At 64.7% G+C, this 108,963-nt stretch carries 110 protein-coding genes and 3 tRNA genes; 68 read left to right on the top strand and 45 right to left on the bottom strand.

From position 1 onward, the window contains the following. The 5 genes from PHP91_RS01145 to PHP91_RS01125 all read left to right on the top strand — a co-directional run. Positions 1 to 789: hypothetical protein (locus PHP91_RS01145; protein WP_300135690.1), on the top strand; the 789-nt coding region annotated here is incomplete at its 5' end. Beyond that, positions 773 to 1,366: a hypothetical protein gene (locus tag PHP91_RS01140; RefSeq protein WP_300135688.1), complete on the top strand. Its 594-nt coding sequence runs from the start codon at positions 773 to 775 to the stop codon at positions 1,364 to 1,366. The genes PHP91_RS01145 and PHP91_RS01140, both read left to right, overlap by 17 nt. Before the next feature lie 820 nt (positions 1,367 to 2,186). Further along, complete coding sequence (nth, locus tag PHP91_RS01135; protein ID WP_300135695.1) at positions 2,187 to 2,822, top strand: endonuclease III; 636 nt, start codon at positions 2,187 to 2,189, stop codon at positions 2,820 to 2,822. A 4-nt stretch (positions 2,823 to 2,826) separates the two neighbouring features. Beyond that, positions 2,827 to 3,945 (top strand): tRNA guanosine(34) transglycosylase Tgt, encoded by a 1,119-nt coding sequence (tgt, locus tag PHP91_RS01130; protein ID WP_300135686.1) that lies wholly within the window; start codon positions 2,827 to 2,829, stop codon positions 3,943 to 3,945. Positions 3,946 to 3,949: 4 nt separating this feature from the next. Continuing rightward, positions 3,950 to 4,627: a YdcF family protein gene (locus tag PHP91_RS01125; protein ID WP_300135684.1), complete on the top strand. Its 678-nt coding sequence runs from the start codon at positions 3,950 to 3,952 to the stop codon at positions 4,625 to 4,627. Here PHP91_RS01125 and PHP91_RS01120 read toward each other — a convergent pair. The 12 genes from PHP91_RS01120 to lysS all read right to left on the bottom strand — a co-directional run bounded on the left by PHP91_RS01120 (position 4,603) and on the right by lysS (position 20,161). Beyond that, positions 4,603 to 5,934 carry a YihY/virulence factor BrkB family protein gene (locus PHP91_RS01120; protein ID WP_300135682.1) on the bottom strand — a complete coding sequence of 444 codons (1,332 nt, stop codon included), beginning with the start codon at positions 5,932 to 5,934 and terminating at the stop codon, positions 4,603 to 4,605. The two genes, PHP91_RS01125 and PHP91_RS01120, sit on opposite strands and share 25 nt — an antisense overlap. Before the next feature lie 139 nt (positions 5,935 to 6,073). Then, positions 6,074 to 9,238 (bottom strand): AsmA family protein, encoded by a 3,165-nt coding sequence (locus PHP91_RS01115; RefSeq protein WP_300135680.1) that lies wholly within the window; start codon positions 9,236 to 9,238, stop codon positions 6,074 to 6,076. Continuing rightward, positions 9,235 to 10,149: an ARMT1-like domain-containing protein gene (locus PHP91_RS01110; protein WP_300135678.1), complete on the bottom strand. Its 915-nt coding sequence runs from the start codon at positions 10,147 to 10,149 to the stop codon at positions 9,235 to 9,237. Before PHP91_RS01110 ends, PHP91_RS01115 begins: the two co-directional genes overlap by 4 nt. A 128-nt stretch (positions 10,150 to 10,277) precedes the next feature. Next, positions 10,278 to 11,114 (bottom strand): UDP-2,3-diacylglucosamine diphosphatase LpxI, encoded by an 837-nt coding sequence (gene lpxI, locus PHP91_RS01105; RefSeq protein ID WP_300135676.1) that lies wholly within the window; start codon positions 11,112 to 11,114, stop codon positions 10,278 to 10,280. Between the two features lie 12 nt (positions 11,115 to 11,126). Continuing rightward, positions 11,127 to 11,936, bottom strand: coding sequence for an acyl-ACP--UDP-N-acetylglucosamine O-acyltransferase (lpxA, locus tag PHP91_RS01100; RefSeq protein WP_300135674.1), 810 nt, complete (start codon positions 11,934 to 11,936; stop codon positions 11,127 to 11,129). Then, positions 11,936 to 12,394, bottom strand: a complete 459-nt coding sequence (gene fabZ / locus PHP91_RS01095) for a 3-hydroxyacyl-ACP dehydratase FabZ (protein WP_300135672.1) — start codon at positions 12,392 to 12,394, stop codon at positions 11,936 to 11,938. The genes lpxA and fabZ overlap by 1 nt, the downstream gene beginning before the upstream one ends. Beyond that, positions 12,394 to 13,434: a UDP-3-O-(3-hydroxymyristoyl)glucosamine N-acyltransferase gene (lpxD, locus tag PHP91_RS01090; RefSeq protein ID WP_300135670.1), complete on the bottom strand. Its 1,041-nt coding sequence runs from the start codon at positions 13,432 to 13,434 to the stop codon at positions 12,394 to 12,396. The genes fabZ and lpxD overlap by 1 nt, the downstream gene beginning before the upstream one ends. Positions 13,435 to 13,439: 5 nt before the next feature. Continuing rightward, a complete protein-coding gene (locus PHP91_RS01085; RefSeq protein ID WP_300135668.1) occupies positions 13,440 to 13,961 on the bottom strand; it encodes an OmpH family outer membrane protein in 522 nt (173 codons plus the stop codon). Between the two features lie 54 nt (positions 13,962 to 14,015). Beyond that, the gene (gene bamA, locus PHP91_RS01080) at positions 14,016 to 16,724 is read right to left on the bottom strand and encodes an outer membrane protein assembly factor BamA (RefSeq protein ID WP_300135666.1); all 2,709 of its coding nucleotides are present in this window, start codon (positions 16,722 to 16,724) and stop codon (positions 14,016 to 14,018) included. Beyond that, a complete protein-coding gene (locus PHP91_RS01075; protein ID WP_300135664.1) occupies positions 16,714 to 17,397 on the bottom strand; it encodes an ABC transporter ATP-binding protein in 684 nt (227 codons plus the stop codon). The genes bamA and PHP91_RS01075 overlap by 11 nt, the downstream gene beginning before the upstream one ends. After that, on the bottom strand, positions 17,390 to 18,619 hold the full coding sequence (locus PHP91_RS01070; RefSeq protein WP_300135662.1) for a lipoprotein-releasing ABC transporter permease subunit: 1,230 nt from the start codon (positions 18,617 to 18,619) through the stop codon (positions 17,390 to 17,392). Before PHP91_RS01070 ends, PHP91_RS01075 begins: the two co-directional genes overlap by 8 nt. A gap of 33 nt (positions 18,620 to 18,652) precedes the next feature. Beyond that, on the bottom strand, positions 18,653 to 20,161 hold the full coding sequence (gene lysS / locus PHP91_RS01065) for a lysine--tRNA ligase (RefSeq protein WP_300135693.1): 1,509 nt from the start codon (positions 20,159 to 20,161) through the stop codon (positions 18,653 to 18,655). A gap of 272 nt (positions 20,162 to 20,433) precedes the next feature. Between lysS and PHP91_RS01060 the strand changes: the two genes are divergently transcribed. From PHP91_RS01060 to nifJ, 9 genes are all read left to right on the top strand, one after another. Further along, a tRNA-Asn gene (locus tag PHP91_RS01060) sits at positions 20,434 to 20,509 on the top strand. Positions 20,510 to 20,647: 138 nt separating this feature from the next. Next, entirely contained in the window at positions 20,648 to 20,812 is a 165-nt protein-coding gene (locus PHP91_RS01055; RefSeq protein WP_300135660.1) for a hypothetical protein, read from the top strand. 117 nt (positions 20,813 to 20,929) lie between these two features. Further along, positions 20,930 to 21,913, top strand: a complete 984-nt coding sequence (locus PHP91_RS01050; RefSeq protein WP_300135658.1) for an HlyD family efflux transporter periplasmic adaptor subunit — start codon at positions 20,930 to 20,932, stop codon at positions 21,911 to 21,913. Then, positions 21,910 to 22,845, top strand: a complete 936-nt coding sequence (locus tag PHP91_RS01045) for an ABC transporter ATP-binding protein (RefSeq protein ID WP_300135656.1) — start codon at positions 21,910 to 21,912, stop codon at positions 22,843 to 22,845. The genes PHP91_RS01050 and PHP91_RS01045 overlap by 4 nt, the downstream gene beginning before the upstream one ends. Then, entirely contained in the window at positions 22,842 to 23,975 is a 1,134-nt protein-coding gene (locus PHP91_RS01040; RefSeq protein WP_300135654.1) for an ABC transporter permease, read from the top strand. Before PHP91_RS01045 ends, PHP91_RS01040 begins: the two co-directional genes overlap by 4 nt. Before the next feature lie 61 nt (positions 23,976 to 24,036). After that, positions 24,037 to 25,695 carry a Na/Pi symporter gene (locus PHP91_RS01035; RefSeq protein ID WP_300135652.1) on the top strand — a complete coding sequence of 553 codons (1,659 nt, stop codon included), beginning with the start codon at positions 24,037 to 24,039 and terminating at the stop codon, positions 25,693 to 25,695. 60 nt (positions 25,696 to 25,755) lie between these two features. After that, complete coding sequence (locus PHP91_RS01030; protein ID WP_300135650.1) at positions 25,756 to 26,805, top strand: hypothetical protein; 1,050 nt, start codon at positions 25,756 to 25,758, stop codon at positions 26,803 to 26,805. A gap of 82 nt (positions 26,806 to 26,887) precedes the next feature. Then, positions 26,888 to 28,270, top strand: coding sequence for a rhodanese-like domain-containing protein (locus tag PHP91_RS01025; protein WP_300135648.1), 1,383 nt, complete (start codon positions 26,888 to 26,890; stop codon positions 28,268 to 28,270). A 326-nt stretch (positions 28,271 to 28,596) separates the two neighbouring features. Then, positions 28,597 to 32,106, top strand: a complete 3,510-nt coding sequence (gene nifJ / locus PHP91_RS01020; protein ID WP_300135646.1) for a pyruvate:ferredoxin (flavodoxin) oxidoreductase — start codon at positions 28,597 to 28,599, stop codon at positions 32,104 to 32,106. A 238-nt stretch (positions 32,107 to 32,344) separates the two neighbouring features. Here nifJ and PHP91_RS01015 read toward each other — a convergent pair. Beyond that, a tRNA-Lys gene (locus PHP91_RS01015) sits at positions 32,345 to 32,420 on the bottom strand. 109 nt (positions 32,421 to 32,529) lie between these two features. Here PHP91_RS01015 and PHP91_RS01010 point away from each other — a divergent pair. From PHP91_RS01010 to PHP91_RS00990, 5 genes are all read left to right on the top strand, one after another. Continuing rightward, positions 32,530 to 34,341 (top strand): cytochrome c biogenesis protein CcdA, encoded by a 1,812-nt coding sequence (locus tag PHP91_RS01010; RefSeq protein WP_300135644.1) that lies wholly within the window; start codon positions 32,530 to 32,532, stop codon positions 34,339 to 34,341. A gap of 25 nt (positions 34,342 to 34,366) precedes the next feature. Continuing rightward, entirely contained in the window at positions 34,367 to 35,557 is a 1,191-nt protein-coding gene (locus tag PHP91_RS01005) for an iron-containing alcohol dehydrogenase (RefSeq protein WP_300135642.1), read from the top strand. 10 nt (positions 35,558 to 35,567) lie between these two features. Further along, the gene (locus tag PHP91_RS01000) at positions 35,568 to 36,059 is read left to right on the top strand and encodes a DUF2867 domain-containing protein (protein WP_300135640.1); all 492 of its coding nucleotides are present in this window, start codon (positions 35,568 to 35,570) and stop codon (positions 36,057 to 36,059) included. A 107-nt stretch (positions 36,060 to 36,166) separates the two neighbouring features. Further along, positions 36,167 to 36,751, top strand: coding sequence for an NfeD family protein (locus PHP91_RS00995; RefSeq protein ID WP_300135638.1), 585 nt, complete (start codon positions 36,167 to 36,169; stop codon positions 36,749 to 36,751). A gap of 15 nt (positions 36,752 to 36,766) precedes the next feature. Next, positions 36,767 to 38,326 carry a flotillin family protein gene (locus tag PHP91_RS00990; RefSeq protein ID WP_300135636.1) on the top strand — a complete coding sequence of 520 codons (1,560 nt, stop codon included), beginning with the start codon at positions 36,767 to 36,769 and terminating at the stop codon, positions 38,324 to 38,326. Between the two features lie 56 nt (positions 38,327 to 38,382). Here the strand turns inward: PHP91_RS00990 and PHP91_RS00985 are convergent, their stop codons facing one another. Then, entirely contained in the window at positions 38,383 to 39,606 is a 1,224-nt protein-coding gene (locus PHP91_RS00985; RefSeq protein WP_300135635.1) for a M24 family metallopeptidase, read from the bottom strand. Between the two features lie 84 nt (positions 39,607 to 39,690). On the opposite strand from PHP91_RS00985, the gene PHP91_RS00980 reads away from it, so the two are divergent. Genes PHP91_RS00980 through PHP91_RS00970 form a run of 3 tightly spaced genes read left to right on the top strand, consistent with a single transcriptional unit; the run spans position 39,691 to position 41,365 of the window. Beyond that, positions 39,691 to 40,110 (top strand): CoA-binding protein, encoded by a 420-nt coding sequence (locus PHP91_RS00980; RefSeq protein ID WP_300135633.1) that lies wholly within the window; start codon positions 39,691 to 39,693, stop codon positions 40,108 to 40,110. Next, complete coding sequence (locus PHP91_RS00975) at positions 40,107 to 40,544, top strand: YkgJ family cysteine cluster protein (RefSeq protein ID WP_300135632.1); 438 nt, start codon at positions 40,107 to 40,109, stop codon at positions 40,542 to 40,544. The genes PHP91_RS00980 and PHP91_RS00975 overlap by 4 nt, the downstream gene beginning before the upstream one ends. Positions 40,545 to 40,576: 32 nt before the next feature. Continuing rightward, positions 40,577 to 41,365, top strand: coding sequence for a DnaJ domain-containing protein (locus PHP91_RS00970; RefSeq protein ID WP_300135631.1), 789 nt, complete (start codon positions 40,577 to 40,579; stop codon positions 41,363 to 41,365). A 4-nt stretch (positions 41,366 to 41,369) separates the two neighbouring features. Here the strand turns inward: PHP91_RS00970 and PHP91_RS00965 are convergent, their stop codons facing one another. Continuing rightward, positions 41,370 to 41,531 carry a hypothetical protein gene (locus PHP91_RS00965; RefSeq protein ID WP_300135630.1) on the bottom strand — a complete coding sequence of 54 codons (162 nt, stop codon included), beginning with the start codon at positions 41,529 to 41,531 and terminating at the stop codon, positions 41,370 to 41,372. Positions 41,532 to 41,763: 232 nt separating this feature from the next. On the opposite strand from PHP91_RS00965, the gene hisH reads away from it, so the two are divergent. Both hisH and hisF read left to right on the top strand, forming a co-directional pair. Continuing rightward, a complete protein-coding gene (gene hisH / locus PHP91_RS00960; protein ID WP_300135629.1) occupies positions 41,764 to 42,405 on the top strand; it encodes an imidazole glycerol phosphate synthase subunit HisH in 642 nt (213 codons plus the stop codon). Next, positions 42,395 to 43,174, top strand: a complete 780-nt coding sequence (gene hisF, locus PHP91_RS00955) for an imidazole glycerol phosphate synthase subunit HisF (protein ID WP_300135627.1) — start codon at positions 42,395 to 42,397, stop codon at positions 43,172 to 43,174. Before hisH ends, hisF begins: the two co-directional genes overlap by 11 nt. Before the next feature lie 73 nt (positions 43,175 to 43,247). On the opposite strand, the gene moaC is transcribed toward hisF, so the two are convergent. From moaC to PHP91_RS00935, 4 genes are read right to left on the bottom strand one after another with little or no spacing between them, the layout of a single operon-like run. Next, entirely contained in the window at positions 43,248 to 43,724 is a 477-nt protein-coding gene (gene moaC / locus PHP91_RS00950; RefSeq protein WP_300135625.1) for a cyclic pyranopterin monophosphate synthase MoaC, read from the bottom strand. Position 43,725: 1 nt separating this feature from the next. Further along, on the bottom strand, positions 43,726 to 44,844 hold the full coding sequence (gene dnaJ / locus PHP91_RS00945; RefSeq protein ID WP_300135623.1) for a molecular chaperone DnaJ: 1,119 nt from the start codon (positions 44,842 to 44,844) through the stop codon (positions 43,726 to 43,728). 6 nt (positions 44,845 to 44,850) lie between these two features. Beyond that, positions 44,851 to 45,087 carry a DNA-directed RNA polymerase subunit omega gene (gene rpoZ, locus PHP91_RS00940; protein WP_300135621.1) on the bottom strand — a complete coding sequence of 79 codons (237 nt, stop codon included), beginning with the start codon at positions 45,085 to 45,087 and terminating at the stop codon, positions 44,851 to 44,853. 29 nt (positions 45,088 to 45,116) lie between these two features. Then, positions 45,117 to 46,472 (bottom strand): DUF4340 domain-containing protein, encoded by a 1,356-nt coding sequence (locus PHP91_RS00935; protein WP_300135620.1) that lies wholly within the window; start codon positions 46,470 to 46,472, stop codon positions 45,117 to 45,119. A gap of 171 nt (positions 46,473 to 46,643) precedes the next feature. Here PHP91_RS00935 and PHP91_RS00930 point away from each other — a divergent pair, with 171 nt between their 5' ends. From PHP91_RS00930 to PHP91_RS00870, 13 genes are all read left to right on the top strand, one after another. Then, positions 46,644 to 47,393: a tRNA 2-thiocytidine biosynthesis TtcA family protein gene (locus PHP91_RS00930; protein WP_300135619.1), complete on the top strand. Its 750-nt coding sequence runs from the start codon at positions 46,644 to 46,646 to the stop codon at positions 47,391 to 47,393. A gap of 63 nt (positions 47,394 to 47,456) precedes the next feature. Further along, positions 47,457 to 48,362, top strand: a complete 906-nt coding sequence (locus PHP91_RS00925; RefSeq protein ID WP_300135618.1) for a M23 family metallopeptidase — start codon at positions 47,457 to 47,459, stop codon at positions 48,360 to 48,362. A gap of 153 nt (positions 48,363 to 48,515) precedes the next feature. After that, the gene (gene fliR, locus PHP91_RS00920; protein WP_300135617.1) at positions 48,516 to 49,316 is read left to right on the top strand and encodes a flagellar biosynthetic protein FliR; all 801 of its coding nucleotides are present in this window, start codon (positions 48,516 to 48,518) and stop codon (positions 49,314 to 49,316) included. 9 nt (positions 49,317 to 49,325) lie between these two features. Further along, positions 49,326 to 50,393 (top strand): flagellar biosynthesis protein FlhB, encoded by a 1,068-nt coding sequence (flhB, locus tag PHP91_RS00915; RefSeq protein WP_300135616.1) that lies wholly within the window; start codon positions 49,326 to 49,328, stop codon positions 50,391 to 50,393. Positions 50,394 to 50,455: 62 nt separating this feature from the next. After that, positions 50,456 to 52,555: a flagellar biosynthesis protein FlhA gene (flhA, locus tag PHP91_RS00910; protein WP_300135615.1), complete on the top strand. Its 2,100-nt coding sequence runs from the start codon at positions 50,456 to 50,458 to the stop codon at positions 52,553 to 52,555. Positions 52,556 to 52,564: 9 nt separating this feature from the next. Further along, the gene (locus PHP91_RS00905) at positions 52,565 to 53,653 is read left to right on the top strand and encodes a flagellar biosynthesis protein FlhF (protein WP_300135614.1); all 1,089 of its coding nucleotides are present in this window, start codon (positions 52,565 to 52,567) and stop codon (positions 53,651 to 53,653) included. Between the two features lie 17 nt (positions 53,654 to 53,670). Beyond that, positions 53,671 to 54,498, top strand: coding sequence for a MinD/ParA family protein (locus PHP91_RS00900; RefSeq protein ID WP_300135613.1), 828 nt, complete (start codon positions 53,671 to 53,673; stop codon positions 54,496 to 54,498). Next, complete coding sequence (locus tag PHP91_RS00895) at positions 54,440 to 55,225, top strand: FliA/WhiG family RNA polymerase sigma factor (protein WP_300135612.1); 786 nt, start codon at positions 54,440 to 54,442, stop codon at positions 55,223 to 55,225. The genes PHP91_RS00900 and PHP91_RS00895 overlap by 59 nt, the downstream gene beginning before the upstream one ends. 21 nt (positions 55,226 to 55,246) lie before the next feature. Beyond that, positions 55,247 to 55,627: a chemotaxis response regulator CheY gene (locus PHP91_RS00890; RefSeq protein WP_300135611.1), complete on the top strand. Its 381-nt coding sequence runs from the start codon at positions 55,247 to 55,249 to the stop codon at positions 55,625 to 55,627. 23 nt (positions 55,628 to 55,650) lie between these two features. Next, entirely contained in the window at positions 55,651 to 56,367 is a 717-nt protein-coding gene (locus tag PHP91_RS00885; RefSeq protein WP_300135610.1) for a flagellar basal body-associated FliL family protein, read from the top strand. A gap of 3 nt (positions 56,368 to 56,370) precedes the next feature. Then, the gene (locus tag PHP91_RS00880; protein WP_300135609.1) at positions 56,371 to 56,697 is read left to right on the top strand and encodes a hypothetical protein; all 327 of its coding nucleotides are present in this window, start codon (positions 56,371 to 56,373) and stop codon (positions 56,695 to 56,697) included. Positions 56,698 to 56,708: 11 nt separating this feature from the next. Then, a complete protein-coding gene (locus PHP91_RS00875) occupies positions 56,709 to 57,116 on the top strand; it encodes a hypothetical protein (RefSeq protein WP_300135608.1) in 408 nt (135 codons plus the stop codon). Between the two features lie 2 nt (positions 57,117 to 57,118). After that, on the top strand, positions 57,119 to 57,943 hold the full coding sequence (locus tag PHP91_RS00870) for a hypothetical protein (protein ID WP_300135607.1): 825 nt from the start codon (positions 57,119 to 57,121) through the stop codon (positions 57,941 to 57,943). A 151-nt stretch (positions 57,944 to 58,094) separates the two neighbouring features. Here PHP91_RS00870 and lpxC read toward each other — a convergent pair whose 3' ends face one another. The 10 genes from lpxC to PHP91_RS00820 form a co-directional block, all read right to left on the bottom strand. Further along, on the bottom strand, positions 58,095 to 59,015 hold the full coding sequence (gene lpxC / locus PHP91_RS00865) for a UDP-3-O-acyl-N-acetylglucosamine deacetylase (RefSeq protein WP_300135606.1): 921 nt from the start codon (positions 59,013 to 59,015) through the stop codon (positions 58,095 to 58,097). 183 nt (positions 59,016 to 59,198) lie between these two features. Continuing rightward, positions 59,199 to 60,044: a peptide chain release factor N(5)-glutamine methyltransferase gene (prmC, locus tag PHP91_RS00860; RefSeq protein ID WP_300135604.1), complete on the bottom strand. Its 846-nt coding sequence runs from the start codon at positions 60,042 to 60,044 to the stop codon at positions 59,199 to 59,201. 17 nt (positions 60,045 to 60,061) lie between these two features. Then, positions 60,062 to 61,129 (bottom strand): peptide chain release factor 1, encoded by a 1,068-nt coding sequence (gene prfA / locus PHP91_RS00855; RefSeq protein ID WP_300135602.1) that lies wholly within the window; start codon positions 61,127 to 61,129, stop codon positions 60,062 to 60,064. A 3-nt stretch (positions 61,130 to 61,132) separates the two neighbouring features. Next, entirely contained in the window at positions 61,133 to 62,080 is a 948-nt protein-coding gene (locus PHP91_RS00850; RefSeq protein ID WP_300135600.1) for a DUF1385 domain-containing protein, read from the bottom strand. A gap of 182 nt (positions 62,081 to 62,262) precedes the next feature. After that, positions 62,263 to 62,487, bottom strand: a complete 225-nt coding sequence (rpmE, locus tag PHP91_RS00845) for a 50S ribosomal protein L31 (protein ID WP_300135598.1) — start codon at positions 62,485 to 62,487, stop codon at positions 62,263 to 62,265. Positions 62,488 to 62,658: 171 nt separating this feature from the next. Continuing rightward, positions 62,659 to 62,976, bottom strand: a complete 318-nt coding sequence (locus PHP91_RS00840; RefSeq protein WP_300135596.1) for a TusE/DsrC/DsvC family sulfur relay protein — start codon at positions 62,974 to 62,976, stop codon at positions 62,659 to 62,661. Positions 62,977 to 63,185: 209 nt separating this feature from the next. Beyond that, on the bottom strand, positions 63,186 to 64,910 hold the full coding sequence (locus PHP91_RS00835) for a YcaO-like family protein (protein WP_300135594.1): 1,725 nt from the start codon (positions 64,908 to 64,910) through the stop codon (positions 63,186 to 63,188). Continuing rightward, positions 64,910 to 65,629: a methyltransferase gene (locus PHP91_RS00830; protein WP_300135592.1), complete on the bottom strand. Its 720-nt coding sequence runs from the start codon at positions 65,627 to 65,629 to the stop codon at positions 64,910 to 64,912. Before PHP91_RS00830 ends, PHP91_RS00835 begins: the two co-directional genes overlap by 1 nt. 37 nt (positions 65,630 to 65,666) lie before the next feature. Continuing rightward, positions 65,667 to 66,470 (bottom strand): TIM44-like domain-containing protein, encoded by an 804-nt coding sequence (locus PHP91_RS00825; RefSeq protein WP_300135590.1) that lies wholly within the window; start codon positions 66,468 to 66,470, stop codon positions 65,667 to 65,669. A gap of 49 nt (positions 66,471 to 66,519) precedes the next feature. Beyond that, positions 66,520 to 66,918, bottom strand: a complete 399-nt coding sequence (locus PHP91_RS00820; protein WP_300135588.1) for a response regulator — start codon at positions 66,916 to 66,918, stop codon at positions 66,520 to 66,522. Positions 66,919 to 67,101: 183 nt separating this feature from the next. On the opposite strand from PHP91_RS00820, the gene PHP91_RS00815 reads away from it, so the two are divergent. The 3 genes from PHP91_RS00815 to PHP91_RS00805 all read left to right on the top strand — a co-directional run bounded on the left by PHP91_RS00815 (position 67,102) and on the right by PHP91_RS00805 (position 69,200). Next, on the top strand, positions 67,102 to 67,431 hold the full coding sequence (locus tag PHP91_RS00815) for an SHOCT domain-containing protein (protein ID WP_300135586.1): 330 nt from the start codon (positions 67,102 to 67,104) through the stop codon (positions 67,429 to 67,431). Further along, complete coding sequence (locus tag PHP91_RS00810; protein WP_300135585.1) at positions 67,428 to 68,189, top strand: HD domain-containing protein; 762 nt, start codon at positions 67,428 to 67,430, stop codon at positions 68,187 to 68,189. The genes PHP91_RS00815 and PHP91_RS00810 overlap by 4 nt, the downstream gene beginning before the upstream one ends. A 96-nt stretch (positions 68,190 to 68,285) precedes the next feature. Continuing rightward, the gene (locus PHP91_RS00805) at positions 68,286 to 69,200 is read left to right on the top strand and encodes an FAD-dependent oxidoreductase (RefSeq protein WP_300135584.1); all 915 of its coding nucleotides are present in this window, start codon (positions 68,286 to 68,288) and stop codon (positions 69,198 to 69,200) included. Between the two features lie 4 nt (positions 69,201 to 69,204). Here PHP91_RS00805 and PHP91_RS00800 read toward each other — a convergent pair whose 3' ends face one another. After that, entirely contained in the window at positions 69,205 to 69,831 is a 627-nt protein-coding gene (locus PHP91_RS00800; protein ID WP_300135583.1) for a PilZ domain-containing protein, read from the bottom strand. Positions 69,832 to 69,927: 96 nt separating this feature from the next. Here PHP91_RS00800 and PHP91_RS00795 point away from each other — a divergent pair, with 96 nt between their 5' ends. Then, complete coding sequence (locus PHP91_RS00795; protein WP_300135582.1) at positions 69,928 to 70,212, top strand: potassium:proton antiporter; 285 nt, start codon at positions 69,928 to 69,930, stop codon at positions 70,210 to 70,212. Here PHP91_RS00795 and PHP91_RS00790 read toward each other — a convergent pair. Beyond that, positions 70,196 to 71,341 carry a YibE/F family protein gene (locus tag PHP91_RS00790; RefSeq protein ID WP_300135581.1) on the bottom strand — a complete coding sequence of 382 codons (1,146 nt, stop codon included), beginning with the start codon at positions 71,339 to 71,341 and terminating at the stop codon, positions 70,196 to 70,198. The two genes, PHP91_RS00795 and PHP91_RS00790, sit on opposite strands and share 17 nt — an antisense overlap. 74 nt (positions 71,342 to 71,415) lie before the next feature. Continuing rightward, entirely contained in the window at positions 71,416 to 72,918 is a 1,503-nt protein-coding gene (locus PHP91_RS00785) for an alkaline phosphatase (protein WP_300135691.1), read from the bottom strand. 233 nt (positions 72,919 to 73,151) lie between these two features. On the opposite strand from PHP91_RS00785, the gene PHP91_RS00780 reads away from it, so the two are divergent. The 10 genes from PHP91_RS00780 (at position 73,152) to PHP91_RS00735 (ending at position 81,121) form a co-directional block, all read left to right on the top strand. Beyond that, entirely contained in the window at positions 73,152 to 73,889 is a 738-nt protein-coding gene (locus PHP91_RS00780) for a cytochrome c3 family protein (protein WP_300135580.1), read from the top strand. A 14-nt stretch (positions 73,890 to 73,903) separates the two neighbouring features. Then, the gene (locus PHP91_RS00775) at positions 73,904 to 75,088 is read left to right on the top strand and encodes an electron transporter RnfC (RefSeq protein WP_300135579.1); all 1,185 of its coding nucleotides are present in this window, start codon (positions 73,904 to 73,906) and stop codon (positions 75,086 to 75,088) included. Further along, positions 75,085 to 76,056, top strand: a complete 972-nt coding sequence (locus tag PHP91_RS00770) for an RnfABCDGE type electron transport complex subunit D (RefSeq protein WP_300135578.1) — start codon at positions 75,085 to 75,087, stop codon at positions 76,054 to 76,056. Before PHP91_RS00775 ends, PHP91_RS00770 begins: the two co-directional genes overlap by 4 nt. Positions 76,057 to 76,059: 3 nt before the next feature. Next, entirely contained in the window at positions 76,060 to 76,638 is a 579-nt protein-coding gene (gene rnfG / locus PHP91_RS00765) for an RnfABCDGE type electron transport complex subunit G (protein ID WP_300135577.1), read from the top strand. Positions 76,639 to 76,647: 9 nt separating this feature from the next. Then, on the top strand, positions 76,648 to 77,319 hold the full coding sequence (locus tag PHP91_RS00760) for an electron transport complex subunit E (RefSeq protein WP_300135576.1): 672 nt from the start codon (positions 76,648 to 76,650) through the stop codon (positions 77,317 to 77,319). 10 nt (positions 77,320 to 77,329) lie between these two features. Further along, entirely contained in the window at positions 77,330 to 77,827 is a 498-nt protein-coding gene (locus PHP91_RS00755; protein WP_300135575.1) for a hypothetical protein, read from the top strand. Beyond that, positions 77,827 to 78,402, top strand: coding sequence for an RnfABCDGE type electron transport complex subunit A (locus PHP91_RS00750; protein WP_300135574.1), 576 nt, complete (start codon positions 77,827 to 77,829; stop codon positions 78,400 to 78,402). Before PHP91_RS00755 ends, PHP91_RS00750 begins: the two co-directional genes overlap by 1 nt. Positions 78,403 to 78,412: 10 nt before the next feature. Beyond that, entirely contained in the window at positions 78,413 to 80,518 is a 2,106-nt protein-coding gene (locus PHP91_RS00745) for an FAD-dependent oxidoreductase (RefSeq protein ID WP_300135573.1), read from the top strand. A gap of 78 nt (positions 80,519 to 80,596) precedes the next feature. After that, positions 80,597 to 80,673: transfer RNA gene (locus PHP91_RS00740), tRNA-Val, on the top strand. 100 nt (positions 80,674 to 80,773) lie between these two features. Further along, positions 80,774 to 81,121: a hypothetical protein gene (locus PHP91_RS00735; RefSeq protein ID WP_300135572.1), complete on the top strand. Its 348-nt coding sequence runs from the start codon at positions 80,774 to 80,776 to the stop codon at positions 81,119 to 81,121. A 5-nt stretch (positions 81,122 to 81,126) separates the two neighbouring features. On the opposite strand, the gene PHP91_RS00730 is transcribed toward PHP91_RS00735, so the two are convergent. Beyond that, positions 81,127 to 81,702, bottom strand: a complete 576-nt coding sequence (locus tag PHP91_RS00730; protein ID WP_300135571.1) for a hypothetical protein — start codon at positions 81,700 to 81,702, stop codon at positions 81,127 to 81,129. A 182-nt stretch (positions 81,703 to 81,884) separates the two neighbouring features. Between PHP91_RS00730 and PHP91_RS00725 the strand changes: the two genes are divergently transcribed. The 11 genes from PHP91_RS00725 (at position 81,885) to rfbD (ending at position 90,715) form a co-directional block, all read left to right on the top strand. Then, a complete protein-coding gene (locus PHP91_RS00725) occupies positions 81,885 to 83,612 on the top strand; it encodes an aldehyde ferredoxin oxidoreductase C-terminal domain-containing protein (RefSeq protein WP_300135570.1) in 1,728 nt (575 codons plus the stop codon). Positions 83,613 to 83,709: 97 nt separating this feature from the next. After that, complete coding sequence (locus tag PHP91_RS00720) at positions 83,710 to 83,937, top strand: MoaD/ThiS family protein (RefSeq protein WP_300135569.1); 228 nt, start codon at positions 83,710 to 83,712, stop codon at positions 83,935 to 83,937. Position 83,938: 1 nt separating this feature from the next. Beyond that, positions 83,939 to 84,775 (top strand): ThiF family adenylyltransferase, encoded by an 837-nt coding sequence (locus PHP91_RS00715; RefSeq protein WP_300135568.1) that lies wholly within the window; start codon positions 83,939 to 83,941, stop codon positions 84,773 to 84,775. 119 nt (positions 84,776 to 84,894) lie between these two features. Beyond that, positions 84,895 to 85,281, top strand: a complete 387-nt coding sequence (locus tag PHP91_RS00710; RefSeq protein WP_300135567.1) for a LysR family transcriptional regulator — start codon at positions 84,895 to 84,897, stop codon at positions 85,279 to 85,281. A gap of 57 nt (positions 85,282 to 85,338) precedes the next feature. Then, on the top strand, positions 85,339 to 86,166 hold the full coding sequence (locus PHP91_RS00705; RefSeq protein WP_300135566.1) for a substrate-binding domain-containing protein: 828 nt from the start codon (positions 85,339 to 85,341) through the stop codon (positions 86,164 to 86,166). 58 nt (positions 86,167 to 86,224) lie between these two features. Continuing rightward, positions 86,225 to 86,920: an ABC transporter permease gene (locus tag PHP91_RS00700; protein ID WP_300135564.1), complete on the top strand. Its 696-nt coding sequence runs from the start codon at positions 86,225 to 86,227 to the stop codon at positions 86,918 to 86,920. Then, entirely contained in the window at positions 86,917 to 87,591 is a 675-nt protein-coding gene (locus PHP91_RS00695) for an ABC transporter ATP-binding protein (RefSeq protein ID WP_300135562.1), read from the top strand. The genes PHP91_RS00700 and PHP91_RS00695 overlap by 4 nt, the downstream gene beginning before the upstream one ends. After that, a complete protein-coding gene (locus PHP91_RS00690; protein ID WP_300135560.1) occupies positions 87,588 to 88,295 on the top strand; it encodes a molybdopterin-guanine dinucleotide biosynthesis protein MobB in 708 nt (235 codons plus the stop codon). Before PHP91_RS00695 ends, PHP91_RS00690 begins: the two co-directional genes overlap by 4 nt. Positions 88,296 to 88,297: 2 nt before the next feature. Beyond that, on the top strand, positions 88,298 to 88,747 hold the full coding sequence (locus PHP91_RS00685) for a tRNA (cytidine(34)-2'-O)-methyltransferase (protein ID WP_300135559.1): 450 nt from the start codon (positions 88,298 to 88,300) through the stop codon (positions 88,745 to 88,747). A gap of 79 nt (positions 88,748 to 88,826) precedes the next feature. Next, the gene (rfbB, locus tag PHP91_RS00680) at positions 88,827 to 89,846 is read left to right on the top strand and encodes a dTDP-glucose 4,6-dehydratase (RefSeq protein ID WP_300135557.1); all 1,020 of its coding nucleotides are present in this window, start codon (positions 88,827 to 88,829) and stop codon (positions 89,844 to 89,846) included. Further along, entirely contained in the window at positions 89,843 to 90,715 is an 873-nt protein-coding gene (gene rfbD / locus PHP91_RS00675) for a dTDP-4-dehydrorhamnose reductase (protein WP_300135555.1), read from the top strand. The genes rfbB and rfbD overlap by 4 nt, the downstream gene beginning before the upstream one ends. A 94-nt stretch (positions 90,716 to 90,809) precedes the next feature. Here rfbD and PHP91_RS00670 read toward each other — a convergent pair whose 3' ends face one another. Beyond that, positions 90,810 to 93,500: a SulP family inorganic anion transporter gene (locus PHP91_RS00670; RefSeq protein WP_300135553.1), complete on the bottom strand. Its 2,691-nt coding sequence runs from the start codon at positions 93,498 to 93,500 to the stop codon at positions 90,810 to 90,812. A gap of 261 nt (positions 93,501 to 93,761) precedes the next feature. On the opposite strand from PHP91_RS00670, the gene PHP91_RS00665 reads away from it, so the two are divergent. After that, positions 93,762 to 94,670: a glycosyltransferase gene (locus PHP91_RS00665; protein WP_300135551.1), complete on the top strand. Its 909-nt coding sequence runs from the start codon at positions 93,762 to 93,764 to the stop codon at positions 94,668 to 94,670. Between the two features lie 68 nt (positions 94,671 to 94,738). On the opposite strand, the gene PHP91_RS00660 is transcribed toward PHP91_RS00665, so the two are convergent. The 5 genes from PHP91_RS00660 to PHP91_RS00640 all read right to left on the bottom strand — a co-directional run bounded on the left by PHP91_RS00660 (position 94,739) and on the right by PHP91_RS00640 (position 100,110). Then, positions 94,739 to 95,683, bottom strand: coding sequence for an aminotransferase class IV (locus PHP91_RS00660; RefSeq protein WP_300135550.1), 945 nt, complete (start codon positions 95,681 to 95,683; stop codon positions 94,739 to 94,741). 12 nt (positions 95,684 to 95,695) lie between these two features. After that, positions 95,696 to 96,721 (bottom strand): aspartate-semialdehyde dehydrogenase, encoded by a 1,026-nt coding sequence (locus PHP91_RS00655; protein ID WP_300135548.1) that lies wholly within the window; start codon positions 96,719 to 96,721, stop codon positions 95,696 to 95,698. A gap of 18 nt (positions 96,722 to 96,739) precedes the next feature. Next, positions 96,740 to 97,612: a methylenetetrahydrofolate reductase gene (locus PHP91_RS00650; RefSeq protein ID WP_300135546.1), complete on the bottom strand. Its 873-nt coding sequence runs from the start codon at positions 97,610 to 97,612 to the stop codon at positions 96,740 to 96,742. A 132-nt stretch (positions 97,613 to 97,744) separates the two neighbouring features. Continuing rightward, the gene (locus PHP91_RS00645; RefSeq protein WP_300135544.1) at positions 97,745 to 98,134 is read right to left on the bottom strand and encodes a (deoxy)nucleoside triphosphate pyrophosphohydrolase; all 390 of its coding nucleotides are present in this window, start codon (positions 98,132 to 98,134) and stop codon (positions 97,745 to 97,747) included. Then, positions 98,131 to 100,110 (bottom strand): ABC-F family ATP-binding cassette domain-containing protein, encoded by a 1,980-nt coding sequence (locus tag PHP91_RS00640; RefSeq protein WP_300135542.1) that lies wholly within the window; start codon positions 100,108 to 100,110, stop codon positions 98,131 to 98,133. Before PHP91_RS00640 ends, PHP91_RS00645 begins: the two co-directional genes overlap by 4 nt. Before the next feature lie 106 nt (positions 100,111 to 100,216). On the opposite strand from PHP91_RS00640, the gene PHP91_RS00635 reads away from it, so the two are divergent. From PHP91_RS00635 to PHP91_RS00620, 4 genes are all read left to right on the top strand, one after another. After that, on the top strand, positions 100,217 to 100,474 hold the full coding sequence (locus PHP91_RS00635) for a GIY-YIG nuclease family protein (RefSeq protein WP_300135540.1): 258 nt from the start codon (positions 100,217 to 100,219) through the stop codon (positions 100,472 to 100,474). A gap of 123 nt (positions 100,475 to 100,597) precedes the next feature. Next, positions 100,598 to 100,825: a hypothetical protein gene (locus tag PHP91_RS00630; protein ID WP_300135538.1), complete on the top strand. Its 228-nt coding sequence runs from the start codon at positions 100,598 to 100,600 to the stop codon at positions 100,823 to 100,825. A 5-nt stretch (positions 100,826 to 100,830) separates the two neighbouring features. Beyond that, positions 100,831 to 101,298 carry a hypothetical protein gene (locus PHP91_RS00625; protein WP_300135536.1) on the top strand — a complete coding sequence of 156 codons (468 nt, stop codon included), beginning with the start codon at positions 100,831 to 100,833 and terminating at the stop codon, positions 101,296 to 101,298. A 4-nt stretch (positions 101,299 to 101,302) separates the two neighbouring features. Beyond that, positions 101,303 to 101,983 (top strand): hypothetical protein, encoded by a 681-nt coding sequence (locus PHP91_RS00620; RefSeq protein WP_300135534.1) that lies wholly within the window; start codon positions 101,303 to 101,305, stop codon positions 101,981 to 101,983. A gap of 51 nt (positions 101,984 to 102,034) precedes the next feature. Here the strand turns inward: PHP91_RS00620 and leuB are convergent, their stop codons facing one another. From leuB to PHP91_RS00590, 6 genes are all read right to left on the bottom strand, one after another. Then, a complete protein-coding gene (gene leuB, locus PHP91_RS00615; RefSeq protein WP_300135532.1) occupies positions 102,035 to 103,102 on the bottom strand; it encodes a 3-isopropylmalate dehydrogenase in 1,068 nt (355 codons plus the stop codon). 22 nt (positions 103,103 to 103,124) lie between these two features. Continuing rightward, positions 103,125 to 103,616 carry a 3-isopropylmalate dehydratase small subunit gene (locus tag PHP91_RS00610; protein ID WP_300135530.1) on the bottom strand — a complete coding sequence of 164 codons (492 nt, stop codon included), beginning with the start codon at positions 103,614 to 103,616 and terminating at the stop codon, positions 103,125 to 103,127. Positions 103,617 to 103,628: 12 nt separating this feature from the next. Next, the gene (gene leuC, locus PHP91_RS00605; protein ID WP_300135528.1) at positions 103,629 to 104,888 is read right to left on the bottom strand and encodes a 3-isopropylmalate dehydratase large subunit; all 1,260 of its coding nucleotides are present in this window, start codon (positions 104,886 to 104,888) and stop codon (positions 103,629 to 103,631) included. A gap of 3 nt (positions 104,889 to 104,891) precedes the next feature. Next, the gene (locus PHP91_RS00600) at positions 104,892 to 106,427 is read right to left on the bottom strand and encodes a 2-isopropylmalate synthase (protein ID WP_300135526.1); all 1,536 of its coding nucleotides are present in this window, start codon (positions 106,425 to 106,427) and stop codon (positions 104,892 to 104,894) included. A 140-nt stretch (positions 106,428 to 106,567) separates the two neighbouring features. Continuing rightward, on the bottom strand, positions 106,568 to 107,332 hold the full coding sequence (pssA, locus tag PHP91_RS00595) for a CDP-diacylglycerol--serine O-phosphatidyltransferase (RefSeq protein ID WP_300135524.1): 765 nt from the start codon (positions 107,330 to 107,332) through the stop codon (positions 106,568 to 106,570). A 31-nt stretch (positions 107,333 to 107,363) separates the two neighbouring features. Continuing rightward, positions 107,364 to 108,011, bottom strand: a complete 648-nt coding sequence (locus tag PHP91_RS00590; protein ID WP_300135522.1) for a phosphatidylserine decarboxylase family protein — start codon at positions 108,009 to 108,011, stop codon at positions 107,364 to 107,366. Positions 108,012 to 108,202: 191 nt separating this feature from the next. Between PHP91_RS00590 and PHP91_RS00585 the strand changes: the two genes are divergently transcribed. Continuing rightward, positions 108,203 to 108,963 (top strand): DMT family transporter (locus PHP91_RS00585; protein ID WP_300135520.1); only part of this gene is annotated, 761 nt, incomplete at its 3' end.

The following is a 108,963-nucleotide window of genomic DNA, read 5'->3' as shown; positions in this document are numbered from 1 at the left end:
GACGGGAAGAAAGCGGGGTCCGACGGGGCGAAAGGGATTCCCGGCGCAAAACCGGGCTTCGACATGAAAGAGGCCGTCCTGTTGGCCGAGAACGATACCGGAACGGCGAGTGACGTCGGCGGCGGGGCGGGGCCCAAAAGAGAAGACGCCGATCTTCAAATCCCGGAAGGACAGGATGAGGTCTATGATGACAGCCGGTATCGTGGGAAGGTGAACAACATGGAAACAGAAACGCAACAGCCAGACCAATTGGGAAAAAGCGAAGGTGGCAAAACCGGAGCTGAACCCCCTGAAGAAGACCAGCTTGAGGGTTACCTCGGCTCTCTCGGGCAACGTGAGGCCTCCGGGAAATACAACACCAAGAACAGCCTAGGCTACTTGGGCAAATATCAAATGGGACCGGCGACCTTAACAGACACCGGGTATATGAAGGGCGGCAAGTGGACCGGAAAGGATGGCATCCATAGCGAAAAGGACTTTCTGAACTCGCCGGAAGTTCAGGAAAAAGCGATCCGGGATTTGACAGAAAAACAGTGGAGTTACGCGAAGGAGAAAGGACTTGATAAGTATGTAGGGGAAACGATAAACGGTATTGAAATCACTAAATCCGGAATAATTGCCGCAGTCCATCTTAAGGGAGCAGGAGGAGCCAAGCCTTTTTTTGAGACTGGCGGAAAGGATGATCCTACGGACGCTTACGGTACACATGTTTCAGAATATGTGAAAAAAATGGGTGGATTTGAAATCCGATTCCCAGCCAAGGACAATACGCGTGAAGGAGAAAAATAGAATAAATGGGCAAGGCGCAGCCTTTTGTCTGCTGCGCCTTGCCGTTATCGCGCTGGTTGCAGTCATTGGGGGCGTATCGTGTTCAGGTACGGAGACAACTCCGAAAGTTCTTCAATGGCACCTATTGGAAGAGAGTCCTCATAAACCCGTTTTGAAACGTCTCTATAAAGCCGACTTCGACTCAACAACTAAATTCGGATGGGACCCGGAAAAAGTTTATTACGTCGCGGCAATGGACATTAATGATGATGGACTGGATGAACTGTTCATTACGACAGGCATTCCCCTCATGAGCGGTGCCGAAGGCTCCTGGATAGATGTCTATTCCCCTACGGCGAACGGCGACTGGATACACGTCCCTTACTCTGTGATCACCCACTATTCCCCTCGCATCCTGCAAACCAAAACCAACGGATTTCATGATATTGCAGCATGGAATTCGCTCGTCGCGTTTGAAGAGGGCGCCTATCGCAGAACGCAAGGCATTGACCCGGCGCAATATCATCTCGGCAAGGAATTGTCGCCGGAAAACCTGTTGCCGCATATCTGGGAGCAATGTTGTTCTGGGCAAAATTAGCGACAGCGCTTCTCGCCGCCGCATTCCTTCTCCTTGCCGCAATCACGCCGTTGAACTGGTTCAACGTTGAAACAGGCACGACGCGGCAGGAGGTTTTCGCCGAGTGCTCCGATCCCACCCACACGAATCTTCGAGACATCAAGGGAGAGTGCTGAATTCGAGACGACATGTTGTAACACTGGATACTGTATGTGGGATTTACTGGCCAATTTGCGACCAACGCATCGATTTGGCAGGATATCGGCCCCAAGCACTCCATGTCGTGGAGGCTGAGAACGACGCCCACGACTTCTTCACCAGGGGACTGGCCGACTGGCGAAAGGGTGTGACCGGCAAGGGCCCGTCCGGGGACGCCACCAACCTCAAGAAACAATTCGACGACTACGAGCAGTCCATGCTCTCCACGGTCCCCAAAGGCGGCAGGCGGCATACCGCCCTCTCCGAGTCCCTGCCCCGAATCAAGGACGCATTCCTCAAACAGGGCCACCAGTTCGCCCTGGACAAGCTCAACGAGCGCTCCCGCACCGTACTCGACAAGGGCCTCAGGCGCATCGCCAAAGGAGCGCTCGGGGCGAGGGACGAAAAGACCGTCCAGGCCCACGACGACGCGGCCTTCGACCTCATCAACAAGTACGTGCGCCATAAACAACATACTCGAAGAAATCCGCCAACTTCCTTCGGCGGCCTTCTTCACCCCTGGACTCCGAGCAAAGGCGACCTCCGGATTAAGAGTTCATTGCCCTGCCCCATCTGCCCGCTTTTCAACTTGAGGCCCGTGGGCGCAGGTGCTAACGAGGACAGCCACACCAATGGAGTCCGCATGAACAAGAAAGAACGCGCCCTGGAAATACTGAACCGGTTGGCCAAACGCTATCCCTCGCCGGAGCCCGCCCTGGACTGGACCGACCCGTGGGAGCTGCTGGTGGCCACCGCCCTGTCCGCCCAGTGCACGGACGAGCGCGTCAACATGGTCACGCCCGTCTTCTTCCAGCGCTGGCCGACTATCGCCGACGCGGCCGGGGCCGAGGTGAGCGAGATCGAGGACGTGGTCCGCTCCACCGGGTTCTTCCGCAACAAGGCCAAGAACATCAAGGCCGCCGCCACCCGGATCATGGAGGTCTACGGCGGCGAGGTGCCCCGGACCATGGCCGAGCTCGTCACCCTGGGCGGCGTGGCCCGCAAGACGGCCAGCATCGTCCTTTCCAACGCCTTCGGCGTCAACGAGGGCATCGCCGTGGACACCCACGTCAAGCGCCTCGCCTTCCGCCTCGGCCTGACCACCAAGACCGACCCCGTGCAGATCGAAAAGGACCTCATGCCGCTCATCCCCCGCGAAAGCTGGGGCGACATCAACCACTACCTCGTCTTCTACGGCCGCGAGGTATGCCCCGCGCGCAAGCCCCGGTGCGGCGAGTGCGCCCTGGCCGACATCTGCCCCAAAAAGGGAGTAAACTAATTTCATGAGCCAACCCGGACAGTTCACCATCCACGCCACCGACGGCCAGGCCCGCCGGGCCACCCTGGTCACGGCCCATGGCGAAATCCAGACGCCCATCTTCATGCCCGTGGGCACCCAGGGCACGGTCAAGAGCCTGACCCCGGACGACCTGGTGGAGATGAACGCCCAGATCATCCTCGGCAACACCTACCACCTCTATCTGCGCCCCGGCGACGACCTGGTGGCGCGGCGCGGCGGCCTGCACAAGTTCGCCAACTGGAAGCGGCCCATCCTGACCGACAGCGGCGGGTTCCAGGTCTTCAGCCTGGAGAGCATCCGCAAGATCACCGAGCTGGGCGTGGAATTCCGCTCCTACATCGACGGGTCCAAACATTTCTTCTCGCCCGAGAAGGTCATCGACATCCAGAAAAACCTGGGCTCGGACATCATGATGGTGCTCGACGAATGCGTGGGCTTCGGCCAGGACCGGACCTACACCGAGCGCTCCCTGGAGATGACCACCCGCTGGGCCCGGCGCTGCCGCGACCACTACCCCAAGGGCTCGGGCGACCAGCTCATGTTCGGCATCGTCCAGGGCGGATTCCACAAGGACCTGCGCGAGCGCAGCCTGGAGCAGCTCCGGGAGATCGACTTCGAGGGCTTCGCCATCGGCGGCCTGTCCGTGGGCGAATCCACGGAGGTGATGTACGACATCCTGCACCACATCGCCCCCCTGCTGCCCTCGGAAAAGCCTCGCTACCTCATGGGCGTGGGCACGCCGCTCGACATCCTGGAGGGCGTCTCGGCCGGGGTGGACATGTTCGACTGCGTCCTGCCCTCGCGCAACGCGCGCAACGGCACCCTCTTCACCTCGCGCGGCAAGATCAACATCAAGCGCGCCGAATTCGCCGAGGACGACTCCCCCCTGGACCCGGAGTGCAACTGCTACACCTGCCGCAACTTCACCAAGGCGTACCTGCGGCACCTCTACCAGGCCAAGGAGCTGCTCTCCTATCGCCTGAACACCTACCACAACCTGCACTTCTACCTGCAACTGATGCAGCAGATCCGTGACGCCATCGAGGCCGGAACCTTCTCCGCCCTCAAGGCGAAATATGAAGCGGCGTACTGCGGAGAATAACTTGATGCTGCGGCTTGTTCGCCTGTTTCTGCAATGCGTGGGGACTCTGACCATCCTGAGCCTGCTGGTCGTCTGGGGGCTGCTCGCCTATGCCGATCGTTGGATGCGGGTCAACGACCAGCCGGTCAAGTCCGACTACATCCTCCCCCTGGCAGGAGACCCTCACCGCTGGATCACGGCGGCCGACCTGTACAGCCGAGGATACGCGCCGGTCATACTGGAAAGCATGGCCCGCCGGACCCCACCCAGCCGCCTGGAGAAGCTGTATATATCCCAGGGCAGGCCGAACTACACGTTCGAGCAGCGCCTCGCCATGATCCTCAACGCCGAGGGCGTGCCCAACGCCCGGCTGGAGCCGTTCGGCAACGGCCACATCAGCACCCGGGAGGAGGCGGAGGCCCTGCGCGACCACCTGCGCGGCCGTACGGTCAGCCTGCTCATCGTCACCTCGCCCTACCACGCGCGGCGGGCCAGGATGATCTTCCGGGACGTGCTGCCCGACTGCCGGATCACCATGGTCTCCACGAAGGAAGGCTCGTTCTGGGATGCCTGGTGGAAGGACCAGGACTCGGCGCAGCTCCTGGTCATGGAGTTCGCCAAAACCGTCTACTACCTGTTGGGCGGGGTCTACCGGTCGACGGACGTCGTGTCCCCGGCTCAGGCGACGCCATCGGGCGACTGAGCGTCACCGGGCAGCGGCAGGTCCAGCGCGTAGGTCGGATAGCTCTGGGCGCACTCCAGCAGGGTCAGGTTGGCCGGGCTCGCGCCCGCGCTCTTGCCCAACTGGGCGAACAGCCCGTCCAGGAAGCCGAACTTCTCGGCGAATTGCTTGAATACCCGGTCCACCCCTTCCATGTTCACCACCGCGACGATGTCGATGACCCGGACGCTGTCCAGGGCTCGGGCCGGGGCATAGACCTCGCGGCCCGGCGTGTCGGTGAGCACGGTGTAGCCCGCCTTGCCCAATAGCTGGAACAGGTCGGAGACAAGGCTGATCGGGGCCATGAAGGCGTCGGAGAGCTCCTCCACCGAGGGCAGCGGCTTGCCTTCGTGGAACCGCCGGGCCAGGACGATCATCATGAGCACGCCGAGCTTCTGTCGTTCGTAGGGCGTGGCCTCGCCGAAATAGCGCTGCTTGACGAAAGAATTGACGTTCTGCCAGGCGTAGCTGACCTCCGAACCGAGCAGGACCACCAGCCAGCTAATGTAGATCCAGACCAGGAGCAGCGGCAACTGGGCGAAGCTGCCATAGATAGCGTTGTACTTTGCCGCGCCGATCTGCCAGTTGATGTACACCCACTGGGCCATTTGCCAGAGCGCGCCGCCCACGAAACCGCCGAGGATCGCCCCCCCGAACTTGACCTTGGTGTAGGGAATGAAGGCGTACATGAAGGCGAAGGCCAGGGTGATGAGCAGGTACGGCGTGGCCTTGAGGAAGGCTGCCTCAAGCAACCCGATGGCCTCCACGCTGAGCAGGGTCTTGACCACGTCCTGCTGCTGCAGGCTGACGTTGAAGCTGGACGCCACCAGCAGGACCACCGGACAGATGAGGATGACCGGGAAGAAGTCCGCCACCTTGCGCCAGGCGGAGCGCCCCTTGGTGACGTGCCAGATGGTGTTGAACGCCTTCTCGATGGTGCCCACCAGGGAAAAGACGGTGAAAAGCAGCGTGGCAACGCCCACCCAGCCCAGTGCCTGGACGTTGGTCCGGTCGATGTACTCGATGATCTTGTCCGCCACTTCCACCCGGCCGGTGGTCATCTTGAGGACGAGCGCGCGGATGAATTCCGTATTCTGAAGCCCGAACCCCTTGGAAATGGAGAAGGCCACGGCCAGGAACGGGACGATGGACAGGATGGTGGTGAAGGTCAGGGCCGCCGCCCGGATGATGTTCTGATCCCGGAAGAAGCCGAACAGCACCAGATAGACGAGGCGGCAGGCCCCGCGCGCGAGCCTGACCGGCCAGGGCGTCTCCGGCGTGTTCCGCACCCATATTTCCTCGGATAAAATGCGCCGGAGGCTGAGGGAAGTCTGTTTCATCCTGGCCGAATTCATGGGCGTCGCTCCCTGTCCGCGTTGTTGATTGCCCTTTGCATAATAAAATCCGGCCGCCGGGGCAAATGCGCGGTTACATGAAGAGGTCGCGCAGGAACTTGAAGGATCGCTGCGGCAGGCTCAGGATGTTGCGCACCGTGTTGTCCAGTATCTTGCCCTTGGGCACTCGCACCTCGGGGTCGGTGAGCTTGCCCACCACGTCGATGGTCACGCCAGGCACGGCCACGAAGTCGTTCTTCACAGAAAAATCGATCTCATTGGCGGGCAGGCTGAACCAGCCCTTGCCACTGGAATTGAGCAGGGGCGACTCCAGGAGGAACGGGTCCACCGTGAATACCCCCTTGTGCACGATGAACGAGGCCGAGGCCTTGTCGAACGAGGTCCGCCGCCGCTTGGGGTCCGTGGCGACCATGCTGTTCTCCTTGGTGTCGGCGGAAAGCTTTCCCGTCTCCACTCCCTGATCCTCGAACCCGGAGAACTTGAAGGAGCCGTTGCGCACCACGGCCCGGCACTCGCCCTCCAAGTTGGCCACAATGTCGTCGTCCGTGGCCCCGGCGCTGGTCAGGTCCAGGTCCAGATCGGCCGCGCCGACCACATACTCCCGCTTGGCCAGGTCCAGCATCATCGGCCCGGCCTGGGCCTTCTCCACATGCAGCTTGGTCCCGGTGGCCAGGCGCTTCGCCTCCACCTTGCCGAAGACCTCGCCGGTCAAAAGGCCTCCGTACATCTTTCCCTTGAGCGAAGAGACGAGGATGTCCCCCTTCTCGGCCCGGACCACGCCGCTGAGACCGAGGGTGCGCAGGCGGGCCAGCTTGAACTCCTCCAACGTGGCCTTGCCGCTGACCCGCAGGGCTCGCAGGAAGCCGAGGGGCAGGTCCACCGGCTCGGAGGCCTTCTTCTTCCCGGCGCGCTGCTCCGCCAGGGTCGGCGCCTTGGTCACGGGCAGGTAGCGGTCCACGTCGAGCTTCCCGGCCGTCAGCGAGACCGTCAGGGCCGGGTCCCGCCACCCCTGGCCGACCGCAAGGCCCGAGAACGGCATACCGTCCAGCACGCCGCGCACGTCGCTCAGGGTGAAGCCGGTGTCCGAGGCGGCGAAGGAGACGGAAACGCCCGCCGCCTTGAGGGCGGCCGAATCGTTCAACTCCAGCCGCTTGCGGGTCAGCAGGTAGATGATCCGGTGAACGTTGGCAGGCGGAATCTCAATCTTCCCGGCCGCCTTGAAGGACTTGCCGGACGCGTCAAGCCGGACGTCTCCCTTGGCCGAGGTATCCAGCAGGCGGACCGCGCCGTTGACCAGTCCGGCGGTCTTGGCGGCCGTATCGAAGGAGACCCGGCCGCTGGCCGTCACCTGGTCGCTGGACTCGGTGTAGACCGCCCCGGCGAGCTGGGCGCGCACGTCCAGGCTGTCGCCGTCCATCTCGCCGGTGTCCGCATTCACGCGCACGGGCCCCACGGCGGAGAGCTGGAAAGAGTCGAAGGGCGCGCCCCCCTTGCCGCGCAGGGAGCCGTCCACGGCAAAGGCGAAATATCCGGCCCGGCCGGAGGCTGCGGGCGAGGCCTTGAAGTCCAGGGCGGCCGAGGTGAACGTCTGGCCGCGCCGCCGGCCCTCCCGGGGCTCGTATTCGGCCTTCCCGGGGCCTAGGTCCAAGGCCGCGTCCAGCGTGGCGTGGCGCAGAATGCCGATGGACCGCTCCCGTTCCGGGCAGCGCATGGGCGGGACCCGGACGGTCAGCCGCGCCTTGCCGGGGCCGCTCAGCCGGCCGTCGCCGAACCTGGGGAAACCGAAGCCGCGCTTTCCGGAATCAACGCTCAAGTCCGCCGACAGGCCGAGAGTGGGCGTCTCGCCCTCCCGGCCGAGCTGAAACCTGACCTTGCCCGCCAGGGCGCCCAACGCGTCCTGGGCCGCCACGGCGTCGGCGAAGAAGGTGCTGCCGTCCGCCTGGGCGTCCGCCCGGACGCCGGAAAAAGTCGTGCCGAGCACACGGAAGGCGTTGGCCCGGACGCGCCCTTTCCCCCGGAAATCGCGAAACGCGTCCAGGTGGAAGTCGCCCCATACAAATGGGGTGTCGGTCATGAAAAGCGGCAGGTAGCGGTCCAGGTCAAGCGTGTCGGCCCGAAGGTCGAAGGTGAAGGCGGGCCTGGAATAATCGGCCATGGACATCGAACCGCGGACGGTCAGGTCATCAAGGGCCACGGCCATGTCGCGCAGCCGGACGCCCTTTTCGTCGAACTCGACAAAGGAGGTGAAGGCCCCCTCCCGGAGCCCGTCCACCTTGTCCATGGGCGCGTCGGGGAAATACCGCCGGATGAGAGTCGAGGGCCGGAACGGATGCAGGGTCAGATGCCCGCCCCCGCTGAAGCCCTGGCCGAGATCGCCGCTGCGCACCGAACCTTCGCCGCTGAGGCCCAAGAACTGGACATGGAAATTCTCAAGGGAGACGATCCGTTTGTCCCAGTCGTACTGAATGCGCGCCGCCACCTCGGCCGGGGAGGCTCCCTTGGGCAGGAACGGGCCCTCGAAAGTGGCATAGACGGACGCGTCCTTGAGCAGAATGTTGCCGGCCTCGCCCTCCTCCACCAGCCCCTTGAGAGTCAGCCTGGATCGCACCCCGCCGTTTTTCCAACGGAATACGCTCTCGGCGGAAAAGGGAACCGGCTTCCTCGGCACGATGTTTCCCGTGTGCAGGGTGATGCCGTCAAGGCGGAGCTTCTGCCCGCTCACAAGGTCCGAATAGGCGATGGTGGCGTTGGACACTTCCAGGCCGTCCAGGGCCACGGAATCGAAGTAGTCCGTGGCCGCGCCTTCCGATTCCGGGACGGGCGCGGGCAGCGGATGCCAGTTGTACTCCGTCTCGCTCAGCCGGGCCAGGTTGAGGCGCATGCCGTTGACCACCACGGAGCGTATCTCCAGCCGGTTGTAGGCCAGGGGCAGCAGCCGGACGCTGACGAACAGGTGGTTGAAATTGACCAGGGGGGCCTCGCCCGCCTCGGGCCGCTCCATGAGGGAGAGGTCATGGACTTCCAGGGAAAGCGTCGGATACAACGCGATGTTGAGCTCGCCCCGCAGCCTGACGGGCTGGCCGGTCAGCTCCTCCACCACCGTGGCGAACCGGCCCCGGAAGGATTCGGTGTCTACGTAGCGCGATGCCCAGAACAGGAAGACGGCGCAGAGCACGATCGCCACGGCCATGAATTCGAAGAAAAGGATGGCCAGACGCCGCAGCAAACGCCGCATCATGCGTGCTCTCCGGGGTCGGGCGCGGCCGGTTCGCCCGCGTCCTCGGGGCCGCGGGATCGCAGAAGCACTGAGGCCCCCTTTGGCTCGCCCGATTCGGCGGCCACGCGCGCGCACTTGGCTTTGAAGGCGCAAAAGACGCCGGGCCAGCGGCCCTGGAGCGCCTCGAAATTCCCCTGCCCCTTGGACAGGATCAGGTCGGCCGCGCGCATGTGGTCAAGAAACGCGGGCGTGCACCGCTCGATGACCGTGCCGGGCGTGTCCACCCCGCTCTCCACCACCGTGCAGAGCCGGGTCATGCCCACGGCCTCGGCGTCGGCCATGGTCGCGTCGTTGATGACCGGCCGGGAACGGACGGCGTAGGTGACCCGGCACCCCCGACGCAGCAATTCTTCCACCACCAAGGTATCCAGCACGATCTCGCCCGCGTTGTCGCCCAGGACAAGCACGTCGGCCCCGTCCACGGCCCGCGCGGAAAAATCGGCCACCACCTCGGGCGGAAACGAGGCCGTGACGTTGGCCAGCTCCGCCTCCCAATCCGCATCCACCCGCACGCCCCGGTCGATGTAGTTGCCGACCACGGCCAGCTCCAAGGCCAGGGCCAGCGGGTCGCCCCCCTCGGCGCGGCGGCGTTCGACAACGCCCTTCAACCCGGGCAGGAGCTCCTGGACCCGGGCGTTGGAGGCGCGCTTGTCCTCAAGGTAAAGGTCGCCGCAGCCGGTCATGGCGGCGATGAGGTCGGCGAGATGCCGGGCAATGGCGGGCGGAGGCTCGGTCAGGTCGAGGTCGGCCAGCCGCCGCCCCCAGGCGGCGACGATGGCGCGGTGCATGGCCTCATCGCCCGGACAGGCCAGCCGGGCATCGTTGAGGGCCATCTTCATGAAACAAGGCATGCAGTCGAGCGCGGTATTCATCCCAACTCCCCGGACAGGTTGAACAGTCGTTTTCCGGACGCTTCAACCACTACCACCATTCCATTTGAAATCCAAACGGTTCCGGCACGCTATTCGGATGGGCCCCCAAGGGTCGAGGGGGAGGGGAATCAGGTCCCGGCGGAATCGTCGTCGGTCAGGCCCACGATGGCGATGCCCGCCCGGTCGGCCACGGCAACGGCTTCGTCCCGGTCGAAGAAAAGGCTTTTGCCCGCCTCCACGCCCAGGCAGGTCGCCCCGCCCTCGGCCATGGCCCGGATGGTGTCCGTGCCAAGACTGGGGAGGTCCACCTGCTCCTGCTGGCCGGGCTTGAAGACCTTGACCACCACGCAGGCCGGGCCGCCCAGTTCGCAGCCGCGCCGGATGGTGGCGTCGGTTCCCTCCAGGGCCTCCACGGCGGCCACGATGCCCTCGCGGACCACCAGGCACTGGCCAATGTCCAGCCGGCCGAGGTCCTTGGCGATGTTCCAGGCGAAGCGCAGGTCTTCCCGCTCCCGCTCGTCCGGCCCCCGCCGGGTCAGCACCCCGTCGGGCGTCAGCAGCTCCGGCACGAAGGCCTGGGGCGGGACCACGGGCATGCCCTCCCGCTCGAACTCCCCGGCCAGGGTGCCGAGAATGGCGGAGTCGCCCTTGTTCTTCTGGCGGAAGAGGAGCTTGACCGCGCGCATGTCCAGATAACGGACGTCCATGACCTTGGGCTTGTTGATGGTCCCGGCCATGATGACCTTCTGCACGCCGTTCTGCTTGAAGTAGTCGATGAGCTGGCCGAGCTTGCCGAGCTTCAGCTCCCGCCAGACGTCGGCCAGCGGGGCCACGTCCATGTTGGTGTGGCCGGTGAATCCGGCCACCACCAGGCGATGCCCGTGGGCCTTGACGCCACGGGCGACCATGACCGGGAACTGCCGCCCTCCGGCGATCAGTCCGATGGTGGTCACAGAGTCGCCCATGGCAGCCTCCGGCTAGTCGGCGTGGCCGTTGCGGTGCTTGTGGTCCGGGGTGACGCCGTTCTTGCTCTCGCGGATGAAGGAGACCAGGCGGTCCACCTGCTGAATGCCCTGGATCTCGCTTTCCACCTGTTCGAGGCCCTTCTCGCGGGTCAGGCCGGAGCGGAAGATGATCTTGTATGCCTTCTTCAGCCCCTTGCAGGTGGCGGAGTCGAACCCGTTGCGCTTGAGCCCGATCAGGTTGGGGCCGAAGAGCATGCCGCGCACCCCGTGGGCCAGCATGAAGGGCGGGACGTCCAGCTTGTAGCCGCTCGCGCCCCCCAGGAAGGAATATTCGCCGATGCGGATGAACTGCTGCACGGCGGACATGCCGCTGATGGTCACGTTGCGGCCCACCTCCACGTGCCCTGCCAGGTTGACGGCGTTGGCCAGGATGACCTTGTCGCCGACCACGCAGTCGTGGGCGATGTGGGAATAGGCCATGAACATGCAGCCCGATCCGATGACCGTCTCCTCGGCGCCCTGGATGGTGCCACGGTGGATGGTCACGCACTCGCGGATGATGTTGTTGTCGCCGATGCGGGTATAGGTCTTCTCCCCCTTGTAGGCCGTATGCTGCGGCTCGCCGCCGATGACGGCGTGGGGATGCACGTGGTTGTTCTTGCCCATCTCCGTGAAGTCCCGGATGACCACATGGGACTCCAGGCGAGTCCCGTCGCCGATGACGCACTCCGCGCCGATGACGGCATAGGGACCGATCTTGACGTTCTCGCCAAGCTTGGCGGACGGGTCGATGATGGCGCTGGAATGAATTTCACTGGCCACTACAAATCTCCTTTTTTGGCCACCGCGGCCGAAAACTCGCCTTCGGCGACGACATTGCCGTCCACCTCGGCGCTCCCCTGCATGCGCCAGATATTCATCTTGCGCCGCTCGTACCGCACATTGAGCACGAGCTTATCCCCCGGAACAACGGGCTTGCGGAACTTGACCTTGTTGATGCCCGTAAAAAGAAAGACCTTGTCGCCAAGCTCCTCCCGCAGGGTGCTCATGACGAAGACCCCGCCCGCCTGGGCCAGGGCTTCCATGATAAGCACGCCCGGCATGACGGGCAGGCCGGGAAAGTGCCCCTGGAAAAAGGGCTCGTTGAAGGTGACGTTCTTGTACGCCTTCAGCCGGACGCCCGACTCGAACTCCACCACCCGGTCCACCAGGAGGAACGGATACCGGTGCGGCAGCATTTCCATTATCTTCTGGATGTCTATGTTGCATTCGTTGGGCATCAATCTTTGTCCTCTTGTCCCTCGCGTTGCAGAGCTTCAAGCTCTTTTTCCAACTTTTTCACTCGCTTGAAGAGCTCCGGCAGCTTGGGCAGGCAGACCCCGGCGGCCTTCATGAAGGTCCCCGCCGGCATGACGGGCGAACCTGCCATCCGGCTCCCGGCCGGGACTTCGCCGGCAATGCCGCTCTGGGCCCCGATCATGGCGCCGTCGCCGATCTTGACGTTGTCGGCCACGCCCACCTGTCCGGCCAGGATCACCCCGTTGCCCAAGCGGGAACTGCCGCCGATGCCCACCTGGCCGATGAGCAGGCAGTGCTCGCCCACCTGGACGTTGTGGCCGATCTGGACCAGGTTGTCGATCTTGGTGCCCCGGCCGATGCGCGTGTTGTCCAGCGCGGCGCGGTCGATGGCGGAATTGGACCCGATCTCGACGTTGTCCTCGACGATCAACGTGCCGATCTGCGGAATCTTCATGTGTCCCGCAGCGGTCTGGGCATAGCCGTATCCATCCCCGCCCAGGACGACGCCGGGCTGGAGGATGACGTTGTCGCCAAGGGACAGGCCGCCCATGACCACCGCGTTGGGATAGAGGATGCAGTCCCGACCCACGGCGGTCTTCTCGCCGACGTAACAACCGGCGAAGACCTTGGTGCCGGCCCCGATGACCGCCTCCGCCCCGATGAAGGCGAAGGGATACACGGTGACGCCGTCCTCCAGGCGGGCGGTGGGATGGACGAAGGCCAGCTCGCTGACGCCGGTCAGGCAACCCTGCGGCTCGGCGAAGAGGTTCACCACCTTGGCCAGGTCCATGTACACGTTTGAACTGACGAGCGCCCGGCCGACCTTGTCGACGTAAGGGCCGGAGGTGAGCACACATCCGGCCTTGGTGGTCGAGAGCTCGGCGGCATACCTGGGGTTGACCAGAAACGAGATTTCGTCAGGCCCGGCCTTGTCCAGGGTGTTGACCCCGGCGATCTCGATGTCGTCCCCGGTATGCTCCAGCCCAAGTTTTTCGGCAAGAGCCGACAACTTGATGCGCATGTGCCCTACTTACCGGCTTTCTTCATCGCGTTGAGTTCATTGATCAGATTCTGGGTGATGTCCACGCCGTCGCCCACGTAGGACACGCCGCCGGTACCCATTTCAAAAACCAGGGTGAAGTTGTTCTTCTTGCTGTACTCGGTCATGACCTTGACCACCTTCTCCACGACCGGCTGGCCCAGACGCTGCTCTTCGGCCTGGCGCTTCTGGCGGTAGGCGACAACGCTGTCCTGATAGTCGCGAGCCTTGCGGCGATACTCCCGCTGCTTGTCCTGCTTGGCGTCCAGCTTGAGAGCCAGGTCCTGATTCTTCAGCTCGTCTTCCAGCTTCTTGATGGATTCGGCCTCACGCTGCAGCTCCTGCTCCATGGGCTCGAACTTGGCCTTGAGCTGGGCGGCCACGGCCTTGCCGTAATCGCACTCGGTCATGACGCCGCGCATGCTGAAAACACCGATCTTGTTCTCGGCGAAGGCGCTGGCCTGAAGCAGGAACACAAACGCAATGGCGAACAAAAGAATCCGTTTCATCATATATCTCCTTAAAAGTGATCTCGTAACAATCGGTTAAAGGGTTGCGACGGACTAGAACTGCTGGCCCATCATCATTTCGAACTTGTGACGGCCGCTGGTGCCGATCCTGTCGAGACCGTAACCGTACACGAAGCCGATGGGACCCATGGGAGAGTACCAGCTGATACCTGCGCCGGTGCCCTTGTACAGGCCGAGCGAAGGCTTGGTTCCCTTTCGGGTCGGGGCGGAGAACATCATCTCGTCCTCCTTCCAGGAGTTGCCGGCATCGAAGAAGACCATGCCCTGGACGCCGTATTCCTTGCTCAACTGACGCTTGAGTTCAAGATTCATGTAGAACGCCTTGGTTCCGCCCTCGGACGAATCGGCGGAGTCGAGCGGCGTGATGGCGTACTGCGAATAGCCGCGCACCGATCCCACACCGCCGAGCTCGAACCGCTCCGTGGTCGGGACGTCGGTCTTCCCGAAGTTGCGGTGCAGGAATCCCGCCCAGAACTTGGAGTGGAACACGACTTCCTCGAAGGCGGGCTTGTACCACTCGAACGAACCGAGGTACTTGACGAAATCATCCGTACCCTGAAGCGGTCCGCCGCCGAAGATAAGCGAGAACGACGTGACCGTACCCTCGGTCGTGTTCATGAAGTTGTCGCGGGTGTCACGGGTGATCGTACCGGCCAACTGACTCAGGAAGTGCGATCCCTTGTCTTCCCAAACGGTGGAGGAGGCATCTTCATCGATGTTGCTCAGCACGTAATACTCGGCGGTATACGAACCGGTGAGAGTGGAGTACTCGCCGACGGGATAGGACAGGGAAAGGACCGAACCGGTGGAATCCTTGTTGTAATCGTTGAAGTCTTCTTCCCGATGGTGCGCCTCGGCACCGAATCCCACTTCGGAATCGTTGACGTGTGGGTTGTTGAACTGGAGCGAAAAGACCGATTTGCGGCCGCTGAACGCGCTGTTGAAGCCCAGGTTGTAGCCCCGGCCGAACAGGTTGCTCTCGGAGATGCCCGCCGCGATGTAGAAGCTGTCATAGGTGGAATAGCCGACGCCGCCGCCGATGCGGCCGGTTGCCTTGTCCTTGACCTTGACCATGAGGTCCATTTCCTCGGGGTCGCCGGTCGGGGTGGGCGAAATGTCGACTTTCTCGAAGAAGCCCAGGTTGTTGAGACGCTGGTGCGAGCGTTTCAGCTTGTCGCCACTGAACATGTCGCCATCGGCCAGGCGCATCTCGCGCATGATGACGTTGTCGCGGGTGGCGGTGTTGCCCTCGATAAGCACGCGGCGGATATGCACCCGCTGGTGCTTGGAGATGGTGTAGATCACGTCCACGGTCTTGTTCACGGCGTCGTCCTTGAGATTCACCTGAACGTCCGCATAGGCGTAACCGTAATTGTTGTAATAATTGGTCAGGGTCTCAACATCCTGCTTGAGCAGGGTGCGGTTGAAATAGTCGTCCTCGTCCTTCAGCTTGCTCACGGCCGTGAGCGACTTGAGGGTGCTCGGGTCCTCGATGAGGTCGCCCTTGAAGGCGGTCTCGCCCATCTTGTAGCGATCGCCTTCCCAGACCTGGTAGATGACGTCGATGCCGTCGTCCTTGATCTCGACCTCGGGCTTGCCGACCTTGACGTCGATGAAGCCCTTGCTGTTGTAGAAGGCCTGGATGGCCGCCGCGTCGCGGTCGAGCATCTCCTCTTTCAAGACGCCCGTGTTGGTGATCCAGGAAAGCCAGCCCCGCTCCTTGAGGGCGAGCACATTCTTGATGTCGTCGGGATCGACCTGCTTGGCGCCGTCGATGATGACGTGCTGGATGTAAAGCTTCGGCCCCTCGTCGATGACGAAGGTCAGGCGGGCCACGCCCGCGCCCTCGTCCTCGACCTCGTGGGTCACCTTGGCCTTGTAGTAGCCTTCCTTGCGGTACATCTCGCGGATGACGCGGATGTCGTCCGCCAGGACCTTCGGGTTGATGACGCCGCCCTTCTTGGTGGACAGGGCCTCGATGATGTCGTCGGCATCGATGGCGCTCGCGCCCTTGACGCCCAGGGCCTGGATGCGCGGCTTCTCCTTGACCACGAAGACGACCTTCTTGCCGTCCGGGACGGTGTCGACCTTGACTTCGACGTCATCGAAATAACCGAGATCGTAAATATTCTTGAGAGCGGTGTTGACGGCCTTGGCGGTCAGCATGTCCCCTTTCTGGAGAGTGAGGCGCATCAGGACGACGTCCTTGTCCAGGACCTGGGTCCCTTCCACGTCCACCTCGGCGATGACGTCGCTCTTGAGCAGGTTCATCTTCATCCGGTCGACCAGTCCGTCGACGGCGGGCAGGAGGTTGATGAGCCCCTCCTTCTTCACGGAAATCTTGCGTCCCTCGTCGGCGTCGTAGGCGCCCACCAGGCGGGCGTCCAGAGTCAGGTCGTCGCCGATCTGGTTCAGCGAGCCGTAGACCGAGACGTTGGCGCCGGCGAGCAGGGCCAGCTCGCGGGCGTTCTTCACGGTGACGTCGGTGATGCCCTTCTCCTCAAGGAGCCGGGAGACCTCGGCGGGGTCGACGGTCTGGAAACCGGCCTCGCGCAGCCGGTCGGAGATGAGTTCGGGCAGGCTGTCCTTGAGATAGGAGAGATCGTCACCGGCGTTGATGACGAACGGCAGCACGGCCACCTTCACATCCTGCGTGACGTTGTCCGCCGCCCGCCCGACCCCGGTCAGGCCGAGAAGCAGGACGATCATCATCACCAAACCGCGAAAGCGACTACAAGGCATAGAGTTCTCCTAGGCGCAATTCCACCCGCCGATGCATGAGGGCGGCCAGATCCGGATTATGCGTCACCACAATAAACGTCATTCCCAACTCTCTATTGAGGGAAACCAGGAGGTTGCCGATCATCGCGCCGTTCTCCTCGTCGAGGTTTCCCGTGGGCTCGTCCGCCAGCAGCACCCGGGGCCGAAGCAGGACGGCCCTGGCGATGGCGGCCCGTTGCCGCTCTCCTCCCGACAGCGTCGTCACCTTGTGTTCGAGCCGATGCCCGAGGCCGACCATGTCGAGCGCTTCCCGCGCCATCCTGATGCTTTCCGTCCGGCCCTTGCCCGCGATGATGGCGGGCATGGCCACGTTCTCCAGGGTGGAGAACTCCGGCAACAGGTGGTGAAACTGGAACACGAATCCGATGGACCGGTTCCGGAGCTCCGCGCGCTCCCTGTCCCCCAACCCGTTCAGGTTGACGCCGTTCATGTAAATCTGCCCGGATGTCGCGTCGTCCAGGGTTCCAAGTATGTGCAAAAGCGTCGTCTTGCCCGAGCCCGACGCGCCCAGCACGGCCAGTGATTCGCCCGACTCGATGGTCAGGTCAACCTTTCGCAGCACCCGGACCGGCTCCGTGGGGCCCGCGAATTCCTTGCTCACTGCAACCAGTCGGTATAATGCGTCGCTACTCATAACGCAAGGCGTCGCTCGGGTTCAGTGCCGCCGCCCGACGGGCCGGATAAATGGTCGCCAAAAAACACAACATGAACGCCGCGGCGCCGATGAGCGCCAGATCGAGCGCCTCCAGCCGCACCGGCAGGTAATCCACCGGGTAGACGTTGCTCGGCAGCTTGATGAACTGGTACTTCTTGAGCAGCAGGCTCACCGGGACCCCGATCAGGTAGCCGATGACCGTCCCGGCCAGGCCGATGAACGTCCCCTGCATCATGAAAATCCGCCTTACGCTGGCCCCGTCCGCACCGATGGACATGAGCACCGCGATGTCCTTTGTCTTCTGTATTACCAGCATGACCAGGGTCGTGACAATGCTGAACGAGCCCACCAGCACTATCATGGCCAAAATGATGAACATGGCCGACTTTTCGAGCTGCAACGCCGCGAAAAGGTTGGCGTTCATCTCCTGCCAGTTGCGCACGTACACCGTGAACGAACCGATCTTCTCCCGGAGCAGCTTGGAGATGTGGTCGACGTTGTAGACGTCGTCCACGCTGATCTCCAGCCCGGAGACAACGTCGCCCTTGAAGCCGAGCAGGGCCCGGGCCGCCGGGATGGTCACGTAGCCGAGCGAAGAGTCGTACTCGAACATGCCGGTGCGGAACACGCCCGCCACAACGAACCGGCTCACCTTGGGGGTGAAGCCAGCCGAGGTGGACCGTCCGGACGGCGAAAGCAGGTTGACCTCGGACCCCTCGGTCAGCCCCAGCCGCTTGGCAAGCTCCGATCCGATGATGATGCCGGGGGTCTCCCCGTTGGCGTCCAGGTTCGCCACGCTGCCGCCGACCATGTCCTTGGACAGGCTCAGCACGGTGTCGGAGGTGCCGGGATCGATGCCCCTGAGGACCACGCCCTTGACGCCGCCGCGCGTGGACAGCATCACCTCCGAATAGACGAACGGGGTCACGCCGGTGACGCCGGGGACCGCCTTCGCCTCTTCGGCCATTTCCCGGTAATCCTTGATGCCGCCCCGGACCGAGGTGACCAGGATGTGGGCGTTGACGCCGAGGATCTTGTCCCGCAGGTCGGTCGAGAACCCGTTCATCACGCCGATGACCACGATGAGCGCGCCCACGCCGATGGCCACCCCGCACACGGCGAAGAGCGAAATGACGGAGATGAACGACTGTTTGCGCAGGGCGAACAGGTATCTCAGGGCGACGAACGTTTCAAAGCGCATACTGGTCCGTTGTTGCGGGCTCTCTGCCGGATTCTAGGCGACTTCCGGCCTCAGCAGCGGGAACAAGATCACTTCGCGGATGGAGGCGCTGTCCGTGAGCAGCATGACCAGGCGGTCGATGCCGACGCCCTGTCCGGCAGCCGGGGGCATGCCGTACTCCAGGGCGCGGACGTAGTCCTCATCCATGAAATGGGCCTCTTCGTCTCCCGCCTCCTTTTCCTTCACCTGCTCCTCGAAACGGCCGCGCTGGTCGACGGGGTCGTTCAGTTCGGAGAAGGCGTTGGCCATCTCCCGGCCGGTCATGAACAGCTCGAAGCGGTCCGTGATGTCCGGATTGTCCTCGTTTCTCCTGGAAAGGGGCGAAATATCGGTCGGGTAATGATAAATGAAATGGGGCTGGATGAGCTTCGGCTCCACCAGGATGTCGAAGAGCTTGGCCTGGAGCTTGCCCAGCTTCTCGCCCTCGACGACCTTCTCCCCCTTCTCCTTCACCAACGCCTTGCACTTGTCGTAATCCGTGTAGACCTCGGGCGGCACGCCGCCGACCTTTTCCAGGGACTCGTGGAAGGGCAGGCGCGTCCACTTGCCCACGGTCAGGTCGATCATCTCGCCCTGGTAGGGCACCACGGTGGTCCCGAGAGCCTTCATGGCCACGCGGGAGAACATCTCCTCGGTCAGGTCCATGAGGTTCCGGAAATTGGCGTAGGCCCAGTAGAACTCGAGCATGGTGAACTCGGGATTGTGCCGGGTCGATATGCCCTCGTTGCGGAAGTTCCGGTTGATTTCGTAGACCTTCTCCATGCCGCCCACCAGAAGCCGCTTGAGGTAGAGCTCGGGCGCGATGCGCATGTAGAGCTTCATGTCCAGGGCGTTGTGGTAGGTCTCGAAGGGCTTGGCCGTGGCGCCGCCGGGAATGGACTGCATCATGGGCGTCTCGACTTCCATGAAGCCCTTCTCGTCCAGGAAGCAGCGCAGCTCCCGGACCACGGCCGAGCGGATCTTGAATATCTCGGTGGTGCGCGGGGTGACGATGAGGTCCAGGTAGCGCTGGCGGTACCGCGTCTCCACGTCCTTGAGGCCGTGGTACTTCTCGGGCAGCGGGCGCATGGACTTGGTGACGAGCTTGAATCCCTTGGTCTTGAGGGTCAGCTCGCCCGTCTTGGTGCGGAACAGGGTGCCCGCCACGCCCACGATGTCGCCGAGGTCGGTCTTCTTGAAGAGCTGGTAGTCCTCGGTACCGAGATCGTCCCTGGCGGCGTAGACCTGGATGCGGCCAGTGCGGTCCTGGAGGTGGAAGAAGGTGACCTTGCCGAAGGAACGGTAGGAGACCACGCGCCCGGCCACGGTGAATTCCTGCCCGGACGCCTCCAGATCCTCTTCGCTCGTTTCTCCGAACCGGCCCCAAAGGTCCTGTATCTCGGTATCGCGATGGAAATCGTTGGGATAAAGCGGGATACCTTCATCGAGAAGCGTGCACGCCTTCTCAACCCGGGTCTTGATGACGGAGTTGAGTTCATCCTTGGCCTGCAGGGCCTCCAGCATGGGCATGAAACGCTGCGCATGCTCGGACTTGGTCGCAAGCTTCACCGTATTATTGCTTTTTTTATTCTGTGCCAATTTTTTCCCTGTCTCCCGAAAAGTCTAGAAAAAACCAAGAGACGTTGAATGCGTAAGCCAAATAACGCTTCCCGTCAAGAAAATGAACCCTTTAACATTCACAAAAGCCGAACCGGAATTTAAAAAAAATCTCAAATTTCCCCTTGACCCGGCAGGGGTGATTCGTTTAAACCCTCTTTCGCTTCAAGTCAAAGTGTTCCCCAGTAGCTCAATAGGCAGAGCGGGTGACTGTTAATCACTAGGTTCGCGGTTCAAGTCCGTGCTGGGGAGCCAGAGTAAATACAACCCCTTGGTCCATAGGCCAAGGGGTTTTTTCTCTTTTTTTATTCCCTTTGATTACGGCCTGTTACCCTTGGCTGGCCACAGAAAGCGCTTGCCGCCCGCAGACGATTGGATTAAGAGCCACCCGTTATGACCACATTGACCATCACCGTTCTTCTCGTCGGCTGCGGCGCCCTGCTCGCCTTCGTCATCTACAATCGGGTCTTCAAGACCCAAACCCGCGAGCGGCCCAACATCAATATCGACTTCGACACCGCCAAGGAACGCGAGGACAAGAACCGCTACTTCAGCTGATCCCGCGCCCGTCCCGAACGAAACAGAAAAGCCGTGTCCACACGGCTTTTTCCATTTGCGATTGTTTTTCCCGGTTACATGGCATATCTGGTTAATCAACAACCATAGTAAGATGCCATGAAAAAACTCGTCCTGTTCACCGCATTTTCCGTCCTTCTCGCCCTCTCCGCCTGCTCGGACGCGCCCTCGAACCGCTTCCAGGGATATGTGGAGGGGGAATACGTCGAGGTCGCCTCGCCCATCGGCGGCACGCTGACAGGTCTCGAGGTCTCGCGCGGCCAGCAGGTGGCGGCGGACGCTCCGCTCTTCGTCCTGGACGACACCTTTGAGCGGGCGGCGGCGCACGAGGCCGCCCACGGGCTCCAGCGGGCCAAGGACAACCTGGCCAACCTCGAAAAGGGCCGCCGTCCCTCGGAGATCGCCACCATCGAGGCCCGGCTGAAGCAGGCCACCACCCTGGCGGGTCTGGCCAAGATCGAATACGAGCGGCGGCAAAAGCTCATCGCCGAGCAGACCATCTCCCAGGAGGAGCTGGACCGCGCCCGCAGCGACTACAACCAGAAATACCACGCCGTCCGCGAGATCGAGTCGGAGCTGACCACAGCCCGGCTGGGCGGCCGCAGCGACGAAGTCCGCGCGGCCCAGGCCGAGGTGCAGCAGGCCCGGGCCAAGCTGGACCAGGCGCAGTGGAACCTGGACCAGAAGTCCAAGGCCGCCCCGGCCGCCGGGCTGGTCTTCGACACCCTGTACCGCGTGGGCGAATGGGTGGCGGCGGGCCGGCCCGTGGTCAGCCTGCTTCCGCCGGCCAACGTGGAGGTCCGCTTTTTCGTGCCCGAGACCGTGGTCGGCCGTCTCGCAAAGGGCTGGCGGGTCCTGATCGCCGTGGACGGCGAAACGACCCCGGTCCCGGCCGAGATCACCTACATTTCCCCCTCGGCCGAGTACACGCCGCCCGTCATCTACTCCACCGAAAGCCGGGCCAAGCTCGTATTCATGGTCCGGGCCAAGCCCACGGCGGCCGACGCGCCCCGGCTCCACCCCGGACAGCCCGTGGACGTGACCGTGCCCGAACTGGCCGCCGCCGGACAAGCCGCGCCATGAACGGCGGGACCGTCATCGACGTCCACGGCCTGACCAAGGCCTTCGACGGAAAGACCGTGGTGGACGGACTGGACATGACCATCCGCCGGGGCGAAATCTACGGCTTCCTGGGCCCCAACGGCTCGGGCAAGACCACCTCCATCCGCATGCTCTGCGGCCTGCTCACCCCGGACGCCGGGTCCGGCGTCTGCCTGGGGTTCGACGTCATCCGCGAGTCGGACAAGATCAAGCCCCACGTGGGCTACATGACCCAGAAATTCAGCCTCTACGAGGACCTGACCGTGCGCGAGAACCTGCTCTTCACCGCGCGCATCTTCGGCCTCGCCGATCCGAACCGGCTGGTGGACGGCTGCATCGAGCGCATGGGCCTCGGCCCCTTCGAGCACCGGCTGGCGGGCAACCTCTCGGGCGGATGGAAGCAGCGCCTCTCGCTGGGCGCCTGCACCCTGCACTCGCCGGACCTGCTGCTCCTGGACGAGCCCACGGCCGGCGTGGACCCCGGCGCGCGGCGCGACTTTTGGGACCACGTCCACGCCCTGGCCGCCGAGGGGATCACGGCCCTCATCTCCACCCACTACATGGACGAGGCCGAGCGCTGCCACCGGCTGGCCTACCTGGCCTACGGCCGCCTGCTGGCCTCGGGCACCGTGGAGGAGATCGTGGAGGGCGCAGGGCTGACCACCTGGAGCGTGGCTTCACGCAACCCGGGAGCAGGACTGCACGGCCTGACCGAAAGACTTCGTCCCCTGCCTGGAGTGGACCAGGTGGTGGCCTTCGGCAACACCCTGCACGTCAGCGGCCGCGACGCAGCCCCGCTGGAGCGGGCCATCGCCCCCTTCCGCACGGACGGGCTCGCCTGGACCATCATCGACACGAGCCTGGAGGAGGTCTTCATCGACCTCATGCGCCAGAGCCGGGACGGCCTGAAATGAGGATGTTCGACTGCAAGCGGTTCGCGGCCATGGTCGGCAAGGAGTTTGTGCAGATGCGGCGCGACCGGCTGACCTTCGCCATGCTCATCGGCATCCCGCTCATCCAGCTCATCCTCTTCGGCTACGCCATCAACTCCGACCCGCGCCACCTGCCCGCCGGGGTGCTCTCGGCCGACAACTCCCGCTTCGCCCGGTCCATCGTGGCCGGAATGCAGACCAGCACCTTCTTCGACATCACCCGCCACCCGTCCACGCGGGCCGAGGCCGACAGGCTCCTGCGGGACGGCGACGTCCTCTTCGTCCTGACCATTCCCGAGAACTTCGGCCGAGACCTGCTGCGGGGCGACCGGCCCGTGCTCCTGCTCACGGCCGACGCCACCGACCCCCTGGCATCGGGCCGTGCGGCCATGGCCTTTCCGGAGATCGTCCGCCTCGCCCTGGCCCGCGAGCTGACCGGGCCGGACGCCGACCTGAACCAGACCGAGCCGCCCGTGGACGTGCGCATCCACAATCTTTACAACCCCGAGGGCGAGACCCAGTACAACATCGTGCCCGGCCTCATGGGCGTCATCCTGACCCTGACCCTGGTCATGATCACCTCCCTGGCCATCACCCGCGAGTCCGAGCGGGGAACCATGGAGCACCTGCTCTCCACGCCCATCCGGCCCCTGGAGGTCATGCTCGGCAAGATTGTCCCATACATCCTGGCGGGCTACATCCAGATGACCCTCATCGCCGCAGCCGCCCGCTTTCTGTTCAACGTGCCCATGCAGGGCAGCGTCATCCTGACCTTCGCCCTCTCCCTGGTCTTCATCGGAGCCAACCTCTCCGTGGGCGTGACCATTTCCACCGTGGCCCGCAACCAGTTGCAGGCCGTGCAGATTTCCATTTTCTTCTTCATGCCCTCCCTGCTCCTGTCCGGATTCATGTTCCCGTTCAAGGGGATGCCGGACTGGGCCCAGGCCATCGGCTCCATCCTGCCCCTGACCCACTACCTGCTGCTCATCCGGGGCATCCTGCTCAAGGGCAACGGCTTCATGGACTCCCTGCCCCACCTCTGGCCCATCCTGGTCTTCTGGGCCGCCGTGGTGGCCGCCGGGCTCAAGCAATTCCGCCGCACCCTGGACTAGCGGGCCCCGTCCGCATAACTTGAATGCAATACCTTCCGCGCAACAAAGGATCGTACCGGCCATGAACCTCTCCGCCCCGGCAGGGCTGCTCGGCGGCCTCGGCCTTTTCCTGATCGGCATGCGCCTGATGACCGAAGGGCTGCGCCAGGCGGCCGGGCCGGCCCTGCGCTCCATCCTCGGCACCTGGACCAGCACCCCGCTGCGCGGCCTGGCGAGCGGTTTCCTGATAACGGCCCTGGTCCAATCATCCAGCGCGGTCACCGTGGCCGCCATCGGCTTCGTCAACGCGGGCCTGATGACCATGGCCCAGTCCGTCGGCGTCATCTTCGGCAGCAACATCGGCACCACGGTCACGGGCTGGATCGTGGCCGCCGTGGGCGTGAGCGTTGAGGTCAAGGCCCTGGCCCTGCCCCTCATCGGCCTGGGCGCGCTCCTCGCCCTCACGGGCGAAAACAGCCGCCGCAAGCATCTGGGCGACGCCCTGTTGGGCTTCGGCCTCTTCTTCCTGGGCATCGAGACTCTGCAATCCGCCTTCCACGAGGTCGAATATTCCCTCGACCTCGCCACCCTCTACCAGGGCAGCTTCCTCGACGTGCTCACCTTCCTGGGCGTGGGCTTCGGGCTGACCCTGCTCATGCAGAGCTCCAGCGCGGCCATGGCCCTGGTCCTCACGGCGGCCATGACCGGCGTCGTGGACCTGGGCAGCGCGGCAGCGGCGGTCATCGGCACCAACATCGGCACCACCACGACCGCCCTGTTCTCGGTCATCGGGGCCACGTCCAACGCCAAGAAGGTCGCGGCCGCCCACATCCTCTTCAACCTCGGCACAGGCGCGGCGGCAATCTTCCTCATCCCGTTCTTCCTGCGCGTGGCCGGGCAAGTCGTCACCCAGGACGACCCGGCCCACATCGCCACCATCCTGGCCGCCTTCCACACCGCCTTCAACCTGCTCGGCATCGCCCTCTTCCTGCCCTTCACCCACCAACTGGTCGGCTTCCTGGACCGGCACATCGGCGTGGGCGAGGCCGAGCTGGGCCGCCCGCGCTACCTGGACGACAACGTTCTCAAGGAGCCGACCATGGCCATGGAGGCCCTCTACATGGAACTCGGACGGCTGGGCGAAACCACCCGGCTCCTGGCCCGCAACGCCCTGACCTCCAAATTCCGGCACAAGGATTTCATCCGAGACCGGGCGGCCATCGGGGCCCTGGTGGCGGCCATCAGGAACTACTGCATCAAGATGCAGCGCCAACGCCTGCCCGCCGCCATCGCCGACAGGCTCCCCCAGGCCCTGCGCGTGGTCCAGTATTTCGTCAAGGTCGTGGACATCATCGACGAGGTCTCGCGCGAGCATGTCCTGCTCGACCACGCGCTGCCCGGCATGGCCGCGGAGTCGGCCCGCCACTTCCGGCGCGAGGTGCGCGACATCCTGGAGACCGCGCACACTCCCTGCGCCGAGGAATTCGAGGACCTCGAAAAGCTGCTGCGCCAACTCCACGACGACTACGACGAACTGAAGGAGTCCCTGCTCCGCCTGGGCAGCCAGGAGCGAATCGAGCTCGACCGCATGGTCGCGCTGCTGAACTACTACTCGCGCATGCGGGTCATGTGCGAACAGGCGGCCAAGGGCACCGTGCACTGGGCCATGTTGCGCGAGCGCGAGGCCGCCTGCGGCCCGACGGGCGAAACGGAGCGGACCGACGGCATTGGTGCAAACTGAGGGTTCACCTGGAAACCCGGAACGGAACCTGTTAGGCTCCGCCGCATGGAGCGACTCCCAATGAACAGAAAATATCTCGCCGTCACCCTGATCGCCTGCGCCGCCCTGCTTTGCGGCGGGGCCTATCTCCTCATCTCCCACACCGCCAAGGAAGGCCCGGAGCTGCGCCAGACCGTGGCCCCGCCCGCCGAGCCTCCGGCCAAGGCCCCGGACTGGGTCAACAACGGCCAGAACCCGCTGCCCGACTATTCCACGGCAGACGCCGAAGCGCACAACGCCACTCCGGTCCCCAAGCCCGGGCCAGCGCCCGAGCCCAAGCCGCAGGTCGTCGAAATCCGCGAAGACAGGATGGTCACCTTCACCTTCCTCGACAACATGGTGGACTATTTCCTCGAACGGTTCACGCCCGACGCGGGCAACGGCAAGCCCGCCACCACCGCCTCGGCCATGGGCCTGAACATGCGCTACGGACGGGACCTGGAAGGCCTGACCGTTTCCGGCGACGACATCCTGGCCATGCGCACGGCCGTGCTCGACTACGTCTTCACCCCGGACACCATCAAGACCCTGGGCGACATGTACGGCCAGTTCTTCGTCCAGGAGCTGGCCGACGCCGCCCAGAACGAACCGAGGGAGTATCGCGTGGCCGGAAGCGCGTCGACCCGGACCCTGACCCCGGCCGAGACTGCCGACATGCTCCGCCTCGACGCGGGGGTGCTGGAGCGGACGGCCACCGCCCTGCGCACCGTGGCCACCGACAAGGAAGTGACCGACCTGGCCGGGAAGTACCTCCAGGCCGCCAAGGCCGTGAAGCGGGCCAACGCCCAGCTTCAGAAGGACCTCTCCGAACAGCGCGACCCCCACGAGGCGGGCCAGCGATACAAACAGGCCATCCTCCAACGGGAGAGCATCAAGACGGCCATCGTCTCGCGCATGCGCAAGTCCTGCCCGACCTGCGCGCAGGGCGACGCCTTCTACCTCGCGCAGTGGGCCTACCGCCGCACCCTGGGCGACACGGCTCGGCTGCCCGTCTTCGCCGCCGCGGCCGACGCCCTGGACGCCCTTTCCGCCCGGTTCCTGCAAAAGAGCGTTGCCCTGAAATCGGAATAATTGCTCATATGGGCTTGCCTTTCCCAAAGATAGGAACTATTCTCAAATACATTCCATCCACAACCATCCTTGGAGGAAGGTCATGTATTTCAAACAAATCACCACGCCCGGCCTGGGCTGTTTCTCCTACGTCATCGGTTGCCCCGCCGCCCGTGAGATGGTCGTCGTCGATCCCAAGCGCGACGTGCAGGACTACCTGGACATCTCCCGCAACGAGGGGATGCGGATCACCCACGTCATCGACACCCACGTTCATGCGGACCACGTTTCCGGAGCGCAGGAGTTGAAGTCGCGCACCGGCTGCGACGTCATGGTCTACGAGACCACGCCCGCCACCTACGCCTTCACACCCCTCAAGGAAGGGCGGAAGCTGGTGGTCGGCAACGCGGGCCTGGAGGTCCTGCACACCCCCGGACACACCCCGGACTCCCTCTCCCTGCTGGTCACCGACTTCACTCGCGGGCAGGAGCCCTGGATGATCCTCACCGGCGACGTGCTCTTCGTGGGCGACATCGGCCGCCCGGACCTGGTGGGCGGCGCGCGCCTGGAGGAGCAGGTGGCCAACCTGTACAATTCCCTGTACGTCAAGCTGGCCAAGTATCCCGACGACCTGGAGGTCTTCCCGGCCCACGGCGCGGGGTCGCTGTGCGGGCGCGGCATGAGCTCCAAGCCGAGCTCCACCCTCGGGTTCGAACGGCGGCACAACCCCATGCTCGGCTTCGACACCTTCGAAAAATTCCACGAGGCCATGACCGGCAACTTCCCGGAGCGGCCCAAGAGCTTCACCCACATCATCGGCACCAACGCCAATGGCGCGCCGCTGCTGGAGCGCTGCCCCGTCGACCTGGCCATGGAGCCCGACCGCTTCGAGGAGCGCATGCAGGACGGCGGCGTGGTCATCGACGTGCGCAACGCCGCCTCCTATGCCGGATACCACATCCCCGGCTCCATCAACATCGGCTTCGACCCCGGCCTGGCCAACTGGGTGGGCATGGTCGTGGCCCCGGACGCGCACCTGCTCCTGGTGGTCGAGAACAAGGAGGACTACGAGCGCATGCGCACGGAGCTCCACCGCATCGGCTACGACAACATCTTCGGCTACCTCATGGGCGGCATCCAGTCCTGGGTCTACAGCGGCCGACCTGTGAACAGGCTGACCATCGACTCGAACCAGGACGTCAAGAACTGCCTGGACAACGGCAAGCAACTGTCCATCGTCGACGTGCGCACCCCGGCCGAGACCGCGGGCGGCGTCATCCCCGGTGCGGTGCGGATTCCCCTGACCAAAATCCTGGCCGGGGACTTCGACCTCCCCGAGGACGGCAAGCACCTCATCTACTGCGCCTCGGGCTACCGTTCCAACATCGCGGCGTCCTACCTGCAACAGCACGGCTACTGGAACGTCCGGGCCCTGGCGGGCGGTTTCCTCGCCTGGACGCGGGCGGGCTATCCCGTCGAAAAATAAGGGCTGAACGCGGCCCGGACCGACGACCGGTCCGGGCCGCTTTTCTTTTTTCGGCAGGCGGCCCGGCAGGGCCACTTCCCCTCCGTTCAGGCGAACGATTCGGTAAGCGGCGCGGATTTGTCGGGCAACGGTCCGCATAGGGGTTGACCTCCAAGGCGGAACGGGCCACTACTCATACAGGATAGGAATGTTCCGGCAGCCGCCTTCCGTTGCCGGACGCTTTTCCACGCGCCGGGCGCGGGGACGCCAAGACGCCCGCACCGGCCGCCGCAGGCAGGAATTCTTCAATAGAAGCAGGTCCAATACAAAACCTCGGAGTAAGAGAAATGGCCAAGAAAATGAAGACTATGGACGGGAACACCGCCGCCGCTCACGTGGCTTACGCCATGTCGGAGACGGCCGCCATCTATCCCATCACCCCCTCCAGCCCCATGGGCGAGATCGCCGAAGAGTGGGCGGCCCAGGGACGCAAGAACATCTTCGGGCAGACCGTCCAGATCCGGCAGCTCCAGTCCGAAGCAGGCGCGGCCGGCGCGGTCCACGGCTCCCTGGCTGGCGGCGCGCTGACCACCACCTTCACCGCCTCACAGGGCCTCCTGCTCATGATCCCGAACATGTACAAGATCGCGGGCGAGCTCCTGCCCGGCGTGTTCCACGTCTCGGCCCGGGCCGTGGCCGGACACGCCCTGTCCATCTTCGGCGACCACCAGGACGTCATGGCCTGCCGCCAGACCGGCTTCGCCCAGCTCTTTTCCAACTCCGTCCAGGAGGTCATGGACCTCTCCCTGGTGGCCCACCTGGCCGCCGTCGAGTCCTCGGTCCCGTTCATCTCCATCTTCGACGGCTTCCGCACCTCCCACGAGATCCAGAAGATCGCCGTCATCGACTACGAGGACATGAAACCGCTGCTGAACATGAAGAAGGTCGCCGAATTCCGCCAGAAGGCCATGAACTTCGAGCACCCGAACATTCGCGGCACCGCCCAGAACCCGGACATCTACTTCCAGGGACGCGAGGCGGCCAACGCCTACTACGACGCCCTTCCGGACATCGTCACCGAGGCCATGAAACAGGTCGGCAAGATCACCGGCCGCCGCTACAAGCTCTTCGACTACATCGGCCACCCCAAGGCGGACCGCATCATCATCGCCATGGGCAGCGGCTGCGAGACCATCGAGGAGACGGTCAACCACCTGAACGCCAACGGCAAGAAGGTCGGCCTGGTCAAGGTCCGCCTGTACCGCCCGTTCTCGGTCAAGCACCTGCTCCGGGCCATCCCCAAGACCGTCAAGAAGATTGCCGTCCTCGACCGGACCAAGGAAGCGGGCGCCCAGGGCGAACCTCTCTACCTCGACATCTGCGCCGCATACGCGGGCAAGGCCAACGCCCCGGTCATCGTCGGCGGCCGCTACGGCCTCGGCTCCAAGGACTTCACCCCGGCCCAGGCCAAGGCGGTCTACGAGTCCCTCGCCAAGCCCAGGCACGGCTTCACCGTGGGCATCAACGACGATGTGACCGGCACCTCGCTCTTCGACTGCGACTGCGTGGACACCACCCCCGAAGGCACCGTCCAGTGCAAGTTCTGGGGCCTCGGCTCCGACGGCACGGTCGGCGCGAACAAGCAGGCCATCAAGATCATCGGCGACAACACCAACATGTACGCCCAGGGCTACTTCGCCTACGACTCCAAGAAGTCGGGCGGCATCACCATCTCCCACCTGCGCTTCGGCAAGAAGCCCATCCAGTCCACCTACCTCATCCGCGACGCTGACTACATCGCCTGCCACAACCCGAGCTACGTCAACCTCTACGACGTGCTGGACGGCATCAAGGACGGCGGCACCTTCGTGCTCAACTGTCCCTGGTCGGCCGAGGACATGGACAAGAAACTGCCCGCCGCCATGCGCAAGACCATCGCCGAGAAGAACCTCAAGTTCTACACCGTCGACGGCGTGAAGATCGCGGGCGAGGTCGGCCTGGGCGGCCGCATCAACATGGTCATGCAGACCGCCTTCTTCAAGCTGGCCAACGTCATTCCGTTCAAGAAGGCCGTGGAGCTGCTCAAGGACGGCATCAAGAAGGCCTACGGCAAGAAGGGCGACAAGATCGTCAACATGAACAACGCCGCCGTGGACAAGGCCGCCGACGCCATCGTCGAGATCGCCGTGCCCGAGGCGTGGAAGACCCTCAAGGTCCCGGCCGCCAAGGCGGGCGCGGGCTCTGCCTACGTCAAGAACGTCATGCGTCCGGTCCTGGCCCAGAAGGGCGACACGGTCCCGGTCTCCGCCCTCTCCCACGACGGCACCATGCCGTCGGCCACCACCCAGTTTGAGAAGCGCGGCGTGGCCATCCTGGTGCCCGAGTGGATCAAGGAAAACTGCATCCAGTGCAACCAGTGCGCCTTCGTCTGCCCCCACTCCGCCCTGCGCCCGGTGCTGGCCGCCGACGCCGAACTCAAGGAAGCGCCCGCGTCCTTCGAGACCGTGCCCGCCATCGGCAAGGAGGTCCAGGGCATGCAGTTCCGGCTCCAGGTCAACACCTTGGACTGCCAGGGCTGCGGCAACTGCGCCGACATCTGCCCGGCCAAGGAGAAGGCCCTGGTCATGAAGCCCATCGCCACACAGACCGACCCCGAGGTGGCCAACTTCGACTTCTCCGACAAGGTCTCCTACAAGGACGCCTTCGCCCGCGAGACGGTCAAAGGCTCCCAGTTCCGCAAGTCGCTCATGGAATACTCCGGCGCGTGCGCGGGCTGCGGCGAAACCCCGTACGTCAAGGTCATCACCCAGCTCTTCGGCGAGCGCATGATCGTTGCCAACGCCACGGGCTGCTCCTCCATCTGGGGCGCTTCCGCGCCGACCGCGCCGTACTGCGTCAACGCCGACGGCCACGGCCCGGCCTGGGGCAACTCCCTGTTCGAGGACGCGGCCGAGTTCGGCTTCGGCATCGAGATGGCCGTGGACCAGCGCCGCAAGCACCTGGCCGAGCTGGTCAAGGCGGCCGCCAAGGAGGAATCCGGCGCGCTCAAGACCAAGCTCAACGCCTGGGCCAAGGGCATGAACGACCCGGTCGAGTCCAAGGCTGCGGGCGAGAAGCTCAAGGCCGCCCTCAAGGGCACGCGCAAGAAGGCGCTCAAGGAGATTCTGGACATGGCCGACCTGTTCACCAAGCCGTCCGTCTGGGTCTTCGGCGGCGACGGCTGGGCCTACGACATCGGCTACGGCGGACTGGACCACGTCCTGGCCGCAGGCAAGGACATCAACGTTCTGGTCCTCGACACCGAGGTCTACTCCAACACCGGCGGCCAGTCCTCCAAGGCCACGCCGCTCGGCTCCATCGCCAAGTTCGCGGCCTCGGGCAAGTCCACCGAGAAGAAGGACCTGGGCCGCATGGCCATGACCTACGGCTACGTCTACGTGGCCTCGGTGGCCATGGGCGCGAACAAGAACCAGTTCCTCAAGGCCATCAAGGAGGCCGAGGCCTACCCCGGCCCGTCCCTGGTCATCGCCTACGCCCCCTGCATCAACCAGGGCATCAAGAAGGGCATGGGCAAGACCCAGTTCGAGGAGAAGCTGGCGGTGGATTCCGGCTACTGGCCGCTCTACCGCTATAACCCGCAACTGGTCGACGAGGGCAAGAACCCGTTCATCCTGGAGTCCAAGGCTCCTGACGGCACCCTCCAGGAGTTCCTCTCCGGCGAGAACCGCTACGCCATGCTGGAGCGGCTCTACCCCGAGTTCTCCAAGGAGTACCGGGCCCAGATCGAGAAGGACTTCAACCGCCGCTACGAGACCCTGAACCACATGGCGGGCGGCGGCTGCGAAGAGAAGAAGTAACCGAGGCCGCCAACGAAACGACGAGGCGCCCGCAGTTCGCTGCGGGCGCCTTTTTCATGTCCATGCAATTCGCGGCACGGCGTTGACCTGTCCGCCCCGCTCGGCTAATTTGTCTTGCTGGCCAAAACCGTCGCCGCCCGCAGGCGGCATTGTGGGGAGAGATGAAGGGAAAGACGATGCGCACCGCAAAAAACAAGAAGACCCGGAAATCGCTTTCCGGGCCTTCGGGCTTTCTGAGTGGTGGGTCACCAAGGAATCGAACCTTGAACCTCCGGATTAAGAGTCCGCTGCTCTGCCAATTGAGCTAGTGACCCACTCGGGGTGTCGTGCGTTCCCGCAGCGACGGAGAGATAACTATAGGGACCGCCTCCATTTGTCAACATGAAAAATAATTTTGTCTCACTTTTTTCCAGACAGGATTCCATGCGCCGCAGAAACATAGCAACCACCCTGGTTTTCACGCTAATTGTCCTGGCCCTCGCCGCGCTCGCCCAGGGCGCTTCCCTGGCCGATTCCGTGCTCTCAACGCGGGTCGAGGCCTTCCGGGCCGGGGCCGACGTCCTCCTGACCGTCACCCTGGACATCCAGGAGGAGTGGTACACCTATGCCGACAAGCCCGGAGGCCTGGGCAAGCCCACCAGGCTGACCGGATTCACCGCCGACGAAAGCCCCCTGGCCGAGTTCTATCCGGTCGGCATCTCCAAGCAGGACAGCTTCGACCCCAAGGTCACGGTCAACACCTACAAGAGCGGCACCCGGCTCTTCGCCCTCATCCCGGCGGCCACGGCCGCGTCCTTCCCGGTGCGCATGGAGCTGGACCTGCTCCTGTGCCACCCCACCAAGTGCGTGCCCGCCCGGCGGACGCTCTCCCTGCCCGCCCCGGCCTCCGGCATCGCCGGGCTGCCCGACGCCACGGCCCAGCCCTGGTGGACCGAGTACGCCGCCCTGAAGCGGCCCGTGGCCAAGGAGCCGGTCGCGCCCCCGGCCGTCACCTCGCCGGAGGATAAGGCGCCCGAAGTCTGGGACTTCACCCCGCGCTACCTGCGTCCCGGCCTGGAGGTGGCCGGACTGCTCTCGGCCGTGCTCATGGGGCTGGTCGCCGGGCTCATTCTCAACGTCATGCCCTGCGTGCTGCCCGTGGTCAGCCTGAAGCTCTCCGCCCTGCTCAACGCGGCGGCCGAGGACGAGGCCGAGCGGGTCCGCCGCTTCCGGGAGCACAACGCCTTCTTCGTCCTCGGCGTGCTCGCCTTCTTCCTGTTCCTGGCCCTGGTCCTGGGCGGCACGGGCCAGGCCTGGGGCGCGCTCTTCCAGAAGCAATGGCTGGTCCTGGCCGTGGCCGGGGTCGTCCTCGCCCTGGCGCTCAGCCTCTTCGGCCTCTTTCACCTGCCGGTCATCGACCTCAAGTTCGGGACCAGGTCGGCGAGCCCGCGCACCCAGGCCTTCTTCACCGGCTGCCTGACCACGCTCCTGGCCACGCCCTGTTCCGGCCCGTTCCTCGGCGGCGTGCTCAGTTGGGCGCTCATCCAGGGGCCGGTGATCATCGCCGCCGTCTTCGTGGCCATCGGCCTGGGCATGTCCCTGCCCTACCTGCTGCTCATCGCCCGGCCCGGCCTGTCGCGCTTTCTGCCCCGCTCGGGCCCTTGGATCGAATACGTGGAAAAAGGCGTGGCCTTCTTCCTGGTGGGCACGGCCTTCTACCTGGCGGCCATCGCCCTGGGCGGCGACGCCCTGCGATACCTGGCCCCGCTCTGGGGGCTGCTCTTCGGCGGCTGGATCTGGCTGCGCACGCGCATGGCCAGGCCCGTGGCGGCCTGGACCTTCCGCCTGGCCGCCGTGGTCCTGTTCGCCGCCCTGCTGGCCTGGACCGCGCCCACCACGGTCGCCCCCACGGACTGGGAGCGTTTCGACCCCGCCACGTTCAGCGAACGACTGGGCAAGGAGAAGCTCTTCCTCGACTTCACGGCCGACTGGTGCCCGACCTGCAAGGCCCTGGAGGCCACGGTCCTGACCCCGGTGAACGTGGCCCGCTGGCGCGACCAGTACGGCGTGACCTTCGTGAAGGTGGACCTGACCGAGCGCGACGTGGAGGGCGAGGCCCTGCTCCGCGCCCTCGGCAGCGCGTCCATCCCCACGGCCGCCCTGTTTTCCCCCGGGCCCGAAAGTTCGTCCCCGCTGGTGCTGCGCGACCTGTTCACCGCATCACAGCTTGAAACCATCTTGAAATCGTGGGATTAATCGCCGACATCAACCAGGAGGCTCCATGCTCGATTTCCAATATTACATGCCCACCCGCATCCTCTTCGGCCCCGACTCGCTGGCCAAACTCGGCGAAACCCCGCACCTGCCCAGGGGCAAAAAGGCCATGATCGTCATCGGCGAGTCCGGGACCATGGTCAGACACGGCTACCTCTCCCGCGTCCAGGGCCTCCTGGCGAAACAGGACGTGCAGACCATCGTCTTCGACAAGATCCGGCCCAACCCGGAGTCGGACACCGTGGACGAGGCGGCGGCCCTGTGCCGCGAGCACGGCGTGGACTTCGTGGTCGGCCTGGGCGGCGGCTCCACCATCGACTCGGCCAAGGCCATCGCCCTGATGGCGGCCAACACGGGCAAGTACTGGGACTACATGCTCTCCGGCAGCGGCGGCGGCCAGACCCCGGAAAAGGAAGCCCTGCCCGTGGTGGCCATCCCGACCACGGCGGGCACCGGCACCGAGGCCGATCCCTGGACCGTGGTCACAAAGTCCGGCTCGTCCGAAAAGATCGGCTGGGGCGACGACTCCACTTTCCCGGCCCTGTCCATCGTGGACCCGAAGCTGATGCTCTCCGTGCCGCCCCGGCAGACCGCCTATACCGGCATGGACGCCTTCTTCCACGCGGCCGAGGCCTACCTGTCCACCCGCCGCCAGCCAGCCAGCGACGCCCTGGCCTTGGAGGCCGTGCACCTCATCGCCCACACCCTGCCCCAGGCCGTGGCCGAGGGCGACAACCTGGAGGCGCGCACGGTCATGGCCTGGGCCTCCACCGCCGCCGGGCTGTGCGAGACCTATTCCTCCTGCATCTCCCAACACTCCCTGGAGCACGCCCTGTCCGCCTTCCACCCGGACCTGCCCCACGGGGCCGGGCTGGTGCTGATCTCCAAGGCGTACTTCGGCTTCCTGGCCGCCTGCGGCGAGGACCGGCTGGCCGACCTGGCCCTGGCCATGGGCGACACCCTGGCCGAGGACATCGAGGAGGAAGTGGAGGGCGTGGCCTTCCTGGACGCCCTGGACCAGCTCATCGAAAGCGTAGGCCTGGGCGAGGAGAAACTCTCGGACTACGGCGTCGCCCGCGAGGAGATTCCGGCCCTGGCCGACAACGCGCTCACCACCATGGGCAAGCTCTTCGCCGTCACGCCGATCAAGATGAACCGCGAGGACGTCATCGCCATCTTCGAGGCGGCCTACGCATAGTGGAGGCGAGATGGGCTACCTGGAGACCGTCCCCGAACTGGCCCCGCTTTACGCCGGGGCGGACTACGTGGAGGAGAAAACCATCGAGGGGAGCGCGGACCTGCGCCGGTTCATTGCAGGCATGATGCGCCGTCCCACTTGGCTTGGCGCGCTGTTCACGCTCCGGAAGATCCTGGTCCGCCCCTTCGGCATCCGCCAGGAGCGCGTGGAGGGGGACGGACTCCGGCCCGAGGACGTCCCCTTCGCCCCCGGCGAAAAGTGCCGGGGCTTCACCGTGACCTGCGGCCGCGAGGGCGAGCACCTGGCCATGCACATCGACGATCCGCACCTCAAGGCCCAGGTGATCGTTGCGGCGGTCCCCTTGCCGCTCGGCGGCAACCGCTTCCACGTGGCCACCATCGTCCATTACAACAACCGACTGGGCCCGATCTATTTCAGCATCATCCTCCCCTTCCACCACTTGGTGGTCGAGTCCATGATGCGCAAGGGAGCGAAGGCTTAGTCATTCCGTCGCCTGCGGCGTCTTTATGCAACCTTGACGGTTCAGGTTGCGCAACCGCCCATATTTCTGTAGAAAAACATCGATACCTATATCAAGGAGTCGTATTGATGCCCTTTCTCGAAACCCTGAACGGACTCGACATCTTCTTCATCGTCTGCGCTCTTGTCGGAGGCATTCCCCTCGCCATCCGCTTCGTCCTCCAGTTCACGGGGGCCGATTTCGGCGACCACGCCTCCATGAGCGCGGACTTCGAATCCCCGGACGGCGGGACTTCCTTCGACGCAGACGCCAGCCTGAAGTTCCTGTCCCTGCACGGGCTGACCTCCTTCCTGATGATGTTCGGCCTGGTCGGCTTCGCGCTCTACCGGCAGAGCGAGGCCGGGGCCGCCTATTCCCTGCTGGGGGCCACGGCCGCCGGCCTGGCCTCGTTCTGGGTCATCTCCCGGCTCTTCCGGCTGCTCTCCTCGATGCAGAGCAGCGGCACACTGCACATCGGCCAGGCGGTCGGCTGCAAGGGCAAGGTCTACACCACCATCCGCCCGGGCAAGACCGGCAGCGTGATGGTCACCTGCCTCGGCCGCCTGCGCGAATACGACGCCTCGTCGGCGGACGGCGGCGAACTCAAGACGGGAACCCTGATCCGGGTGACCGAAGTCAACGGCAACACGCTCATCGTGGTTCCCATCCAATAATCCCAGGAGCAGTCCATGTACTACGAGATATCCTCCCTCGGCCTCTGGGCCCTGCCCATCATCGCGTTCATCGTCCTGATCGTCGCCACGCTCACCTTCCTGGCCTCGCGCTACAAACGCTGCCCGTCGGACATGATCCTGGTGGTCTTCGGCAAGGTCGGCGAGGGACAGTCCGCCAAGTGCATCCACGGCGGCGGCGCCATCATCTGGCCGCTGATCCAGGACTTCAGCTACATGAGCCTGACGCCCATGACCATCGCCATCCCGCTGCAAAAGGCGCTGTCGCTCCAGAACATCCGCATCAACGTGCCCAGCACGTTCACGGTGGGCATCAGCACCGAGGCGGGCATCATGCAGAACGCCGCCGAGCGCCTGCTCAACCAGACCCAGCAGGAGATCGAGGACATGGCCATGGAGATCATCTTCGGCCAGCTCCGCCTGACCGTGGCCTCCCTGACCATCGAGCAGATCAACCAGGACCGCGAGAGCTTCCTGGAATCCGTGCGGGAGAACGTCTCCCCCGAGCTGAACAAGATCGGCCTCTACCTGATCAACGTGAACATCACGGACATCACCGACGAGTCCGGCTACATCGACTCCATCGGCAAGAAGGCGGCCGCCGAGGCAATCAACCAGGCCAAGGTGGACGTCGCCGAGCAGAACAAGCTGGGCGCCATCGGCGAAGCCAGCGCCAACAAGGAAAAGGACATCCGGGTCGCCGAGAACGTGGCCCAGTCCGAAAAGGGCCAGAAGCAGGCCGAGGCGGACCGGCGCGTCTTCGTGCAGCAGCAGGAGGCCACCGCGTCCATCGGCGAGGCAGACGCCAACCGGGAGATGGAGATCCGGGTCGCCGAAAACCTGGCCCAGGCCGTCAAGGGCAAGAAAAAGGCCGAGGCGGACCAGCGCATCTACGTCCAGGCCCAGGAGGCCGAGGCCATCAAGGGCGAGAACACGTCCAAGGCCGACATCGCCCAGGCCGACGCCGACCTGCACGTCAAGCAGGCCGAGGCCATGCAGCAGGGCGAGGTGGCCAAGCGCAAGGCCGAGGCTGAAATTCAGAAAGCCCAGTATCTGGCCGAGCGCGAACGGCTGAACGCCGAGCAGGTCGCCGTCCAGGAAATCGAAAAGCGGAAGATCGAGATCGCCGCCGAGGCCGAGGCCGAAAAGACCCGGCGCGAGGCCAAGGGCCGGGCCGACGCCACGCTCATGCAGTACGAGGCCGAGGCCAAGGGCATCCGGCAGGTCCTCGAAGGCAAGGCCGAGGGCTACCGCCTGCTGGTGGAGAGCACCGGCGGCGACGCCAAGGCGGCCGCGACCATGCTCCTCCTCGAAAAGATCGAAAGCATCGTGGAGACGCAGGTCGAAGCCGTCAAGAACCTGAAGATCGACAAGATCACGGTCTGGGACGGCGGCAGCGGCGACGGATCGTCCTCCACGGCCAACTTTTTCTCGAACATCGTCAAGAGTCTGCCGCCCCTCCAGGAAATCACCAAGATGGCCGGGCTCGAACTCCCGGAATACCTGGGCCGGATGAAGGAAGAACCCGCCGCCAAGGACGAGGACGAAAAGGAATAACTCCTTTCCCGCCGAAAAACGAGAACTCCCGGATGGTCGCCGTCCGGGAGTTTTTTTTACTCCACCGGAATCATCTCGAACGCATCGCCCGAGATGGAGCGCAGGCCGCCGTCGGTGACCTCGAAGGTGTTCTCCACCCCGACCATGGCCACGCCACGCAGGGACTGCTTGGGCTCCAGGGCCAGGACCATGCCCTTTTCGAGCGGCTGTTCGAACCCCGAGGCCAGGGGCGGATATTCGTCCACGGTCAGGCCGATGCCGTGGCCCACGAAGGGGACCTTGTTTTCGTCCAGACCCATGAACCCCTCGGCGAAACCGCGCCTCTCCGCCTCGGCCAGGCAGTGCCCGTAGAGCTCGGCCGGGATCGCGCCCGGCTTGCCGTGCTCGCAGATCCAGGCCTGCATCTCGATGCAGAAGTCGTGGGCCCGGCGCACCTCGTCGGGAATGGCCGAGTCCGGCCCCGCGAAATAGGCCTGGGTCTTGTCGGTCTGATACCCTTCGAGCTGGAAGCCGATGTCGAGCATGAGCGGCTCGCCCGTCCGCCAGACCTTGTGGGCGCTGCCCATGACCGCCGAGGCCGGGTGCTCGCCCCGCAGCCCGAGGGGGCCGTTGAACCCGCTGGGATAGTTGCCGGAATCCCCGGCCGAGACGTGGCCCAGGAAGGCCTCCTCGCCATGGGCCTGCATGCGCAGGATGCCCATGTGCCCCTCGGCGAAGAAGCTCTCCCACGCCTTGTGGGCGATCTCGCGCTCGGTCATGCCGGGACGGATCAGGGTGGGAATGACGTCATACAGGCACTTGTGGTGCGCGGCTCCGCAGCGGCGCATGATCGAAAGCTCGAACTCGGACTTGACCATGCGGGCCAGGGCCAGGGCGTGGTCGCCGGGCAGGATGACGTGGTTCCTGAGCTTGCCCGCCAGCATGAGGCCGAGCTGCCAGGTCAGGCCGGACATGACGGCGGCCAGGGTCGGCGTCAGGGGCGACCCGGCGTCGGCGCAAAGGCCGGAGAGCTCGGAATAGGACTTGTAGGGCGCGATGTGGCGCACCCCCGCCTCCAGCCGGGCGCGGTTGACCCCTTTGCGGATCATCAACACCGGCTCGCCGGACAGGGGCAGCCAGAGCACGCCCTGGCCGAAGGTGCCGGTCAGGTAGTAGATGTTGAGGCGTGAGAAGACCAGGATGCCGCCAGCTCCGGGGGCGACGGTCTGAAGATGGGTGCGCACCGCGTCCTGGCGGCGCCGCAATTCCTCGACGGGGACGGGCTGGTTCGGTTCGAACATCGAATACTCCATGGCGACTTACGACTAGGCAACGGAAATGGATTGCTGTAAAAGGACGTTCTTCAACGTGAAAGGAACACATGCATGCTGTACAATGACAAAGAGCTAGCCGCCCTGCTCCGCAAGGTCAAGACCATTGCCGTAATCGGAGCGGTGGACAAGCCCGGCCGTCCTGTGGACGGCGTGGGCCGCGCCCTCATCGACATGGGCTTCACCGTCATCCCGGTCCACCCCGCGCGCACCGGCGTATGGGGGCTCGAAACCTACCGGACCGTCGCCGACATCCCGGTCCCGGTCGACCTGGTGGACGTGTTTCGCAACGCCCAGTTCTGCCCCGGCCACGCCGAGGAGGTCCTGGCCCTGCCGACCCTGCCCCGCTGTTTCTGGATGCAGTCCGGCATCTTCAGCACGGAGGCGCGGACCCCGCTCGAAAAGGCGGGCGTGACCGTGGTCGAGGACCGCTGCCTGATGGTCGAGGCGCGCCGCCTGGAGGTGGCCCGATGACCGCCGAGGCGTTCTCCTGCAAGATGTGCGGCCACTGCTGCCAGGGCGAGGGCGGCATCGTCATGACCGTCAAGGACCAGGAGCGGCTGGCGGCCCACCTGAACATTTCCGTGCCCGAGCTGGTGGAGAGGTTCACCCGCGAACGCGGGGGCAAGCTCCACCTGACCTGCGGCGACGACGGCTATTGCGTGTTCTACGCCGAGGGCTGTTCCGTGCATCCCGGCCGGCCGGACATTTGCCGCGCCTGGCCCTTCTTCCGGGGCAACCTGGTGGACCAGACGAGCTGGGAGATGATCCAGGAATACTGTCCCGGCGTGAATCCCGAGGTGGACCACGCCGAATTCGTGCGCCAGGGCAAGCGCTATTTGCGGGAGGAAGGCCTTTTGCGCTATGATCCCGACACGTCGCCCAACGCGCTGCTCGCCGACGACTGATCCGGGACGGCCCGCGCAAAGCCAGGTGCTCCATGACCATTCAGGAATGTCTCCGCATACTCCAGTTGCCCGATGGAGCGACCCCGGCCCAGGTCAAGCACGCGTTCCGCCGCCTGGCCTTCCAGTATCACCCCGACCTCAACGCCGACCCGGCCGCCTCGGCCAAATTCCGCGAGGTCAACGAGGCCTATGTCACGGCCAAGGACCTGCTCGGCAACGGCGACGGCCCGGCCGGAACCGCCGCTGCCGATGCGGAAGGACGGGAAAAGCCTTCGGCCAGCCGCCGGGACGGGGCAGAAGCCTACGCCCGCCAGCAGAAAAGACAGGGCAAACCGCATTTCACGCACCAGCAGTCCGCCCGCTCCCGCCACCAGGGCATGTACTACAAGGAAGAGGAGGTCCTGAAGGACATCCTGAACGACCCCTTCGCCCGCCAGGTGTTCGAGGACATCTACAGCAAGATCAGGAAGGAGCAGCCCGGCTACAAGGGGCCGCTGGAGGTGAAACGCCGGAGGGTCAAGCTGCACTGGGGCGAACGCACCCTGAACCTCGACTTCCGCAAGGGACTGTTCGGCTCGGTCAAGGCCTGGTTCAAGGGCCAGATGGACCACGAGCAGACCGTCTACTTCCCGGCCATCCAACTCATGCCCGGCCGCAAGATCCGCATCTCCGTTGAGCAGTCCTTCAGCAAGGGGCCCAGGACCGTGGAGGTGACCCTGCCCAGGGACTTCGTGGTGGGCCGTCCCATCCGCCTCAAGGGACTGGGCCGCAAGCTCGGTCCCCTCGCGGGCGACCTCATCCTGCGGGTCTACGCCCGCTGACCCGTCAGCGCAGCCTCGGCGCCCTGCGCTCCCCGGACAGCACGAACCGATTCTCCCGCGCCATCCGCCGGGCCACGATGGGGGCCCACTCCACGTTGCAGAAAAACAGCACCGCCACCAGCGCCCCGGCCAGCATCCACAGCGTCATCGCAAGCAGTTCGTACATCATGTGACCTCCCATTCTTTTGACTGAACAATCAATTGTCATGCCAATGGCAGAATGGCTCGCCATCTCGCCCGTTTTCCCTTTTCAACCCTTCATTTTCGTATAAAAATTATCACATTCTTGTAATTTTTTTCGTTGATTCAACAATTTTGCCAATACCAAAAAACCCCTTGTTTTCCCCATGGAATTTTACTAGTCGCTGTATAAACTCAAAAGCTGAGCGGAGGCACGCATGCTCGCCATTTTCGACTACAAGGCGGGGAACCAGACCAGTGTCCACAGGGCGCTGGAGCACCTCGGAATTCCAAACGAGATCACCAACGACCCGGCCAAGCTGGACAAGGCCGCCGGAATCATCTTTCCCGGCGTGGGCGCGGCCGGACAGGCCATGGACGAACTCCATTCGGCCGGACTCGACGACGTCATCAAGGGGCTCATCGCCCGCAACAAGCCCGTGCTCGGCATCTGCGTCGGCTGCCAGATCCTCCTGGACTACAGCGAGGAGAACGACACCAAGGCCCTCAAGGTCATCCCCGGCGAGTGCCGCCTCTTCAACCCCTCCTGGCTGGACTACGAGGGCATTCCCATCCGCGTCCCCCACATGGGCTGGAACCAGGTGGAGCTGAAGCGCGAATGTCGGCTGTTCAAGGACATCGAGCCCGACGCCTGCTTCTACTTCGTGCACAGCTACTATCCCGCGCCCAAGGAGGAGTTCGTCATCGGCACCACCCGGTACGGCATAGACTTCTGCTCCCTGCACGGCCGCGAGGGGCTCTGGGCCGTCCAGTTCCACCCGGAAAAGAGCGGCCGCCCCGGCCTCAAGCTGCTCCGCAACTTCCACGACTACTGCCTGGAGGCCGCCGATGCTCAGTAAACGCGTCATCCCCTGCCTGGACGTCCGCAACGGCCAGTTGACCAAGGGCATCAAGTTCAAGGGCAACGTGAACATCGGCGACCCCGTGGAGACCGCCCGCCGCTACTACGAGGAAGGCGCGGACGAGATCGTCTTCTACGACATCACCGCCTCCAGCGAGGGGCGCGGCATCTTCCTGGACGTGGTGGAAAAGGTCGCCTCGCAGATATTCATCCCCTTCTCCGTGGGCGGCGGCATCAACTCCGTCGCCGACATGCGCGACGTGCTCCTGGCCGGGGCCGAAAAGGTCTCGGTCAACTCCGGCGCGGTCAAGAATCCGGACATCATCAGCGAGGGCGCGGTCCGTTTCGGCTCCCAGTGCGTTGTCCTGGGTATGGACGTGAAGCGGGTCGAGAAGTCCGAGACCATCCCCTCCGGCTTCGAGATCGTCATCCACGGCGGCCGCAAGTACATGGGCATGGACGCCATCGAGTGGGCCAAGACCGGCGAGGCGCTGGGCGCGGGCGAGATCTGCCTGAACTCCATCGACGCCGACGGCACCAAGGACGGCTACGACCTGGAGCTGACCCGGCTGGTGGCGGAATCCGTGACCATCCCGGTCATCGCCTCCGGCGGCGCAGGCGCGCCGCAGCACATGGTCGACGCCGTGACCAAGGGCCGGGCCACCGCCGCCCTCATCGCCTCCATCGTCCACTACGGCGAATACACCATCCCCCAGCTCAAGCGGTACATGCAGGACGCCGGGGTCCACATGCGCACCGTCTGGTAGCGTTTCCCTGGAAGACGAAAGAAAAGCCACCGCCCGGAAGGACGGTGGCTTTTTTTCGCATTGATTCGCGCGGCTATTCGGCTTGGAAGGTCCCGCTCTTGCCGCCGCACTTGTAGACCAGGCGGCAGCGATCGATGACGATGTCCTTCTGCACGGCCTTGCACATATCGTAGATGGTGGCCGCCGCGACCTGGACGCCGATCAGGGCCTCCATCTCCACGCCGGTCTTGTAGGTGGTGCGCACCTCGCATTCCAGCTCGATGGTGCTCGTCTCCGCGTCCACGGTGAAGCGGATGTCCACGTAGCTGACGGGCAGGGGGTGGCACATGGGAATCAGGTCGGCCGTGCGCTTGGCCGCCTGGATGCCCGCGATCTTGGCCGTGGTCAGGACGTCGCCCTTGGGCAGGGCGTCGCGCCGGAGCAGATCCATGGTCGCCGGGGCCAGCCGGACCACGCCCCGGACGATGGCCGTGCGGGCGGTGTCGCCCTTGGCCGAAACGTCCACCATGCGGGCGTTGCCGTCCTGATCCATGTGCGAAAAGCCGGTCATGCTACTCTCCCATCACCTTGTCCTTGGCCTTCTTGAAGAAGTCCTTGGCCTTGGTGGTCAGTTTCTTGGCCTCGATCTCCGCGAACTCCTTGAGCAGCGCCTCCTGGCGCTTGTTCAGGTGGGTCGGGGTCTTGACCGTGACCTCCACCAGCAGGTCGCCGCTGTGGGTGGAGCCGAGATGCGGCAGCCCGAGCCCGCGCAGGCGGAAGACCTCGCCGCTCTGGGCGCCCTTGGGAATGTCGAGATTCACGGGCTGATCCAAAGTCGGCACTTCCAGCCGGTGGCCCAGGGCGGCCTGGACAAAGGAAATGTCACGCCCGATGATCAGGTTCTGTCCCTGGCGCTCGAAGACGTCGTCCGGGGCCACGTGGATGACCACGTAGAGATCGCCCGGAGGCCCGCCGTTGACGCCCGCCTCCCCCTCGCCGCGCAGCCGGAGCCGTGAGTTGTTGTCCACCCCGGCCGGGATGCGGACCTTGAGGTCCTTGTCGCGGATGACGGAGGTCCGGCCCATGCACTCCGGGCAGGGCTCGGAGATGATCCGGCCCGAGCCGTGGCACTGGGGGCAGGTGACGGAGATCCGGAAGAACCCCTGGGACTGCTGCATGGTGCCGTGGCCGCCGCACTGGGGGCAGACCTGCGGCGACGACCCGGGGGCCGCGCCGGTGCCGTGGCACGCCTCGCAGGGCTGCTCCACCGGGATGGTGATGCTGACCTCGGTCCCCTTGGCCGCCTCGCGGAAGGAGATGTCGAGGTTGTAGCGCAGGTCCGCGCCGGGCCGGGGACGGTTGCCGCCGCCCCGCCCGGCCGAGGAAAAGCCGAACACTTCGCCGAAGATGTCGCTGAAGGCGCCGAAGATGTCCTCGCTGTTGGTGAAGCCGGAGAACCCCTGGCCGTTCAGGCCTTCGTGGCCGAACCGGTCGTAGGTCTGCCGCTTCTCCGCGTTGCCCAGGATCTCATAGGCCTCGGCGGCCTCCTTGAACTTGGCCTCCGCCTCGGGATCGTCCTGGTTCCGGTCGGGATGGAACTTGAACGCCAGCTTCCGATAGGCGGACTTGATCTCATCCTGGACGGCCGTCTTTTCGACGCCCAGGACTTCGTAGTAATCGCGTTTGGCCATGGCGGACTAGTTTTCTGCTTCTCCAGACTCGGCGAGGTCGATGTCGACGTCCGGGACATGCTGGTCGGGCAGGATTTTGCCGGCGGCGATCTCGCGCAGGGCGTTCACCACTTCCTTGTTCTTGGTCTCCACCAGGGGCGGGTACCCCTCGCGGTACTGCTTGACGCGCTTGATGCCCATCTGGGTGATGAGGAAGCGGTTGCTGACCTTTTCCAGGCAATCCTCAACGGTGATGCGAGCCATGGGTATTCTCCTTAAAAGCGGCTTATGCCTTATTGTCCGGCGGCGTCGGGCGCGGGCCCGGTCGCCTGCACCGGAAACATTCCTTGCAGGTCCTTAACGAGTCGGCTCGAAACGGGATAGTACATGCCGCCGCCGTTCTTCATCCAGCACTGCCCCTGGGGCAGGCGGGGATCGGCGTAGAACGTCAATTCCGTCAATTTCTCGCCGTCGCCGTTCTCCAACCGGCAATACAGGAGCGGGATGGCCGTCTCCGGCAGGTTGTTGAGCGGCAGCGCCTCAAACTGTAATTCTGTAAATCGCCACAGCGACATGTCAATGCCGGGGATGTCTTTTTTCTCGCCCTTGATCCGCCAGCCCGTGGCGCTGCGCTCCAGGCGGTATTCCGTGCTCCCGTTGCGGACCACGAACCGCGCCACCGTGCCGATGTCCAGCTTGATGACCGTGCGGCCCTGGACGTCGAAAGCGCTCTTGACCAACTGGGCCACGCTCTGGGCGTCCAGCACGAAGGGCACCGTCAGCCAGGAGGAACGGCCGAAATAGATGGCGGGGTCCTCCTTGACCGGAAAGAACTCCACGCTCGCGGGCTCCTCCGACTTTTCGGCCCATATCTTGATGGTCAGGGCCGGAATCCGGTTCTCGGCGGCCACGGGCTCCAGGAGCAGCCGGTTGGCGCGCAGCAAGGCCAGGGAGTGAATGTAGAGCTTGAGCTCCGAATCCGACGCGGGCTTGTCCTTGAGGTAGCCCGGCAGGGTGAAAAAGAAGCCCTGCTTGCGCCGCTCCACAAGCCAGCTTGACCCGAAGGGCTGGACCAGTTGCACCTTGCCGACCGTCTTCTCGTCGAACTGGAAGACGCGGGTATCCAGAAAATGGCGGGCGGGCAGGCCGAACTGCTTCAGGATGTCCCGGTCGAACTCGTAGACCAGGGCCTGGCTGTCGGAATTCCAGCCGTACACGTCGCCGGACGCGTTGGAGGTCAGCTTGACCACCAGCGTGCTCTTGTCCTTGTCGCCGAAGGTGACGATGATCTTCAGCGTCGGGTTGTCCAGGCCGTACTGCTCGAAACCGCCCCGGTCGAACCCGCCGATGGCCCGCTGGGGAGCCAGGGCTTCGAGCCGGGAGAGAAAATCCTTGACCTTGTCGGCCACCGCCCGGGCCTGGACGTTCCAGGACACGCCGGGCACCTGGGCCTCCCACTGGCCGTCCTTCACCGCCAGCATGTAGGTTCCCTGCTCGCCCTGGATGTGGATCGAGACCACGTTGCCGAACGGGCGGGACAGCCAGCGCGGCTCATCGACCACGGTCTCCTCCGGCTTGGCGTGCCAGTAGACCGCAACGGCGGCGCCTATCAGCAGGATGGTCGTCAATAGGTATATGCAACGTTTCAAAAAGCGACCCTCCAGGGGGTACCCGATGGACTGGATTTCGTTCGCCCCGACAGATTTTCAGCCCGTCGCGGAAGCGAATAAATTTGCCAAAGCCGCACTTGCAAGTCAAGGAAGAATCGTCTATCTGCCACGAACCGAACCCGCGCCGCCAACGATCATCGGAGAACGACCATGGCCTCCTGGGGCAAACTGACCTTTGCGCAGAAACAGTGCGTTTCCGCCACCGGCAAGCTCATGCAGCGCACCGGCATGGTGGAGTCCGGCGCGCGCGTCGGCGTGGCCGTGTCCGGCGGGGTGGACAGCTTCCTGATGCTCAAGGTGCTGACCATCCGCCAGGCCATCATGCCCTTCCCGGTGGAGCTCATGGCCCTGCACGTCAACCCCGGCTTCGACCCGAAGGCCCACGCCGCGCTCGGCGATTGGTGCGCCGCGCACGGGGTCGCGCTCCACGCCGAACTGACGGACTACGGCCCCCGCGCGCACAGCGAGGAGAACCGACGCAACTCGCCCTGCTTCTATTGCAGCATGCTCCGGCGCAAGCGACTCTTCGAACTCTGCCGCGACTACAACCTCTCCCACCTCGCCTTCGGCCACAACGCGGACGACAACGTGGTCACCTTCTTCATGAACATCTTCCAGAACGGCCGGGCCGAGGGGCTTTCCGCCAATGAGCCCTTCTTCGGCGGCAACCTGCGCGTCATCCGGCCGACCATGTTGCTCGAAAAAAGCGTCGTCATCAAGGCGGCCCGCCAGTGGGCGCTGCCCATATGGGAAAACACCTGCCCTTCCAACGGCGCCACCAAGCGGACTGAAGTGCACGAATGGCTGCGGCAAACCTGGAAAAACGACCGCCGGATCAAGAATAATGTCTTCAACGCCATTATCCGCCAACAGGTTGACTTGACAAGTAAAAAAGTCTAGACTAATAAGGATTTTGCCGCCCTCCTAGTCGGCAAGTTGAACATGCAACCGACTGGAAAGAGTATGCTTTTCAGAAAATATCATATCGTCGTCTTCAAGGACAAGCAGGGTTCCTGCCGCAAATTCCAGTTGCGGGGATGGGTGCTTGCCTCCCTTTTTTTCCTCGTGGTCGGCCTGGCCGCGGGCAACGTCGTCCTCTGGAAAAAATACGTTCACAACTTCCGCATCGAACAAGGCCTCAACCTGGCGGAAAAGACCGTCCAGGAACAAAAATCCCAACTTCTCAGCCTTACGCAGAAGATCGTCGCCCTCCAGAAGAACCTCGACAGAATCCGTGATTTCGACTCCAAGCTCCGCGTCATGATCAACCTCGACCAGGACGCCAGCCAGGCCACCGCTCCCAAGGGCGGCCCGGCCAACGAGAATTTCTCCAAGGGCTACCTCCCGCTCTACCGGCAGGAGCTCCTCGCCCGCAAGATGCACGACTTTCTCCGCCAGCTCAACGTCGAGGCCCGGCTTGAGGAAGTCCGCCAGCAGGAAATCCTGCACACCCTGCGCAGCAACCAGAACATGCTGGAGGCCACCCCCTCCATCTGGCCCACCTCGGGCTGGGTCACCTCGGGCTTCGCCTGGCGGACCTCCCCGTTCACGGGCAAACGAGAGTTCCACAAGGGCATCGACATCTCCGCCCCGCGCGGCACCCCGGTCTACGCCCCGGCGCGCGGCCTCATCACCTTCACCGGCCGCGACGGCTCCTACGGCCTGTCCATCCGCCTGAAGCACAACGCCAGCCTTTCCACCCGGTTCGCCCACCTGAACCGCATCGCGGTCAAGCCCGACCAGGTCGTCACCCGTGGCGAGCTCATCGGCTACGTGGGCAACACCGGCCGCAGCACCGGCCCGCACCTCCACTACGAGGTCCGGCTCAACGGCGTGCCCGTCAACCCCAAACGCTACATCCTGAACTAGCGCGATTCATCCATGCCAGATACCACCCCTCTTGGAATCGCACCTTCCAAGAGGGGTGTCTTTTTTTGGACGCCATCAACGCGCGTCCAAGGCCGAAAACGCCGCGAGCCAAGGCGCAGGCCGACTGGTTCGGGTCTTGCAACGGATTAGGGAATGGAACTGTTCGGCTTCAACCCCGGCGACGTGCTGAGCTTTCTGCTGACGCTGTTTCGGATCAGCGTCATCCTCTTCCTGCTGCCCTTTTTCGGAGGCAACTCCATCCCGAACCCGATCAAGGCCGCCCTCACTCTGGTGCTGGCCATGGCGGTGTGGCCCCAGCTCTCTTTCCCCGGCTCGCTGATGCCCGCAAACGGGATCGGCATCGCCCTGATGATCATCGGCGAGTTGATCCTCGGGCTGATCCTCGGGCTGCTGGTCCGGTTCCTGTTCGCGGCCGTCCAGTTCGGCGGCCAGATCATCGGCTTCCAGATGGGTTTCGCCATGGTCAACGTCGTTGACCCCATCACCGGAACCAGCAACACGGCCACGGCGCACTTCATGTACATGTGCACCATGCTCACCTTCCTGGTTCTCAACGGCCACCTCCAGCTCCTGAGCGCCCTGGGCCAGAGCTTCCAGTACGTCCCGCCGGGCGGCCTGCTGCTCACCCCGCGCATGGCCACCAACATGCTGCAATATTCCAACATCGTCTTCACCCTGGCCATCAAGATCGCGGCCCCGGTCATGGCCGCCCTGTTCCTGGTGGACCTGGCCCTGGCCCTCATCTCGCGCGCCGCGCCGCAGATGCACGTGCTCACCCTCGGCTTTCCCCTCAAGATCGCCGTGGGCTTCTTCTTCATCGGGTTCATCTTCACCATCATGAACAACTACGTCGGCGACTTCATCCAGCAGTTCGGTCCCATCTCGACCAACATCCTCAAGGCCCTCGCGCCCCCAGCGCCCCCCGCGCTCTAGGAAGCCGCCATGCCTCAGTCCGATCCGAGCAAAACAGAAAAAGCCACAGGGAAACGGCGCGACAAGCTCCGCAAAGACGGCAACGTCGCAAAGGGCGACGAGATCACCAAGGTCATGGTGCTCCTGGCGGGCGTCCTGGCCCTGCGCTTTTTAATCGGATTCTACCACGACCAGTTCGCAGAGATATACCGCTGGACCTTCACCGAGGCCATCAAGCTGGACGTGAACAAGTCGAGCGCCTACTGGCTCTTCACCTGGGGCCTCAAGAAGATGGCGCTCCTGGTCCTGCCCTTCATGCTCGTCCTGGTGGCCACGGCCTACATCACCCTGCGGCTCCAGGTGGGCAAGCTGTGGACGACCAAGCCCATGCGCCCCAAGTTCGGCAAGCTCTTCAACATCATGGGCGGCCTGAAAAAGCTCATGATCAGCCCCCAGGCCTTCGTCAAGCTGGCCAAAAGCATCCTCCAGGCCCTGGCCGTGGGCATCGCCCCCTATATCGTCATCAAGCAGGAGATGAACAACCTCCTGCCGCTCTTCAACGCCACCACCGAGGGCATTATCGGCTACCTCCTGTCCATTGGCTACAAGATGACCTGCTACGCCCTGGTGCCCATGATGATCATCGCCATCGCGGACCTCTGGTATTCCCGCTGGGACTACGAGGAAAACATCAAGATGACCAAGGATGAAGTCAAGGACGAGCGGCGGCAGGCGGAAGGCGACCCGGCCATCAAGCAGCGGCAGAAACGCAAGATGCTGGAGATGATGAGCAAGCGGATGTTCCAGGACGTGCCCAAGGCGGACGTCGTCATCACCAACCCGACGCACTACGCCGTGGCCCTGCAATACGACGCCATGATCGCCCCCGCGCCCCGCGTCCTGGCCAAGGGCATGAACCGCGTGGCGGAGCGCATCAAGGAGCTGGCCAGGGAGAACCATATCCCCATCGAATCCAACCCTCCCTTGGCACGCGCTTTGTATAAACAGGTGGAAATCGGAGAGTCCATCCCCGAGGAGCTCTTCCAAGCGGTTGCAGCGGTTCTGGCCAAGCTGGATAAATTCAGGAATCGCCGCTAGTTACGCAAAGTCATGGCTCCTCGGGACGACCCCAAAAAAATCGTCCAAGAGGTGTCAAAAACATGGCTCGAACCAAGAACGAAGCCGCCATTCCCGAGATCAATTACGAGAAGTTCGCCAAGCAGGGCGACATCCTGCTGGCCGCGGGCGTGGTGACGATCCTCTTCGTCATGCTCGTTCCGCTGCCCACGCCCTTTCTCGACTTCATGCTCACGGTTTCCATCTCCCTCGGCATGGTCATCCTGATCACCTCCATGTTCATGACCTCGCCGCTCGAATTTTCGATCTTCCCCTCGCTGCTCCTGGTCACCACCCTGCTCCGCCTGGCGCTCAACGTGGCCACCACCCGAGCCATCCTCCTGCACGGCGACGAGGGCACCGGCGCCGCCGGTTCGGTCATCCAGAGCTTCGGCGAGTTCGTCGTGGGCGGCAACTACGTCATCGGCATCGTCATTTTCATGATCCTGTTCATCCTGAACAAGACCGTCATCGTCAACGGCACCACGCGCATCGCCGAAGTGGCGGCGCGCTTCACCCTGGACGCCATGCCCGGCAAGCAGATGGCCGTCGAGGCCGACCTCAACGCCGGCCTCATCGACGAAGCCGAAGCCACCAAGCGGCGCGACCACATGCGCCGCGAGGCGGACTTCTACGGCGCCATGGACGGTGCGGGCAAGTTCGTTTCGGGCGACGTCAAGGCCGGCCTGATGATCACCGCCATCAACATCATCGGCGGCTTCCTCATCGGCGTCATCCAGAAGGACATGAACTGGATGGACGCGGCCCAGACCTACACCCTGCTGACCATCGGCGACGGCCTGGTGGCCACCATCCCTTCGCTTATCATCTCGACCTCGGCGGGCATCATCGTCTCCCGCGCCGCGGCCGAGGCCAAGATGGGCGAGGAATTCATCGGCCAGCTCTCCTTCCACCACCGCGCGCTCAAGCTGGTCTCCGGCATCCTGGTCATCTTCGCCCTCGTGCCCGGCATGCCCACCCTGCCCTTCCTCACCCTGGCCATCATCGTCTTCACCATTTCCCGGCTCTCCGCCAACCAGCAGAAGCAGTTCGCAGGCAACGAGGACGACAAGGCCAAGCCCGAGGCCCAGACCCTGGACACCCCGGAAGAGGTGCAGGCCCTGCTCCCCCTCGACCAACTGGAGCTGGAGGTCGGCTACGGCCTCATCCCCCTGGTGGACGAGGAACAGAACGGCAACCTGCTCTCGCGCATCCGCTCCATCCGCCGCCAGTTCGCTCTGGACATGGGCGTGGTCATCCCCTCCCTCCACCTGCGCGACAACCTCCAGCTCAAGCCGGGCGAGTACCGGGTGGTCATCAAGGGCAACCCCGTGGCCCAGGCCGAACTGCTCATCGACCACTACCTGGCCATGGACCCGGGCGACGCCAAGCACCGCATCCAGGGCGTGGAGACCGTGGAGCCCGCCTTCAACCTCCCGGCGGTCTGGATTCCCCAGGCCCAGAAGGAAGAGGCCATGCTCGCGGGTTACACCGTGGTCGATCCCTCCACGGTCATCGCCACGCACCTCACCGAGGTCTTCCGCCGCAACCTGCACGAATTCCTCGGCCGCCAGGAGACCCAGGAGCTGCTGGACAACCTCTCCAAGCGCGCCCCCAAGGCCGTGGAGAGCCTGGTGCCCAACCTGCTTTCCCTGGGCGGCGTCCAGAAGGTGCTCCAGTCCCTGGTCCAGGAGAACGTCTCCATCCGCGACCTGCTGACCATCGTAGAGACCCTGGCCGACTACGCCACGGCCACCCAGGACCCGACGCAGCTCACCGAATTCGTCCGCGCCAAGATGTCCCGGACCATCGTCAAGCCCTACCTGGGCGACGACGGCGTCCTGCCGATCATCACCCTGCACCCGGCCATCGACGAGATTCTGAACAGCGCCATGCGCCCGGCCGAACAGGGCGGCTATCTCGCCCTGGAGCCGGGCCAGGCCCAGCGGATCATCCAGGCCATCAACAAGGCCTCGGAGGACGCCATGGTCGCCGACGGCCAGCCAGTGCTGCTCGTCACCCCGCAGATCAGAAGCCAGTTCGCCCAGCTCCTCAACCGTTTCCTCCCGACCCTGCCTGTGCTTTCCCAGGCGGAAATTCCGGCTGATGTGAAGATTCAATCGGCAGCAACCGTGACCATCTAGGACCGACCCATGCAGATGAAGACCTTCCGGGCCGCCACCTCCACCGCGGCATTCGAAAAGATCAAGGCGGAACTCGGCACCGACGCCGTGATCCTCTCCAACAAGACCGTCACCGAAAACGGGACCAAGTGCTGCGAGATCGTGGCGGCCATCGACGCCCCGCCCGCCTCGGCCAGAAAGGCCAGGGGAACGCAAAGGGACGCCACCCGCGAGGCGGTCATCGAGGACGCCCTGGACAACGGCGTGGGCTGGCAGCGGGAATGGACCCAGATCAAGGGCCAGATCATGGCCCTGATGAAATCGCAGATGGACATGAACATCCTCTCGCCCAAGCAGAAGCTGGCCATGGAGTACCTGGAGCGCGAAGAGGTCGACGAGCGGGTCCTGGCCCGGCTCTTCTGCGAACTGCGCGAGGACGGCCGCAAGTCCATCGTCCCCCTGCTGGAGCGCACGGCGTCGGTCCGGCCCCTGACCATGGCCGAGTGGAAGACGCCGCTGCACGCCTTCGCCGGCCCCGGCGGCGCGGGCAAGACGTCCACGCTCATCCGCCTGGCCCTGCGCGAGAAGAAAGCCAACCCCCGGCTGCGCATCTGCCTGGCCACGGCCGACGCCGGGGGCAAGGGCCGCCTGGTGCTCAAGCACTACGCCGAGCTTTCCGGCCTCGCCTTCCGCGAGATCATCACCCGGGACGACTTCGCGCTCCTGAAGAAGGAGGCCGGCCATTTCGACCTGATCCTCATCGACCTGCCGGGCCTGGCCGGGACCACCACCCTGAGGGACTGGACCGATCTCTACGGCCTCTCCGGGACCTCCGATCTGTCCATCCACCTGGTGCTCAATCCCTATTTCAGCCCGGCCCAATTCGAGCGATTCACCGAAAAATATAAAAGTGAGCAACTTGCAAGCGTTATCTGGACGAAACTCGATGAAGCCTGTACATTCGGAGCAATACTGAACATGGCGTTCGCCACCGGCCTGCCGGTTTCCGCCCTGTCATACGGTTCCGGCCTGAAAAACAGCCTCGCTCCGGCCAAAAGCGAGATGCTCTGGAGGCTTCTGTTCATGCGCAAGCTGCCCGGCGGCACCATTCAACCGTAAGGAGACGAAACCACGCCATGACTTCGCATCTGCCCCTGGTTTTTTCCGTCACGTCCGGCAAGGGCGGCGTGGGCAAGACCAACATGTCCGTCAACCTGGCCTACAGCCTGAGCCAGGCGGGCAAGAACGTGGTCCTGCTCGACGCCGACCTGGGGCTGGCCAACGTGGACGTCATCCTCGGCCTGGCCCCCGAGAAGAACCTGTTTCACCTCTTTCACGAGGACATGACCCTGGACAAGATCCTCTTCGACACGCCCTACGGCTTCCGGATCCTTCCGGCCTCGTCCGGCGTGAGCGACATGGTCGCCCTGGACAGGGGGCAGAAGCTCGACCTGCTCGACGCCATGGACTCGCTGGAGGACAACGTGGACTTCCTGATCGTGGACACCGGCGCGGGCATCAACGACAACGTGCTCTACTTCAACCTCGCTGTGCAGGAGCGGCTCCTGGTCATCACCCCCGAGCCCACCTCACTGACCGACGCCTACGCCCTGATAAAGGTGCTCAAGCTGCAGCACGGCGTGGAGAAGTTCCGGGTCCTGGTCAACATGGTCAAGGACCAGAAAAGCGCGCGCGAGGTCTACCTCAAGCTGCTCAACGCCTGCGACCATTTCCTCGACGGCATCTCGCTGGACCTGGTGGGCTTCGTGCCCTACGATCCCAACGTGCGCCACTCGGTCATCGCCCAGACGCCGTTCTGCCACAAGTTTCCCAAGGCGCCGGCCAGCGTGGCCGTCCGCCAGGCCGCCCAGAAAATCAACGGTTGGAAAGTAACCCCGAACACCGATGGCAATATTAAATTCTTCTGGAAAAAGCTCCTCTTCCAGGAACGGTCCGTGGCGTGACCTGGAGAGCGGCGGCAAATGCTGGGACGATTTCTCTCCCCGCGACCGGGAGGATATCGTCCGCTTCTACGCGCCCAAAATCCGGATTCTCGCCCTCAGGCTCAAGGCCAAGCTGCCGCAGAGCGTGGAGCTCGGCGAGCTGATCAGCGCGGGAAGCCTGGGGCTGCTCGACGCCCTCGGGAAGTACAACCCCGAGCTGGGCATCAAGTTCGACACCTACTCCGAGAACCGCATCAAGGGCGCCATGCTTGATGAACTGCGGCGCATGGACTGGTTTTCGCGCGGGCTCCGGCAAAAGGTCAAGGTGCTGGAGGACGCCCAGCGCCAGATCGAGCACGAGACCGGCAGCCCCGCCACCACGGAACAGTTGCAGCACCATACCGGCATGACCGAGCGGGAAATCCAGCAGGGGCTGGAGGCGCTCAACAACCAGGTCTGCCTCAGCCTGGACAGTTTCCAGGACAACCTGGTCGGCCGCAAGAGCATGGCGGACGACGAGCCGTTCCAATCCACGGCTTTTCAGGAAATAGTTGACAAAGTAGCCAATCTCATTGAGGAATTGACGCCACGTGAAAAATTGGTCATATCTCTCTATTATGGCGAGGAATTGAACATGAAGGAAACGGCCGAGGTTATGGATATAACCGAGGGACGGGTTTCCCAATTGCACTCGCAAGCCCTCGGCAAACTGAGAAAAACCTTCAGAGCAAGATACGAAAACGAATAGACGGGAGCAAAGGAGACACTAATGGCCTACGATACCAACATGCGCGTCCTCGTGGTCGACGACTTTTCCACCATGCGCAAAATCATCAAGAACATCCTGCGCCAGCTCGGTTTCACCAACATCGTCGAGGCCGACGACGGCTCCACGGCGTGGGAAACCCTGAACAAGGACAACATAGACTTCATCGTCTCCGACTGGAACATGCCCAACATGTCCGGCATCGAACTGCTCCGCAAGGTCCGCGCCAGCGAGGAATACTCGGACATCCCGTTCCTGATGGTCACGGCCGAGGCCCAGCAGGAGAACATCATCGAAGCGGTCCAGGCCAAGGTGTCGAATTACATCGTCAAGCCGTTCACCCCCGAAACGCTGGGTCAGAAGATCGCGAAAATCTTCGGCTAGCCCGGCCTTTTTAGGCGCACGCAATGGTTCTGCTCGTCCCGGATGATCCGGAAGATGTCGTCGACGGAACCGCATCGGACGGTGCGGGGAACGGGCAGTCCAAGGCCCAGCTCGACGACAGCGAGGCGAGCAAGGCCACCCAAAAGGTCGATCTCGACCTGGACGACGCTCCCTTCCTCGAAGACGAGGAGGAGGAAGAGGAATTACGCCCGGCCCGCGAAGAGGAGACGCCTCTTCTGGACGAAGAGGCCAAGAAGCCGGGTTTCGATTTCAAGGCGCTGCTGCGCAACAAACTGTTCCTGATCGCCGCTGGCATCATTCTCCTGCTGCTGGTCGTCATCGTCATCCTGCTCCTGCGGGAGCCGGAAGCTCCCCCGCCACCGCCGCCACCGCCCGCGCAGACCACGCAGGAAACGCCCCAGGCCGAGGAAAAGCCGGAAATCCTCATCCGCCTGGACCCGTTCCTCATCGAGCAGCGCGACAAGGAAGACAAGATCCGGTTCCTGGAAGTCCGCGTGGTGGTCTCCACCCAGGACGACGGCCTGGCCCGGCAGTTCAAGCAGGAGACGTACACCATCCGCAACGCGCTCTATTACTATCTCAAGAATAAGGATTTGGAATTTCTGTCCGATAAGGACAACAGCGACAAGCTGAAAAAGGAACTGCTGGCCATCATCAACCAATACATGGGGTTTGGAGAGTTTGACACTCTGCTGTTCGAGCAATACCTAGTGAGGTGAGCCATGAGCCCGACTCCCCTTGACCTTCCGGTCCTCCTTTCGCAAACGCCCTACGTCGCGCGGGTGGCGCACGTGGAAAACGCCAAGCCGGAAATCCAGAAGCAGTTGTTCGGCCCGCTCATCAATGAGCACATCCGCCAAAACGAGACCAAGGTCCAGGAGGTGGAAAAGAAGGAAAAGACCGACCCGGTCGACCGCGACGGACCGCACCAAGAGCAACAGGCCCAACACGAACGGCAGCGGCATGAAAAGGAAGAGGAGGCGCAGCCCGAGACCAACCCCTCCTCCGCGTCCCCCTGGTCCGGCAACATCGTCAACGTCAAAATCTGAGCCCCAACGCCATGTCCGACCTGCTTCTCATCCTCTTCACCGTCAGCGAAATCGTCCTCCTGGGCGTGGTCATCCTCTTCTTCCTGCGCCTGCGCAAATCCGAAACCATGCTCTCCGGCCTCCAGGCCCGGCAGGAGGAATTCCTCAAACGGCTCCAGTTCAACACCCGGTTGGAAAACGAGCTGGTGGCCACCTTCGAGCGCCGCCAGCAGGAACTCGTGACCATCAACAACGAAATCGAAAAGCGCACCGCCGAGCTCCAGAAGCTGGTGGACCTGGCCGGGGAGTACAGCCAGTCCCCGCAGTTCATGCGCGAGCTCATCCTCAAGGGCCACCGGGCCGGGAAATCGCCGGTCCAGCTTGCCAAAGCCACCGGGCTCGGCCTCGAAGAAATCGAGCTGATCCTCGACCAGTCCTGACCATGCGCATCTTCGGCTCCGGCTCCGGCAACTCCGGCTTCGGCGGCGGCGATGACCGCTCCACGGCCTTTCGCCGGGGACGCCGCCCGGGCCAAAAGGTACGCGGCCGTGTCCTCAAGCGCGTCGCCGACGACATGGCCTGGGTCGAGATCGAAGGGCACCGCCTCCTGGCCCAGCTCCGCTCCTCCCCCCGAGAAGGGACCTGGCTGGTCTTCGTCATTCGGCAACTCGTGCCCGAGATCGTGCTCAAGGAGCTCTACGAATCCGGCACGGCCGCCACGCCCCGGCTGGAGACCGCCGCGTCCTTCGAGGCCGCCCGCGCCCTATTCGAAAACCGCTTTCGCCCAGAGGCGGCGCAAGTCGCCGCCCTCCCCGCCGCCGAACGCTCCGGCGCCTTCCTCACCCTGCTGGAATCCGCGCCCAAGCTGCGCGCCGCCTACCTGGACGCCCTGGGCTGCGCGGGCGAGATCACGGCTCTCTTTCCCCCGTCCCACCGGCTGCTCTACCAGCCTTGGCTCCTGCCAGAGGCGCGCCGCCAGGCCACCGTGGTACGCGCCCCGGCCGAAGAGGACGAGAGCCGGATGCAGGCGGCCATGGTCGAGTTCGAGCTGCCCGCCTTTGGCTTGGTCCGGGCGGAATTCCTCAACAAGGACGGGGAGACGGGCTACAGGCTGAAGTTGCAGCACCCGGACCGGCGCGAGGCGCTCCAGGCACATTTGGAGGCCGAGGTCCGGCCAGCGACCGGCACGGTCCGCTGCCTGGGCGTCGCCAAGCTGGCCCAGCGCGAACACGGCGGCATCGTGGCCGAACTGCTCTTCGCCCGCTAGGACGCCGCTCCCCCTTTAGCCGCTCCTCGACAATCCGGCCGCAGCGGCGGCAATCCCGTCTCCGCTCCACCAACACCCCGCGCCATAGCCGACGGCGACAAAAAACCCGCCTTTCGGCGGGTTTTCAACACGTTTTGCAGCGGATGCGGGCCTAGGCGGGAACGGCCACGGGCTCCAGGCCCTTGACGCGGACGTCCTTCGCGACCTTGCCGGGCACCGGCAGGATGCGGGGTTCCAGATACATGTCCCGATTCTCGTCCAGATGACGCAGGAAGGCGTTGTTCATGGCATGGCCCGAGGCAAAGACCTCGAAATGGCCCCGCAGAGGCGCGCCGAGCACGGCCATGTCGCCCACGAAGTCGAGCATCTTGTGACGGACGAACTCGTCCTTGTAGCGCAGCCCCTCGGCATTGAGGACACCGTAGTCGTCCAGGACCACGGCATTGTCCAGCGAACCGCCCAGGGCCAGGCCGTTGGCATGGAGGTAGTCGACTTCCTTGAGGAAACCGAAGGTGCGCGCCTTGGCCAGCTCCTTGACGAAGTTGTCCGGGGTTATTTCCAGCTCCATGCGCTGGACGCCGATGAGGGGATGGGCGAATTCGATGGTGTAGTCGATGTGAAAACCGTTGTGGGGCGTGGCCTTGATGAATTTGCCGTCCTTCTCGAACTCAACGCGCTTCTTGATGGCCAGGACCTGCCGGGGCTTGGATAGCTTGCGGACGCCCGCCTGCTTGAGCAAATAGACGAAGGAAGCGGCGCTGCCGTCCATGATGGGCAGCTCGCGGCCGGAGACCTCGATATGGATATTGTCGATGCCCATGCCGCTGACGGTGGCGAGCAGATGTTCCACGGTGGCGACGGTCTCGCGGCCGTCACCCAAGACGGTGGCGAGGCCGGTTTCGACGACCAGGGAGGGAGCGGGGGTCAGGAAGGTGGAGCCGGAACCGTTGCGCAGGGAAAAGAGGATTCCGGTATCCTCGGCGGCCGGGCGGAGCACCAGCTCCACCTGTTTCCCGCTGTGGAGTCCGGTTCCCGTGCAACGCACTGATTTCTGAATGGTGGTCTGCAACATTAATCCTCCGATTGAAAACCGAAATCACAAAAGCAAGAATGGTGCCACGGCTTTCAGTCGGTATAACTTGTTAAAATTACTTATTTTTTCTATCTCGACACTTTCTAGAGATGTGTAGCATCCCCGCAACTGATTGTATTTTTACAACAAGAATTCGGGGAATGTGTGGCTTTTTTGCAAATGTCATTTTCGCAAAAAAACCACGCGATCGTAACCGGCCAGATCACGGATGATGCTAACCGGCCCGATTTCCGGGAAGTCGCGGGACATTATTTTTTTGATGGGCTCGCCATGCCGCCACCCAACCTCCATGAGCAGCGCCCCCCCCGGCCGCAGGGCGTCAAGGACCGGGCCGAGCATGGCCCGGACGTGGTCCAGGCCGTCCTCGCCGCTGACCAGGGCGGACGCGGGCTCGAAGGCCGTGACCTCCGGGCTCGCCTCGGCCATCTCCCGCTCGGTGACGTAGGGCGGATTGGTCACGATGAGGTCGTAGGGGCCGTGCGGAAGCGGCCTGGTGAAGTCGCCGCGCACGAACCGGATGCGGTCGGCCACGCCATGGCGGGCGGCATTGCGCCGGGCCACCTCCAGGGCGGGCTCGCTCAGGTCCATGGCCACGGCCTTGGCATGGGGAAACAGGGTGGCGATGGTCACGGCAAGAATGCCGGAACCGGTGCCCAGGTCGGCGAAATGAAAGGCGCTTTCTCGGGCGAAAAGGGTTTCCACCCGCTCGACGATGTGCTCGGTCTCGGGCCGGGGAATGAGCACGGCCGGGGCGACCTCGAACTCCAGGCCGTAAAACTCGCGGCGGCCAAGGATGTAGGCCACGGGTTCGCCCCCGGCGCGGCGCGCCACCAGTTCGGCGATGCGCGCAGCCTGGTCGGGCGCAACCTCGCGGTCGCGGTCCAGGTAGACGGCGGCCGTGGAGCAGCCCAGGACTTCGGCCATGAGCAACTGGGCGCTCAGGCGCGGCGAATCCACGCCCGCAAGGCGCGCTTCGCTCTCCCGGAGGATGTCCAGGCGGGTGGGCACGGCCGTCCCGGCGGGTGCTAGTCGCCCTGCCGCTTGAGCGCCTCGGCCTGGAAGTGGCTGATGAGGGCGTCGGTCAGGTCCTCCAGCTCCCCTTCCATGATCTGCGGAAGCTGGTGCAAGGTCAGGTTGATGCGGTGGTCCGAAACACGGCCCTGGGGGAAGTTGTAGGTCCGGATGCGCTCGGAGCGGTCACCGGAGCCGATCTGGCTGCGGCGGTTGGCGTCCTCCTCGGCCTTGGCCTTGTCCTGCTCGATCTGGAGCAGGCGGGAACGCAGGACCTTGAGGGCCTTGGCCTTGTTCTTGTGCTGGGACTTCTCGTCCTGGCAGATGACGACCATGCCCGTGGGAATGTGCGTAATGCGAATGGCCGAGTCCGTGGTGTTGACCGACTGGCCGCCGGGCCCGGAGGAGCGGTAGACGTCCACGCGCAGGTCCTCGGGTCGGATATCCACGTCCACTTCCTCGGCCTCGGGCATGATGGCCACGGTGACGGCGGAGGTGTGGATGCGCCCCTGGGACTCGGTGGCCGGGACGCGCTGCACGCGGTGGGTGCCGGACTCGTACTTGAGCTTGCTGTAGACCTTGTCGCCGGAAATGGAGGCGATGATTTCCTTGTAGCCGCCGGAACCGGTGGGGTTGGAGCTCATCTCCTCGACCTTCCAGCGGTTGGCCTCGGCGTAACGGCTGTACATGCGGTAGAGGTCGGCCGCGAACAGGGCCGCCTCGTCGCCGCCCGTGCCGGCGCGGATTTCCAGGATGATGTTCTTGTCATCCATGGGGTCCTTGGGCAGCAGGAGAATCTTGAGTTCCTCCTCCAGCTCGGGCAGCCGCTCCTCGATGGTCTCTATCTCGGCCTTGGCCATCTCCCGGATGTCGGGATCGCCGTCGGCCAGCATCTCTCGGTTGTCGTCCAGTTCCTGGGCGAGCTGCTTGTGCTCGCGGAAGACGCGCACCACATCGGCCAGGTCGGCATGGGCCTTGGAGACCTTCTTGTACCGCTCCTGGTCGTTGAAAATGTCGGGCTGGGCGAGTTCCTGCTCCAGCTTGTCGTACTTGGCCTCGATTTCCTCAAGCTTGCCGAACATCGGTCAGCACTCCTCGGCGTTGACGGCGCACTGCAAGGCGGCAATGGCCACTTCTATCTGGGAATCATCCGGTTCCTTGGTGGTCAGCACCTGCATCATCAGTCCGGGCCAGCACAGCGCCTTGCACAGGACGTTCCTGCTGTACTTGCCCGCAAACTTGATCATCTCGTAGGCGATGCAACTTACCGGGATCATGAGAAACAACTTCATGCCGACGATGTAGAGGTGCTTCGCCAGAAAGTGTTCCGGCGAATACCATGTCAGCAGGTACGGCACCAGCACGGCGTAGAGCAGGATGGATACCACCAGCACGAACAGCAGGAAGGCGGTGCCGCAGCGGGGATGCAACCGGCTGAAGAAGCGGGTGGCGTCCGGCGAGAGGTCCTTGCCCGACTCCCAGGTCCAGATGACCTTGTGCTCGGCCCCGTGGTACTCGAACACGCGGCGGATGTCGGGAATGAGCGAAATGGCGAGGATGTAGCCCACGAACACGGCCATCTTGATGCAGCCGTCCCAGAGGTGGAAGCTCAGGGAGTCCACGTCCCCGGCGAGGCCGAGCAGCTCCAGGCCCACGGAGAGGAAATGGGGCAGGACCACGAACAGACCGAGGGCCGCGCCCAAGGCCAGGACCATGGTCAGGACCAGATGCCAGGTGGTCAGTTCGCCCCCCTCCTCGTCCCCTTCGGCGGCCTGCATGGCCGAGAAGTTGAGGGCCTTGATGCCGTTGACCAGGGTCTCCAGAAGCACGGGGAACCCGCGTACGAAGGGCTTTTTCAGCCAGGGATGACGGGCCAGGGAGAACCAGGGGCGCACCTCGGTGACGATGGTGCCGTCGGCCTTGCGGACGGCGATGGCGAGGGTGTCCCTCGCGCGCATCATCACGCCTTCGATGACGGCCTGTCCGCCGACGGACTGGGGTGCGGCAAGTGCGAGAATTCCTGGCAATTTCAAAAAGTCACCCTCCGGGGAAAAGGACGAAGACACTCGTCACGCGGCGCGGCGCGCCGCACGATCTCCACGGGGCAGAATTAAGAATTCCGGACGGCTTGTAAAGGCCGTCGCCCAAAACAATATGCCTTCGCGGACGCGAATCCGGCGAAGGCATATGTTCGCGGCTTGCGCCGGGAGATGCGTTACTTGTCGGCTTTGGCTTTCTCGAACTGCGCGTACTTCTTGCGGAAGCGGTCGATACGACCGGCGGTGTCGACGAAGCGCTGCTTGCCGGTGTAGAACGGGTGGCAGTTGGAGCAGATTTCGACCTCAAGCTCGGCGCCCTTGGTGGTCATCAGCTCGGTCTCGTAACCGCAGTGGCAACGGACCTTGGCCTTGTAAGTCTTGGGATGGATATCGGCTTTCATGACGTACTCCTGTCATTAATTTCGTTCGGAACTCGGTCTTATACTCGGTGCGCCCCACCTTGGCAAGGGAAAATATCACCCTTTTTCAGCACCCCGTCCCGCTTTCTCCGCCTTCCAAAAGAAAAGGCAGGCGCCGGAGCGCCTGCCTTGAACGTCGTCACTGGTTGCGGACTAAACGCAGCCGGTGGGCTTGGGCAGGCCAGCCATCTTACAGGCTCCCTTGCCGGGTCCGGACGGGAACAGCTCGTAGATCTGCTTCAGCTTGAAGCCGGTGACCTTGGAGAGGATGCGGACCATCGGAGCGATGCCGTTCTTCTTGTAGTAGTCCTGCAGGAAGTCGATGACCTTCTGGTGATCTTCGCTCATCTCCTTGATGCCTTCGGATTCCTTCACGTACTCGACCCAAGCAGGGGTCCAGTCTTCGAATTTCTGCAGGAAGCCGTCTTCATCAACTTCAAAGGTATTACCCTGGAATTCAACAACAGCCATTTTATCCTCCTAAGTGGGATGGTTGTCATCCTGTATAGTCCGGACAGTCCGGAACACCCTATCCATGTAAACAGCGATCCGCTGTTTGATACCATTGTCTGGCGCGGTCTGAAACCGTGGAGGGAGATTACTTCCACCACACAAGTTTTGTCAAGCGCCCAACCATTTTCACCTGAAAAAACTCCATCGGAATACCCTACCGGAACGATCTAGGATCGCTTGAGTTCCTCGAGATGCTTACGGGCATAATCCAGGCTCGGGTCCATGTCCAGAGCCGCGCCGAGGAAATCCATCGCCTCGGAGCGATTGCCCATGAATTTGTGGCAAAGCCCCAGGTTGGCCAGATCGTGGGGCGACCCGCTGTCGATGTTGAGCGAGGCCTGGAAATCCGCCGCGCCCTCGGCGTAGCGCCCGGCCTTGAAGTGGGCCACGCCGCGCAGGTTGAAGTATTCCCGGCACTCGTCGTCGTAGCCGACGGCCCGGGTCAGCGGGGCCACGGCCTCTTCCCACCGCTCGGCCTGGGACAGGGCGTAGCCCGCGTAGAAGGCGGCCAGGCCGCGCTCGGCGTCGGCGGGCTGGAGCGGCTCGGCCTCGGCGAACTGGTCGGCCGCATACTCCGCGTCGCCCATGCGCAGGGCGAGCAGCCCCTTGAAAAACGGCAGGAAATAGGCGTCGGGATAGATTCCCTCCAGCACTTCCAGGCCCTCCAGGGCGTCGCCGAACTCCTCGTCCTCGGCCAGGATGCGGCCCACGAACAGCCCGATGCTGCGGTTTTGCGTACGCTCGCGAAAGTCGAAGCCGGGCACGAAGCTGTAGTTGGCGGGCACCCCGAGCTCGGGATGGGCGGTGCTCACGGCGTAGAGCGGCGTACCCTTGTCCGCGAGCCCGCCGGCCATGCGCCTCAGCTCCACCAGGATGTTGTCGTCCTCCACGCTGGGCAGCGCATCAAGGGCGACCCGCTCCCCGGCCTTCAGCCAGTCCAGTTGGGAAAGATCGGTGAACTTGGGCAGGCCGGACGCCTCGTAGACGCGGCTGGTCTCGAAGTCGCCCGCCAGTTGCGCCACCTCGGTCACGGCCCGGATGGCCGCCTTGACCGGCGAGGCCGCGGTGCCCGCCGTGAACACGATCTCGCTCAGGGCCGGGAAGGTCTTCGGGTCCCAGGCAACGGCGGCCACGGTGGGCGCGGGGTAGCCCAGGGAGAAATCCTTGAGGAGCAGCTCCACCCCGTTGTCGGCAAAACACTTGACCAGCCGGGCCAGGACCGGGTCGCCCGAACTGGCCGGGTCGATGGTCGGCACTTCGGGCCGGGCGCGGTCGATCAGGGCGCAGACGTGGCGCTCGATGAGCTCGTTGGCGCCCTGCGAGATGGACTCCTCGTAGGTATTTCCGGCGGAGGAACCATTGAATTCGTTGAGCTTCTTGAACCAATCCAGAGGAACGCGCTCCTCCTCGCCTGTGAGCACGTTCAGGGCGGGGTGGAATCGCCAGCGGACAAGGTCCATGAGCCGCACGGCGTCGGCCGGGTCCATGTCCTCGTCGACGGAACGGGCGATGAGCCCGACGTCCATGACCTTGCCCGGCCAGCGGGCCTCGGCCTCGGACCAGGTCAACCGCTCGAAGTTGTCCTCGTCGGCCCAGAAGGTGAAAAAGGAATAGCGCTCCACCAGCTCCATCAGGGCCGACGCCTCGGCCTGCTCCGGAGAGGCTCCCTTGCCCATCTGCTTGCGCGTGGGCATGAAGCGCGCGGCCTCGGGACCGCAGACGGAGACGAAGACCGGGATGCCGAGCCGCCCGGTGTCCACGCGGTCGGTCTCGGCCAGGACCCCGGCGCAGCGCTCATCGAGCAGCGCCTTGACCCGGCGGACGGTCTCCACGGGATCGCACGCCTTGTCCTGGTCGCGGGTGTAGGTCTTGAAGCAGTCGTTGAGCCGCACTACGCCCCCCTCCGCCTGAGCCGGAAGAGGCTGACGGCCTTCTTCTCGCCCGTGGCGTTGTCCGTGTAAGCGGCCTCGGAGCGCATGATGGCGAAGCGCTCCCCGGCGGCGGTGAAGAAATTGCGGGCCGCGCGCTTCAGGTCCAGGGCCAGGAAGGCCTCGGCCGCGGGCGTGTCGGCAATGTGGCGGTCCAGGAACCCGGCCAGGTTGTCGAACACGGTCTCGTCGAAGAGCAGCTCGCCCGCCACGGCGCAGTCGAAGGCCGCGCCCAGGTCGTCGCGGAAGTCCGTGCGCACGCAGCGCACGCCGTCCAGCCCGTTCCTGAGGGCGTTGATGCGGGCGAACAGGAGCGCGTCCGGGTCCTTGTCCACCACGGTGACCTCGAAGCCCCGGCGGGCCAGGAGCAGGCCGCCCAGGGCCGCGCCGCCGCCGATCTGGAGCACCCGGCCGCCCTCGGCCAGGGGGAACCTGGCCACGAAGGAGCCGAGCACCAGGCCGGACTGCCAGATCTTGGCCCACAGGGGCAGGATCACGGTCTTGCCGGACCGGGTCTGGTCCATGAGCTTGTCGATGTAGCGCTGCATCTCTTTGATCTGCAGCAGTTCGAGGGTCTGGCCGCCCACGGTCACGGGCTGGAACTCCACCTCGCCGAACTTGTTCGCGGCAAGGGAGAGGAGCCGGTCCATGGGCTGCGCGAGATCGTACTCTTTCACAGCCACGTCTTCCTCCGATATGGACACCCCGCGGGCGGGGTTCCTAATTCATGTTGTCGATGGCGTCCAGGGTCCAGAGGCCGTTCTCCACGCCGTCGTCGCGCGAGAACGCCCATACCGAACGCCGCTGATGGGTCTGGTTTCCCTCGCCGCCCAAGGTGGCGTCATAGGAGACCGAAATCATTGTCCGTCCGCCCTCGGTCCGCATGTCCGCCACGCGTGCGTCGAGGAGCATGACCTCCTCCCGCCGGTACGCGCCGGACTCGATGGCGGCCCGGGCATGGTCGTAGACGTCCCCGGAGAGGAACGGCTTCAGTTCGTCCAGGTCCTCGACGCCGTCCGTCTGGCGAAGGCGGGTGTAGAAAAGCTTGGCCCCCTCCAGGAACTCGCGCTCGTCGAACCCGGCCTCGACGGCTGCGGGCGGAATGGCGCGGGAGGGCGCGTCGCCGCCCCGCTCTCCGCCTTCCTCCCCGTCGCCGCCGAGCATGGTCCACATCTGGCGGGCCGCTTCGTAGCGGTCAACGGGCCGGGCGGGCGGACGGCGGACGTCGCCCGCGTCGCCAGAGTCGCCGGAGTCGGGACCGTCGCCGTTCGCCCCGTCGCCGGGGCGCGGACCGGGCCGGTCGCCGGGCCGATCATCGGGCCGGTCGCCGCCGGAGCGCCGGCGGAACATGCGCACCAGGAAATAGGCAACCAGGGCCAGGAGCAGGATATTGAGGATGGAGCCCGCGCCGGACGCCTGCTCCCCCTCGGCCCACGCGGGACCGGCCAGGAGCAGCAGCGCCAGGGCCCGCGACAGGTGCGGCCCGACCGCCGCCAGGGAACGGAAGATAGAATTGACGGTCATAGGTCTTTCACGACGCGCCCCGGCCGGGCCGGAAAAGCGCACGTCCTGTTTAGTCGATAAGCGCCAGGTCGCGCAGGATGGCATGGAGACTCTCCACCTCGATGGGCTTGGGCAGGTACGCGGCCGCCCCGCCCTTGTAGTAGGCCTTGACCACGGTCTTGGGGTCGTTGAGGGCCGTGACCATTATCACCTTGGCCTCCCTGGCGGGATGCACGCCGAGCTCCTGCTCGATGGCGCGAATCTCCTTGAGGGCCTGGTGCCCGTCCTTGTTGGGCATCATGATGTCCATGCACACGAGCTCATAGGGCTCGTCGGCGGCCAGCGCGGCGCGGAAGGTCTCCACGCACTCGGCGCCGTCGCTTGCGGTGTCGCAACGGCCGAAGTCGCGCAGCAGCGCGGTCAACAGCTTTCGACTGGTGAATTCATCTTCAACGATCAGGATGCGCATGACACCTCCAGGGGAAAACAAGGCTCCCTCCTACACCATCGCCAAGGGAAACTCAACGCGAACGATAACCGCTCGATGCCGCCCCGGCAACGGTTTGATTCCGATTATAATTCCCTCCCCTCCAAAGGCTTGCCTCCGACCGGGTTGAGACGTAGATAAACGAAACTCAACACGGGAGCATCAATGACCTTACCCGAACTGCCGACCCTGCTGGCCGGTTTCTTCGACTTCATGGACACCCCCCAGTGGCGCGCCTGGCCCTTCAACTCCGGCTACGGCGAGCAACTGCTGCCCTCCGTTGCCCGACTGGTCTTCGTGGCCCTCATCATGGGCGCGATCCTGCTCTTCCTCCGCTTCCTCTTCGGCCCCGGCGGCCGGCTCCGGGACGAGGAGATGGACCGCGAGGCCAGGGAACAGACCGAACGCGAGCGGGCCGAGCTCAGGGAGCAACTCGAAAAAGGCGAGATTTCGGAGCTGGAATACAAGGTCAAAATGAAGGGGCTTGAGGATTGATCCCCTCCCTTGATCCGCACATCGAGGCCCTGACCCGCTTCGCCGAAGCGCACCTGACCGGCGAGGACGACGAGGGCATCCGCATCAAGCTCGACCACTCCCTGCGCGTTCTCGACAACGCCTCGGCCATTATCGGGGGCGAGGCAATCGAAGGGCGCGAGGCATGGCTGTGCCGCATGGCCGCCCTGTACCACGACATCGGCCGGTTCCCCCAGTACGCGACCTACCACACCTTCAACGACCGCGAGTCGGTGAACCACGGCCGCATGGGCGTCCTGACACTGCGCCGTCTCGGCTTTCCCGAACCCGTGTCCGGACCGGACGCCCGGATCATCCGGTTCGCCGTGGCCCAACACAACGTCAAGACCATCCGCCCGGACCTGCGGCCGGACATCGCTCTGCCGCTCAAGGTCGTGCGCGACGCGGACAAGCTGGACATCTACCGGGTGATGATCGACAACTTCTGCGGCGACAACCCGGACCCCCTCATCACCCACGGCGTGGCCAACGACCCGGCGCGCTACTCCGAAACTGTCTACGACAAGCTGATGCGCGACCAGGAAGGCGACTACAACCTGATCCGCTACACCAACGATTTCCTGCTGCTGATCGTCGGCTGGGTCTTCCGCCTGCACCTGCCCACCACGCGGCGGCTGGTGGTCGAGCGCGGACACCTGCCCCGCATCTTCGCACTGCTCCCGGACGACGCGCCCATCCGCGCCTTCCGCGCCAAGGTGGACGCCTTTCTCGGAGCCTGATCCGCCAGCGCTTTTTCCCGCTCCCCCGCTGTACATCGACCGGCGAATGCTTATCCTTATTGGATACACACACCGGACTCACCATGGAGGTTCCCCATGACCAATACCAAACTCTACGACGTCGTCATCCTCGGCTCCGGCCCCGGCGGCCTGCAGGCGGGCATCCATGCCGCGCGCAAGAAGGCCCGCACCCTCATGCTCGGCCGCATGGACAACAGCAGCCTGTACTGGGCGCACATTGAAAACTACTGCTGCCAGTTCACCATCTCCGGCGAGGAGATTCTCAAGACCGGCCGCGAACAGCTCCGGAACTTCGGCGCTGAACTGCGCGACGAGGACGTGCTCGCCATCGAGCCGGACGGGGAGCTGTTCGTCATGCGCCTCGAATCCGGCGACGAGATCCGGACCCGGACCGTGATCCTGGCCACCGGCTCCAGCCGGACAAAACTCAAGGTCCCCGGCGAAAAGGAGCTCCTGGGCAAGGGCGTCAGCTACTGCGTGGACTGCGACGCGGGCTTCTACCGCGACGCGGTGGTGGCCGTGGCCGGGTGCCGCAGCGCGGCGGCGGGCGGGGCCGTGGCCCTGACCCACTTCGCCCGCGAGGTGCACCTCTTCTGTGAAAAGCTGGATGTGGCCGAGGGGCTGCGCAGGCAGCTCGACGACACCGGCGTCCAGGTCCACGAGGGCGTGAAGATCACCGAAATCCAAGGCGTCACGGCGGTCAGCGCCGTCCAGCTCGACGACGGCTCCACCCTGCCCGTGGACGGCGTGTTCATCGAGCTCGGGGCCAAGGGCGTGCTGGAACTGACGGCCATGCTCGGCGTCCGCCTGGACGACGACATGAAGTACATCGTGGCCGACAAGAAGCAGCGGACCAACGTGGACGGCGTCTACGCCGCGGGCGACATCTGCGGGCCGCCCCTCCAGATGGCCAAGGCCGTGGGCGAGGGATGCGTGGCGGGCATCGAGGCCGCCACCTACGCCAAAAAGCAGGCGGAAAGGGAAGCGTAATTCGTCAGAGCCGTGGGAGCCCGCAATCCAGTTGGGCTTCCACGAACTCGTCGATCCGCCGCCGGGTTTCGGCGTCGTCGGACCGGAAGCCCAGCACCGCGTAGCGCTCGCCGTTCTTATGAAAGACCGCGCGCAGGTCGCAGGCCACGGAATAGCCCTGGTCCAGGGCGAAGGGATGGAAGGTCAGGCGGACTTCCCGGTCGTCCAGGGACTCGCCGGAACCCCAGTCGTCTTCCAGGAAGCGCACCCGCGAGCAGGAGGTGGACATGTCCTCCACCACCGCGCGCATGGCCCGGCCGCCCGCCTCCACAAGGGCGGGAAAACGGCAGGGGCAGCGCGGCTCGGTCCGGTCCTCGGCGTCGTAGACGCCGTCGGGCGGGGCCAGCTCCAGCACGGCCCCCGGCGGGGCCGCCGGGTTGAGCACCCGGGTGGCGAAGCCCTTGAGCCGGCCTTCGTGGGCGAAGCGGACCCGGGCGCTGACGTCCGTCCGGAGGCGGGCGATGACCGGCGGGGACAGGGGCGCATAGACCATTAGACGGCCGTCCTCCCGAACATCGGTCACGATGCTCAGGAAACGGTCGCCGAAGGTCGAGAACTCCATGAGGACCTTGTCCCCGGACGCGATGTTCACGGCGCACCCTCCACGTTCGTCCAACCCTAGCCCATGGCCTTTTCCCCGGCAATTATATATACGTGCATGAGCAATCACCCTCAACCGGCGCGCGACATGTTCAAGTATTTCGGAATCATCGCCTGGATCGGCTGTCTGCTGACCCTCGGCTACCAGGCCGCCGCCTGGGTCGTCACCGCGGCCTGGCCCTCGGTCACCCTGATGAGCGCGGTGAACCGCCTCGGGATCGACCTGACCGATTTCGTCAGCACCGTGCCCGTGGACGTGCTGCTCAAGGCGGCCTACGTGCTGCTGACCACCCAGCTCGCCCTGGCCCTGTGGTGGCTCGGCCTAGCCTTCTTCCTCCTGGCCATGGGCCAGCGGATCATCCTCGGGAAATAGCCGTCCCGCGCCCGGCCAGGAGAAACCCGCCCACCACGGCCGTGAACGGAGCCACGGTGACCAGCCCGAAACTCCCCACGAGCGTCTTGAGGACCTCGGCCGCCACGTAGATGAAATTGAAGGTGGACCCGAGCGGTATTCCCTGGGCCATGAAGGCCATGAGCAGGGTCACGTACCCCCCGGAATAGGCGAGCAGCAGCGTTGTGGTCATGGTGCCGACCACGGCCCGTCCCACCCGCAGTCCCGAGCGGACAGCCTCGGCCCGCGACAGGCCTGGGTTGCGCGAAACCACCTCTCCCATGCTGGCCGCCACGTCCATGGCCAGGTCCATGACCGCGCCGGACGAGGCCAGGAACACCCCGGCCATGTAGACCTTGGCCAGGTCGAGATGACTGTATCCCGCATAGAGCAGGGTCTCGGCAAAGGGCATCACCGCCCCGTGCACGTGCAGTGCGCGGGTGAAATACGCCGCCAGCGCGCAACTGGTCAGCACCCCGAGAAACGCCCCGAAAAAGGCGGTCAGCCCCACCCGGTTGACCCCGGCCACCAGGAAAATGATCGTCGCGCAGAGCAGGGTCACCAGCCCGAGGGTCAGCCAGACCGGGTCCACCCCTTTAAGCAGGAGCGGGACCAGGACCTTCCAGATGGCCAGCCCGGTGAAAACAAAGGAAAGCAGCGCCTTGAGCCCCGTCACCCCGCCGAACACCACCAGCAGGGTCACGAACAGTCCGAGCAGCAGCCCCTCCAGCCCCAGCCGGTAGTGGGCCTGGGGATTGACGTAGAGCACCTCGCCCTTGCCGCCCACGGTGATGACCACGTAGGCCGTGTCGCCGGGCCGGAAGAGCTTGTCGCGGTCCAACTGGCCCAGGAGCTGGTTGTGGGCGTCGAACCGTTGCCCGGCGAAGGGGCCGTCCCTGATTTCCAGGGTGACGCCCTGCTCGCCCTTGCGGATGAGCCCGAAATGGCCCACCTCGCTGTCGTCCACGGAAACCACCGTGCCGGTGCAGCGCACGGCGTCGGCATCCACCTTTTCGCCAAAGCCGGTGGGCAGAAAATATAGGGCCAGGGACAGGAGAAAGAAAAGCAGGACCAGGGCGTAATCGTGGCGGGTGGCGGGGGTGACGGACATGCGGGGCTGGGCTCCATGCAAGGCGGGTGGGACGGAAGGCCCGCCCCACCCGCTCGTTCGCTGTTTGTTTTCGGTTAGTTGGCGGCCACCTGCGCGCCCGTGGCGGACGCGTAGTGCGGCTTGGGATCAATGCCCATGGCGGACATCATGCGCAGGGCGACGTCCACGTTGTCGTAGCTGCCGTTGAAGGCCTCGCTGCCCACGCCGATGGCGGAGGTGGAGACCGGCACGCCGGTGTGCTTGTAGGAGGTCCAGCCCAAACCCGCCTTGCCGTTGAGCAGGTGGGTCAATGTGACGGAAAGCGGATCGTACTCGCCATAGAGCAGGTAGTCGCCGCCCTGGATCTTATCGCCGCTCATGCTGCGGTTGAAGGCGTTTTCCAGCTCCTTGACCTCGAAGTCGGCCAGGACCATGTGGTCAGCCTTGGGATCGCCCTCGAACTTGAGGCCGAACTGTGCGGCGATGACCGGCTTCATGTCCTCGAAGGAACCGCCTTTCGCCTTGAAGTCCTTGAGGATTTCATCGGTGAACTTCTGGAAGGAGACCTTCTGGCCGCCCAGGACATTGTAGTAGGACTCGTAATGGGTGCCTGCAAAGCCCAGGGTCAGGCCGCCGCACTCGTGGTCGCCGGTGACCACGATGAGGGTCTCGCCGGGGTGCTTGTCATAGAAGGCCAGCGCCTGCTTGACCGAGTCGTCGAAGGACAGGGTGTTGCGGATGGACGCGGCCGCGTCGTTGGCGTGGCAGGCCCAGTCGATCTTGCCGCCCTCGACCATCAGGAAGAAGCCCTTGTCGTTGTCGAGCATCTCGATGGCCTTGGCCGTAAACTCGGGCAGGGTGATGTCGTCGGCGGTCATGTCCATGACGTAGGGCAGGGCCTGGTCGTCCTGGAGCCAGTTGTTCCAGGCCAGAATCTTGCCGTCGCCCGGCTTGAGGGCCATGAAGGCCTGCTTGTCGGTGACGACCTTGTAGCCGTTGTGCTCGGCCTTCTTGAGGGCGTCGCCCAGGGGGGCCTTGGATTTCTTGCCGGTGGGGTCCTTCAGCCCGCCGCCCGCAAAGAAGTCGAAGCCGGAATCGGCCAGGGCGTGGTCGATCTCGTGGTACATCTTGCGCGTCTTGACGTGTGCGTAGAACGCGGCCGGGGTCGCGTGGTCCACGGACACGCTGGAGACGATGCCGACCTTCTTGCCCTGCTCCTTGGCCAGCTCGGCCACGGTCTTGACGGGCTTGAAGTTCGGGTCGACGCCTATATAGTTGATATTGGTCTTGACCCCGGTGGCCAGGGCCGTGGCCGATGCCGCCGAACCGGTGATGAACCGGTTGTTGGCGAAGGTCGTGGTGATGCCCTGGGCGGGCATGGCGTCAATGGCCAGTTTTTTGCCTATATAGGCCGCGCTGGCCGCGCGCTGCGGCAACCCCATGCCGTCGCCGATGAACAGGAAGACGTACTTGGCGGTCTTCCCGGACCCGGCCTCGGCCTTGGTTTTCGCCTCTTCCCTGGCGCACCCGCCCGCGAGGGACAACCCCAGGGCGAGCACCAGCATCCAAATCACACTGCGTTTCACATTCCATTTCATCATCTCAATCCTCCGATGGCGCGTATGCGTTGTTGAGAAAGTCCTTGTAACGCCCGATAGTTACGTCAAGGTGATGGAATGTTGCCCTCGTGTGACCCTGTGATGTCGAATCCGCGACATCGCCCCTCAACCCGTTGAACGTATTGATTACTGAGTCAATTCAAATGGGTATGGACTAAACCGTGTTTTTTCGGGTATGAAATTCGAATACGCCAAAATCAGAGGTTGATTCCTTGCAAAGACGCCTGCTCCCCATTGCCGTCACCGTCGGCATCCTCTTCGTTGTGGCCCTGGCCGGCTATCTGGTCCCCGCTCCCGCCGCGAGCCCGCCCGTACGAATCCTCCTGGACAACAAGGGAGGCAAGGTCATTTTCACCCACCAGGCGCACATGAACGCCCAGGGCAAAGCCTGCGGGACCTGCCACCACACCACGGGCGACGACCAGAACCCGCCGCCCTGCGCCGCCTGCCACGCCAACAAGTTCGACCAGGCGTTCATCGACGTGCACCAGACCTCGATGGACGATAAGACCTGCGCCGCCTGCCACCATCCCGGCGCGTCCATCGCCAAGTTTTCCCACGAGAATCACGAGAGCGACTACGCTTCCGGCGACTGCCGGGCGTGCCATCACGACCCGTCCATCGAACCCGAGCCGCAGAAATGCGCCAACTGCCACACGGACAAGGCCGAGGCGGCCCGGCCGGACCTGATGTCCGCCGCCCACGCCCGCTGCGCCGACTGCCACCAGGAGTGGTACGACGCCGGGGCCGGAGGGTGCGGCAAGTGCCACACCCGCGACCAGGCCGAACCGGCCGATCCGCAGGCCTGCTCCGACTGCCACAAGGAGCCCGTCGACCAGCTCATCCCGACCACCACGGCAGCCTTCCACGGCCAGTGCATGGGCTGCCACCGGAAGCAGGACGCCGGGCCCTTCGGCGACGCGGCCTGCGGCAAGTGCCACATGAAATAAGGGACGCAACGCACATGACCACCTTCAGCTTCAGCCTGCTCACGGGCGAAACCGGCCCCCTGGTCAAGGAAGACCGGCCGGACCGCCTGAACATCCCGACGCCGTACCACACCCCGGTCCTGGCCGCGGGCGACCAGGTCCTGGCGGGCACCCGCATCGCCACGGCCGACCGCCCGGGCGACGGCGACCTGCACTCGCCCCTCTCGGGAACCATCACCGAAATCACCCCCTACGCCATCGGCGTGCGCGTGGAGGGCGACGACCGCGCCGAGGCCGCCGAACCGGCCCCGGACGGCGGCAACCGGCTGCGCGAATGGCTGCGCGCCCAGGGCGTGGACGTCCGGGGCCTGAACCGGGCCGCCGCTCTCATCATCAACGCCGTGCCGCATGAGCCGGGCATCTCGGTCTGCGAGCCCCTGCTCCGCGACTACCGCAAGACCGTGGAACTCGGCCTGGACGCGGTCCAGCGCATCGTGGAGCCCTCCAAGATGTTCCTGGTGTCGGCGCGGGGCAACCAGACCAACGCCTTCGCCAACTGTTCGGTGGTGCACATCGCCCCGGTCCATCCCAACGGAATGGACCCGATGGTCATCAAGAAGGTCACCGGCAAGGAGACGCTCCCGGGCAGGCAACCCGAAAACACCGCCCTCGTCTCGGTCAAGGCCCTCTACCTGATCGGCCGGATCATGGAGACCGGGCGGCCGCTCACCGAAACGGTGATGACCATCGGCGGCCAGAACCACCTGGTTCCGGTGGGAACCCCGGCCGGATTCCTGGCCGCGGCGGCAGGGGCCACGGTCCAGCCCGGCGACCGCATCGTCCTGGGCGGCCTGATGTGCGGCCTGCCCGCCCGCGACCTCGCCCAGGGCGTGGACAAGGAGACAAGCGGCCTCAACCTCATCCGCTCCGGCGAAGGGCTTGAGCCCACGGACAACCCCTGCCTGGGCTGCGGCGAATGCGAGCGCCACTGCCCGGCCCGGCTCATGCCCGGGATGCTCAGCCGGTGCGCCGAGTTCAAGCAGTTCAAGCGGGCCGAGGCGTTCCACGTCCACTCCTGCATCGAATGCGGAATCTGCGGCTACTGGTGCGTGGCCCAGCGTCCCCTGCTCCACTACATCCGCCTGGCCAAATACGAAATCTCCCTGCTCGCGGCCGAGGGCGAGACCGAAACCGCCACCACCGCAAAGGAAGAACGATGAAACCCCTAGAACCGTTGCTCACCGTCTGCATGCCGCCCCACGTCCACTGCGGCCGGACCATCAAGGGGTACATGCGCGAGACCCTGCTGGCCCTGCTGCCCGCCGCGATCCTGGCCGTGTTCGCCTTCGGCGTGGGCGCGCTCCGGGTCATGGCCCTGTCCTGCGCCGTGGCCGTGGCGGCCGAGGCCGCGCTGAACCGGCTGTTCAAGCGCGAGCAGTCCGTGGACGACCTGAGCGCGCTGCACACCGGCCTGCTCCTCGCCTTCCTGCTGCCCGCCTCGGCCCCATGGTGGCTGGTCACCGTGGGCGCGGCGGCCTCCATCCTGCTCGGCAAGATGATCTACGGCGGCCTGGGGGCCAATCCCCTGGTCCCGCCCCTGGTGGGCTGGGCCCTGTGCCGCATCTCCTGGCCGACCTTCATGGACACCAACGCCACCATGCTGAACCTGGACCTGCCCGCGCCCCTGCAACAGCTCAAGTATTTCGGCCTGGACGCGGTCAGGTCCGTCGACCCGCTCTCCCTGCTCTCCGGCAACCAATTGGGCGGCCTGGGGGAAGTACAGGTCGCGGCCGTGCTGGCGGGCGGGCTCTACCTGCTCCTGCGCCGCCACATCCGCTGGGAGATTCCCGCGTCTTTCCTGGCCGGGGTGGCCGCCACGGCCTGGACCTACCAGCTCATCGACCCGGCCACCTACGCCCCGCCCCTCTTCCACCTGCTGGCGGGCGGCACGGTCTTCGGGGCCTTCTTCCTGGCCACGGACCCGGCCTCCACGCCGGTGGGCCGCATCCCGTCGCTGCTCTTCGGGCTCATGGCCGGGGCCATGGTCATCGTCATCCGGGTCTACGGCGTCTATCCCGACGGCGTGCCCTTCGCCATCCTGCTGGCCAACCTGTTCACCCCGCTGCTGGACCGCATCCGGCCCCGCCCCTTCGGCGGCCCGTGCGTCCTGGCCGGGGAGGAGGAGTAGGCCATGCGTGATATGCTCAAGATGATCCTGGTCCTGTCGCTCATCTGCGGCCTGTCCGGCCTGACCCTGGCCACCGTGCGCCAGGCCACCCGGCCGCGCATCGAGGAACAGGTCATGACCTATGTCCAGGGCCCGGCCCTGCGCCAGATCTTCCCGGATTGCGAGAACAACCCGGTCAAGGACCGCAAGACCTTCGACGCCTCCACGGGCAAGGTCACGGTCTTCCCGGCCATGAAGGGCGGCAAGCTCGAAGGCGTGGCCCTCGAAACCTTCGGCAAAGGCTACGGCGGCCCCATCGGCATCATGGTCGGCTTCTCCACCGACGGCGACACATTGAAGGGCATCGGCATCACCACCCTCAAGGAGACGCCCGGCCTGGGCCAGCGCATCACCGAGCCCGAGTTCCGCGACCAGTTCCGGGGCCACACCACCAGGGAGGTCGCCCTGAGCAAATCCGGCGGCGACATCGCGGCCGTGTCGGGCGCTACCATCTCCTCCACCGGCACCGTGGGCGCCATCAACGACGCCATCAAGATATTCCAACAGATCAAGGAACGGCTCCGGACCTCCTGGGGCTCTTAGGACGACGCCATGAGCACACTCTGGAAAGAATTCTCCAAGGGACTGTGGACGGACCTGCCCCCGTTCAAGCTGGTCCTGGGCCTCTGCCCCACCCTGGCGGTGACCAAGACCGCGTACAACGGCTTCGGCATGGGCGTGGCCGTCATCTTCGTGCTGGCCCTGTCCAACCTGCTGGTCTCGCTGCTGCGCAAGGTCATCCCGGCCAAGGTGCGCATCGCCTGCTTCATCGTGGTGGCCGCCTCACTGGTGGTCTGCGTGGAGCTTCTCATGCAGGCCTACGCCTACCCGCTCTACCAGCAGCTCGGCATCTTCGTGCCCCTCATCGTGGTCAACTGCATCATCCTGGGCCGGGCCGAGGCCTTCGCCTCCAAGAACCCGATCCTGCTCTCGGTGGCCGATGGCCTGGGCATGGGCCTCGGGTACACGCTGGCCCTGACCTTCCTGGGCTCCCTGCGCGAGCTGTTCGGCTACGGCACCTGGTTCGGCATGCAGGTCATGGGCGGCTGGTACGAGCCGTTCACCTTCATGGTCGAGGCGCCGGGCGCGTTCGTCTGCCTGGGCCTGATCCTGGCGGGCATGAACGCCCTGACCAACTGGCAGCGCCGCTCCAAGGGGCTGGCCCCCGTCCAGGGCCCGGGCCACGACTGCAAGAGCTGCGGCATGTGCGCCTGCAAGGAATAGGGGAAAGACGATGAAAAAGACGCTGATTCTCCTGGTCCTTTTCCTTGCAAGCCCCGTCTGCGCGGAGGAAAAGCCGACCCCTCAGGAAATGATGACCATGCTCAAGGTTTCCGGCGCGGTCGATACGGTCGACCAGATGATGGTCCAGCTCCTCGCCAACCTGGAGGCGCAGGTCCGGCGGGAAAAGCCGAACCTCCCGAAAGAGGCCTATCCCGTCATCAAGGATGAATTCCAGACCGGCATGCAGGCCTGGCTGAAGACCATTTTCGTCCGGCAGATGGAATACTACTCCAAGTCCCTGACCCGGCAGGAAGTTCTCGACCTGACTCGGATGTACGGGAGCGAGGCCTACAAGAAGATGCTCCGGATCAACAAAGACTACATTTCGCAGGCCCTGCTCCCGATCATGCAAAAAGAGGTCCCCGCCATAACCGGGCGGATCGTCCAAAGGGTCAACGAGCGGTTGATCTCGGAAGGCATCATCAAAAACGCGGAGGCAGGCATCTGATGGATTACTTCGTCCTCGTCATCGCGGCGATCTTCGTCAACAACATCGTCCTGGCGCAATACCTGGGCAACTGCCCGTTCATCGGCACGTCCAAGAGCTCGGGCGTGGCCATCGGCATGGGGCTGGCCGTGGTCTTCGTGGCCACCATGGCCGCCGCCATCACCTGGTGCGTGCAGAAGTTCCTGCTCGCGCCCTACGACCTCGCCTACCTTCAGACCATCGCCTTCATCCTGGTCATCGCCGCCCTGGTCCAGTTCGTGGAGATGTTCCTCAAGAAGGCCGTCCCGCCGCTCTACAAGTCGCTCGGCATCTTCCTGCCGCTCATCACCACCAACTGCGCGGTGCTCGGCATCGCCATCATCTGCCAGCGCAAGGAGTACGGGCTGGTGGAGACCGTGGTCTTTTCCCTGGCCTCGGGCGCGGGCTTCCTCCTCGCCCTGGTCGTCCTGGCGGGCATCCGCGAGCGGCTGGACCTGGCCCGCGTGCCCATCAGCCTCAAGGGCACGCCGCTGGCCCTGATAATGGCCGGGCTCATGTCCCTGACCTTCTTCGCCTTCAAGGGCATGGCCTCCTAGGAGACTGTCGATGATCACTTCCTCCGTTCTCGTTCTCCTCGGCATCGGCTTCACGTCGGCGGTCATCCTGGCCGTGGCGTCCAAGCTGCTCTATGTCTACGAGGACCCTCGCATCGCCCAGGTGGAAGGCGTCCTGGCCGGGGCCAACTGCGGCGGCTGCGGCTTTGCGGGCTGCTCCGGCGCGGCCCAGGGCGTGGTCTCGGGCAAGGCCGGGGCCAACGTCTGCGTCATCGGCGGCGAGTCCGTGGCCGCCAAGGTCGCGGCCATCATGGGCCTCGAATTCGCGTCCATGGAAAAACAGATCGCCTTTGTGGACTGCACCGGCGGGCTGCGCGCCGAGGACCTCTACCACTATCGCGGGGTCAGCGACTGCCGCGCCCAGAGCCTGCTCTACGACGGCAGCAAGATGTGTCCCGAGGGATGCCTCGGGTTCGGCACCTGCGTCAAATCCTGCCAGTTCGGGGCCATCAGCATGGGCCCGGAGCGCGTGCCCGTGGTGGACCCGGCCCTGTGCACGGCCTGCGGGGCCTGCGCCCAGGTCTGCCCACGCGGCGTCATCTCCATCCAGGGCATGACCGCGCGCATCACCCACCTGAACGAGACCACCGACTGCCTGGCCCCCTGCCGCCAGCGCTGCCCCGGCCAGATCAACATTCCCCGCTACATCGAGCAGGTCAAATGCGGCGATTACGCGGGCGCGCTCGAAACCATCCGCGAGCGCATCCCCATGCCGCTCTCCATCGGCCGCGTCTGCCCCCACCCCTGCGAGACAGCCTGCCGCCGGGGCCACGTCGACGAGCCAGTGGGCATCAACCTGATAAAACGATTCGCGGCCGACTGGGAGATGAACCGCGGCGCGCACGCGCCCATCCCCTGCGCGCCGGACACCGGCCGCAAGGTTGCCGTGGTCGGCGGCGGCCCGGCCGGCATCTCCTGCGCCTATTTCCTGCGCCGCCTGGGCCACGCGCCCACCATCTTCGAGTCCATGCCCAAGCTCGGCGGCCAGTTGCGCTACGGCATCCCCGAATACCGGCTGCCCAAGGCGATTTTGGACTGGGAGATCGAAGGCATCCTGAACCTCGGCATCGGCGTGCGGCACGGCCAGTACTTCGGCCGCGACTTCACCCTGAAGACCCTGGAAGAGGAAGGGTTCGAGGCCGTCTTCCTCGGCATCGGCGCATGGATGAACCTCACCCTTCGCATCGAGGGCGAGGACGCCGACGGCGTGGCCACCGGCACCGAATTCCTGACCAAGGTCGGCCTCGGCATGGACACGGGCATCGGCAAGAAGATCGTTGTCATCGGCGGCGGCAACACCGCCATCGACACAGCGCGCACCGGCGTGCGCCTGGGGTCGGACGTGACCCTCATGTACCGCCGCACCCGCGACGAGATGCCCGCCAACATCGAGGAGATCGAGGGAGCCGAGGAGGAGGGCGTGAAATTCCTCTTCCTGGCCGCGCCGTCGCGCATCGTCAAGGACGGGAACGGCCACGTCACCCATGTGGAATACATCAAGATGCAACTCGGCGAGCCCGACGCCTCGGGCCGACGCAGCCCGGCGCCCATCGAGGGTTCCGAGACACTGATCGAGGCCGACAGCGTATACACGGCCATCGGCCAGAAGCCCGAGCTCTCCTGCCTGTATGACGACTCCGGCCAGTGCACCCTGGAGGAAACCAGGTGGCGTACCCTGGGAGCCCACCCTGACACCCTCCAGACCGCCCTGCCCCACGTCTTCACCGGCGGCGACATGCACACCGGCCCGGCCCTGGTCATCATCGCCCTGGGCGAGGGACGCAAGGCAGCGCGCTCCATCCACCAGTACCTGACCGAGGGCGGCCCCCACTATCCGAGCAATCTCCAGCGGCAACTGATTCCCTACACCATGTTCACCGACGTGCCGGACGTGGGCCACCGGGCAAAGGCCAAGCCGCCCCACCTCATCGACTGCGACGAGCGCAAGTGCACCTTCGGCGAGATCGAGGGGGCCCTGAGCCTGGATGACGTCCGAAACGAGACGGCCCGCTGTCTGCGTTGCGGTCTGACCTGCTACGACCGTGACATCCCGGACGGGTCCACCTGCGTCGCGGCCGAATGCATCAAAAAGAGGTAAGAAAGTGCTTGCCAACCGGCATGCTTGCGGATATATCAGACCTCCCTTCGGACGGAAGTCCGGAGACATGACCGAAGTGGGCGATTAACTCAGCTGGTCAGAGTGCCATCTTCACACGGTGGAAGTCGCAGGTTCAAATCCCGCATCGCCCACCACCGACCATCAGGCGGCTTCCGAAAGGGAGCCGCCTTTTTTCATCCAGAAACGGCAATTCCCTTTGTTCCGGATTATGTCCGTGGTATGGAGAAGCCGTCCATGCGACAAAAGGAGTACGTCATGCGCATGATCCGTGTTTTCCTGGCCGTCCTGGCCCTGGTCTGCTTCCTCCCCTCCCTGGCCGCGGCCGAGACCTCGCGCCTGCGGGACCTGGCCGATTCCGAATTCCGCATCGCCCAGAAAGCCTATCGCGACGCCGTGAAGCAATACGGCGACGACGTGCGGGGCATGCCCGCCGGCGAAAAGGGAGCGGCGTGCCGAAAGATCGCCCAGGCCCTATACGACAACAAGGTCCAGGTGACCATGGAAGACGCCTTCGGCGAGATGGAAGTCCGCAAGCAGATCAACAAGCTGACGGACTACGCCAAGACCATCGGCTGCCAATAGGCGGCCTAGGCGAATCGGACCCGGACCCGCACCGGCCCCTCGCCATTGCGCAGGGCGGCCAGGATTTCCGACGGGCCGGGCCCGCCTTCGGGCAGCAGGTTCGCCCGCTCCCGATCAATCAGAGCCAGGAGCGGCGCACGGTCCACCTCGATGCCGCGCGCCAGGACTCCCTCGCCCGTATCCACTGCCAACACGCTGAATATCTTGACGAACACCCGGATGGACTCACCCGCCCCATCTTCATCCTCGCGCGCCAGACCGATGGAGCTGCGGAAGCTCTTGTAAGGATTGTCGCGCCCCATGCAGATGCCGACCAGGCCGGGCATGGCGCTGCCCAGGGCCAGCCGGTCACCGTCCCGAAGCCGCGTGGTGTCCAGCCCGTCCATGGGACTTGAATTGAGAAAAACCGTCCGCACCTCGCCCTCGATGCGCGCGTCGTCATAGCCCAGAACCTCCCGCAGGAACGTCCGCACCGTCATCCCCGACCGGCCCGCCAGATAGAATCCCCGCTGCAACAGGGTATTGAACCCCGTCCGGGCCCCCCGGCGCATGGTCAACAGCATCACATCATCTTTCTTCATGATGGTGTCCTTCCCTGGCTATTCGCTGTGTTCGATAATGATACATTATGTCACTAAAGACATAATTAGCTGTTTTCTTTGACAAAAATATTTCCATAGGTGTATTATACCCAAAAGGTCAAATAATCAACTGAAGGGTTGTCTGACAACCTACCGAACCTTATACCAAATCGAGGTTACCCATGCCCAGGATTCTTCGCATCAACACCCGGACTAAGGAATACACCTTCGAGGAGCCGGGCCAGTACGCCAAGCTCGGCGGCCGGGCCCTGACCTCCCGCGTCATCAACAAGGAAGTGCCCGCCAACTGCCATCCGCTTTCGGCCGAGAACAAGCTGGTCTTCGCCTCCGGCCTGCTGGGCGGCTCCACCGCCGCCAACTCCGGCCGCCTTTCCGTGGGCACCAAGTCCCCGCTGACCGGCACCATCAAGGAGTCCAACTCCGGCGGCCTCTTCGCCCACAAGCTGCCCAAGATGGACATCCTGGCCATCATCCTTGAAGACAAGCCCGCGCCGGAAGACGAATTTTCCACCCTGTTCATCTCCGGCGACAAGGTCGAGTTCCGCAACTGCGCCGACATCATGGGAATGGACAACTACCCCGCGCACGACAAGCTGATGCAGACCTACGGCGACAAGATGATCGCCGGCATGATCGGACCCGCGGGCGAAACCCTGCGCACCACCGCCACCATCCAGTTCACCGATCCGTACAAGCGTCCCGCCCGCTCGGCCGGTCGCGGCGGCGTCGGCGCGGTCATGGGCTCCAAGAAGATCAAGGCCATCATCCTGGACGCCGACACCAACGAGAAGGTCGCCGCAGTGGACGCCGACGCGTTCAAGGACTCCCGCTCCAGGTGGGTCGACATCCTGCGCAACCACCCCGTCACCTCCCAGGGATTGCCCGGCTTCGGCACCGCCATCCTGGTGAACATCATCAACGAGGCGGGCGCCCTGCCCACCAAGAACTTCCGCTACGGCCAGTGCGACCACGCCGCCGACATCTCCGGCGAGAAGATCGCCGAAACCATCCAGGCTCGCCAGGGCAAGACCACCGAAGGCTGCCATGTGGGCTGCGTCATCCAGTGCTCCCAGCAATACAACAACGCCGCCGGTGAATACGTCACTTCCGGCTTCGAGTACGAGACCGTGTGGGCCTTCGGCGCCAACGCCCTGATCCAGGACATCGACGACATCGCCCACCTCGACCGTCTCTGCGACGAGAAGGGCATCGACACCATCGAGATCGGCAACGCCATCGCCGTGGCCATGGACGGCGGCGTCATTCCCTGGGGTGACGGCAAGGCCGCCATCGAGCTCGTCAAGAAGATCGGCACCGCCGATCCCATGGGCATGATCATCGGCAACGGCGTCGGCTTCTGCGGCCGCGCCTTCGGCGTCGAGAGGCTGCCCCTCGTCAAGAACCAGTCCATGCCCGCCTACGACCCGCGCGCGGTCAAGGGCGTGGGCGTCACCTACGCCACCACCCCCATGGGGGCCGACCACACCGCCGGTTACGGCGTGTGCCAAAACGTCCTGGGCGTGGGCGGCAACGTCGACGGCCTGAAGAAGGAGGGCAACATCGAGCTCTCCAAGAACCTCCAGGTCGCCACGGCCGCCATCGACTCCATGGGCCTGTGCCTGTTCGTGGCCTTCGCCGTGCTCGACGCGGCAGACGGCGTGCAGATCATGGCCGACCTGGTCCAGTCCTGGACCGGCCAGGCCTTCTCCACCGACGACCTGGTCAACCTGGGCGTCAACTGCCTGAAGGACGAGCTGGACTTCAACGCCCGCGCCGGATTCACCGCCGCCGACGATCGTCTGCCCCGTTTCTTCGACACCGATCCGCTGCCGCCCCACAACGTCACCTGGGGCATCACGGCCGAGGAACTCCAGGGCGCCAAGGTCTAACCCCCGACGCCATCCGCAACTGCAAGGGCCGGAGATTTTCTCCGGCCCTTTTTTTCAAACTGTTGACCCCTGGCGCGGGAGGGCTTAAAAAGTCATCATGGGTATTGAAATCAAATGCTTCGCCACCCTGGCCGGGCTAGAGCCCGAAAACGCGGCCGATTATCCCGTCAGCGAGGGCGAGACCGTGAACTCGCTTCTGGCCAAAATCGGCATCCCGGCCGAGGAAGTGGCCATCATCTTCATCAATTCGGTCCGATCCTTTGCCGATTCCCCGGTCAGGGACGGCGACCGCGTCGGCCTGTTCCCTGCGGTCGGAGGGGGCTAGCATGTCCTCCCTGCCGAAGGCCGTCCGCGCCCGAGCCGCCACCGCCGCCCTGCCCGACGGCGGCATGGGGCTCATCCTGCCCCCGACCGCCATCCGGGATATTGCGCGCGACTTCGGCCTTCCCGGCTGCGAGGTCGAGGCCTCGGCCCTGGAGCTCGGCATCCATCCCGAACGCTACCTGCGCAACCGCCGGGCCGTGTCCGACACGGACCAACGGCTCCTGCTGCGCGCCCGCGCGGCCCAGGTCGGTTTGGGCGGGCTGGGCGGCCTGCTCCTGGACCAGTTCCTCCGCCTGGGCGTCGGCCATCTGCGCGCGGCAGACGGCGACGCCTTCGAGACCACCAACCTGAACCGCCAGGCCCTTGCCACGGCCGAAACCCTGGGCATGTCCAAGGCCGAGGCGGCCCGGCTGCGCGCCGCCGAGGTCAACCCCTCGGTCCGGTTGGAGGCGCGCAACGAATTCCTCACGCCTGAGACCCTGCCCGCCTTCCTGGACGGCTGCTCCCTGGCCGTGGACGCCCTGGGCGGACTCGAAATCCGCCCCGCCCTGCGCAAGGCGGCCGCCGAAGCGGGAATCCCCCTGGTCACCGGCGCGCTGGCGGGCTGGGTCGGCTACGTGGGCGTAGTCCTGCCGGGCTCAGTGTCCCCGTCCGACATCATGGGGCAAAGAGAGTCGGCCGAGAAGCAACTCGGCTGCCCGGCCCCGGCCGTAAACCTCATGGCCTCGCTCATGGCCGCCGAGGCGGTGAAGCTGCTGTGCGGCCGTCCCTCGTCCCTGGCCGGGAAAATGCTCATCGTCGATCTCGGCGCCCTGTCCTTCGATACGGTCACCCTGTAGTTGGTGCCGAATTCTTGCGTATTATACCTCTATTGACTTCATGCCCCTCATTAGGCAGACAATGAAAATACATGGCTGTCTCATATCGTCACAGGCCTACTCCAACCCATTGAAGTATCATGTCAAACAAATCAACTGCTATTCTTCGGCTGCGCGTCTGGATTGAACAGGAAGAGGAAACCTACATCGGCATCGGCAGCACCCTGCTCCTGCAATACGTGGAAAAACTGGGCTCGTTGCGCCAGGCGGCCTCCAGCCTGGGCATGTCCTACCGCCGCGCCTGGGGCAAGCTGAAAAAGGCCGAGGACCGCATCGGCAAGCCGCTGGTCGAGAAGACCAAGGGCATGGGCCAGCGGTTCAACCTGACTCCGGAAGGCAAGGAGCTCATGGAAAGATTCCTCGCCTTCTATCTGGACGTGGAGGACTACGCCACCCGACGGGCCTCGACCATGCTGGGGATGGAAGTCAACAAGTCGGATGAATTTTATCGTGACGACACCGAATAGGTTTTTCTGATAATGGCCTCTCCAACAAATCGAACCTGTCCATCAAAGGAGGAACTGATGAAACGTGTTTGCATGACCCTGCTGAGCTTTGCGCTCGTGCTCGCCCTGGCGATCGCCGCCCAGGCCGGGCCTGTCCTGAAAATGGCCACCACCACCAGCACCGACAACACCGGGCTGCTGGGCGAGTACATCGTCCCGCAGTTCAAGAAAGACACCGGCATCGAAATCCAGTACGTCGCCAAGGGGACCGGCGCCGCGCTCAAGATGGCCGAGGACTGCAACGTGGACGTCGTTCTGGTCCACGCCCCCGCTGCCGAGAAGGCCTACGTGGACAAGGGCGTGCTCATGGACCGCACCGAGGTCATGTACAATGACTTCGTCATCATCGGCCCCGAGTCCGACCCGGCCGGGATCAAGGGCATGTCCGTGACCGACGCCCTGAAGACCATCGCGGCCAAGAAGGCCCCGTTCATCAGCCGCGGCGACAACTCCGGCACCCACAAGAAGGAGCTCGCCCTCTGGAAGTCCGCCGAAATGCCGGTGCCCGACAAGGAGTCCTGGTACGTCTCCGGCGGCCAGAAGATGATCGCCACCATCATCATGGCCGAGGAGAAGAACGGCTACACCATGACCGACCGCGGCACCTACATCAAGTATGCCGACACCAAGGGCGGCAACCCGGCCCTGAAGGTCATGGTCGAGGGCGACAAGGTCCTCTTCAACCAGTACTCCGTCCTGGCGGTCAACCCCGCCCACTGCAAGGACGCCCAGTACGACCTGGCCAAGAAGTTCACCGCCTGGATGGCCTCCCCCGAGGTCCAGAAGGCCATCGGCGACTTCAAGCTGCTCGGCAAGCAGCTCTTCATCCCCAACGCCAAGAAGTAACCCGACACAACCCGACCGGGGGACGGCCTCGCGCCGTTCCCCGCCCCCCCCCACTGCCATGGATTACATTCTGCACGGCTTTCTTCAGGGCTTCGTCCTGCTCTTCTCGGGCAATGACGAGACATACTCCGCCATCTGGGCGACGGTCTATGCCTCGTCGCTCTCCATGACCGCCAGCCTGCTCATCGGCGTGCCTCTCGGCTTCCTGCTCGGCTATCACGAATTTCGAGGCAAGAAGGTGGTCCGCACCCTGGTGGACACCCTGCTCTCGTTCCCCACGGTGGTCATCGGCCTGATGGTCTACGCCCTGCTCACCCGCAACGGCCCCTTGGGCGCGACCGGCCTGCTCTTCACCGTGCCCGGCATGGCCCTGGGCCAGGCCATTCTCGGCCTGCCCATCATCGTCGCCATGACCGCCAATGCCGTGGAAACCCTGGACAAGCGGCTGCCCCAAACGCTCCTTACACTGGGGGCCGACCCGCGCCAGGTCCTGTGGGCCACGGTGACGGAGGCACGCTTCGCCATCATCCTGGCGGCCATGGCCGCCTACGGCCGCATCGTCTCCGAGGTGGGCATCTCCATGATGGTGGGCGGCAACATCAAGTGGCACACCCGGACCATCACCACGGCCATCGCGCTGGAGACCGGCAAGGGCGAGTTCGCCCTGGGCATCGCCCTGGGCATGGTCCTGCTGGCCGTGGCCCTGACGGTAAACATCGTCGCCTCCGGGCTCAAGCGGAGGGCCAGGCAGTGAGCGAAATCCTCCGCCTCGACAACATCTCCCAGTCCTATTCCGGCCGGAACGTGCTCGATGTGCCGGGCCTGGCCCTGGCCCCGGGCCAAATCCTCGGCCTGGCCGGACCCAACGGCTCTGGCAAGTCCACCCTGCTCCGGCTCATCGCCCAACTGGAGCCACCCGCCGCCGGGAAGCTCCAATTCCTCGGCCGGACCGTGGACGAGGCCGACACCGAGTCCCGCCGCCAGGTCACCCTGCTGACCCAGGAGCCCTACCTGCTCAAGCGCACCGTCTTCGCCAACGTGGCGTACGGCCTCAAGGTGCGCGGCGAGCGCGACGTCCGCCCCCGCGTGCGCGAGGCCCTGGCCCTGGTGGGGCTTGACCCGAACGTCTTCGCACCCCGGCTCTGGTTCGAGCTCTCGGGCGGCGAAACCCAGCGGGTGGCCCTGGCCGCCCGGCTGGTCCTGCGTCCCCGGCTGTTGCTCCTGGACGAGCCCACGGCCAGCCTGGACAGCGAAAGCGCCGCCCTCATCCGCGACGCCGTGCTGGCCGCCCGCGACCGGGACGCCACGGCAATGGTCATTGCCAGCCACGACATGCCGTGGTTAAATGGCGTCAGCGACCGCATCCTGCACATGGATCACGGACGCATGGTCGACAACCCCCAGCCCCTCGGAGGCGTCTCATGAAGGCCGTAGCCGTCGTCGGTCCCAAAAATTCCGGCAAAACCACCCTGGTCCTCGAACTGGCAAGGACGTTCAAGGCGCGCGGCCTGACCGTTTCCGCCGCCAAGTTCAGCCACAGCGGCTTCGACTGGGCGGAAACCGACACCGCCAAGTACGCCGAGATCTGCGACGTGGTGGCGGGCCTGAGCCCCTCCGAGGCCTTTGTCCAATGGACGCGCCACCGCTTCCTGCCCGACCTGCTCCCCCTGCTCACCTCGGACGTGCTCATCGTGGAGGGCGGCAAGCCGCTCGGCTTCCTGCCGCGCATCCTCTGCCTGCGCGGAGACCTCTCCGACGGCACGGACTGGCTCTCGCCCGAGCTGGCCATCGCCACCCAGGGGGAGCAAACCCTGCCCGGCATCCCGGCCCCGGCCACCGTCGGCGAGCTGGCCGACCTGGCCTTCGCCAGGGGCTTCTTCCTGCCCGGCATGGATTGCGGCACCTGCGGCCGCCCGGACTGCCGGACCCTGGCCACGGAAATCGTCCGGGGCGCGGTCGGCCCCGAGGCCTGCCTGGCCATGCGCAACTCCATCGCCGTGGACATCAACGGCGCGCCGCTCGGCATGAAGCCCTTCGTCGAGGACATCATCTCCGCCGCCATCCGCGAGATGATCCGCACCCTCAAGGGATACGCGCCGGGCAAGGCCACCATCACCCTCGACGTCTAGGCATGCGCATCGTCCTCTTCGAGCCGGAGATTCCGCCCAACACCGGCAACATCGCCCGGCTCTGCGCGGCCACCCGGACCCCGCTGCACCTCATCGAGCCCCTCGGCTTCTCCATCGACGACAAGCACCTGAAGCGCGCTGGGCTGGACTACTGGCCCCATGTGGACGTCACGGTCCACCCGAACCTGGACGACTTCCTGTCGCGCGTGGCCCCGTCCAGGCTGGTCCTGGCCTCCACCAAGGCGTCCGCCCCCTACCACACCTTCCGCTTCCGTCCGGACGACGCCATCGTCATGGGCCCGGAGACGCGCGGCCTGCCCCTCGAACTCATGGAGCAGTACCCGGACCGCGTGCGCATTCCCATGACCGGCGAGGTCCGCAGCCTGAACCTCTCCACCTCCACCGGCATCCTGCTCTACGAGGCCCTGCGCCAGACCGGGGGCCTGGACTGACGACCGCCTTGTCTTTTCCCTCGCCGGGCTGTATGGTTTCCCCTAACCGGAAACCATCTTCAGCGAGACTGCCAACCCCATGAAATTACTTGTTACCGGCGGCTGCGGCTTCATCGGCGCCAACTTCATCCGCCGAGTGCTCGCCCGCCATCCGGACTGGTCCATCATCAACCTGGACAAGCTCACCTACGCGGGCAACCGGCTGAACCTGCTGGACCTGGAGGCGAGCGAACCGCGCTACGTCTTCGTGCAGGGCGACATCAACGACCGCTCCCTGGTCATGGACGTGCTTGCGGGCCACGGCATCGACGCGGTGGTGAACTTCGCGGCCGAGTCCCATGTGGACCGCTCCATCGACGACCCCTCTCCCTTTGTGGCCACCAACGTCCAGGGCGCGCAGAACCTGCTGGAGTGCGCCCGCCAGAGCAAGGTGGGCCGGTTCGTCCACATCTCCACCGACGAGGTCTACGGCGCCCTCGGACCCACGGGCAAGTTCACGGAGACCACGCCGCTCGCGCCCAACTCGCCCTACTCGGCCAGCAAGGCCGGGGCGGACCTGATGTGCCGCGCCTATTTCGAGACCTACGGCTTCCCGGTCCTGGTCACCCGCTGCTCCAACAACTACGGGCCCTACCAGTTCCCGGAAAAGCTCATCCCGCTCATGTACCTGAACGCCAAGGCGGACAAGCCCCTGCCCGTGTACGGCGACGGCCTCAACGTCCGCGACTGGATCTATGTGGACGACCACTGCCAGGGCGTGGAGCTGGTCCTGCTCAAGGGGCGCGAGGGCCGGGCCTACAACTTCGGCGGCAACGCCGAGGAGGCCAACATCAACGTGGTCAGGACCATGCTCGCCATCCTGGGCAAGCCCGAGTCCCTCATCACCCACGTCACCGACCGGCCGGGCCACGACAGGCGCTACGCCATGGATTTCTCCCTGGCCGCCGAGGAGCTGGGCTTCGCGCCCACCGTGGATTTCGCCACCGGACTGCGCCGCACCGTCCAATGGTACGAGGCCAACGGCGCATGGCTCGACAAGGTGCAGAGCGGCGAATACCGGACCTTCATGGACCGCTGGTACGAGGAGCGCACGCGATGAACCTCTCCGGACTCCGCGTCATGGTGCTGGGCGGCAAGACCGGCCTGCTCGGCCAATCCCTGACCAAGACCCTGGCGAGCGCCGGGGCCGTGCCCATCCCCCTGTCCAGCGCCGACGGCGACATCCTCGACCCCCACCGGGTCAGCCGGCTGATCGACCGCAAGGACCCGGACCTGCTCATCAACGCCGCCGCCTACACCCAGGTGGACCAGGCCGAGGACGAGGAGGAGCTGGCCTTCGCCCTCAACGCCACGGCCCCCCCCCTGCTCCTGGCCGAGGCCGCCAAGCGTTTCATCCCGTTCGTCCACTTCAGCACGGACTTCGTCTTCAAGGGCGACAAGCGCACCCCCTACACGGAATACGACGAGCCCGGCGCGTTCTCGGTCTACGGCATCAGCAAGACCGCGGGCGAGCGCAACCTGCTCAAAATCGGCTACGACAAGACCCTGATTATCCGCACCTCCTGGCTTTTCGGCCCGGGACGCATCAATTTCGTGGAAAAGATTCTCGGCTTGGCCGAGACGCGGGGAGCCCTTTCCGTGGTGGACGACCAGACCGGCTCGCCCTCCTACGCCCCGGACATCGCCGTCGGCGCCCTGCGGCTCATCGAGCACGACGCCACGGGCATCTATCATGTGGCCAACTCGGGCGAAACCACATGGTACCGCCTGGCCCGCGCGGCCGTGGAACTGGCGGGCATGGATTGCAAGGTTGAGCCCATCCCGTCCCGCGACTACCCCACCAAGGCGGTCCGACCGGCCTACTCGGTGCTCGACCTCTCCCGCTTCATCCGCACCACGGGCATCACCCCCCGCCACTGGCGGGAGGCCCTGCGCGACTATGTGCGCCAGGACCTCAAGCGGGGATAGCGGACCACGCCCCTGCCCCCTGCGGGCAACGCGACAGGACCGGCCCGCCGTTCGGCGTTCGCCCGCAATGGTTGTGTGAGGGCCGACAACCGGCCTAGGTCATGAGATCGCGAACCTTGACGTTGGCGTCCAACAGCCGATCCGACATCATGTTGATGAGGTAGCGGTTGACCGCGGTGGCCAGCATGGGCGCGCGGCGCTCCACGGCCGACAGCTTGTCCTTGGTCATGCAATAGAGCACGCACTTCTCGGCCGCGCGCACCGTGGCCGAACGCGGCGCGCTGGTGTAGAGCCCCATCTCGCCGAAGACCGCGCCGGGCCCCACCTTCTTGAGCCGGAGCAGCTTGCCGCCCTCCAGCTCCAGCTCCACGTCCAGCCTGCCGGACTCGACGAAATACATGGAATCCGAAAGGTCGCCCTGGCGGAAGGCCGCCTCTCCCCGGGGCAGGTCCACCCGCTTGAGCACCTTCATCAAGGCCGGAATGTACTTGGGCTCCGGGAAGACGGGCCGGAGCAGCTCGGCCAGGCTCATGGAGCGCATCTCCAGCATGTTCTCTGAGTCGAGAATCCGGTTCTCGCACCACTCCAGGGCGAAATCCAGGTTGAAGAACACCCGGAACTGCCCCTCGGCCTCGCCCACGCACCCCATGCTCTCCAGGTGGGTCTCCAGCTCCAGCGGTGCGCTGGTAATCAGGATCTCCACCCCGTAGTCGTCCATGATGCCGAGCAGCTTCTCAAACCCCACGCCGCAGGCCGAGGCGAACCCGTTGACCATCCGGAAATCGAGCAGCAGGAAACGCACCGGCAGCTTGTCCCGGTCGTCCAGGCGATGGCGAATGTCGAGGATCAGCCGCTGCATGGAGCCCAGGAAGAGGAAGCCCTGGAGGCGCAGGATGTGGATGTGGTCGCCCACTTCCTTGAGGGTGCGCTGCTGGGCGGCGGCCCGGTCCACGTTGCTGCGGTGGTTGGCCCCGGAAAGGACGTTGCGCACCGAGCCGATGCGGCTGTTGCGCCCAACGGTCACCAGCAGGGCCAGGACCAGGGCCAGGGCCAGCCCCTCGATCAGCCCGAGCAGGACCGTGGCCAGGAAGGTCAGCCACAGAAGCCAGAAGTCGTCGCGCCGGGTGAAGGCGGACCGGGCCTTGAACATCCAGTCGCGAATCAAATCCAGTCCGGCGTAGACAAGGAGCCCCTCGAACACGAAGCGGGGAACCAGCGGCAGGACGTATCCGGCAAAGGCCAGCCCGGCCGCGCAGATCAGCCCGGCCAGGATCACGGAAAGCGCCCCCCGTCCGCCCGAGGCGTGGTTGCCCGCGCTGCGGCCGTAGGAAACGGCCACGGGCAGGCCCCCGCACAGGCCGGAGAGCATGTTGACCAGCCCAAGGGAGCGGTACTCCCGGCTCAGGTCCACCTCGCGGCCATGCAGGAGTTCGAGCCGCGTGATCCGGTACATGACGGTCAGGATGACCAGCGAGGCCAGCGCGCCGATATACAGGCCGTTGTCCTTGATGACGTCCCAGCGGACGGCCGCATGGTCGAAGCGCACCGAATCCCAGGGGAAGCGGATGACACCGTCGGTCAGGCCGGGCAGGGGTGCGGCCAGGGACTTGACCACGGGGTCGTGCCCCCATAACCCGGCCCCGAAACCGGCCCCGGCCGCAACCATGATGATGGCCAGCAGGAACAGGGAATTCTTGTACCGGGAAAGAGCCAGGAACAGAACCAGTCCGAAGACAAGGCTCGGCCCGAGGGTATATGCGGCGTTGCGGAGGTCGAACCGGGCCGCTCCCTCGCTCAGGGCCGTGACCGCGCTGCTCCAGGAGAGCGGCAGTCCGGTGCCCCAGTCGATCATGCCGAGCAGGATGAAGACGCCGATGCCGCCGATGGCTCCGCCGATGATCTGCAACGGGATGTAGCGGATGAGTTCGCCCAGCCGGAGCCGCCCGAGCAGCCAGATGACGGCGCCCACGAAAATGGCGGCGGCCATCAGCCCGGCCACCAGGGTGACCAGCACGGTCTCGGGCGAAAACCCGGCCATGACCTTGGAAATGTTGCCCACGAAAAAGATCAGCACCACGGCGGTCACGGACCCCGGCCCGGCCATGGAAAAGGGAATGCGCGAACCGAAGGGGTAGAAGACGCAGCCGACCACGGTCCCGATCAGGGAGGCGGCCAGCACGTAGGGCAGGAGCATGTCCGTGGAGTCCTGGCTGACCACGAGCATGGCCAGGGCCACGGCGAAAAAGAAGGCCAGCAGGCCGGAAACCAGGCCGCCGAAGAGGTTGAGGGGCAACCCTCCCGCCAGCAGCCGCCAGCCGTCTTCCTGGCGGTCGTCCCGGTCGAGCACGCTCCCGCCCCGGTCCCCGCCGCCGAAATCGTCGTCCCAGACCTGGGGCTCGCGGCTTTCGGCCAGGTCGCTGACATCCACGTCGTCCTCGGTGATCTCGGGATATTCATCGGCCTCGCGCACCTCGGCCCCGCAAGAGGGACAGACTCCCTCATGGCCGCCGGAAATGACCGCGCCGCAGGCGGCGCAAACGGCGTCCTCCACCTCGTAGACCGGTTCGGCCACAGCCTCGTCCAGGTTGAGCGGCTGCGATGCCCCTTCCGTCCGGGAAGCGGATTCCGGTTCGGCCAGGACCGGTTCGGCGGGGGGCTCCCCTCCGGACGGTTCGTCGACAATGACGACGCCGCGCCCGCACTGGGGGCATTTGGCCTTTTTCCCTGTCAGGGAGCCGGGGACCTCTCGTTCGTATCCGCAGGAATCGCACTTGAAAACAGCCACGTCAGCACCACCAGGACCGGTTCGGGATAGGCCGGAACGCTCCGGCATTCTACTTGTCTTTTGCACTACATACGTGAACAAGCCCGCCTCCGCAAGAGAAGCGGGCCAAATCGACGATTCCTTTTTTTGCAAAAAATGACCGATCCCTCTAAAGTTATCGATTATTACACCGATGAGATTGGCACGAACAAGGTGAAATGTGCACACGGAACGTGCCGACTTGTTCGAGATAATTGACTTTTCCCACGGAAGGGGCCGACAATGACAATGGATCGTCATGTCACCATAATCGTTTCCGACCTGGAAACGCATCCCAGTATGCCGCGCCTGATGCAGTCCATCGCGCGCCAGTCCACCGGACTGGAGCGCGTCGAGATCATCGTGGCGGGCAACGGGACCCACCCCGAATCAGCCCCTTCCGCCTGGCGCGCCATCACAGGCATCGACGCCGTCACCCTGATCGCCCTGGACAACACGGTCCCCCCGGCCCTGGCCCGCAACGAGGCGGTCCGCGCCGCGCGCGGCGACTTGCTCCTTTTCCTGCGGCCCGATTACCGGCTCGACCCCAAGTACCTGACCACCGCCCTGCCCCTGTTCACCGAGAACCCGGACGTGGACGTCATGTATCCGGACTACATCCGGCTCGCGCCAAAGCGCGCCTCGGCCGGCCGGCCTGGCATGATCCAGCTCCCGGACTTCGACGAGCGGCTGCTCCAAGTCCAGAACATCATCGGCCCGGCGGTCATGATCCGGCGCACGGCCTGGGACGAGACCGTGGGATTCCGTGACAACACCATCTACCGGGACTGGGACCTGTGGGTGCAGATGGCCGTGGCCGGACGCGTATTCTTCCACGTCAACTATCCCCTCGCCTCCTGCGAGCACGCCAAGGTCACCTTCCGCGAACGCGCGGAAGACGGCCGCTGCAAGGCCATGCTGGTCATCAACAACCAGTCCTTCTTCCACATGCAGACCATTCGCTGGGCCCTCTCCTACCTGCGGGGCGAATCCTGGGCCCAGGCCTTCGGCTTCATGACCGTCCCCGGCCCCATGGACGTGACGCGCATGGTCCAGGAACACGCCATGCGCAAGATGGGCGCGGACGTCCTGGCCCGAGAGGCCATCCGCCAGTTCGAGACGGCGCCGCAAAACGTGGAAGCGCGGCGCTAGCCTAAGACGCGAAAACGAAAAAAGGGCCGCCCCAACCGGGACGGCCCTTTGTCTTGCTTGTCGGATTTCTACAGGAGGATGCCGTTGTCGCGGATGTCCTGCCGGATCAGTTCGCGGATGCGCTTGCAGACCGGGCCGGGCCGGACGTCGTGGATGGGCTGGCCGTTAAACCGGACCACCGGGATGGCGTCGCCCGTGGTGCCCACAATGATGACCTCCCTGGCCAGGTAGATGTCCTCCTCGCTGATGGAGCGGAAGGTCACCGAGGGCATCTCCGCCTTGATGAGGTCCACTGCCCGCATGAGCGTAGTCCCGGCCAGGGCGTTGGTGAACTCGGGAATGACCAGGTGGCCGTCCTTGTTGACGATGCACACGTTCTCCGTGGCCCCTTCGGCCAGGCAGTCATTGCTGTCGAAGCAGAACGGGAAGTCGTATCCTTTTTCCTGCGCCTCGCGCTTCATGAGCACGTTGGGCAGGTAGTCGATGGACTTGATGGTCGCCAGGTAGGACTGCTTGGCCGGAACCGAGGTCCGGAAGGCCGTGACCCCCTGCTCGTAGAAGGAGGGTTTCGGCTGGTGCAGGTCCGTGGCCACGATGTAGAGGCTCGTCACCGGGCACTCGGACGGATAGACGCCGAACCCGCCGGGGCCGCGCCCCAGGAAGACGCGCAACATGCCCGTCGGCCGGCCTCCGGCGCGGCAGACCTCCAGGATCAGCCCGCGCATCTCGTCGAAGGAGCACGGCGGCTCCAGATAGATGGAGGACGAGGAGCGCCGCATCCGCGCCAGGTGCGGGTCGAGCTGGTAGAGCCGCCCGTCCACGAACTTCATGGCCTCGAACACGCCGTCGCCGCGATGGACCAGATGGTCGTCCCACGGCATAAGCATCAGGGCCGGGTCCGTGCAGATCAGGCCGACGCGGTGTTCGTAGAAGGCCTGGACCTCGGCCGCGCCGGGCCGCTCCACGTCGAGCATGGCCCGGAGGTACGTCTCCCTGCCCGCAATATCAACCATGTTCCCGGCCTCCTACGGCACGCGCAGCAGGTTGCGCTGCAGCAGGACCTCTGCGATCTGGACCGCGTTCAGGGCCGCGCCTTTGCGGATGTTGTCCGAGACGATCCACATGTTGATGCCGTTCTCGATGGTCTCGTCCTCGCGGATGCGGCCGACGAAGGTGTCGTCCAGGCCCGCGCAGTTGATGGCCATGGGATAGATTTTCTTTTCGGGATAATCCTCGACGACCACGCCGGGGGCGGTGGCCAGCAGGGCGCGCACGTCGTCGGCCGTCAGCTTCTGCTCGGTCTCGATGTTCACGGACTCGCTGTGGCCGTAGAAGACCGGGACGCGCACGCAGGTGGCCGTGACCCGAATGGACGGGTCGCCCATGATCTTGATGGTCTCGTTGACCATCTTCATCTCTTCCTTGGTGTAGCCGTTGTCCAGGAAGACGTCGATCTGCGGCAGGCAGTTGAAGCCGATCTGGTGCGGGTAGACGTCGGCCACCACGGGCTGGCCGGACATGAGGCGGCGCACCTGGTTCTCCAGCTCCTCGATAGCCTTCTGGCCGGTGCCGGAGACGGCCTGGTAGGTGGAGACCACCACACGCTTGATCCGCGCCTCGTCATGAATGGGCTTGAGGGCGACCATCATCTGAATGGTGGAGCAGTTCGGGTTGGCGATGATGCCCTTGTGCCATTCCAGGTCGTGCGGGTTGACCTCGGGGACCACCAGCGGGCACTCGGGGTTCATGCGCCAGGCCGAGGAGTTGTCCACCACCACGCAGCCGGCCTTGGCCGCGGAGGGGGCGAACCGCTCGGAGGTGCCGCCGCCCGCCGAGAACAGGGCCAGGTCCACGCCCTCGAAGGCGTCGTCGGTCAGCTCGATGACCGGCAGCTCCTCGTCCCGAAAGGGAACGGTCTTGCCGACGCTGCGGGCCGAGGCCATGGGAATGACGTTGGCGCAGGGGAAATCACGATCCTCCAGGACCTTCAACATCTCTCGGCCGACGGCGCCGGTTGCGCCGCAAACGGCCACCACGGGATTCTTGCTCATTCTGATACCCCAAAAAAATTATAAGTTCAGGTTCTTGCCGATTTCCAGGCACGCCTCGGCGCGGTTCAGCGTGTACAGGTGCACGCCGGGCGCGCCGCCCGCAATGAGTTCCCTCGCCTGTTTGGTGGTATAGGCGATGCCGAGTTCGTATACGGCGTCGTCTCCACCCTCCGCATGCGCCGCTTCGAGGGCGCTCAGGAACTTTCCGGGAATGGCCGCGCCGCACATGCCGAGGACGAACTTGGCGGACTTCAGGGTCAGGATGGGCAGGACCCCCGGAATGACCGGCACGTCGGCTCCCATGGCCTTCAGCCGGGCCACGTAGTCGAAGTACAGTCGGTTGTCGAAAAAGAGCTGGGTCACCAGGAATCTGGCCCCCTTCTCCACCTTGAGCCGGACCATTTCGATGTCGGACCGGATGGTCGGGGACTCGGGATGCGGCTCGGGATAGGCCGCGCCGCCCACGCACAGTTCGGGATAGCGCTTGCCGATGAACTCGATGACGTCGGTGGCGTGGCGGAACTCCTGGGAGGCGAAGTCGAAGTCCTGGACGCCCCGGGGCGGGTCGCCGCGCAGGGCCAGGACGTTGTCGATGCCCGCCTCGCGCAGGGCGTGCAGGAAGCCGTCCAGCTTCTCGGCCGAAGCGCCCACGCTGGTCAGGTGGGTGACCGGCTCCAGGCCGTGCTCCCGTTTCAGGCGGGTGGCGATCTCCAGGGTGTTGTCCTGTGTGCCGCCTCCAGCCCCGTAAGTCACGGAGGCGAAGAGCGGATTCAGCGCCCGCAGCTTGTCCACCACCTCGAAAAATCCGGACCAGGCGTCCCGTTCCTTGGGCGGGAAAAACTCCAGCGAGAGGAACGGCGACTTTCCCTTAATTAAATCACAAACGTGCAAAGCCTTACTCCTGAAAATTCCGATTGGCCCGTCCACACTGACCGGAGACCGGGCAAGAGCACCTTCATACGCCGCTTTCGCTCAATCTTCAATGGGGAAATGGGCGTGACCGCCCGGAAACCGTTGGCGGGCCTAGGCGTGGAGCGCATCGACGATGGGCGCGTCGGCGGGCAGAAAGCCGAGCTCATTCGGCCGCGAGGGATCGACCCAGGCCCACCGCTGCTTCTCCATGGCGGTCAATTCACCGGAATACTTGCGGATGTGAAAAAAATGCAGACGCACGGAAAAGGTTTCGTAGGCGTGCTCCAGCTCCCGCCAGAACTCGAAATCCTCGGGCGTGACGGCCAGCTCCTCGCGCAGTTCGCGCACCAGGGCCTGCTCGCGCGTCTCGCCCGGCTCGATCTTGCCGCCGGGAAACTCCCACCAGCCCGCCATGGGGCCGCCCTCGGGCCGCTCCACGGCCAGGTAGCGGCCGTCGCGCCAGATGATCCCGGCCACCACGTCGATCACGGGGAGGCTCACTCCTCGCCCCCGACCGCCGCGTTCATAGCCTCCATCCGCTCTTCGAGTTCGGCCATGCGGTGCATCAGGTTCTCGGCCCATTCGCTCACGGCCTGGTAGTCGGCGTTCAGCTTGAGGGCCTCCTCGGGTTTCTCGTAGGTGGCGGGATCGTTCATCTTCGCCTCCAGCCCGGCCTGCTCGTCCAGGGCCTTTTCCAACTCCCCTTCCAGCTTGTCGTATTCCTTCTTGAGGGGCTTGATCTCGCGGTAGAGGCGGTTGCGCACCTCGGCCTGGCGGCGCTTCTCCTCCTTGCTGACCCGGCGTGCGGCGGGCTCCGGCGTCTCTTCGACAGGGGCCGGGGGACGGCTCGCGGCCAGGGCCTCCGCCTTCTGCCTGGCGTGGAACTCCTCGAAACCGCACAGGAACTGGTCGATGCCGTTGTGGTCCAGGGACCAGACCTCCTCGGCCACGTTGTTCAGAAGATAGCGGTCGTGGGCCACGAAAAAGAGGGTGCCCTCGTAGTCCTGAAGGGCGCGGACCAGCCCTTCGCGCGTCTCGATGTCCAGGTGGTTGGTGGGCTCGTCGAGGATGAGCAGGTTGGCCCGGGCCAGGAAAAGCGAGGCCAGGAGCAGGCGGCTCTTCTCGCCGCCCGAAAGGCCGCGCACCTGGCGGTCGAAGAACGGCTCGCCCAGCAGGAACAGGCCGAGGACGCTCATGACCTGCTCCTCGGTCAGGTGCGGATCGGAAAGACGGCGAATCTCGCCGAGCACGGTGTTGTCCAGGTTCAGGATCTCGTGCTGGTGCTGGCTGAAGTAGCCCACCTGGGTGTTCGGGCCGATCTGGACGTGGCCGTGGGTGGGGGCCATCTGGCCCATGACCAGCTTGAGCAGCGTGGACTTGCCCATGCCGTTGGGCGCGGCCAGGGCGATCTTGCGCCCCCGGTATATCTGGAAATCGAGCCGGGGCCAGACCGGCGCGCCGCCCGGATAGGCGAACTCCAGCTCCACGGCGGCCACGGCCACCTTGTCGCCCCGCCTGGGCTCGGGCAGACGGAAGCTCAGGCTGCGCCCCCGATGGGAACCGGCCTGGACCTCCTTGATCTGGTTCAGCTCCTTTTCGAGCTTCTCCACCTTCTTGAGCTTGGACTGGGCCTGGGCGGCCTTGCGCGCCTTGACGCGAAATTTGTCGATATACTTGTATTCGTTGTCGATTCTTGCGGAAAGCTTGGCCGCTTCGCGCCGCCGCTGCTCGATGTTCTCCGCGTCCCAGACCAGAAATTCGTCCCAGGTCCCCCGGCGCAGGACGGGCTTGCCCCCGCCCAGGAAGAGGACGTGCGTGCCCACGCGGTTCAGAAAGACGCGGTCGTGGGCCACGAAGGCCAGGGTGCCGCGAAAATTCAGCAGGTACTCCTCCAGCCACTCCACGGCCTCCAGGTCGAGGTGGTTGGTGGGCTCGTCCAGGAGCAGGACGTCCGCGCCCTGGAGCAGCACGCGCGCCAGCTTGGCCCGCTCGCGCCAGCCGCCGGAGAGCTCGCCCAGGGTCTTGAGCAGGTCGTCGTCGCGAAAGCCGAGGCCGGTGAGGATGGTCCGCGCCTTGTGCTCCGGGTTGTAGCCGTAGAGCGACTCGAACCGGGCCTGGCGGTGGGAGAGCTTCTCGATGCGCGCCTGGTCGCCGTCGGCCACGGCCTTTTCCCACTCCTCCCAGAACTCGTTCCAGGACGGCAGCGCGGAGAGGACCCAGGCGAGCAGTTGCTGGGCCAGGACCTCCTCGGTCATCTCCTGGGCCACGTAGCCGACCTGCGCGCCCCTGGTCAGGGCCACCTGCCCTTCCTCGGCTTCGACCCGGCCCGCCAGGACCTTGAGCAGCGTGGACTTGCCGCAGCCGTTGGGGCCGGTCAGGGCGAGGCGCATGCCGGGGACGACCTCCATGGAGACGCCGGAGAAGACGGCTTCGCCGCCATAGGACTTGGTCAGATTCTGGACAGTGATTCGGGACATGGGTGCGGGGGACTCCTTCAAGAATGCACCGCAGGGATATAATGAGCCCGGCCATTATGCAAGTCCCCCTTTTGACCGCCGGGCCCGGGCGGGATACAAGGGGGGCATGACCTGCTGGCACGTCTACCTCCTGCGCTGCGCCGACGGCACCCTCTATTGCGGCGTCACCAACGACCTCGACCGCCGCCTAGCCCAGCACACCGCAGGCACGGCCTCCAAGTACACCCGCTCCCGGACCCCGGTCCGGCTGGAGCTCGCCGCCGAGGTCCCCTCCAAGAGCGACGCCCTGCGCCTTGAGCTCCGGGTCAAGGCCCGCAAGAAGGACGAGAAAATCCCCTTCCTCGCCTCCTTCCGCCAGACATAGCCGGTGCAATATCGCGGCGAAGTAGTCCTCTTGCCAACAAGGGCCTTTCTGCGTATAACATTAGGTATTCTCATTCCATTTTGCCCATGGAACAACCGAAACGCGAAAACCGGCACCCCGAGCATGGACAACAGCACCATCTATCTCATCCTGGCCCTGAGCGGCTTCGTCTTCGTGGTTGTTCTCATGATCCACCAGCACAACTGCTCGGACATGGCCCGCCGCAAACGCGGCAAGGTGGAGGCCGTCACCCGCAAGCTCCAGCCCCGCATCGAAATCCTGGAAAAGGAAATCGTCGATCTCAAGGTCAAGATTGAGGAGATCGACGAACAAATCGTGACGTTCCAGTAAGCACCATGTTCATTTTCCTGCTCATACTCATTGTAGCGGCCATCGGCCTGGTCTTCCTCTACCGCGCCATCTCCATGGCCCATACCCTCCAGATGAACACCCTGGAGGACCAGCGCCAGCGCATCACCAACCAGTACGAATTCCTCCGCGACCAGAAGCAGGAACTGCTCCGGGAGGTGGCCAGGAAGGAAAACGAGCTGGCCACCCTGCGCAACAGCCAGGACGGCATCAAGACCATCTCCACGAGGGACCTGAACCTCGCAGAATCAAAGGACAACCCCGACGACAAGGTCAGCCGCTACCTGGTCAGGAAGGGAATCATCTCCCTGGAGCAGAGCGAAAAGGTCACGGGCAAGATGAAGACCCTGCACATGGATTTCCTGGGCGTCTGCCTGACGCTGGGCTACATCGACCTGGACACCGCCAAGGCCACCCTCAAGGCCACCAAGGTCGACAGCAAGCTCACGGAATAATACAATGAAAAGCAAAGTCCTCACACTGCTTCTGGGCTGCTGCGCCCTTCTCCTCGGCCTCGCCCCGCTCCCGGCCCGCGCCGAGGAGCCCCTGGACCTCATGACCTACTACCGGAATCCCCGGCCGGGGTTGCTGCCCGACTATCTCCACGACATGTCCCTGGACCCGGCCCTCAATGAGGACGCCGCCGATCTCTACGCGGTATTCCTGGCCGCCGCCCTCAACCAGTCGCCCATCGACGCGCAGGCCGCCCTGGACAAGGCCTCGACCCTGCCGCAGGACAAATCCGTCCTCGCCCTCAAGACGGCCTGGCTCATGAACGACCGCCCGGGCCGGGCCTTCCTCCGGCAGGCGGCCGAGCGGGGCTGGCCCGACGCGGCGGACATGCTGCGCACTCCGCCGCCGGACTTCCGCAACCCGCAACGGCTCGACGCCTTCTACCTCGACTGCATGTGGGTCACGTTCTTCGCCACGGGCCGGGACTGGCCGGTGCTCAAGGTCGTCTCCGCCCTGGACGTGGACCCCAAGAGCGTGGACGATGGAGTGCTCCGGACAGCGGCAGCCTGGTCCCTCAAAAGCAACGCCGGGAACCATCCCCGCGTGCTCGCCATCCTCCGCGAGGTCCGGCAAACCGCCTCGCCCCGGCTGGCCGCGCAGCTCGACGAAATCCTCTCCAAGAAATGAAAAAGGCCGCGCCCGAAGACGCGGCCTCTCCAATTCGCCTGGCGACGTCGACTAGATGTTCGCCAGCACCGCGTCGGCCATGGCCGCGCAGCCCACGGCCTTGCGGCCCGGCTGCATGATGTCGCCGGTGCGGTAGCCCTGCTCCAGGGCCTGCTTCACGGCGTTTTCGACGCAGTCGGCCTCCTCGGCCATGTCGAAGGCGTGGCGCAGCATCATGGACACGGACAGGATGGTGGCCAGCGGGTTGGCCTTGTCCTGGCCCGCGATATCCGGAGCCGAGCCGTGGATGGGCTCGTACAGGCCGGGGTTGGACTCGCCCAGGGACGCGGACGGCAACATGCCGATGGAGCCGGTGATGGCTGCCGCTTCGTCCGAGAGGATGTCGCCGAACAGGTTGCCGGTGACGATGACGTCGAACTGGGACGGGTCGCGCACCAGTTGCATGGCCGCGTTGTCCACGTAGAGGTGGGAGAGCTCGACGTCGGCGTAGTTCTTGTGCTCGTCGATGACGACCTCGCGCCAGACGCGGGAGACGTCGAGGACGTTGGCCTTGTCCACCGAGCAGACGCGGCCGGAACGCTTGCGCGCGGCCTCGAAGGCGATGCGGGCGATGCGGCGGATCTCGTGTTCGTAGTAGGCCATGGTGTTCAGGCCGAACCGCTCGCCGTCCTTCATGCCGTCGAAACGGGGTTCGCCGAAATAGATGCCGCCGGTCAGCTCGCGCACGACCATGACGTCGAGGCCCCTGGCCACGATGTCCGGCCGCAGGTAGCAGGCGTCGGCCAGTTGCGGCAGGAGCGTGGCGGGCCGCAGGTTGGCGAACAGGCCGAGGGCCTTGCGGATGCCGAGCAGCCCCTTTTCCGGGCGGATGGCCGGGTCCAGGGCGTCCCATTTGGGACCGCCCACCGCGCCCAGGAGCACGGCGTCGCTGGCCTGGCACTTGGCCACGGTCTCCTCGGGCAGCGGGACGCCCGTGGCGTCGATGGCGCAGCCGCCGAGCAGAGCCTCTTCGGTCTCGAAGGTGCGGCCGTACTTGCCGCCCACCTTCTCCAGGACGCGCAGGGCCTGGGTCACGATCTCCCGGCCGATGCCGTCGCCGGGCAATACACAAATCTTCATGAACTTTCTCCGTTGGTTGGCGCTAGGCCAGTTTCTTCCGGGCGTACTCGACCAGTCCGCCCGCATTCAGGATTTCCTGCATGAACGGCGGCACCGGCGCGGCCTGCACGGTCACGCCCGTGGTCAGGTTCCTGATGACGCCGGAGGCGGTGTCCACCTCGATGTCGTCGCCGTCGCTGAACTTGCTGACGTCGTCGCCAATCTCCAGCAGGACCAGGCCCATGTTGAAGCCGTTGCGGTAGAAGATGCGGGCGAAGGACTTGGCGATGACCACAGGGATGCCCGCGCCGAGGATGGCGATGGGCGCGTGCTCGCGCGAGGAGCCGCAGCCGAAGTTCTCGCCGCCGACCATGACGTCGTTTTCCTTGACGCGCTTGACCCAGCCTGCCTCCAGCCCTTCCATGCAGTTGGCCCCCAGCTCCCTGGTGTCGGTGGTCACCAGGAAACGGGCCGGGATGATGGCGTCGGTATCGATGTGGTCGCCCACCTTGTGGGCGGTTCCATGAACGTTCATTGTCGTCGCCTCCTACAGCTTGGCGGGATTGATGATCTCCCCGGCCACGGCGCTGGCGGCGGCCACGGCGGGGTTGGACAGGAAAACTTCGGACTGGAGCGAGCCCATGCGGCCCTTGAAGTTCCGGTTGGTCGTGGAGATGGCGCGCTCGCCGCCCGCCAGGATGCCCATGTGGCCGCCCAGGCAGGGGCCGCAGGTCGGCGGGCCCACGATGCAGCCGCTGTCCATGAAGATTTCCATCAGCCCTTCGCGCATGCACTGCTTCCAGATGGACGGGGTGGCGGGCAGGATGATGCACCGGACCTTGGGGTTGACCTTGCGGCCCTTGAGCACGGCGGCGGCCTCGCGCATGTCCTCGATGCGGCCGTTGGTGCAGGAGCCGATGACGGCCTGGTGGATCTTCAGCCCGGCGGTCTCGTCCACGGGCTTGACGTTGTCGGGCAGGTGCGGGCAGGCCACCTGGGGCTGCATGCCGGTGACGTCGATGTCGAGCACGCGCTCGTACTCGGCGTCCGCGTCGGCGGTCATCGGCTCGCCGCCCTTGTACCCGGCTGCCCTCGCGTATTCCATGGTCTTCCCGTCCACCGGGAACAGGCCGACTTTGCCGCCCGCCTCGATGGCCATGTTGGCGATGGTCATGCGGCCTTCGATGGACATGGCGTCCACCACCTCGCCGCCGTACTCCAGCGCCTTGTAGAGCGCGCCGGCCACGCCCAGGCGGCCGATCTGGTTGAGCACGAAGTCCTTGGCGCCGACGAACGGGCCGGGGACGCCGGTCAAGTTGACGCGGATGGTCGGCGGGACCTTGAACCAGGTCTCGCCCAGGGCCATGGCCGCGCCCACGTCGGTGGAGCCCATGCCCGTGGCGAAAGCGCCCAGGCCGCCGTAGGTGCAGGTGTGGGAGTCCGCGCCGATGACCACGTCGCCGGGGCCGACGATGCCCTTCTCGGGCAGCAGGGCGTGCTCAACGCCCACTTCGCCGCACTCGTAGTAATGGGTCACGCCCATGGCCTCGGCAAAGTCGCGGACCACCTTCACCTGCTCGGCGGAGTCGATGTCCTTGTTCGGGGTGAAGTGGTCGCAGACCAGGGCGACCTTCTCCTGGTCGAAGACCTTTTTCGCGCCCATTGCCTTGAACGCCTTGATGGCCAGGGGGGCGGTGATGTCGTTGGCCAGGACCACGGAGACCCGGCACTGGACGATCTGTCCCGGCCCGGCGACCTCCTGGTCCGTATGCTTCTGCAATATTTTTTCAGCTAAGGTTCGACCCATCGTCTACTTCTCCTCTTTGGCTTTTTCCAATCTGTTCAATGCGTTGATCATGGCCAGGGCGCTGGCGCGGACGACGTCGCCGTCGTTGGCGCGGCCCACGGCCTTGACCCCGTTATCCTCAATGCGGACGGACACGCCGGCCAGGGCGTCCGACCCCTCGGTGACGGCGTTGACCGAATAGGATTCCAGCTTCGGAGTAACCCTCACCAGGGAGTAAATGGACTTGAACACGGCGTCAATCGACCCCTCGCCGAATTCGCTGGTCCGGCGGATCTCCACATCCTCGCCCTCGCGGCCGAACTCCATGACCGTGGCCGCGTGCGGCGGCACGTTGCCGGTGCCGGAGAACACGGACATGTCCACCAGGCGGAACCGGTCGCGGCGGCGGTAGACATTCTCCAGGATCAGCGCCTCCACGTCCTCGTCATAGACCTGCTCCTTCTTGTCGGCCAGGTCCTTTACCGCCTTGAACAGGGTCGCCACCTGATCCTCGCTCAGGATGTAGCCCAGCTCCTCGGCCTTTTTGCGCACGGCGTGGGAGCCGGAGTGCTTTCCGATGACGATGTCGTTGCTCAGGCGGCCGATGGAGGCCGGGGTCATGATCTCGTAGGTCAGCCGGTTCTTGATGACGCCGTCCTGGTGCACGCCGGACTCGTGGGCGAAGGCGTTGGCGCCCACGATGGCCTTGTTGGGCGGGATGGGCATGCCGATGATCTGCGACAGGCGTCGGCAGGACGGAAAGAGCTGCTCGGTGTTGATGCCGGTCTCCACGCCGTACATCTCGTGCCGGGTGTTCAGCGCCATGACCAGGTCCTCCAGGGCGGCGTTGCCCGCGCGCTCGCCGATGCCGAGCACGGTGCACTCCACCTGCCGGGCCCCGGCGCGGATGGCGGCCAGGGAGTTGGCCACGGCCGAGCCCAGGTCGTTGTGGCAGTGGACCGAGATCATCGCCTTGTCCATGTTTTTCACATTGTCCATGACGTATTTGATCATGTCATAATATTCAAAGGGCTGGGCATAGCCCACGGTATCCGGGAGGTTGACCACGCAGGCCCCGGCCTCGATGGCGATCTGGGTGATGTCCACCAGGAAGTCCCAGTCGGAGCGCGAGGCGTCCTCGGCCGAGAACTCCACGTTGTCGGTGTACTGGCGGGCGTGGCTCACGGCCTTCCTGACCATGGCCCGAACCTCGTCGGCGGTCTTGCCCAGCTTGTGCTTCATATGGATTTCGCTGGTGGCCAGGAAGGTGTGAATGCGCGGATTCTTCGCCTCCTTGATGGCCTCCCAGCAACGGTCGATGTCCTTGACCACCGCGCGGCACAGACCGGCCACCTGCACGTCGCCCACGGCCCGGGCGATGGCCTGGACTGCCTCGAAGTCGCCCTGGCTGGCGATGGGGAAACCCGCTTCGATGATGTCCACGCCCAGCGCTTCCAACTGGTGGGCCATGCGGATTTTCTCGTCCAGGTTCATGGTCGCGCCGGGGGACTGCTCGCCGTCACGCAAGGTGGTGTCGAATACATAAACTCTGTCTGCCATGATGTCCTCCGAAGGTTTTCCCCGTTGCGTGGGGATATGGTCATATATGGTTGCAAAAGTACAGAACAAGCGGTCGCACGCATGAGCGCACGGCTTGCCGGGGTCAGTACGACGTACCAATATGGGATGGGGGGGGAAAGCTAGTTCAGCTCTTCGCCGGATTTATCCCGCAGTAGTCGCTTGCTGCGCCGGGATAGTAGGAAAAGAGTGTAGATAGGGCCGGAAAAGAGGTAGCCCAGAAAAATCACGAAGCCCAGCACCTTCGGACGGGAGGCGACCAGGGAGAAGACCAGGATCGCAGTGACCATCCAACTGAAGGGATGCGCCTTGAAAGCGCTGATTTCCTTGAAGGAGTAGAAACGGATGGTGCTGACCATGAAGAAGGACAGCACATAGACGAGCACCAGCGTGCAGATGGGCAGCACGGTGTGCATGTAGCGCGCCGGGACGTACTCGGTGAACAGGACCAGGGTGGCCAGGGTGCAGGCCGCCGCCGGTATGGGCAGACCCACGAAGTGCTTCTTGGAGCTGGTGGCCGCCTGGACGTTGAACCGGGCCAGGCGCAACGCGCCGCAGGCCATGAACAGGAAGGCGGCCATCAGGCCGAGCCGACCGAAGTCGTTCAGGATCCACAGATAGGCCATGGTGGCCGGGACCACGCCGAAGGCCACCAGGTCGGCCAGGGAATCCAACTGGACCCCGAACTCGCTGGTGGTGCCGGTGATGCGCGCCACCTTGCCGTCCAGCCCGTCGAACACGCAGCTCGCCAGAATGCACAAGGCGCAGGCGGCGTAGTCGCCCTTGATGGCCCAGGTCAAACCCAAAAAGCCGAGAAACAGGCTGGCCGTGGTCAGCAGGTTCGGCAACAGGTAGACGCTTTTATGGCGAGGCAACTTCGTTTCCATAACCGTTTCGGTTGATTGCGGTTCCTTCAGATCAGGCGCCGCGTTTTTCCGCCAGGGCGGTCTCTCCGGCGACGACCTTCTGGCCGACGCCGACAAGCGGAACATAACCGTCCGGCATGTAAAGGTCAACTCTCGATCCGAACTTGATAAGACCGAACCGCTCCCCCCGTTTCAGCTTGTCGCCGGGCTCGGCCCAGCAGACGATGCGCCGGGCGATGAGCCCCGCTATCTGGATGACGGTGAAGCGCTGGTTGCCCTTGCCGGTAATGACCAGGGCGTTGCGCTCGTTGTCCTTGCTCGCCTTGTCGAAGGATGCGTTGAAAAATTTGCCGGGGATGTAGCGGACCAGCTCCACCTTGCCGGAGACGGGCATCCGGTTCACGTGCACGTTGAAGACGTTCATGAACACGGCGATGACCTGGCGCTCCTCGCCGGTCACGGGGTCGGTCTCGCGGGCGATCTTGATGACCTTGCCGTCGGCGGGCGAGCACACGGCTTCGGCGTCCTCCGGCCCGACCCGTTCGGGGTCGCGGAAGAAATGGCCGATGAAGAGCGTCAGGGCCAGGCAGAGAATCGCCATGGGCCAGCAGCCGATGACGGCGAAGACGAGCGTGGTGAACGCGGCGATGACGATGTAGGGCACCCCTTCCAGGGCGATGCCGACGGACGGCTTCAGCATGATGGCGCGGCTCCTTTTTTTTGTTGGCTCTACCTTTGCCGGAGACAAATCGCAAGCTTGTTGTTACAGATTTCACTCGCGCACCGTACATCCCCGGCGGTAAAAGCGTCCGCCGCCACGGAAAGGAACGGCCAGGCGCGCCAGAAATCATCTTGCAATTTTCGAGAAAATCTTTGGCGGAACTCTGAACCATGCTCTGGCTCTCACTTTCCCTGGGCGCGGCCTTTTTCATGGCCACCTGCGCCGCCTACATCAAGCGCTTCTTCACCGACGTCCCGGCCTGGGAAATGGGCCTCATTCCGGCGCTCTACGCCAGCCCGTACTGCCTGGCCGCCCTGCCCTTCGTCGGCGTCCCGCCCATTGGGCCGGACTTCTTTTCGACCATCGCCTGGCTGCTGCCTCTCTTCGCCGTCTCCCTCCTGCTCCACTACCGCGCGATCCGCCTCTCGCCGCTCTCGCTGACCATGCCCTTTTTGAGCTTCACTCCGGTCTTCGTCCTCCTGACGGGCGACCTCCTCCTGGGCGAGCGCATCGGCACGGGCGGCGTCATCGGCATCCTGCTGGTGGTGACGGGCGGCTACGTGCTCAACCTGGACAGCGCCCGCGACGGCTTGCTCGGCCCGGTCCGCGCCATCTTCCGGGAGCCCGGCTCCGCGCTGATGCTCCTGGTGGCCGCCATCTACAGCCTGACCTCTGTGGGCGGCAAGGTCCTGATCCTCCAGTCCTCGCCCCTGTTCGCGGCCCTGGTCCTCTTCGCCGCCGTGGGCCCGCTGCTCGGCATCGTCCTCTGGGCGGCCGGAAAGGTGAGCCTGCGGATCGTCTTCCAGCGGCCGCTCCTCGGCCTGGGCGCGGGGCTGCTCGTCTTCGGCGACCTCGTCTGCCACAACCTGGCCATCTCCATGGTCAGCGCCGCCTACATGGTGGCGCTCAAGCGCATGGCGGGCATCTTCTC

This window comes from Pseudodesulfovibrio sp. (assembly GCF_028692895.1).
Taxonomy (GTDB): domain Bacteria; phylum Desulfobacterota; class Desulfovibrionia; order Desulfovibrionales; family Desulfovibrionaceae; genus Pseudodesulfovibrio.
Note: the sequence above shows the minus strand (reverse complement) of the source record. Positions and strands in the feature narration are given on the sequence as shown.

Bases quoted from the DNA above. Each gene is read 5' to 3' on its own strand.
- PHP91_RS00620 (WP_300135534.1), top strand. From the start codon at position 101,303: ATGAAAAGCAAAGTCCTCACACTGCTTCTGGGCTGCTGCGCCCTTCTC.
- prfA (WP_300135602.1), bottom strand. From the start codon at position 61,129: ATGTTCGGCAAGCTTGAGGAAATCGAGGCCAAGTACGACAAGCTGGAG.
- PHP91_RS00995 (WP_300135638.1), top strand. From the start codon at position 36,167: ATGCCCTTTCTCGAAACCCTGAACGGACTCGACATCTTCTTCATCGTC.
- PHP91_RS00790 (WP_300135581.1), bottom strand. From the start codon at position 71,341: ATGTCCGTCACCCCCGCCACCCGCCACGATTACGCCCTGGTCCTGCTT.
- PHP91_RS01030 (WP_300135650.1), top strand. From the start codon at position 25,756: ATGAACAGAAAATATCTCGCCGTCACCCTGATCGCCTGCGCCGCCCTG.
- PHP91_RS01075 (WP_300135664.1), bottom strand. From the start codon at position 17,397: ATGAGTAGCGACGCATTATACCGACTGGTTGCAGTGAGCAAGGAATTC.
- PHP91_RS00625 (WP_300135536.1), top strand. From the start codon at position 100,831: ATGTTCATTTTCCTGCTCATACTCATTGTAGCGGCCATCGGCCTGGTC.
- PHP91_RS00690 (WP_300135560.1), top strand. From the start codon at position 87,588: ATGAAGGCCGTAGCCGTCGTCGGTCCCAAAAATTCCGGCAAAACCACC.
- rfbB (WP_300135557.1), top strand. From the start codon at position 88,827: ATGAAATTACTTGTTACCGGCGGCTGCGGCTTCATCGGCGCCAACTTC.
- PHP91_RS00805 (WP_300135584.1), top strand. From the start codon at position 68,286: ATGACCAATACCAAACTCTACGACGTCGTCATCCTCGGCTCCGGCCCC.
- PHP91_RS00890 (WP_300135611.1), top strand. From the start codon at position 55,247: ATGGCCTACGATACCAACATGCGCGTCCTCGTGGTCGACGACTTTTCC.
- PHP91_RS01000 (WP_300135640.1), top strand. From the start codon at position 35,568: ATGGGCTACCTGGAGACCGTCCCCGAACTGGCCCCGCTTTACGCCGGG.
- bamA (WP_300135666.1), bottom strand. From the start codon at position 16,724: ATGCCTTGTAGTCGCTTTCGCGGTTTGGTGATGATGATCGTCCTGCTT.
- flhB (WP_300135616.1), top strand. From the start codon at position 49,326: ATGCCTCAGTCCGATCCGAGCAAAACAGAAAAAGCCACAGGGAAACGG.
- PHP91_RS00715 (WP_300135568.1), top strand. From the start codon at position 83,939: ATGTCCTCCCTGCCGAAGGCCGTCCGCGCCCGAGCCGCCACCGCCGCC.
- PHP91_RS00990 (WP_300135636.1), top strand. From the start codon at position 36,767: ATGTACTACGAGATATCCTCCCTCGGCCTCTGGGCCCTGCCCATCATC.
- PHP91_RS00895 (WP_300135612.1), top strand. From the start codon at position 54,440: ATGGCAATATTAAATTCTTCTGGAAAAAGCTCCTCTTCCAGGAACGGT.
- PHP91_RS00980 (WP_300135633.1), top strand. From the start codon at position 39,691: ATGCTGTACAATGACAAAGAGCTAGCCGCCCTGCTCCGCAAGGTCAAG.
- PHP91_RS00705 (WP_300135566.1), top strand. From the start codon at position 85,339: ATGAAACGTGTTTGCATGACCCTGCTGAGCTTTGCGCTCGTGCTCGCC.
- PHP91_RS00730 (WP_300135571.1), bottom strand. From the start codon at position 81,702: ATGAAGAAAGATGATGTGATGCTGTTGACCATGCGCCGGGGGGCCCGG.
- PHP91_RS00985 (WP_300135635.1), bottom strand. From the start codon at position 39,606: ATGTTCGAACCGAACCAGCCCGTCCCCGTCGAGGAATTGCGGCGCCGC.
- PHP91_RS00755 (WP_300135575.1), top strand. From the start codon at position 77,330: ATGAAAAAGACGCTGATTCTCCTGGTCCTTTTCCTTGCAAGCCCCGTC.
- rfbD (WP_300135555.1), top strand. From the start codon at position 89,843: ATGAACCTCTCCGGACTCCGCGTCATGGTGCTGGGCGGCAAGACCGGC.
- PHP91_RS00630 (WP_300135538.1), top strand. From the start codon at position 100,598: ATGGACAACAGCACCATCTATCTCATCCTGGCCCTGAGCGGCTTCGTC.
- PHP91_RS00720 (WP_300135569.1), top strand. From the start codon at position 83,710: ATGGGTATTGAAATCAAATGCTTCGCCACCCTGGCCGGGCTAGAGCCC.
- PHP91_RS00735 (WP_300135572.1), top strand. From the start codon at position 80,774: ATGCGACAAAAGGAGTACGTCATGCGCATGATCCGTGTTTTCCTGGCC.
- pssA (WP_300135524.1), bottom strand. From the start codon at position 107,332: ATGGAAACGAAGTTGCCTCGCCATAAAAGCGTCTACCTGTTGCCGAAC.
- PHP91_RS01025 (WP_300135648.1), top strand. From the start codon at position 26,888: ATGTATTTCAAACAAATCACCACGCCCGGCCTGGGCTGTTTCTCCTAC.
- PHP91_RS00900 (WP_300135613.1), top strand. From the start codon at position 53,671: ATGACTTCGCATCTGCCCCTGGTTTTTTCCGTCACGTCCGGCAAGGGC.
- tgt (WP_300135686.1), top strand. From the start codon at position 2,827: ATGAGCCAACCCGGACAGTTCACCATCCACGCCACCGACGGCCAGGCC.
- PHP91_RS00635 (WP_300135540.1), top strand. From the start codon at position 100,217: ATGACCTGCTGGCACGTCTACCTCCTGCGCTGCGCCGACGGCACCCTC.
- dnaJ (WP_300135623.1), bottom strand. From the start codon at position 44,844: ATGGCCAAACGCGATTACTACGAAGTCCTGGGCGTCGAAAAGACGGCC.
- leuC (WP_300135528.1), bottom strand. From the start codon at position 104,888: ATGGGTCGAACCTTAGCTGAAAAAATATTGCAGAAGCATACGGACCAG.
- PHP91_RS00965 (WP_300135630.1), bottom strand. From the start codon at position 41,531: ATGTACGAACTGCTTGCGATGACGCTGTGGATGCTGGCCGGGGCGCTG.
- PHP91_RS00840 (WP_300135596.1), bottom strand. From the start codon at position 62,976: ATGGCTGTTGTTGAATTCCAGGGTAATACCTTTGAAGTTGATGAAGAC.
- PHP91_RS00925 (WP_300135618.1), top strand. From the start codon at position 47,457: ATGCTTTTCAGAAAATATCATATCGTCGTCTTCAAGGACAAGCAGGGT.
- rpmE (WP_300135598.1), bottom strand. From the start codon at position 62,487: ATGAAAGCCGATATCCATCCCAAGACTTACAAGGCCAAGGTCCGTTGC.
- PHP91_RS00660 (WP_300135550.1), bottom strand. From the start codon at position 95,683: ATGGTTGATATTGCGGGCAGGGAGACGTACCTCCGGGCCATGCTCGAC.
- PHP91_RS00930 (WP_300135619.1), top strand. From the start codon at position 46,644: ATGGCCTCCTGGGGCAAACTGACCTTTGCGCAGAAACAGTGCGTTTCC.
- lpxI (WP_300135676.1), bottom strand. From the start codon at position 11,114: ATGGGCGACTCTGTGACCACCATCGGACTGATCGCCGGAGGGCGGCAG.
- flhA (WP_300135615.1), top strand. From the start codon at position 50,456: ATGGCTCGAACCAAGAACGAAGCCGCCATTCCCGAGATCAATTACGAG.
- PHP91_RS00815 (WP_300135586.1), top strand. From the start codon at position 67,102: ATGACCTTACCCGAACTGCCGACCCTGCTGGCCGGTTTCTTCGACTTC.
- moaC (WP_300135625.1), bottom strand. From the start codon at position 43,724: ATGACCGGCTTTTCGCACATGGATCAGGACGGCAACGCCCGCATGGTG.
- PHP91_RS01050 (WP_300135658.1), top strand. From the start codon at position 20,930: ATGAAAAAACTCGTCCTGTTCACCGCATTTTCCGTCCTTCTCGCCCTC.
- nifJ (WP_300135646.1), top strand. From the start codon at position 28,597: ATGGCCAAGAAAATGAAGACTATGGACGGGAACACCGCCGCCGCTCAC.
- PHP91_RS00750 (WP_300135574.1), top strand. From the start codon at position 77,827: ATGGATTACTTCGTCCTCGTCATCGCGGCGATCTTCGTCAACAACATC.
- PHP91_RS01040 (WP_300135654.1), top strand. From the start codon at position 22,842: ATGAGGATGTTCGACTGCAAGCGGTTCGCGGCCATGGTCGGCAAGGAG.
- PHP91_RS01115 (WP_300135680.1), bottom strand. From the start codon at position 9,238: ATGATGCGGCGTTTGCTGCGGCGTCTGGCCATCCTTTTCTTCGAATTC.
- PHP91_RS01045 (WP_300135656.1), top strand. From the start codon at position 21,910: ATGAACGGCGGGACCGTCATCGACGTCCACGGCCTGACCAAGGCCTTC.
- PHP91_RS00975 (WP_300135632.1), top strand. From the start codon at position 40,107: ATGACCGCCGAGGCGTTCTCCTGCAAGATGTGCGGCCACTGCTGCCAG.
- PHP91_RS00880 (WP_300135609.1), top strand. From the start codon at position 56,371: ATGAGCCCGACTCCCCTTGACCTTCCGGTCCTCCTTTCGCAAACGCCC.
- rnfG (WP_300135577.1), top strand. From the start codon at position 76,060: ATGCGTGATATGCTCAAGATGATCCTGGTCCTGTCGCTCATCTGCGGC.
- PHP91_RS00685 (WP_300135559.1), top strand. From the start codon at position 88,298: ATGCGCATCGTCCTCTTCGAGCCGGAGATTCCGCCCAACACCGGCAAC.
- lpxC (WP_300135606.1), bottom strand. From the start codon at position 59,015: ATGTTGCAGACCACCATTCAGAAATCAGTGCGTTGCACGGGAACCGGA.
- fliR (WP_300135617.1), top strand. From the start codon at position 48,516: ATGGAACTGTTCGGCTTCAACCCCGGCGACGTGCTGAGCTTTCTGCTG.
- PHP91_RS00725 (WP_300135570.1), top strand. From the start codon at position 81,885: ATGCCCAGGATTCTTCGCATCAACACCCGGACTAAGGAATACACCTTC.
- PHP91_RS01005 (WP_300135642.1), top strand. From the start codon at position 34,367: ATGCTCGATTTCCAATATTACATGCCCACCCGCATCCTCTTCGGCCCC.
- PHP91_RS01110 (WP_300135678.1), bottom strand. From the start codon at position 10,149: ATGAATACCGCGCTCGACTGCATGCCTTGTTTCATGAAGATGGCCCTC.
- PHP91_RS00600 (WP_300135526.1), bottom strand. From the start codon at position 106,427: ATGGCAGACAGAGTTTATGTATTCGACACCACCTTGCGTGACGGCGAG.
- nth (WP_300135695.1), top strand. From the start codon at position 2,187: ATGAACAAGAAAGAACGCGCCCTGGAAATACTGAACCGGTTGGCCAAA.
- PHP91_RS00905 (WP_300135614.1), top strand. From the start codon at position 52,565: ATGCAGATGAAGACCTTCCGGGCCGCCACCTCCACCGCGGCATTCGAA.
- PHP91_RS00820 (WP_300135588.1), bottom strand. From the start codon at position 66,918: ATGCGCATCCTGATCGTTGAAGATGAATTCACCAGTCGAAAGCTGTTG.
- PHP91_RS01035 (WP_300135652.1), top strand. From the start codon at position 24,037: ATGAACCTCTCCGCCCCGGCAGGGCTGCTCGGCGGCCTCGGCCTTTTC.
- PHP91_RS00700 (WP_300135564.1), top strand. From the start codon at position 86,225: ATGGATTACATTCTGCACGGCTTTCTTCAGGGCTTCGTCCTGCTCTTC.
- PHP91_RS00710 (WP_300135567.1), top strand. From the start codon at position 84,895: ATGTCAAACAAATCAACTGCTATTCTTCGGCTGCGCGTCTGGATTGAA.
- PHP91_RS00875 (WP_300135608.1), top strand. From the start codon at position 56,709: ATGTCCGACCTGCTTCTCATCCTCTTCACCGTCAGCGAAATCGTCCTC.
- leuB (WP_300135532.1), bottom strand. From the start codon at position 103,102: ATGAAGATTTGTGTATTGCCCGGCGACGGCATCGGCCGGGAGATCGTG.
- PHP91_RS00760 (WP_300135576.1), top strand. From the start codon at position 76,648: ATGAGCACACTCTGGAAAGAATTCTCCAAGGGACTGTGGACGGACCTG.
- PHP91_RS01085 (WP_300135668.1), bottom strand. From the start codon at position 13,961: ATGAAACGGATTCTTTTGTTCGCCATTGCGTTTGTGTTCCTGCTTCAG.
- PHP91_RS00825 (WP_300135590.1), bottom strand. From the start codon at position 66,470: ATGACCGTCAATTCTATCTTCCGTTCCCTGGCGGCGGTCGGGCCGCAC.
- PHP91_RS00640 (WP_300135542.1), bottom strand. From the start codon at position 100,110: ATGTCCCGAATCACTGTCCAGAATCTGACCAAGTCCTATGGCGGCGAA.
- lpxD (WP_300135670.1), bottom strand. From the start codon at position 13,434: ATGCGCATCAAGTTGTCGGCTCTTGCCGAAAAACTTGGGCTGGAGCAT.
- PHP91_RS01055 (WP_300135660.1), top strand. From the start codon at position 20,648: ATGACCACATTGACCATCACCGTTCTTCTCGTCGGCTGCGGCGCCCTG.
- PHP91_RS00885 (WP_300135610.1), top strand. From the start codon at position 55,651: ATGGTTCTGCTCGTCCCGGATGATCCGGAAGATGTCGTCGACGGAACC.
- PHP91_RS00665 (WP_300135551.1), top strand. From the start codon at position 93,762: ATGACAATGGATCGTCATGTCACCATAATCGTTTCCGACCTGGAAACG.
- PHP91_RS01070 (WP_300135662.1), bottom strand. From the start codon at position 18,619: ATGCGCTTTGAAACGTTCGTCGCCCTGAGATACCTGTTCGCCCTGCGC.
- PHP91_RS00970 (WP_300135631.1), top strand. From the start codon at position 40,577: ATGACCATTCAGGAATGTCTCCGCATACTCCAGTTGCCCGATGGAGCG.
- PHP91_RS01010 (WP_300135644.1), top strand. From the start codon at position 32,530: ATGCGCCGCAGAAACATAGCAACCACCCTGGTTTTCACGCTAATTGTC.
- PHP91_RS00610 (WP_300135530.1), bottom strand. From the start codon at position 103,616: ATGAACGTTCATGGAACCGCCCACAAGGTGGGCGACCACATCGATACC.
- hisF (WP_300135627.1), top strand. From the start codon at position 42,395: ATGCTCAGTAAACGCGTCATCCCCTGCCTGGACGTCCGCAACGGCCAG.
- PHP91_RS00770 (WP_300135578.1), top strand. From the start codon at position 75,085: ATGAAACCCCTAGAACCGTTGCTCACCGTCTGCATGCCGCCCCACGTC.
- hisH (WP_300135629.1), top strand. From the start codon at position 41,764: ATGCTCGCCATTTTCGACTACAAGGCGGGGAACCAGACCAGTGTCCAC.
- rpoZ (WP_300135621.1), bottom strand. From the start codon at position 45,087: ATGGCTCGCATCACCGTTGAGGATTGCCTGGAAAAGGTCAGCAACCGC.
- PHP91_RS00745 (WP_300135573.1), top strand. From the start codon at position 78,413: ATGATCACTTCCTCCGTTCTCGTTCTCCTCGGCATCGGCTTCACGTCG.
- PHP91_RS00655 (WP_300135548.1), bottom strand. From the start codon at position 96,721: ATGAGCAAGAATCCCGTGGTGGCCGTTTGCGGCGCAACCGGCGCCGTC.
- lysS (WP_300135693.1), bottom strand. From the start codon at position 20,161: ATGCTGGAGGCCCTGCAGGCCAAGGATGAACTCAACTCCGTCATCAAG.
- PHP91_RS00785 (WP_300135691.1), bottom strand. From the start codon at position 72,918: ATGAAATGGAATGTGAAACGCAGTGTGATTTGGATGCTGGTGCTCGCC.
- PHP91_RS00795 (WP_300135582.1), top strand. From the start codon at position 69,928: ATGTTCAAGTATTTCGGAATCATCGCCTGGATCGGCTGTCTGCTGACC.
- fabZ (WP_300135672.1), bottom strand. From the start codon at position 12,394: ATGCCCAACGAATGCAACATAGACATCCAGAAGATAATGGAAATGCTG.
- PHP91_RS00590 (WP_300135522.1), bottom strand. From the start codon at position 108,011: ATGCTGAAGCCGTCCGTCGGCATCGCCCTGGAAGGGGTGCCCTACATC.
- PHP91_RS00870 (WP_300135607.1), top strand. From the start codon at position 57,119: ATGCGCATCTTCGGCTCCGGCTCCGGCAACTCCGGCTTCGGCGGCGGC.
- PHP91_RS01125 (WP_300135684.1), top strand. From the start codon at position 3,950: ATGCTGCGGCTTGTTCGCCTGTTTCTGCAATGCGTGGGGACTCTGACC.
- PHP91_RS00775 (WP_300135579.1), top strand. From the start codon at position 73,904: ATGACCACCTTCAGCTTCAGCCTGCTCACGGGCGAAACCGGCCCCCTG.